The organism is Rhizobium sophoriradicis (genome assembly GCF_025200795.1).
Classification (GTDB): domain Bacteria; phylum Pseudomonadota; class Alphaproteobacteria; order Rhizobiales; family Rhizobiaceae; genus Rhizobium; species Rhizobium sophoriradicis.
This window is the reverse complement of sequence record NZ_CP104154.1, coordinates 456,780-572,122: the sequence shown is the minus strand read 5'-3', so window position 1 is coordinate 572,122 and position 115,343 is coordinate 456,780. Positions and strand designations below refer to the sequence as shown.

General features: G+C 62.1%; 101 protein-coding genes and 2 pseudogenes (2 of these 103 cut by a window edge). 50 read left to right on the top strand and 53 right to left on the bottom strand.

Translation table 11 applies throughout. The features are described 5' to 3' along the window. From N2597_RS28180 to N2597_RS28165, 4 genes are all read right to left on the bottom strand, one after another. Positions 1 to 499, bottom strand: partial view of an alpha/beta hydrolase gene (locus N2597_RS28180; RefSeq protein WP_086156608.1) — the start only. It extends 701 nt beyond the left edge of the window; only the first 499 of its 1,200 coding nucleotides appear in the window; it begins with the start codon at positions 497 to 499; its stop codon lies off the left edge, out of view. 115 nt (positions 500 to 614) lie between these two features. Further along, positions 615 to 3,686 carry an efflux RND transporter permease subunit gene (locus N2597_RS28175; RefSeq protein WP_077989105.1) on the bottom strand — a complete coding sequence of 1,024 codons (3,072 nt, stop codon included), beginning with the start codon at positions 3,684 to 3,686 and terminating at the stop codon, positions 615 to 617. Further along, complete coding sequence (locus N2597_RS28170) at positions 3,683 to 4,768, bottom strand: efflux RND transporter periplasmic adaptor subunit (RefSeq protein ID WP_096763161.1); 1,086 nt, start codon at positions 4,766 to 4,768, stop codon at positions 3,683 to 3,685. Before N2597_RS28170 ends, N2597_RS28175 begins: the two co-directional genes overlap by 4 nt. Then, positions 4,765 to 5,832, bottom strand: a complete 1,068-nt coding sequence (locus tag N2597_RS28165) for an efflux RND transporter periplasmic adaptor subunit (RefSeq protein WP_096763160.1) — start codon at positions 5,830 to 5,832, stop codon at positions 4,765 to 4,767. Before N2597_RS28165 ends, N2597_RS28170 begins: the two co-directional genes overlap by 4 nt. 98 nt (positions 5,833 to 5,930) lie before the next feature. Here N2597_RS28165 and N2597_RS28160 point away from each other — a divergent pair, with 98 nt between their 5' ends. Further along, positions 5,931 to 6,563 (top strand): TetR/AcrR family transcriptional regulator, encoded by a 633-nt coding sequence (locus N2597_RS28160; protein WP_077989102.1) that lies wholly within the window; start codon positions 5,931 to 5,933, stop codon positions 6,561 to 6,563. Between the two features lie 163 nt (positions 6,564 to 6,726). Next, positions 6,727 to 7,764, top strand: coding sequence for a LacI family DNA-binding transcriptional regulator (locus N2597_RS28155; RefSeq protein ID WP_077989101.1), 1,038 nt, complete (start codon positions 6,727 to 6,729; stop codon positions 7,762 to 7,764). 38 nt (positions 7,765 to 7,802) lie between these two features. On the opposite strand, the gene N2597_RS28150 is transcribed toward N2597_RS28155, so the two are convergent. After that, positions 7,803 to 8,825, bottom strand: coding sequence for an AraC family transcriptional regulator (locus N2597_RS28150; protein ID WP_479725378.1), 1,023 nt, complete (start codon positions 8,823 to 8,825; stop codon positions 7,803 to 7,805). A 179-nt stretch (positions 8,826 to 9,004) separates the two neighbouring features. On the opposite strand from N2597_RS28150, the gene N2597_RS28145 reads away from it, so the two are divergent. After that, positions 9,005 to 10,156 carry an ROK family transcriptional regulator gene (locus N2597_RS28145; RefSeq protein WP_077989099.1) on the top strand — a complete coding sequence of 384 codons (1,152 nt, stop codon included), beginning with the start codon at positions 9,005 to 9,007 and terminating at the stop codon, positions 10,154 to 10,156. A gap of 205 nt (positions 10,157 to 10,361) precedes the next feature. Here the strand turns inward: N2597_RS28145 and N2597_RS28140 are convergent, their stop codons facing one another. Genes N2597_RS28140 through N2597_RS28115 form a run of 6 tightly spaced genes read right to left on the bottom strand, consistent with a single transcriptional unit; the run spans position 10,362 to position 18,499 of the window. Beyond that, complete coding sequence (locus tag N2597_RS28140) at positions 10,362 to 11,408, bottom strand: carbohydrate ABC transporter permease (protein ID WP_406549805.1); 1,047 nt, start codon at positions 11,406 to 11,408, stop codon at positions 10,362 to 10,364. Positions 11,409 to 11,421: 13 nt separating this feature from the next. After that, positions 11,422 to 12,408, bottom strand: a complete 987-nt coding sequence (locus N2597_RS28135) for a carbohydrate ABC transporter permease (RefSeq protein ID WP_077989098.1) — start codon at positions 12,406 to 12,408, stop codon at positions 11,422 to 11,424. A 2-nt stretch (positions 12,409 to 12,410) separates the two neighbouring features. Next, positions 12,411 to 13,517, bottom strand: a complete 1,107-nt coding sequence (locus N2597_RS28130; RefSeq protein ID WP_077989097.1) for an ABC transporter ATP-binding protein — start codon at positions 13,515 to 13,517, stop codon at positions 12,411 to 12,413. Next, entirely contained in the window at positions 13,505 to 14,869 is a 1,365-nt protein-coding gene (pglB, locus tag N2597_RS28125; RefSeq protein ID WP_096770513.1) for a polygalacturonase PglB, read from the bottom strand. Before pglB ends, N2597_RS28130 begins: the two co-directional genes overlap by 13 nt. Continuing rightward, on the bottom strand, positions 14,866 to 15,960 hold the full coding sequence (gene bglB, locus N2597_RS28120; protein ID WP_183602127.1) for a beta-galactosidase BglB: 1,095 nt from the start codon (positions 15,958 to 15,960) through the stop codon (positions 14,866 to 14,868). Before bglB ends, pglB begins: the two co-directional genes overlap by 4 nt. A 16-nt stretch (positions 15,961 to 15,976) precedes the next feature. Then, on the bottom strand, positions 15,977 to 18,499 hold the full coding sequence (locus N2597_RS28115; protein WP_106796526.1) for a hypothetical protein: 2,523 nt from the start codon (positions 18,497 to 18,499) through the stop codon (positions 15,977 to 15,979). Positions 18,500 to 18,690: 191 nt separating this feature from the next. Here N2597_RS28115 and N2597_RS28110 point away from each other — a divergent pair, with 191 nt between their 5' ends. Together N2597_RS28110 and N2597_RS28105 are read left to right on the top strand one after the other, a co-directional pair. After that, complete coding sequence (locus tag N2597_RS28110) at positions 18,691 to 19,977, top strand: ABC transporter substrate-binding protein (protein ID WP_183602129.1); 1,287 nt, start codon at positions 18,691 to 18,693, stop codon at positions 19,975 to 19,977. A gap of 265 nt (positions 19,978 to 20,242) precedes the next feature. After that, on the top strand, positions 20,243 to 21,505 hold the full coding sequence (locus tag N2597_RS28105; RefSeq protein WP_183602131.1) for a DUF3422 domain-containing protein: 1,263 nt from the start codon (positions 20,243 to 20,245) through the stop codon (positions 21,503 to 21,505). Positions 21,506 to 21,613: 108 nt separating this feature from the next. Here the strand turns inward: N2597_RS28105 and N2597_RS28100 are convergent, their stop codons facing one another. Genes N2597_RS28100 through N2597_RS28085 form a run of 4 tightly spaced genes read right to left on the bottom strand, consistent with a single transcriptional unit; the run spans position 21,614 to position 26,022 of the window. After that, positions 21,614 to 22,498, bottom strand: a complete 885-nt coding sequence (locus N2597_RS28100) for a carbohydrate ABC transporter permease (RefSeq protein WP_040141855.1) — start codon at positions 22,496 to 22,498, stop codon at positions 21,614 to 21,616. Continuing rightward, on the bottom strand, positions 22,488 to 23,414 hold the full coding sequence (locus N2597_RS28095) for a carbohydrate ABC transporter permease (RefSeq protein WP_077989091.1): 927 nt from the start codon (positions 23,412 to 23,414) through the stop codon (positions 22,488 to 22,490). The genes N2597_RS28100 and N2597_RS28095 overlap by 11 nt, the downstream gene beginning before the upstream one ends. A 37-nt stretch (positions 23,415 to 23,451) precedes the next feature. Beyond that, a complete protein-coding gene (locus tag N2597_RS28090; RefSeq protein ID WP_040141860.1) occupies positions 23,452 to 24,675 on the bottom strand; it encodes an ABC transporter substrate-binding protein in 1,224 nt (407 codons plus the stop codon). A gap of 48 nt (positions 24,676 to 24,723) precedes the next feature. Next, the gene (locus N2597_RS28085; RefSeq protein WP_423228311.1) at positions 24,724 to 26,022 is read right to left on the bottom strand and encodes an alpha-L-fucosidase; all 1,299 of its coding nucleotides are present in this window, start codon (positions 26,020 to 26,022) and stop codon (positions 24,724 to 24,726) included. Between the two features lie 208 nt (positions 26,023 to 26,230). On the opposite strand from N2597_RS28085, the gene N2597_RS28080 reads away from it, so the two are divergent. The 5 genes from N2597_RS28080 to N2597_RS28060 all read left to right on the top strand — a co-directional run bounded on the left by N2597_RS28080 (position 26,231) and on the right by N2597_RS28060 (position 31,180). After that, positions 26,231 to 27,238: a LacI family DNA-binding transcriptional regulator gene (locus tag N2597_RS28080; protein ID WP_077989090.1), complete on the top strand. Its 1,008-nt coding sequence runs from the start codon at positions 26,231 to 26,233 to the stop codon at positions 27,236 to 27,238. A 117-nt stretch (positions 27,239 to 27,355) separates the two neighbouring features. Then, positions 27,356 to 28,084, top strand: a complete 729-nt coding sequence (locus N2597_RS28075; RefSeq protein WP_077989088.1) for a FadR/GntR family transcriptional regulator — start codon at positions 27,356 to 27,358, stop codon at positions 28,082 to 28,084. Between the two features lie 277 nt (positions 28,085 to 28,361). After that, positions 28,362 to 29,375: an ABC transporter substrate-binding protein gene (locus N2597_RS28070; protein ID WP_077989087.1), complete on the top strand. Its 1,014-nt coding sequence runs from the start codon at positions 28,362 to 28,364 to the stop codon at positions 29,373 to 29,375. 93 nt (positions 29,376 to 29,468) lie between these two features. Beyond that, a complete protein-coding gene (locus N2597_RS28065; protein ID WP_040112544.1) occupies positions 29,469 to 30,287 on the top strand; it encodes an ABC transporter ATP-binding protein in 819 nt (272 codons plus the stop codon). An 11-nt stretch (positions 30,288 to 30,298) separates the two neighbouring features. Then, complete coding sequence (locus tag N2597_RS28060; protein WP_077989085.1) at positions 30,299 to 31,180, top strand: ABC transporter permease; 882 nt, start codon at positions 30,299 to 30,301, stop codon at positions 31,178 to 31,180. Between the two features lie 308 nt (positions 31,181 to 31,488). On the opposite strand, the gene N2597_RS28055 is transcribed toward N2597_RS28060, so the two are convergent. Beyond that, entirely contained in the window at positions 31,489 to 32,889 is a 1,401-nt protein-coding gene (locus N2597_RS28055) for a sensor histidine kinase (RefSeq protein WP_183602133.1), read from the bottom strand. Further along, on the bottom strand, positions 32,879 to 33,547 hold the full coding sequence (locus N2597_RS28050; protein WP_096763146.1) for a response regulator: 669 nt from the start codon (positions 33,545 to 33,547) through the stop codon (positions 32,879 to 32,881). Before N2597_RS28050 ends, N2597_RS28055 begins: the two co-directional genes overlap by 11 nt. A 205-nt stretch (positions 33,548 to 33,752) precedes the next feature. On the opposite strand from N2597_RS28050, the gene N2597_RS28045 reads away from it, so the two are divergent. After that, positions 33,753 to 34,319 (top strand): isochorismatase family protein, encoded by a 567-nt coding sequence (locus N2597_RS28045; RefSeq protein WP_096763145.1) that lies wholly within the window; start codon positions 33,753 to 33,755, stop codon positions 34,317 to 34,319. Continuing rightward, positions 34,316 to 35,326 (top strand): GlxA family transcriptional regulator, encoded by a 1,011-nt coding sequence (locus N2597_RS28040; protein WP_183602135.1) that lies wholly within the window; start codon positions 34,316 to 34,318, stop codon positions 35,324 to 35,326. The genes N2597_RS28045 and N2597_RS28040 overlap by 4 nt, the downstream gene beginning before the upstream one ends. Here N2597_RS28040 and N2597_RS28035 read toward each other — a convergent pair. Both N2597_RS28035 and N2597_RS28030 read right to left on the bottom strand, forming a co-directional pair. After that, positions 35,321 to 36,169, bottom strand: coding sequence for a carbohydrate-binding protein (locus N2597_RS28035; RefSeq protein ID WP_183602137.1), 849 nt, complete (start codon positions 36,167 to 36,169; stop codon positions 35,321 to 35,323). The genes N2597_RS28040 and N2597_RS28035 overlap by 6 nt on opposite strands. 34 nt (positions 36,170 to 36,203) lie before the next feature. Beyond that, positions 36,204 to 37,997 (bottom strand): heparinase II/III domain-containing protein, encoded by a 1,794-nt coding sequence (locus tag N2597_RS28030; RefSeq protein ID WP_183602139.1) that lies wholly within the window; start codon positions 37,995 to 37,997, stop codon positions 36,204 to 36,206. Between the two features lie 247 nt (positions 37,998 to 38,244). Here N2597_RS28030 and N2597_RS28025 point away from each other — a divergent pair, with 247 nt between their 5' ends. The 7 genes from N2597_RS28025 (at position 38,245) to N2597_RS27995 (ending at position 46,306) form a co-directional block, all read left to right on the top strand. After that, positions 38,245 to 39,201: a carbohydrate ABC transporter permease gene (locus N2597_RS28025; RefSeq protein WP_077989163.1), complete on the top strand. Its 957-nt coding sequence runs from the start codon at positions 38,245 to 38,247 to the stop codon at positions 39,199 to 39,201. Further along, positions 39,198 to 40,034, top strand: coding sequence for a carbohydrate ABC transporter permease (locus tag N2597_RS28020; protein WP_040112242.1), 837 nt, complete (start codon positions 39,198 to 39,200; stop codon positions 40,032 to 40,034). The genes N2597_RS28025 and N2597_RS28020 overlap by 4 nt, the downstream gene beginning before the upstream one ends. Positions 40,035 to 40,037: 3 nt before the next feature. After that, positions 40,038 to 41,210: a glycoside hydrolase family 88 protein gene (locus tag N2597_RS28015; protein WP_183602141.1), complete on the top strand. Its 1,173-nt coding sequence runs from the start codon at positions 40,038 to 40,040 to the stop codon at positions 41,208 to 41,210. Between the two features lie 15 nt (positions 41,211 to 41,225). Beyond that, complete coding sequence (locus tag N2597_RS28010) at positions 41,226 to 42,335, top strand: ABC transporter ATP-binding protein (RefSeq protein ID WP_106796531.1); 1,110 nt, start codon at positions 41,226 to 41,228, stop codon at positions 42,333 to 42,335. Between the two features lie 18 nt (positions 42,336 to 42,353). Continuing rightward, the gene (locus tag N2597_RS28005; RefSeq protein WP_077989075.1) at positions 42,354 to 43,067 is read left to right on the top strand and encodes a DUF624 domain-containing protein; all 714 of its coding nucleotides are present in this window, start codon (positions 42,354 to 42,356) and stop codon (positions 43,065 to 43,067) included. 36 nt (positions 43,068 to 43,103) lie between these two features. Continuing rightward, the gene (locus N2597_RS28000; protein ID WP_086156613.1) at positions 43,104 to 44,378 is read left to right on the top strand and encodes an ABC transporter substrate-binding protein; all 1,275 of its coding nucleotides are present in this window, start codon (positions 43,104 to 43,106) and stop codon (positions 44,376 to 44,378) included. 77 nt (positions 44,379 to 44,455) lie between these two features. Next, positions 44,456 to 46,306 (top strand): DUF2264 domain-containing protein, encoded by a 1,851-nt coding sequence (locus N2597_RS27995; protein ID WP_077989073.1) that lies wholly within the window; start codon positions 44,456 to 44,458, stop codon positions 46,304 to 46,306. Positions 46,307 to 46,355: 49 nt separating this feature from the next. Here N2597_RS27995 and N2597_RS27990 read toward each other — a convergent pair whose 3' ends face one another. The 5 genes from N2597_RS27990 to N2597_RS27970 all read right to left on the bottom strand — a co-directional run bounded on the left by N2597_RS27990 (position 46,356) and on the right by N2597_RS27970 (position 50,455). Then, positions 46,356 to 48,725: a PAS-domain containing protein gene (locus N2597_RS27990; RefSeq protein ID WP_406549801.1), complete on the bottom strand. Its 2,370-nt coding sequence runs from the start codon at positions 48,723 to 48,725 to the stop codon at positions 46,356 to 46,358. A 205-nt stretch (positions 48,726 to 48,930) separates the two neighbouring features. Next, the gene (locus tag N2597_RS27985; RefSeq protein ID WP_009988747.1) at positions 48,931 to 49,350 is read right to left on the bottom strand and encodes an HD domain-containing protein; all 420 of its coding nucleotides are present in this window, start codon (positions 49,348 to 49,350) and stop codon (positions 48,931 to 48,933) included. Between the two features lie 5 nt (positions 49,351 to 49,355). Beyond that, positions 49,356 to 49,679: a DUF2934 domain-containing protein gene (locus N2597_RS27980; RefSeq protein WP_040112249.1), complete on the bottom strand. Its 324-nt coding sequence runs from the start codon at positions 49,677 to 49,679 to the stop codon at positions 49,356 to 49,358. Between the two features lie 46 nt (positions 49,680 to 49,725). Further along, entirely contained in the window at positions 49,726 to 50,082 is a 357-nt protein-coding gene (locus N2597_RS27975) for a hypothetical protein (RefSeq protein ID WP_009993000.1), read from the bottom strand. An 82-nt stretch (positions 50,083 to 50,164) separates the two neighbouring features. Beyond that, complete coding sequence (locus N2597_RS27970) at positions 50,165 to 50,455, bottom strand: hypothetical protein (protein WP_009992999.1); 291 nt, start codon at positions 50,453 to 50,455, stop codon at positions 50,165 to 50,167. A 349-nt stretch (positions 50,456 to 50,804) separates the two neighbouring features. Here N2597_RS27970 and groES point away from each other — a divergent pair, with 349 nt between their 5' ends. The 4 genes from groES (at position 50,805) to ydiJ (ending at position 56,535) form a co-directional block, all read left to right on the top strand. Next, complete coding sequence (gene groES / locus N2597_RS27965) at positions 50,805 to 51,119, top strand: co-chaperone GroES (protein WP_009992998.1); 315 nt, start codon at positions 50,805 to 50,807, stop codon at positions 51,117 to 51,119. A gap of 48 nt (positions 51,120 to 51,167) precedes the next feature. Continuing rightward, positions 51,168 to 52,796 (top strand): chaperonin GroEL, encoded by a 1,629-nt coding sequence (groL, locus tag N2597_RS27960; protein ID WP_040141894.1) that lies wholly within the window; start codon positions 51,168 to 51,170, stop codon positions 52,794 to 52,796. 57 nt (positions 52,797 to 52,853) lie between these two features. Further along, complete coding sequence (locus N2597_RS27955; RefSeq protein WP_040112253.1) at positions 52,854 to 53,105, top strand: hypothetical protein; 252 nt, start codon at positions 52,854 to 52,856, stop codon at positions 53,103 to 53,105. A gap of 361 nt (positions 53,106 to 53,466) precedes the next feature. Then, positions 53,467 to 56,535, top strand: coding sequence for a D-2-hydroxyglutarate dehydrogenase YdiJ (gene ydiJ, locus N2597_RS27950; protein ID WP_077989071.1), 3,069 nt, complete (start codon positions 53,467 to 53,469; stop codon positions 56,533 to 56,535). A 62-nt stretch (positions 56,536 to 56,597) separates the two neighbouring features. Here the strand turns inward: ydiJ and N2597_RS27945 are convergent, their stop codons facing one another. Further along, positions 56,598 to 57,722: an HPP family protein gene (locus N2597_RS27945; RefSeq protein ID WP_183602145.1), complete on the bottom strand. Its 1,125-nt coding sequence runs from the start codon at positions 57,720 to 57,722 to the stop codon at positions 56,598 to 56,600. Between the two features lie 56 nt (positions 57,723 to 57,778). After that, a complete protein-coding gene (locus tag N2597_RS27940) occupies positions 57,779 to 58,684 on the bottom strand; it encodes a LysR substrate-binding domain-containing protein (protein ID WP_077989070.1) in 906 nt (301 codons plus the stop codon). A gap of 285 nt (positions 58,685 to 58,969) precedes the next feature. On the opposite strand from N2597_RS27940, the gene N2597_RS27935 reads away from it, so the two are divergent. Both N2597_RS27935 and N2597_RS27930 read left to right on the top strand, forming a co-directional pair. Beyond that, positions 58,970 to 59,281 (top strand): hypothetical protein, encoded by a 312-nt coding sequence (locus N2597_RS27935; protein WP_009986321.1) that lies wholly within the window; start codon positions 58,970 to 58,972, stop codon positions 59,279 to 59,281. A gap of 227 nt (positions 59,282 to 59,508) precedes the next feature. Further along, positions 59,509 to 59,709: a hypothetical protein gene (locus N2597_RS27930; RefSeq protein WP_040112258.1), complete on the top strand. Its 201-nt coding sequence runs from the start codon at positions 59,509 to 59,511 to the stop codon at positions 59,707 to 59,709. 46 nt (positions 59,710 to 59,755) lie between these two features. Here N2597_RS27930 and N2597_RS27925 read toward each other — a convergent pair. Next, a pseudogene (locus N2597_RS27925) lies at positions 59,756 to 59,941 on the bottom strand (GNAT family N-acetyltransferase); the annotation flags it as partial. Positions 59,942 to 60,179: 238 nt separating this feature from the next. On the opposite strand from N2597_RS27925, the gene argE reads away from it, so the two are divergent. The 6 genes from argE (at position 60,180) to N2597_RS27895 (ending at position 66,808) form a co-directional block, all read left to right on the top strand. Next, entirely contained in the window at positions 60,180 to 61,304 is a 1,125-nt protein-coding gene (argE, locus tag N2597_RS27920) for an acetylornithine deacetylase (protein WP_077989069.1), read from the top strand. 23 nt (positions 61,305 to 61,327) lie between these two features. Further along, positions 61,328 to 62,251 carry a 2-hydroxyacid dehydrogenase gene (locus N2597_RS27915; RefSeq protein WP_077989068.1) on the top strand — a complete coding sequence of 308 codons (924 nt, stop codon included), beginning with the start codon at positions 61,328 to 61,330 and terminating at the stop codon, positions 62,249 to 62,251. A gap of 38 nt (positions 62,252 to 62,289) precedes the next feature. Then, positions 62,290 to 62,643 carry a cupin domain-containing protein gene (locus N2597_RS27910; protein WP_183602147.1) on the top strand — a complete coding sequence of 118 codons (354 nt, stop codon included), beginning with the start codon at positions 62,290 to 62,292 and terminating at the stop codon, positions 62,641 to 62,643. Between the two features lie 124 nt (positions 62,644 to 62,767). After that, a complete protein-coding gene (locus tag N2597_RS27905; protein ID WP_183602149.1) occupies positions 62,768 to 64,231 on the top strand; it encodes an aldehyde dehydrogenase family protein in 1,464 nt (487 codons plus the stop codon). Positions 64,232 to 64,240: 9 nt separating this feature from the next. Then, entirely contained in the window at positions 64,241 to 65,284 is a 1,044-nt protein-coding gene (locus N2597_RS27900; protein ID WP_183602151.1) for a tartrate dehydrogenase, read from the top strand. A gap of 66 nt (positions 65,285 to 65,350) precedes the next feature. Then, positions 65,351 to 66,808 carry an NAD-dependent succinate-semialdehyde dehydrogenase gene (locus N2597_RS27895; RefSeq protein WP_183602153.1) on the top strand — a complete coding sequence of 486 codons (1,458 nt, stop codon included), beginning with the start codon at positions 65,351 to 65,353 and terminating at the stop codon, positions 66,806 to 66,808. 90 nt (positions 66,809 to 66,898) lie between these two features. Here N2597_RS27895 and N2597_RS27890 read toward each other — a convergent pair whose 3' ends face one another. From N2597_RS27890 to N2597_RS27870, 5 genes are all read right to left on the bottom strand, one after another. Further along, positions 66,899 to 68,173 (bottom strand): NAD(P)/FAD-dependent oxidoreductase, encoded by a 1,275-nt coding sequence (locus tag N2597_RS27890; protein ID WP_183602155.1) that lies wholly within the window; start codon positions 68,171 to 68,173, stop codon positions 66,899 to 66,901. Positions 68,174 to 68,186: 13 nt separating this feature from the next. Further along, the gene (locus N2597_RS27885) at positions 68,187 to 68,855 is read right to left on the bottom strand and encodes a haloacid dehalogenase type II (RefSeq protein ID WP_040142411.1); all 669 of its coding nucleotides are present in this window, start codon (positions 68,853 to 68,855) and stop codon (positions 68,187 to 68,189) included. A gap of 192 nt (positions 68,856 to 69,047) precedes the next feature. Continuing rightward, positions 69,048 to 69,716, bottom strand: coding sequence for a 3-oxo-tetronate 4-phosphate decarboxylase (gene otnC / locus N2597_RS27880; protein WP_183602157.1), 669 nt, complete (start codon positions 69,714 to 69,716; stop codon positions 69,048 to 69,050). A 16-nt stretch (positions 69,717 to 69,732) separates the two neighbouring features. Beyond that, complete coding sequence (locus N2597_RS27875) at positions 69,733 to 70,731, bottom strand: LacI family DNA-binding transcriptional regulator (RefSeq protein WP_183602159.1); 999 nt, start codon at positions 70,729 to 70,731, stop codon at positions 69,733 to 69,735. Positions 70,732 to 70,750: 19 nt separating this feature from the next. Further along, positions 70,751 to 70,933 carry a hypothetical protein gene (locus N2597_RS27870; protein WP_183602161.1) on the bottom strand — a complete coding sequence of 61 codons (183 nt, stop codon included), beginning with the start codon at positions 70,931 to 70,933 and terminating at the stop codon, positions 70,751 to 70,753. Between N2597_RS27870 and ltnD the strand changes: the two genes are divergently transcribed. The 10 genes from ltnD to N2597_RS27820 all read left to right on the top strand — a co-directional run bounded on the left by ltnD (position 70,932) and on the right by N2597_RS27820 (position 81,711). Continuing rightward, positions 70,932 to 71,876: an L-threonate dehydrogenase gene (ltnD, locus tag N2597_RS27865; protein ID WP_183602163.1), complete on the top strand. Its 945-nt coding sequence runs from the start codon at positions 70,932 to 70,934 to the stop codon at positions 71,874 to 71,876. The genes N2597_RS27870 and ltnD overlap by 2 nt on opposite strands. A gap of 11 nt (positions 71,877 to 71,887) precedes the next feature. Further along, positions 71,888 to 72,664: a 2-oxo-tetronate isomerase gene (gene otnI / locus N2597_RS27860; protein WP_183602166.1), complete on the top strand. Its 777-nt coding sequence runs from the start codon at positions 71,888 to 71,890 to the stop codon at positions 72,662 to 72,664. 3 nt (positions 72,665 to 72,667) lie between these two features. After that, positions 72,668 to 73,948, top strand: coding sequence for a 3-oxo-tetronate kinase (gene otnK / locus N2597_RS27855; RefSeq protein WP_183602168.1), 1,281 nt, complete (start codon positions 72,668 to 72,670; stop codon positions 73,946 to 73,948). A 104-nt stretch (positions 73,949 to 74,052) separates the two neighbouring features. Then, entirely contained in the window at positions 74,053 to 74,178 is a 126-nt protein-coding gene (locus tag N2597_RS27850) for a hypothetical protein (RefSeq protein WP_280950815.1), read from the top strand. 11 nt (positions 74,179 to 74,189) lie between these two features. Beyond that, positions 74,190 to 75,566, top strand: a complete 1,377-nt coding sequence (locus tag N2597_RS27845; protein ID WP_086156614.1) for an aspartate aminotransferase family protein — start codon at positions 74,190 to 74,192, stop codon at positions 75,564 to 75,566. Between the two features lie 217 nt (positions 75,567 to 75,783). Beyond that, a complete protein-coding gene (locus N2597_RS27840) occupies positions 75,784 to 76,497 on the top strand; it encodes an HAD-IA family hydrolase (RefSeq protein WP_183602170.1) in 714 nt (237 codons plus the stop codon). 60 nt (positions 76,498 to 76,557) lie between these two features. Beyond that, the gene (locus tag N2597_RS27835) at positions 76,558 to 78,168 is read left to right on the top strand and encodes an ABC transporter substrate-binding protein (protein ID WP_077989057.1); all 1,611 of its coding nucleotides are present in this window, start codon (positions 76,558 to 76,560) and stop codon (positions 78,166 to 78,168) included. 86 nt (positions 78,169 to 78,254) lie between these two features. After that, entirely contained in the window at positions 78,255 to 79,205 is a 951-nt protein-coding gene (locus N2597_RS27830) for an ABC transporter permease (protein WP_040141924.1), read from the top strand. After that, positions 79,202 to 80,056, top strand: a complete 855-nt coding sequence (locus tag N2597_RS27825; RefSeq protein ID WP_040141926.1) for an ABC transporter permease — start codon at positions 79,202 to 79,204, stop codon at positions 80,054 to 80,056. Before N2597_RS27830 ends, N2597_RS27825 begins: the two co-directional genes overlap by 4 nt. Beyond that, positions 80,056 to 81,711, top strand: coding sequence for an ABC transporter ATP-binding protein (locus N2597_RS27820; protein WP_183602172.1), 1,656 nt, complete (start codon positions 80,056 to 80,058; stop codon positions 81,709 to 81,711). Before N2597_RS27825 ends, N2597_RS27820 begins: the two co-directional genes overlap by 1 nt. A gap of 155 nt (positions 81,712 to 81,866) precedes the next feature. On the opposite strand, the gene N2597_RS27815 is transcribed toward N2597_RS27820, so the two are convergent. Further along, positions 81,867 to 82,565 (bottom strand): aspartate/glutamate racemase family protein, encoded by a 699-nt coding sequence (locus N2597_RS27815; RefSeq protein WP_183602431.1) that lies wholly within the window; start codon positions 82,563 to 82,565, stop codon positions 81,867 to 81,869. Positions 82,566 to 83,013: 448 nt separating this feature from the next. Here N2597_RS27815 and N2597_RS27810 point away from each other — a divergent pair, with 448 nt between their 5' ends. Genes N2597_RS27810 through N2597_RS27795 form a run of 4 tightly spaced genes read left to right on the top strand, consistent with a single transcriptional unit; the run spans position 83,014 to position 87,299 of the window. After that, the gene (locus N2597_RS27810; protein ID WP_183602428.1) at positions 83,014 to 84,336 is read left to right on the top strand and encodes an NAD(P)/FAD-dependent oxidoreductase; all 1,323 of its coding nucleotides are present in this window, start codon (positions 83,014 to 83,016) and stop codon (positions 84,334 to 84,336) included. A gap of 53 nt (positions 84,337 to 84,389) precedes the next feature. Then, positions 84,390 to 85,517 carry an NAD(P)/FAD-dependent oxidoreductase gene (locus N2597_RS27805; RefSeq protein ID WP_183602426.1) on the top strand — a complete coding sequence of 376 codons (1,128 nt, stop codon included), beginning with the start codon at positions 84,390 to 84,392 and terminating at the stop codon, positions 85,515 to 85,517. Continuing rightward, on the top strand, positions 85,498 to 85,800 hold the full coding sequence (locus N2597_RS27800; protein ID WP_077989051.1) for a (2Fe-2S)-binding protein: 303 nt from the start codon (positions 85,498 to 85,500) through the stop codon (positions 85,798 to 85,800). The genes N2597_RS27805 and N2597_RS27800 overlap by 20 nt, the downstream gene beginning before the upstream one ends. Next, entirely contained in the window at positions 85,797 to 87,299 is a 1,503-nt protein-coding gene (locus N2597_RS27795; protein ID WP_183602424.1) for an NAD(P)/FAD-dependent oxidoreductase, read from the top strand. The genes N2597_RS27800 and N2597_RS27795 overlap by 4 nt, the downstream gene beginning before the upstream one ends. Positions 87,300 to 87,537: 238 nt before the next feature. On the opposite strand, the gene N2597_RS27790 is transcribed toward N2597_RS27795, so the two are convergent. Both N2597_RS27790 and N2597_RS27785 read right to left on the bottom strand, forming a co-directional pair. Beyond that, positions 87,538 to 87,894: a cupin domain-containing protein gene (locus N2597_RS27790; RefSeq protein WP_064685941.1), complete on the bottom strand. Its 357-nt coding sequence runs from the start codon at positions 87,892 to 87,894 to the stop codon at positions 87,538 to 87,540. 295 nt (positions 87,895 to 88,189) lie between these two features. Continuing rightward, on the bottom strand, positions 88,190 to 88,666 hold the full coding sequence (locus N2597_RS27785; protein WP_040112276.1) for an Lrp/AsnC family transcriptional regulator: 477 nt from the start codon (positions 88,664 to 88,666) through the stop codon (positions 88,190 to 88,192). A 231-nt stretch (positions 88,667 to 88,897) separates the two neighbouring features. On the opposite strand from N2597_RS27785, the gene N2597_RS27780 reads away from it, so the two are divergent. Next, on the top strand, positions 88,898 to 90,223 hold the full coding sequence (locus N2597_RS27780; protein ID WP_077989049.1) for an NAD(P)/FAD-dependent oxidoreductase: 1,326 nt from the start codon (positions 88,898 to 88,900) through the stop codon (positions 90,221 to 90,223). 33 nt (positions 90,224 to 90,256) lie between these two features. On the opposite strand, the gene N2597_RS27775 is transcribed toward N2597_RS27780, so the two are convergent. From N2597_RS27775 to N2597_RS27765, 3 genes are all read right to left on the bottom strand, one after another. After that, positions 90,257 to 92,797 carry a methyl-accepting chemotaxis protein gene (locus N2597_RS27775; RefSeq protein ID WP_183602422.1) on the bottom strand — a complete coding sequence of 847 codons (2,541 nt, stop codon included), beginning with the start codon at positions 92,795 to 92,797 and terminating at the stop codon, positions 90,257 to 90,259. Between the two features lie 325 nt (positions 92,798 to 93,122). Continuing rightward, positions 93,123 to 96,830 (bottom strand): trifunctional transcriptional regulator/proline dehydrogenase/L-glutamate gamma-semialdehyde dehydrogenase, encoded by a 3,708-nt coding sequence (gene putA, locus N2597_RS27770; RefSeq protein WP_183602419.1) that lies wholly within the window; start codon positions 96,828 to 96,830, stop codon positions 93,123 to 93,125. Positions 96,831 to 96,859: 29 nt separating this feature from the next. Then, entirely contained in the window at positions 96,860 to 97,066 is a 207-nt protein-coding gene (locus N2597_RS27765) for a hypothetical protein (protein WP_096763121.1), read from the bottom strand. Between the two features lie 172 nt (positions 97,067 to 97,238). On the opposite strand from N2597_RS27765, the gene N2597_RS27760 reads away from it, so the two are divergent. Continuing rightward, positions 97,239 to 97,733 carry an Lrp/AsnC family transcriptional regulator gene (locus N2597_RS27760; protein ID WP_096763120.1) on the top strand — a complete coding sequence of 165 codons (495 nt, stop codon included), beginning with the start codon at positions 97,239 to 97,241 and terminating at the stop codon, positions 97,731 to 97,733. 105 nt (positions 97,734 to 97,838) lie between these two features. Here the strand turns inward: N2597_RS27760 and N2597_RS27755 are convergent, their stop codons facing one another. After that, positions 97,839 to 98,531, bottom strand: coding sequence for a hypothetical protein (locus N2597_RS27755; protein ID WP_096763119.1), 693 nt, complete (start codon positions 98,529 to 98,531; stop codon positions 97,839 to 97,841). Positions 98,532 to 98,673: 142 nt separating this feature from the next. Here N2597_RS27755 and N2597_RS27750 point away from each other — a divergent pair, with 142 nt between their 5' ends. Further along, a complete protein-coding gene (locus N2597_RS27750) occupies positions 98,674 to 100,326 on the top strand; it encodes an acyltransferase (RefSeq protein WP_077989043.1) in 1,653 nt (550 codons plus the stop codon). On the opposite strand, the gene N2597_RS27745 is transcribed toward N2597_RS27750, so the two are convergent. Beyond that, positions 100,327 to 101,214 (bottom strand): LysR substrate-binding domain-containing protein, encoded by an 888-nt coding sequence (locus N2597_RS27745; protein ID WP_106797675.1) that lies wholly within the window; start codon positions 101,212 to 101,214, stop codon positions 100,327 to 100,329. A gap of 111 nt (positions 101,215 to 101,325) precedes the next feature. Between N2597_RS27745 and N2597_RS27740 the strand changes: the two genes are divergently transcribed. Both N2597_RS27740 and N2597_RS27735 read left to right on the top strand, forming a co-directional pair. Continuing rightward, positions 101,326 to 102,579 (top strand): aromatic ring-hydroxylating oxygenase subunit alpha, encoded by a 1,254-nt coding sequence (locus N2597_RS27740; RefSeq protein ID WP_096763116.1) that lies wholly within the window; start codon positions 101,326 to 101,328, stop codon positions 102,577 to 102,579. Next, positions 102,569 to 103,660, top strand: coding sequence for an FAD-binding oxidoreductase (locus N2597_RS27735; RefSeq protein ID WP_077989040.1), 1,092 nt, complete (start codon positions 102,569 to 102,571; stop codon positions 103,658 to 103,660). The genes N2597_RS27740 and N2597_RS27735 overlap by 11 nt, the downstream gene beginning before the upstream one ends. Positions 103,661 to 103,709: 49 nt before the next feature. On the opposite strand, the gene N2597_RS27730 is transcribed toward N2597_RS27735, so the two are convergent. From N2597_RS27730 to N2597_RS27670, 13 genes and pseudogenes are all read right to left on the bottom strand, one after another. Continuing rightward, positions 103,710 to 104,723: a GlxA family transcriptional regulator gene (locus N2597_RS27730; protein WP_077989039.1), complete on the bottom strand. Its 1,014-nt coding sequence runs from the start codon at positions 104,721 to 104,723 to the stop codon at positions 103,710 to 103,712. 85 nt (positions 104,724 to 104,808) lie between these two features. Beyond that, positions 104,809 to 105,065 (bottom strand): annotated as a pseudogene (locus tag N2597_RS27725) (proline/glycine betaine ABC transporter permease); the annotation flags it as partial. Between the two features lie 108 nt (positions 105,066 to 105,173). Beyond that, positions 105,174 to 106,514 carry an NAD(P)/FAD-dependent oxidoreductase gene (locus tag N2597_RS27720; RefSeq protein ID WP_183602417.1) on the bottom strand — a complete coding sequence of 447 codons (1,341 nt, stop codon included), beginning with the start codon at positions 106,512 to 106,514 and terminating at the stop codon, positions 105,174 to 105,176. Further along, positions 106,511 to 108,028 carry an aldehyde dehydrogenase gene (locus N2597_RS27715; protein ID WP_077989036.1) on the bottom strand — a complete coding sequence of 506 codons (1,518 nt, stop codon included), beginning with the start codon at positions 108,026 to 108,028 and terminating at the stop codon, positions 106,511 to 106,513. Before N2597_RS27715 ends, N2597_RS27720 begins: the two co-directional genes overlap by 4 nt. After that, complete coding sequence (locus N2597_RS27710) at positions 108,021 to 108,932, bottom strand: dihydrodipicolinate synthase family protein (protein ID WP_183602415.1); 912 nt, start codon at positions 108,930 to 108,932, stop codon at positions 108,021 to 108,023. The genes N2597_RS27715 and N2597_RS27710 overlap by 8 nt, the downstream gene beginning before the upstream one ends. After that, positions 108,929 to 109,645 carry a GntR family transcriptional regulator gene (locus N2597_RS27705; RefSeq protein WP_040141995.1) on the bottom strand — a complete coding sequence of 239 codons (717 nt, stop codon included), beginning with the start codon at positions 109,643 to 109,645 and terminating at the stop codon, positions 108,929 to 108,931. The genes N2597_RS27710 and N2597_RS27705 overlap by 4 nt, the downstream gene beginning before the upstream one ends. Before the next feature lie 361 nt (positions 109,646 to 110,006). Further along, positions 110,007 to 110,579 carry an S-(hydroxymethyl)glutathione synthase gene (gene gfa, locus N2597_RS27700; protein ID WP_040112294.1) on the bottom strand — a complete coding sequence of 191 codons (573 nt, stop codon included), beginning with the start codon at positions 110,577 to 110,579 and terminating at the stop codon, positions 110,007 to 110,009. A gap of 55 nt (positions 110,580 to 110,634) precedes the next feature. Then, entirely contained in the window at positions 110,635 to 111,471 is an 837-nt protein-coding gene (fghA, locus tag N2597_RS27695) for an S-formylglutathione hydrolase (RefSeq protein ID WP_096772159.1), read from the bottom strand. A gap of 3 nt (positions 111,472 to 111,474) precedes the next feature. Next, complete coding sequence (locus N2597_RS27690; RefSeq protein ID WP_341356269.1) at positions 111,475 to 112,602, bottom strand: S-(hydroxymethyl)glutathione dehydrogenase/class III alcohol dehydrogenase; 1,128 nt, start codon at positions 112,600 to 112,602, stop codon at positions 111,475 to 111,477. 83 nt (positions 112,603 to 112,685) lie between these two features. Further along, positions 112,686 to 113,378 (bottom strand): dimethylsulfonioproprionate lyase family protein, encoded by a 693-nt coding sequence (locus tag N2597_RS27685; RefSeq protein ID WP_077989032.1) that lies wholly within the window; start codon positions 113,376 to 113,378, stop codon positions 112,686 to 112,688. Positions 113,379 to 113,392: 14 nt separating this feature from the next. Beyond that, positions 113,393 to 114,322, bottom strand: coding sequence for an electron transfer flavoprotein subunit alpha/FixB family protein (locus N2597_RS27680; protein ID WP_183743936.1), 930 nt, complete (start codon positions 114,320 to 114,322; stop codon positions 113,393 to 113,395). A gap of 25 nt (positions 114,323 to 114,347) precedes the next feature. Further along, positions 114,348 to 115,097, bottom strand: coding sequence for an electron transfer flavoprotein subunit beta/FixA family protein (locus N2597_RS27675; protein ID WP_009990411.1), 750 nt, complete (start codon positions 115,095 to 115,097; stop codon positions 114,348 to 114,350). A 101-nt stretch (positions 115,098 to 115,198) separates the two neighbouring features. After that, positions 115,199 to 115,343, bottom strand: the 3' end of a protein-coding gene (locus N2597_RS27670; RefSeq protein WP_096770160.1) for a dimethylsulfoniopropionate lyase. It continues 461 nt past the right edge of the window; the window shows 145 of its 606 coding nt (coding positions 462–606); its start codon lies off the right edge, out of view; its stop codon occupies positions 115,199 to 115,201.

Here is a 115,343-nt window from a genome sequence, read left to right as displayed (position 1 = left end):
CTTCCTGATAACTGTAATTGTAGCCGTGCACGAAGATGCCGATGGTGCCGTCGGATTGCACGGAGCGGATTGCCTCCTGCACGAAGGCATCCTTTGGAAGCTGCTTGCGCCCGGTGACGGCAAATTGCCGTTCGGGATCAGGCCTTGACGTCGGATAGCTAATCACCGTGCCCTTCCGGCCGGGAGGAACTGAAAATTCGTACTGTTCATAGGTAAGGGTCTCGGACCATGCGCTCCCGAACCCGCCTAGGATGGCATCAGCGCTCCGGTTGGTCGCAGCCAGGACGCTCACCCGTTCGGAGGTGACTTCGGAATGAAGCGCCTCATTCAGATGAACCGGCTTAAGAACATTCGGCGACGGCCTTGTGGCGCAACCCGAAAGCATGGTGAGCGCGATCGCCGCAAGGATCACTGGGCCTGCTTTCGGTAGCAATTTCAAACGCCGTTTCACTATCGCCCCCTCCCCTTCTATGCCGAAGACGCGTTTCAGTGCGCTCATGTCGAGGTCCCACACCCTGCTCCCGCGTGGGATGGCTTTGCTTGCGCCACCCACGCCTTGCGTTCGGTCCGTGTTGCAAGCCGCGGCGGCATGAGGTGGCTGTCAAAGCCTGTCCTCATGCTTCCGCCGCGGCATCCGCCCGAACGCCTTCATCCCTCGGGATCCTGAACCAGGCGACGTAGAGCGCCGGCAGGAACAGCAGGGTGAGCGCGGTTCCGATGACGATGCCGCCCATCATGGCGTAGGCCATCGGCCCCCAGAAGATCTCGCGCGAGATCGGGATCAGGGCGAGGGTAGCGGCCGCCGCCGTCAGCATGATCGGCCGCATCCGGTGTTCGGTCGCCTCGATCACCGCCTGCCACGCCGCGACCCCTTCGGCGCGCAGATGCTCGATCTGCACGACCAGGATGACCGAGTTGCGGATCAGGATGCCGATCAGCGCCAAAATGCCGAGGATCGCGACGAAGCCCATCGGCGCGTTGCTTAGCAGCAGTGCCGCAACCACGCCGATCAGCGCCGTCGGCGCGACCGCAAACACCAGGAACAGGCGGCTGAAGCTCTGCAACTGGATCATCAGGATCGTCGCCATCGTAAACAGCATCAGCGGCGCCACAGCGGCGATCGGTCCCTGAGCTTCGGCGCTCGATTCGACCGCGCCGCCCACTTCCACCTTGTATCCCACGGGAAGGTTCTTCTGGAACTCTTCCACCTTGGGCTTCAGCTGGTCGACGATCGTCGCCGGCTGCGTCGAACCGATCACCGCCGCCTTGAGGGTGATGGTGGGTTGCCGGTCGCGACGCCAGATCGTCGGCTGCTCGAGTTCGTAGCGGAAATTCGCAACCGCCGAGAGAGGCACGACCTTGCCGTTGGAGGTCGAGAGCTGCAGATTCTCAAGCGTCTGGATGGAGTCCCGCTCGGATGCCCTGGCCCGGCCAACGACGTTGACCAGGTAGATGTCATCGCGGATCTGCGTTGCCGTGGAACCCTCGACGATACCGTTAAGCGCGGTTGCGATATCCTCGGAGGAGACGCCGAGCTGACGCGCCTTGTCCTGCAGAACATCGACCTTCACGACGCGGGAGGGTTCGTTCCAATCCAGCACCATGTTCGACAGAAGCGGGTGGGTACCGACAACGCCGGCAAATTGCTGTGAGATGTCGCGCACCTTCTGAATGTCCGGGCCGCTGATACGGTACTGAACCGGCTTGCCCACAGGCGGGCCGATGTCGAGCAGCTTGACGAATGCGTCGGTGCCGGGAAAGGTCTTGGTCAGGTAGTCCTGAAGCTCCGCCCGGACCTTGTCGCGCACCTCAAGCCCCTTGGTGACGATCACCGTCTGTCCGAACGACACGTCGGGCGTCTGCACGTCGAAGGAGAGGATGAAGCGCGGCGCGCCCTGGCCGACATAGGTCGTCCAGTGATCGATATCCTTGTTACCGGCCAGCATCTCCTTTTCGAACTTGGCCATCTGCCTGTTGGTCTCGGAAATCGAGCTGTTGTGCGGCAGATTCCAGTCGATGACGAGCTCGGTTCTGTCCGAGTTCGGGAAGAACTGCTGCTGCACCAGCCCCATGCCGCCGACCGAAAGGGCAAAGACGCCGACCGTCAGCACGATGGTGACCCAGCGCCAGCGCATCGCCAGTCCCAGGAGCCAGGAGAACACGGCGGCGAAGCGCCCCTTCTTCTCGTGATGCGACTTCATGGTCTTCGGCAGGATCGTCACGCCGAGAAGCGGCGTGAACAGCACCGCCACGATCCAGGAAACAACCAGAGAAACCGCGATGACGACGAAAAGCGTGAAGGTGAATTCGCCGGCGGCGCTGTTGTTGAGACCGACAGGTATGAAGCCGGCGACGGTGACGAGCGTTCCCGTTAGCATCGGAAAAGCCGTCGAGGTATAGACGTATGTGGCAGCTTTCTTCAGATCGTCGCCCGCCTCCAGACGGGCCACCATCATCTCGACGGCAATCATGGCGTCGTCGACGAGCAGCCCGAGCGCGATGATGAGTGCGCCGAGCGAGATGCGCTGCAGCGAGATGCCGGAATATTCCATCACCACGAAGGTGATGGCGAGCACGAGGGGTATGGAAATCGCCACCACCAGGCCGGCGCGCAGACCGAGGCTGATGAAGCTGATGACGAGTACAATGAGGATCGCTTCGAAGAGCGCGCGAGTAAAGCCTGAGACAGCTTCGTCGACGACATGCGGCTGGTCGGAAACACGGTGGACATCGACGCCGATCGGCAGATCGGCGACGACCTGTTTCATCTCGGCATCGAGCCCCTCGCCGAATTCCAGAAGATTAGCGCCCTGCTTCATGCCGATGGCAAGGCCGATCGCCGGCTCACCGTTGAAGCGAAACAGCGCCGATGGCGGATCGACGTAGCCGCGCGTGATCGTGGCGACGTCGGTCAGCGGGAAGAAGCGGTCGTTGATGCGCAGGTTGATCGACCGCAGGCTTTCCTCGGATGTGAACTGTCCGCTCACCCGCAAGGCGATGCGCTCCGGCCCGGCATCGACGAAGCCGGACTGCGTCACGGCGTTCTGGGCCTGCAGGGTCTGGATGACCGACTGCTGGTCGATTCCGAGCGCTGCGATCTGGCGGGTGGAGAATTCGAGATAAATCGCCTCGTCCTGCGCGCCGATCACGTCGACCTTGCCGACATCAGGCACCTTCAGAACCTCGGAGCGAGCGTTTTCGACAAGATCGCGAAGCTGCCGCTGGGTCAGGCCGTCGCTGGTGAAGGCATAGATGTTTCCGAAAACATCGCCGAAACGGTCATTGAAGAACGGACCGACGACGCCGCTCGGAAAATCGCCCTTGATGTCGGCGATCATGTTGCGGATGCGCAGCCAGGTCGGCGCGACATCCCTCGCCTTGGTCGTTGGCAGAAGCTCGACGAAGACGGTCGTCTGACCGGCGACGGTCTGGCTCTTGGTATAGTCGAGCGATTCAAGTTCCTGCAGCTTCTTCTCGATCCTGTCGGTCACTTGCCGCGTCACCTCCTCGGCGGAGGCGCCGGGCCACTGAGCGGTGATCACCATCGTCTTGATCGTGAAGTTCGGATCTTCCTCGCGGCCGAGGTTCAGGTAGGAGAAGGCGCCTGCGAGAATGAAAACGATCATGAAGTACCAGACGAGCGATCGGTGTTCGAGCGCCCAGTCGGAAAGATTGAAGGACTTCACTGGCTGATCTCCTGGTCGATCTTGATGGCCTGGCCATCTTGAAGTTTATGCACGCCGGCCACGACCACCCGTTCTCCGGGTGCGAGCCCTTCGGTGACGCGGACAGTGCCGCCGTCGACGACCTCGCCCGCGATCCTCACGCGGCGCAGCGACACCTTCTTGCCGGGCACGTCGACGATCCAGACGCTCTGGCCGTCGCTGCCGGTAAGGATGGCCGAGGAAGGCAGCACGATCTCGGGCTCCGCCGATATCGTTGCAGAGGCGGTGATGACCGAGCCGAGCCTGAAGGCTTCAGGTGGATCGGTGAGCGCGATCTTGGTCCTGCTCGTGCGGGTGGCGGTCTCCGCCTCCGGCGCAATCTCACGCACGATCCCCGAGGTGCGGATTGTCGGATCGAGTTGCAGCGTCACTTCGAAGGGTGCGCCGATCTTCAGTTTCTGCGCGGCTGCCTGCGGCACGTCGACGACGGCGTCGCGTTTGTCCGGCCGGGCAATGGTCACCACCGTCTGGCCGGCCGATACGACCTGACCTACCTCGGCCGAAGTCGCCGTCACAACTCCATCGAATTCCGCCCGAAGCTGTGCATAGCCCAGTTGCTCCTTGGCCTTGTCGAGATTGGCCTGCGCCTTGGCCACGGCGGCCGCGGCCGTCCGCCTTGCCTGCTCGGCCTCTTCGAGCGAGGCTTCCGTGCCGGAGCGTGATTCCACCAGCGCGCGCTGCCGCTGCTCCGTGGTCACCGCGTTTCTAAGCTGGGCATCGCTGTTTTCCACATCGGACTGGGCACTGCGCACGGCAAGCTCCAGCGCCAGCGGATCGATGGCGGCGACGACGTCACCCTTCTTGACGACATCGCCGACATTGACATTGCGGGCAATCATTCGCCCGAGTATCCGAAAGCCGAGTTCGGTCTCAATCGTCGGTTCGATGGTGCCGGTCAGGCTGAGGCTCGTGGCGGGCGTCTGCCTGACCGTTGTCGACAGCACCGGACGAGGCGCGTCCGTCCTCTCTTCTGCCTTCGGCTCGCAGGAGGACACCAGGGCCGTGCCCAGCATAAGTGCGACTATCTTTAGACGAATACTCACTTGGACGCTTCCTTGACGTAAGACACGATCTCGCCGGGCCTGAGGAACTTGGTGCCGTCGGTCACCACGACATCTCCCGCCGACACGCCCGATTTCACGACGAAGCTGCCGGTCTCGTAGCCGGCGACGTCGATTGTCCTGGCCGAAACCACGGAGGATGCGGGGTCGATGATCCAGACGGCCGGCTTGCCGTCCTTCGAGGTCATTGCCGACCAGGGCAGCTGGATGACGTCCTGTGGGAGGTAATTGAATCGTCCAACGACGGGAGCGCCCAGCGGAATGGGAGCATCGCTCGATATCGCCACCTTGACCTTGATGGTGCCGGTGGCGGAATCGATCGTCGGCGAAATCTCGCGAACCTTTGCCGTGATCTTCTGGGTCGGATCCGACAACAGAGTTACGGTGCCGTCGCCTTCGATCGGACGCAAGAACGCGCTTTCCACCACCTCGAAGACGGCATCGCGATCGCCATCATGAGCAAGCGTGAAGACGACCTGAGCGGCCTGCGCCACCTGTCCGACCTCGGCATTGCGGGCGGTGATCACCCCGTCGGCATCCGCTTTCAGCTCCGTGTAGGACAAGGTGTCCTGAGCTGTTTCGAAGAGTGCCTGCGCCGACTTCGTCGATGCCTGTGCCGTCAGAAGCGCCTCCTGCGCCTGATCGAGCGCGGCGCGGGTCGTTACCTGCGTCCGAAACAGGCTCTGCTGGCGGTCGAATGCAAGCTGCGCCTGGGTCTGCTGCGCCTCGGCCGACTGTAGATTGGCCGCCGCCACATCCAGGTCGGCCTTCTGCTGTTCCGGATCAATGCGCGCGAGGAGCTGCCCCGCCTTTACGGACTGACCGACCTCGACCAGCCGTTCGATGATCTTGCCGCTGACGCGGAAGGACAGGTCGGTCTGGACGCGCGCCCGCACCTCTCCCGTAATCGCGCCCCCCTGAACCAGCGGCTCAGGCTTGGCGACGACGACACCGACCTGCCGCGGGGTCGGCTCAGCCGGCCCGCTCTCATCGCTGCAGGATCCGAGACCGATGGCGCATACGATCGCGATCAGAATGGTTCTCATAATTGACCTCTTGCTCTCAACGGCAGCTCCTATATAATTGACTGACGGATTAGTCAATGAAACTTTGCGTCGCAGGAAAACGACGGGGAAGACAGGAAATGGCAGCTCAGAAGAAGCTCACACGCGCGGAGCAGAAGGCCCTGCGCCCCGTCCAGATTCTGGATGCGGCTTTCGAGGAATTCGTCAGAAGCGGTTTCGCCGGCACGCGCGTCGAAGACATCGCCGACAGGGTCGGCGTCACCAAGGGCACGGTCTATGTCTACTTCGGGACCAAGGAAAAGCTCTTCGAAGCCATGATCAACCACTTCTCCGTGCCGTTTCAGGAACTGCTCGCGATCGCCGATCGGCTCAGCGGCAGCGCTACCGACAGGTTGATTTCCATTCTCGGCCTCTTCTACGAACAAATTCCAGAGGACCGCGCGACGCGAGAGTTGACGCGGCTGGTCATCTCGGAGGGGCAGCGTTTCCCCGACCTGATCGATCGCCACCACGATCAGTTCATTGCGCCGATCATCGCCAAGATCGACGCCCTGATCCTGGAGGGCGTGGCGTCGGGCGAGTTTCGCCCAATTCCGGTGGAATTCTCCGACATCGTGGTCGCGCCCATCCTGACGACGACGGTCCTGCGGCTGATATTCGACGACCGTCGCGTACCCACTCCCAACAAGGAGGCCTTCCTGCGGACCTATTTCGACCTGCTGTTCAACGGTCTGCTTGCCAAGCCTCACTGATCGGCAATGGCTCCCGGCGCCTGCATTCATCGATCGATGCAGACGGATTTCGCCGAAAGCAGTAAAATAGCTGCGGGGCACGTAGCTTTTCTGAAGTCTTTATGTGAAAACATCGAGTTAGCTCGTGCCTTCAAAGGCGCCACCTGAACTCGTGACGGAAAAAGTGGAACGCAAAGTCAATCTTAAAGATGTCGCGCGCGATGCCGACGTGTCGCTGAGCACGGCCTCGCACGCCTTGAACGGAACCGCGCCGCTGACGGTCGAGGTGCGCGAAAGGGTTCTGGATTCGGCAAAACGTCTGGGTTACCTCGACCGCCGGAGAAAAAAGGCGACGATCGCTGCCCTGCACGTTCTGCTTCTCGCCATTCCTGATGACGCTGCGCCGGAGAGCGACCTCAACCTGGTGAGCTGGACGATCCTCAACGGTCTCAGGAGGGAATGCGAACGCCGCGGCATTCGGATCGTGCCTTTCGTCAGCACCGGCCGGCGCATCGACGGTGCCCAGGTCAGACAGATCGCGCTGGCGGAGCGGGCCGACGGCATCGTGGTCCTGAACGACGATCAGCCGGAACTGATCCGCAGCCTCGCCTCCGCCGATATGCCCGTCGTCATCGTCAATGGCGAGGACCCGACCATGCTGGTCGATACGGTGACCCCTGAAAACCGCTTCGGCGCCCGGCTCGGTATCGAGCACCTGCTGGGGCTCGGGCATCGCCGCATCCTGCACCTGACCTGGAAGGGCCGCACCACCATCCAGCGCCGTTATGACGGCTTTTCCGATGCCTTTCTCGCGGCACAGCTTCCGGTGCCGGCGGAGATGATCGTCGAGGCCGAGGGATATGAGCCCAGGCACGGCGAGGCAGCCATCAACGCGCTGCTCGACCGCGATCCGACGATGAAAGGCGCCAGCGCCGTCTTCTGCGCGGCCGACAATCTGGCCCTCGGTTGCCTGAAGGCATTGGCCGATCGCGACATCCGCGTGCCCGAAGCGATTTCCGTCCTCGGCTTCGACGACATCGTCCCCGGCGAGTTCAGTCGCCCGCCGCTTTCGACGATCAGCGTCCCCACGGACAGGCTCGGCGCCGCGGCACTCGCACTCATCGAACAGCGGCTGATCGCCAACGATCCGCAGCGGCCGGCTCATCGCCTGGAACTCGGATGCCACCTCGTCCTGCGCGGCAGCATAGCGCCGCCGGGTTGAACCGCCTGTAAGGTCGGGCTCGAACTCCAAAGCTCAGATCAGCGCAAGCGCTCGGCCCGCAGTCGTGTATCCCGTGGGCTTTCGCCAAAAGTGCTGCGATAGACGATGGAGAACCTGCCGGCATGAGCAAACCCCCATATCGCGCAGATTTCGCGGACAGATTGCTGATTCGTCGGATCCCGCAACTGCTCGCGGGCTGCCTGCAGCCGGATCGTACGGAGATAGCCTGCCGGCGACGTCCCCCGGAAGGCCTTGAAACCCGTTTGCAGCGCACGAAGGGAAACGCCGACGTCATCGGCGACCATCGTCATGGTAAGAGGTTCCGCGATATTGGCATGCATGTACTCGATGGCCCGTCTGACATGCCAAGGCGCGATCAGCGACACGTTCTTCCTTTCGAGACGATCGGAAAGACGGTGGCGTGCGAATCGGATCACCAGGTGAGCGAGAGTTTCGCTCATCGCTGCCGCCGCAAGGGGTGAAGACAGCAGCGGACCACCGTCGCGCATACCCTGTACAATCGTCTGCACCAGATTGCCGATGAGTTGGCCGGCCTGTGTCGAGAGATCCAGAATGGGCTCCAGGTCGAGCGACTCGGAGAGCGGCGTCTCCACCAGCGAAGTAAGCGCCTGCCTCACGACCTTCCAGTCCAGGAAGAGAGCATCCGAGCGATGCGGGCCACCCTGGAGGACGCGATCGCCGGCCTCGTGATTGTTTGCCATAAGAAGGTAACCGGCGCCGCTTTCGACCGTTCTCCTGCCGATCGACACACGAAAGGATCCGGTGTGCGGCAAGAAAAAGGTGAGATGTTGCGGGCTCTCGTCAAGCGTTCGGATTATCCAGGGGCTCTGATAGACCGAATGAACCGTCGTGAGTGCCTCGGTTCTTCTCAAATCCGCGGCCCAGGCAAAGTTCCGTTCGTTTTTCAGCGGCTGGGCGCCGAAAACCCCATAGCCTGCCGAAAAGGCCTGCACCATCGATTCGAAGCTGGTGCCTTCATGCGTCGGCACAAAACCGTAACGCCCATGCTCTGCAAGGCGGACCGTATTCTCGGGTCTCAATGAATCCATGCAACTCGATTCTTTTCCCTTGCTACATGACTCGTCATCTCGACTGGTATGACCAATCTCGATGAGGTAAGCATGACCGGCGAAACCACGGACGACTTCCTTGCCCCGCAGAAGCAAAGCGTCCCCTTCACCTGCTTCACACTCACAGTGTAAATCAAAATGATCGGAAAATGAAGTACGTTCCTCTGAACCATGTCGCTGCACATTTCTTGCGAGACACACAACCGGCACGAGTGGCTTCTCGCAACGAACGGGACCTCTTGCGGTTGATCTGGAAGTCTCCCGGCATTGAGCGCTCCGATCTGACCGAGCCGCTGGATCTGACCCAGCAATCGCTGCATAGGATCGTCGGACGCCTTCATGAGCGGGGAATGCTCGTCTTTTCCCAATCGGAAAATCGGCGCGCGGGACCGCCGAGTCCGGAACTGACGCTCCGAAGGGACTGGTGTCTGACGCTCGGCATCTCCATTAACGTGGGTTCGATCGGCCTTTGCCTCATGGGTTTCGGCGAGCCGTTGGAGAATATGGAAATCCCGCAGGCTGGGTCCTCACTTTCCGTGGAGCTGGAGCGAATAGAGGCGGCGGTCGAAGACATTCTTGCCCGTCGCGGCGCCGGACGAAGCGATGTTCTCGGCGTTGGCCTGGCAGTCGCCGGCCACCGCATGCTGGAGACGGCATTCAACTGTCCGCTGCCGCTCGCCCATTGGTCGCTGATCGACCTTGCCCCCCTGCTTGGAGAGCGCCTTGGTCTGCCGGTCTGGGCTGACAATGTCGCCAGGACCGCTGCCTTGGCGGAAGCGATCTTCGGCGTCGGCCGTGACGTCGCCGATTTCGCCTATATCGCCCATCTTCATGGCTATGGCGGCGGCCTAGTTTGCGGGGGGATGCCATTCCGCGGCAGCTTCGGAAACGCCGGGGAATTCTCCGTTCTCTTCGGGCGTCAGGATTACGACGATCGACCCGCTCTCAACCAACTGCTCGAACATCTTCGCACCAAGGGGCGGCTGGGGCTGACCCTGAAGGACCTGAAGAACGAAAACCTGGTGGATTGGGACGGCGTCGAGGAGTGGGTCGGCCGTGTCACGCCGGCCCACAATCGGGCCATCAATGCGATCTGCGCGATCTTCGACCCGGCTTTGATCGTGCTGGGCGGCGAGCTTCCGCATTCACTCGCAAGAATGCTGATCGAACGGACCGAATTCAATAATCTGCCTCGGCACGGCGCATTGCGCGACGTTCCGCGGCTTGCCGTGGCGCAGATCATCGATGCCCCCGGCGCAATCGGTGCGGCCTTGATCCCCCTCTTCGAAACCGTTTTGTGATATTTCGCCCGCGGCAGGGTACCCGTTGCGGGCATTGCCTCACACAACATTTGAAGCGGCTCAGGCGATCGAGCCTGAATCGCTCCTGTCGAAAGCGGGAGGCCATAGCTCTACCCGCGCAATGGTGCCGATGTCGAATTCTGCCTGAAGGCGATCTGCCTCGCCGGCAAGCGTTGCGGCTGCGACGCCCGTGCGCCAGCTTCGCCTACTTCATCCCCGTGCCGGCGATGCCGGTCGTGATGTATTTCTGCAGGAACAGGAACACCACGGTCACGGGCAGCAGGCTGAGGAAGGTCATGGCCAGGATATAGTGCCACTGCACCGAGAACTCGCCCTGGAAGGCGTTGAGGCCCACCTGCAGGGTGAAATTCTCGCGGCTGTTGAGGACGATCAGCGGCCAGAGGAAATCGTTCCAGCGCCAGAGCACGGAGAAGATCGCGAGAACCGCGAGAGCCGGCGCCGTCAGCGGCAGGATGATGCGCCAGAAGATGCAGAATTCACTCGCGGCATCGACGCGCGCCGCTTCGATCAGTTCGTCCGGAATGGTCAGCATATATTGCCGCAGCAGGAAGACGGCTGTGGGAGAAGCGATGGTCGGCAGGATGACGCCCCAGAGGTTGTCGGCAAGCCCCACTCCGACGATGACGAGATAGGCAGGCACCATGACCACGGCGAGCGGGATCATCAGCGTCGAGATGATGATGACGAAAACCGTTGTGTCGCCGCGAAATTTGTATTTCGACAGGGCAAAGGCAGCCATGGCGTTGACGATCAGCGTCAGAAGCGTCGCAACGACGGTGACGAACACCGAATTCTTGAGGAAGGTCAGGAAGTTGAAGCGCGTCAGCGGATCGGTGTAGTTTTCGGTGGCAACGGTCATGTGCTGCACCGGCGTGATCCCCTTGACGTCGACGCTGACCGGCTGTCCCGGATTTGCCGGATCGACCATCTGGGCCTTGAGCCCGATGCGCCGGACCATCGCCATCTCACGCGGTTGGCCGTCGATCGTGACTTGCCAAAGGCTGAGCGGCTTGTCGAAGCCGGGCACTGTCTGCTCCACGGCGGCGCGCGGCAGCAGCGTCGGCGGAAAGCGGGTGATTTCGGCCGCCGGCTTCAACGAGGAGAGGCCGGCCCAGAGCACCGGAACGAGCACGGCGAGCGTGCCGCCGATCAACCAGACCCACGACAGGATGTCGGTGATGTCGATGCGTCCGGCCCGGCGCGTGCGCGTCATGAAGCTGATCGGATTCAAAGATCTGTTCATCTCAAGACTCCATTCGCTTGCCCAGGCGCAGCTGGATGAGGGTGAGAACCAGAAGCACCAGCCCCATCAGAACCGAAGCGGCCGAGGCAAGGCCGAAAAGGCGAAGATCGCTGCTGAAGGCCATCTGGTAGATATATTGGACGATGAAGCTGTTGGCCGTGCCAGGACCGCCGCCATTCGTCAGAACCCAAGCTTCGTCAAAGATCTGCACTGACTTGATCATCAGAAGGATGAATACGACGAGCAGGTTCGGCGCAAGCAGCGGCAGCGTGATCCTGAACAGCATACGGCGCGGCGAGGCGGCGTCGATTGAGGCGGCCTCATAGAGTTCCTTCGGGATCGCCTGGAGACCGGCAAGCAGGATGAGCGTGTAAAAGCCCATATGGAACCAGACGGAGACCACGACGACGAAGAAGCGCGACCAGCCGACATCGAGCAGGAAAATTTCAGGAGGCACGCCAATCATCTGAAAGAAAGCGTTCAGCAGTCCGTTGCGGTCGAGGAACCACTTCCAGATCAGGCCGATGACGACCGGCGACAAGAGAACGGGGTAGAAGAACATCGCTCGGAAGAAGCCGCGCGCAAAGATTGCCCTGTTGAGGATCAGCGCCGTGATCAGCGCCACCAGCAAAGTGGCGATGACGTTCAATGCGACGAACCAGAGCGTGTTCCACACCGCCGTCCAGAACAGCGATTCCTGGCAGGTGCCCGGCTGCAGATAATTGCCGCAGGACAGCAGGGCGCGGAAATTGTCGAAGCCGACGAAGGGCCGCTCCGAGACGAAGAGATTGGTGCCGCCGGTGAAGGCGTAACCGACCGCGATGGCGATCGGAAGAAACGTGAAGATGGCGAACAGAACGAGGTTCGGCGCCAGGAACAGCCAGGGCATGCGCTTGCGGCCGAAGAGGCGTTCGAACGCATTCATCGGAGCTTCAACCACCCTCATCGCCGTGTCGCCCGCCTGGGAGAGCAATGCAGCCGCAGCCATGGTCAGCGCCTCCCCTGTCCGGATCGGCGGGCAAAAGCCAGCCCGCTTTCGGGCTCGAACAGATGAACGCGTGCCGGATCGGCATCGATCATGATCCGGTCACCCTGAATGGGCGCGAAATGGCCGGCTTCATGAATGATGATCTGCTCCTCCTGCCCGGCAAGATTGCCGTAGACATAGGTCTCGGTGCCGAGTCCCTCGTGATACTGGACGATGAACGGCAGGCCCTTTTCGCCGGAACGGGAGAAATGCGCGGGCCTTATGCCGGCAAGCACCTCCTGGCCGACCGTGATGCCCTTGGGATCGACATCGCTGACGATCCTGCCGCCGCCGACGACATCAATGGCAACGCCGCTCTCGCCGATGGCTGCGACCTTGCCCTTGACGATGTTCATGCGCGGTGAGCCGAGGAAACCGGCTACGAAGAGATTGCGCGGATGGTCGAAGAGTTCGAGCGGCGCACCGACCTGCTCGACGCGGCCGGCGCGCAGCACGACGATCTTGTCGGCCATCGTCATCGCCTCGACCTGGTCGTGCGTCACATAGATCATCGTCGTCTTGATCTCGCGGTGGAGCTTAGTGATCTCCGCCCGGGTCTGGACGCGCAGCGCCGCATCGAGATTGGAAAGCGGCTCGTCGAAGAGGAAAATATCCGGTTCGCGCACGATCGCCCGGCCGATCGCCACGCGCTGGCGCTGACCGCCGGAAAGCTGCTTCGGGCGCCGGTCGAGATAAGGTTCGATCGCCAGCATCCTGGCGGCTTCGGCGATGCGAGCGTCGATTTCAGCGCGCTTGAACTTCAGATTCTCCAGGCCGAAAGCGAGATTCTTGCGCACGCTCATATGCGGATAAAGCGCATAGGACTGAAAGACCATGGCGATCTTGCGCTCGGCCGGCGAAAGGGCGCTGACATCGCGGCGGCCGATCGCAATTGCGCCCGACGTGACCTCTTCGAGGCCGGCAATGACGCGCAGCAGGGTCGACTTGCCGCAGCCCGATGGGCCGACGAAGACGACGAACTCGCCGTCCTTGATATCGAGATCGACGTCATGCAGCACTTTGACGGAGCCATACGACTTGTTAACGGTGGAAAGTTTCAGTTCTGCCATGCCCCACTCCCATCGGGTGCCGCCGTTTCGAAGACGACGTCGATTGCGTTCCAGCCTTGCGGCAGCGGTGTCGGCCTTGTGATCCGCACCTCGTTCATCAAGATCCCGGTGACATCAGCCGCGTAGACGGCGGGCATTCCGCCGGGATAGTTCTGCAGGCCGATTACCCGCCCGTCCGCGCCGCGCGTCCAGGCATTGGCGCGGCCGCCGCCCTCGGCCTTCGGCGCGAGATCGGCATTCGTCGGGCGCAGGTCGTAAGACTGCGCGGTGCCGAGTTCGCCGGGCCGCTGGTCTATGCCGATGCGCGACAGCGATACATTGCGGATGCCGGCGGGCGAAGTCGAGATGACGGTGATCGCCCCCTCCATGCGCCCGGTAATGTCCTCGACAATGAGGTTTTCGATGGCGCCTGCCGGACGTTTAGCGACACGGTCGACGACATTGACGGTCAGCGCCTCCCCCGAGCCCCAGAAACCGTCGAGCGTTTCGCGGCATTCTACCGAAATCCGCGAAAACCTCACATTCGAGATCCGGCCGCCGTCGCGCGAAAATATGCCGAGCGCCCTATTGGAGGATGAGACGCTGCAATCCTCGAAGACGACATTGCTAACGTCGCCATGCGTTTCCGTGCCGATCTTCAGCGCGCAGCTGAGGCTCTGAACGGAGCAGCGGCGGATAAGAATATTCTCGCACCGCCCTATGGCGACACCCTGCGGGCCGATGCTGGTCTTCAGGCATATGCCGTCGTCGGCCGTCGATATCGTGCAGTCCTCGATGACGGCGCCGCGGCAGGCATCGAGCACGATGCCGTCCGTGTTGGGAAGGCGACGGTCGTTTTCGATGGTGACGTTGCGGACCGCGACATCGGTGCAGTCGACGAAGTGCAGCGTCCACATCGGCGAACGGCTGATATTCAGCGAGCTAATCTCGACCTCGCCGCAGCTCTCGAAGACGACGACGCGCGGGCGGAATTCCGCCGGAATGAAGGTCCCCACCGTCTCGTCGTCACCGATGATGAAGCTCTCGCAGCCGGCCTCGATGCGCCCCGGCCCCGTCAGGCTGATCCGCCGCTCACCCTTGGCGACGATCATGCCGCGATCCGACTTCTCGGCGATCACCGAAACAATCGTATGCGCGTAAGCCTCATAGTCGGGAACAGGACGCAGGATTGCGCCGGCGGTCAGATGCAGTTCGACGCCCGAACGGAGCTGGAGCCCCCGGCAGAGGTGGATGCCCGCCAGCAGCTCCAGGCGTCCGCCGCCGGAAGCCGAGAGATCGTCGATCGCCGCCTGCACGCGGCCGGTATTGTCGCCTTCGAGCGCCTCAATCGCGACGAGGGAGGTGGCACTCATTGGCGTCGGCCGCTCTCGATAAGGACTTCGGTCAGCAGCAGCATGGTCAGTGCCTGACCGTAGGGCGTCGGCAGGTTCGGGATGCGCCTGTAGAAATCGAGGTCATGGCCCATCGGCGTGCCGTCCGAAACGCCGTTGACGACGCCCTCTTCGTCGATCTGCGCCAGCACGGCCTTCAGCGCGCGCTCGGCATGGACCTTGTCGCTCTCGCCGAGAATGCCGGCATCGATAGCGCGCAAAATGCCGTAGGCGATTCCCGCCGTGGCCGAGGTTTCGAGCGGCGAGGACGGGTCGTCCAGCAAGGTCGTGAACATGCCGTCCGGCCGCTGATATGCCTTCAGCGAGCGCACCTGGCTGACGAGAACGTTCGACAGGAAGCGCCGGTCCTTCTCGCCGAGGGTCGGCACGAGATCGAAGAGTTCCGGGATGGCCACGGTGATCCAGGCATTGCCGCGCGCCCAGAAAGCTTTGGCGAAATTGTGCCGGCCGTTGAAGGTCCAGCCGTGATACCAGAGCCCGCTGACCGGATCGGAGAGATAGCGCGTGTGGATGACGAACTGATAGACGGCCTCGTCGATCCAGTCGTTGCGCTCGCAGAGCACGCCGGCGCGCGCGAGGAACAGGCAGGCCATGAACAGCGTGTCGTCCCACAACTCGCCGTCGTTGAGGCGTTCCTTGACGACGTGCTGGAAGCCGCCCTCCTCCGTCTTCGGCAGTTCCTTGATCAGCCATTCGGCCCAGTCCTCGACGAGGGCGCGGAAATCCGGACGATCGACATGCTCGACGAGGATCGCCAGCGGCAGCATCGGCGCCGTGCTGTTGATCTGGCGTGGCGGCAGCCCGCGTTCGATCTGGCCGCTGTACCAGACGACGAGCTCCTGCAGCGCCTTCTGGTCATTGGTGGAAATCGCGCGCCGGAGGAATCCGTAGAGGCCGACGCCGACTTCCCAGTCCCACTCGTCGAACTGGATCCCGGAGGTGGCGCTTCCACTGACGAGACCTTCCTTGATGCCTCTGAGCCGGCTGAAGGCCGTTGCCACGCGATCGATCGTCGTCAGGAGGGCGGCGTTATCGACAGATGCTGTGTTCATGCTGGAGACCTATGTTTCAGGAGTAGAAGGGTCCGTCAGTGCCGGCGCCGGACGCCGCACTGTCGTGGGTGAGGATCGGGTGCGGCTGATCATGCGTGAACGGCCGGGGCTTGCCGCCGATCGAAAGACCGTCGGCATAGGAAAGAGAGAGCGCCGGGCCGCCGGGCGGCGTCAGCTTTAGCTGGCGAAGCGAAGGATCGAAGGCAACCGTCGTCTGGCACAGGCGTTCGAGGAAGGCCTTGAAGGCGTCGCCATTGCCGCATCCGACGATGGCCGCCCAGCCGCAGAGCGACCCATAGGAGCGCGCCTCGCGGCCGGCGGTCGGCCCCTCGGTAATCAGTTCCAGGCCGTTCGAGGCCCAAAGAGCGGAAAATCCCCGGCCCGACCGGGCGATCAGCCATTTGTCCTCGACGATGAGATCGTCGAGACCGTCGCGGCCGATATAGGCATGCGTCCATGCATGCCGCGCGTCGCTTGTGTCCTCGATCAGCAGGGCGACATCGCGATGCTGGGCGACCCGCGGCAGGATGCCGTTACCGGCCCAGTAGGACGGTCTTTGATTGCCCCAGGGATCGTCCTCGCCGGGATGGTTGACCCACAACCTCGCCATCGGATGGCCGGCCAGCCTGATGTCGAGGACGTGCTGCTGGTGACCCTTCCGGCCGGTCTTGTGATCGACCACCGTCGAAAGCTGCGCCGCCTCGTTCTTGAACAGCACGAGCTTTCCGCTCTCCAGCCCCTGGCTGTAGCGTGCCTCGACGCTTCTACCCCTGGGAAGGGCTGCAAGCTCTGCGAGATCGGCCGGCGGCTCGTAGCCGCCGGCGCAGAACATCGTCAGCGCCGCCACCCCATTGTTCAGCCAGCCGGTGCCGAAAGCGACCTGGGCGAAGGGTGCAAGCTCGGTCAGCGGGCCGGCGCGCAGTTCCTTGTCGTAGGCGCGGCCCTGCGAGCCGGCCGGAACACCGGCCAGCGTATGAAGGGCGATCATGCGGAAGATGAGATCGATCTGGCCGCGGGCGCGATCGGCAATCCCGCTCTCCGCCCAGCGCTCCAGCGCCAGCAGGCCGATGAAATCGATCGGGTAATAGGCGGCCGAATTCCACTCCGCCAGGCCATGCGCCTCGACGCTGTCGAACCAGTGCCCGAGCCGCTCGACGGCAAGTTCCGCTTGCTGTCGTCCCGTCCGTCCGGAGGCGGAGAACACCGCATCGGGGAGAAGAAGCCCCGCCAGCAGCTGGCTGGTATGGAAGCAGAGCACATGGTTCTCGCTCCAGAACCACATCGCGTCATTGCCGGGCTCGTCGACCCAGTAGCGGTAGGAGAGAACGGAACGGCGGATGCGCTCGACCGTCGCCTCGGGCATGCGGTCGCCATAGGCGCCGAGAAGCCACAAGAGCGGGACCATGATGAAGTCCGAGCAATCCTCCCGCGCATCGATCGAGGCGAGCGTCGCATCGACGATGCGGTCGAAGCTTTCCTGGTCGGTATGGCCGGTTTCCATCATCGCGATGAGGCGCCCGGCGCGGTTGGCGCCGAAGCGGGCGCTATATTCCAGCGCCTGGCGCTTGCGGGCGGAAAGCGACGCCTCTGCCGGCAATGGCGAGATGCTGCTCATGAAGGCGGCATCGATGACGCGGGTGACGGAGCCAGGACCGGAGCCGATCGTCATGTGGATGCCATGATAACCGTCCGCAATGCCGCAGACATCCTCGGCGATCAGACGGCCCTGATGGGCACGCAGCGTTAGTTTCGAATGGGCGAGAACCGGCCGCTCATGGCCATGGCCGACGACCTTGAGTTCGACCGGCAGGTCGCGCTCGGGCGCCGTGTCGAAGATGATCTCCAGCGGCTGATTGACGAAGACGTCGCGGGCCGGGCGCACGCCACGCGAAAGCGCTTCCAGCTCGCGCACCTCGTCCTGATCGAGCGCGACCGGCAGCAGCACGCAGAGCGGCTCCTTGTCCAGCATTTCGAGCTCGAAGAACCAAGTGGTGTCGCGTTCGGCCAGGTCTTCGGTATGGACGAGAATTTCGTTGTCGCCGGCCTCGAGCCGCAGCACTATCTCGGTTGCGTTCTCGGTGTTGCGGTTGAACGGCTCGAAACGCACAGCCTCTTCGCCGTTGACCCAGATGCGGACGCCGCCGCAGGTCTTCAGCGCGAGCTTGAGTGCGCGCGGGGCTTCCGTCCTGAACGTGCCCTTGAGCCATCGCCGCACATGCGTGGGCACATGCCAGAAGCTGGTAAACTCGACGCGCCGGTTCGAACCGGGAAGATAGAGGCTTTCGGTCGGCCAGGACGTGTCCGGCTCCAGCGCCCGCCCGACCATGCTGGACCAGAAGGCCTTGCGGCACGGCAGGTCGCCGACATCGACGAAACCGTTGATGAAACGATAGTTCACGCGATCTTCGGCCGGGGCCGGCTCGCCGGGAAAAGAGCGCTCGATGAGGGCGGAAACGGCCCATGCCGTGATCGTTTGCCCCTCGGCCACGCTGTAGGCTGGCGCCGAGTCGTCCGGCTGCTTGATGCTTTCCGTTTTCACAGATCGCCTCCTCCGCAATCCTATAAAAATATTTTCATTAGGTGATTTTGACGCGTTATTTCTGAAAATTGCTCAAAAACATCGCTATTCGCTTAGAAAATAGCTTGACGGAACGAATGTCAAGTATATGAAATTCACTTATCGATGGCTTTTGCCGCGATTGATGAAAATGTTTTCATGGGAGGATGAAAATGAAAACCTATCTCTCAGGGGCTTTCGCACTGGCGCTGGCCACCGTTTTTTTCGCCTGGTCCAGCGTGGCCATGGCCGAAACCCAGACGATCACCTTTCTCTTCACCGACGACGACCAGGCTTACGTCGAGCGGATGGAAGCGCTGAGCAAGGAATTCGAGACGGCGCATCCCGACATCAAGGTGAATTTCGTCTCGTCGGGTTACGATGCCGTCGCCAAGCAGCTGCCGGTGCAGCTTGCCATCGGCGAAGGTCCCGACGTCGCCAAGATCACCGACTGGCAGCTGGCGCCCTATTACCTCGACATGCGGCCGCTGATGAAAGACCCGGATGGTTTCGCCAAGCTCCACGGCGACAGCCTGAACACGCTTCGTTTCCCGGGCGTCAATGATCCGAATTCGATCAACGGCTATGTCGCGTCGCAAACCTTCAACCTGCCCTTCGTCAACAAGACGCTGTTCGAACAGGCCAAGGAACCGCTTCCGCAACCGACCGCCACGCTGAAGGACATCGTCGAAGCTTCCGCACGTGTCGCCAAGGCAACCGGCGCCCAGATCCCCTTCACGATGGACCGCTCGGGCCACCGCTTCTCCGGCGCGGCCTTCTCCTACGGCTCCAACTACGTCAAGGACGGCAAGTTCTCGTTCCCCGACGATGCCGCCAAGCGCTACATCACCGATCTCTACAACTGGACGAAGGACGGCTCTTTCCCGAAGGAAATGTGGGGTGCGGCCGGCGGAACCCAGTACAAGAACATGGGTGACGAGTTCGTCAACGGCAATGTCGTGACCTATCTCGCCGGCAACTGGATGGTCAACCCGTTCCAGAAGAAGATCGGCGACGCCTTCGACTGGACGGCGATCAGCGCACCCTGCGGTGATGCCGGCTGCTACGCGATGCCTGGTGGTACCGCGATCGTCGGCTTCAAGCGCACCAAGCATCCTGAAGCTGTCGCCGCCTTCATCGAGTTCCTCGGTTCTGAAAAGATCCAGCGTGAAATCGCCGAAAACTACGTCATCCTGACCGGCGCCGACATCAAGGACCCGCAGTACAAGCTCGAGAGCAAGAACGCCAAGGACGCCATGGCCGTCTTCCTCGCGGCCCGCAACAGCGCGCCGAAGGCAGCCCGCGACCTCGAACGCCTCAAGGGCTCCTCCGCCATCTATCAGCTCATCGTCCAGCGGATGAGCCAGCTGATCGTCGGCGAACTTTCCCTTGAAGACACCTTCAAGGCGATGAGCGCAGACGTCGACAAGGTCAACGTGGCGCTCGCCGCCAACAAGTAACCGGCCGCGCCTGTCTCCCACAGATTGCGCGCTGCATCAGCCACGGCCTCGCAACAGGCCGTGGCTGATCGTTTTTGGCCGCCTCTGACGATCAGCTACCCGCCCGCGGCAGATTCGCGCGGATAGGAGGGATGGCTCTTTGGCGTCGTGACACGGACTTCGCGAGCGGCTATAGGCGTGTCGGCCTGCGCGGCGCGCCGGCGTCAGGCTCAACTTACTGAAGCCGGCAAACCGGCGGCAGTCCAGCCCATTGAGGTGCATCTCCATGCCACTCGGCTCCGAGCATCCGCTGCGAAGGGAACTTCACAACGAGCTCCATGCGCGCCCGTCGCTTTATTTCGATGGCGATACCGATGTCTGGCACGTCGCCATCGTCGGCGAGAATGGCCCTCCTTCGCTGCCCGGTTCGCTGCCGGGATTGGAAGATGTGACCACGACCGGCGAGGGCAACCACGGCATCGGCCGCGTCGGCGACGGCCGGCTGAAATGGGAAGCCCATACCGAGTTCCTCACCCTCACTTTCGTCGTGCCGGCATCGACCGAACCCGGCAGCAACCCGCCGGAAGCCTTTCGAGCCTGCTGCAGCCGGATTGGCGGAAAGGTCATAGCCGCCGTGCGCGTGCTGGTGCGTGACGAAAAGGACGGGCGCACCCTGGAAAAACCCAAGCTCGACTATGTCGCTTCGCGGGTCGGCGGCGGCGACGCCGAGGTGCATTCGAACTTTCGACTGACCGATAGCGGCTTCCTCGAGTTCCTGTTCTTCAACCACAATCTTAACGCCTATCGCACCGGCCGCATGGTCCGGCGTTTCCTGGAAATCGAGACATATCGGATGATGGCGCTGCTGGCGTTGCCGATGGCGCGCGAGACCGTGTCGAAGCTCTCCGCCTTTGACCAGCGCCTCGATCTCCTGATCGTCCATATGCAGAGCGCCGTCAAAGTCGACAAGGCGCTGCTGTCGGAGGTGACGAGGCTCTCCTCTGATGTGCTCAACTTCTCGGCGCTCGCCCGCCACCGCTTCGGCGCGACGAAAGCCTATGCCGAGATCGTGGCGAGCAGGCTGTCGGAGCTTCGAGAAGAGCGGGTCGAGCAAAGGCAAAGGCTGGGTACGTTCATCGACCGGCGCTTCCAACCGGCTGTCCGCTCGGTCTATGCGGCGGAACGGCGCCTCGACGAACTGGCCGAACGCGTCAGCCTGGCCGGAGATCTGCTCAGAACCACCGTGCAGGTTCAGCTCGAAGATCAGAACGCCTCCCTGCTGACATCGATGGAAGAGCGGGCGCGCATCCAGGTGCATATCCAGCAGGCAGTCGAAGGCTTCTCGGTCATCGCCATCACTTATTATACCGTTGGCCTGGCGAAGATATGCCTCGAGAGCATCTCCGCACTGGGTGTCGATCCGCATGTGACGAAACTCGCCGTTCTCGGAGCCATCCCTCTCGTGTTCTTCGCCGTCTGGACCGCGGTTCGCTATGTCCGCAAAAGCATCACGGGCACGCCGCACGTTCCGACAGCCGGAAGCCACTGACACGACCGCCGCCCTTTCGAGGCGGCGGCGTTCTCTTGTTGCGTTAGAGCCTTTCCTGGTTAGATTGAAGCATTCTTGCGACGGCATCACGTCTTTGTTTTCGAGGTATCATCGCCCGCCGAAGCCGGAGCCGACGGTGATGCCCTTGTAAATCACCCGCTGCAGCACGATCGCGAGAATGACGCCCGGCACCATCGATATTGTCGCGCCGGCCATGATGTAGTTCCAGGAGGTGCCCTGCTGCGTCTGGAACAGAGTGAGGCCGAGCGGCAGCGTGGCTTTGTCGAGGCCGCTTGTGGCGATCAGCGGCCAGAGAAAACTCTTCCACTGCGCGATGAAAGTGAAGAGCGACAAGAGGCCGATGGCTGGCATGGCAAGCGGCACGATGACGGTAACCAGGATGCGCAGGCGAGACGCTCCGTCCATCATCGCCGCCTCGTCGAGATCCTTGGGAATGCCGAGAATAAACTGCCGCAGCAGGAAGGTACCGAAGGAGGAGAAGGCGACCGGCAGGATCATGCCATGATAGGTGTTGATCCAGCCGAACTTGCTGACGACGAGGAAGAGCGGGATGACCAACATCACCTGCGGGATCATCAGTGTGCTGAGATAGGTGAGCAGCAGCCCTTCCCGTCCGGGAAACCGCAGGCGGGCGAAAGCATAGGCGGACAGGCAGGAGACCACGATCACGATTGCGGTCACACCGCACGCGACGATGAAGGAATTCATCAGGAAGGTGCCGAAGGGCAGCGAAACCAGCGCCTCGACGAAATTGCCCCACTGATATTCCTCGGGCAGGATGCGCACCGGCACGGTCAGCACTTCGTTATTCGAGCGCACCGCGTTCGACACCATCCAGAAGAACGGAAAGAGGAAGAGCAGCGCGACCAGCGATAGGCCGGCATAGCTGAAGAAAGTGCCGATGCGCCGCAGGATGCGGCGCCGGCCCGCAGAGACGGAATGCGGATGTCGTGAGCTCGCTTCAGTCGTCATAATGCACCCATTTGCGCTGCATGTGGAACTGCAGGATGGTGAGGCCCATGATCATGACGAACATCACCCAGGCCAGCGCCGAGGCATAGCCCATCTGGAAATTGGTGAAGCCCTTCTGGTAGATGGCAAAGCCGAGTGTCGCCGTCGCCGAGCCCGGACCGCCGCGCGTCATAGCGAAGATTTCGTCGAAGACCTGCAGAGAGGTGATGGCCGTCATCACCGTGGCGAAGAAGACCGTCGGCGAGATGAGCGGCAGGCGGATGCGCCAGAAGCGCCGCCAGGGCCCTGCCCCATCGATCATCGCCGCCTCGAGATAGTGCTTCGGCACCAGGTCGAGCGCGGCGTTGAACATCACGACGTTATAGCCGACATTCGCCCAGAGCGTGACGAGCACGACCGCCTGCATCGCCCAGCTCGAACTCAGCAGGAAATTCGGCAGGCCGAGGCCGAGCCACCGGATGACGCTGTCGGCGAGCCCGTCCGGGGTGAAAATCAGTAGCCACACCACGGAGGCTGCGATCGTCGGCGTGAAGGTCGGCAGGAAGAAAATCACCCGGAAGATCGCTTTGCCGCGCTTGAGGCTCGATATCCAGACCGCCAGCGTCAGCGAGACGATGATGTTCAGCGCTAGATATTCCACCGCGAAGAACAGCGTATTGCTGAGGATGGTGTAGAAAGCGGGATCGACGGTAAAGAGCTTGATATAATTCTGGAAGCCGACGAAGGACGGCGTCGTCAGCAGCTGCCAGTTGGTGAAGGACAGTGCCAGCGACGCCAGGATTGGCAGCGCCATGAAGATCATGAAGCCGAGGAAACTCGGCAGCAGGAACAGCATGGCCGTCTGCGTCTCCGGCTTCAGGAAGCGCCGTGGCTGACCGGTCTGCAGGGTAATTTCGGCAACGGCGCTGTCCGACATGTCTTCCTCCATACGCGGCAATTCCTGCCGCCGCGCTCTATTGCTGCGCGAGGCTCTGGATAGACTCCATCGTCTGCTTGGCGTCGGCGCTGCCGCCGAAGGCCGGCGGGAAATACTGGTTGAAGAGGTTTTCCACCGCCGCCCAATTGTTGGTGATCACATAGGGCACCGAATGCGCCAAAGAATAATCGAGCGCCTCGCCGCCATTGGTGATGTCCTTGGCCGCCACCTTGTACCAGGAGGATTGCGAGGCCGAGCGGGCCGGCAGCGCGCGGCCCTGTTCGGCGAGATATTGCAGCGCCTCGGGACTGGTCAGCACCTGGATCGCCTTCCAGGCCGCGTCCTTGTTCTTGCTCGTCGTGGCGATGCCGAAACCGGAACCGGCCGTGACCGCGGCCAGTTCCTTGGCATCATCGCGCGGCAGGGTCGTGAGGCCGATCTTGAATTTGGCCTTGTCCTTCATGCCGATGATCGACCAGGGCCCGTCGACATACATGGCGACGTTACCCGAATTGAACCGGCCCTGGATGAATGTGCCGACATCGGCGCTCGACGGCACCAGCGGCGCGATCTTATCCTTGGCGGGAAAGCCGATCACTCTCTCGGCGGCGGCAATGGCGCTGGGATTGGTAAGGTCGAGCTCTCCGGCATCGTTGACATATTTATCACCCCAAGCCGCCGCCAGGACGGAATAGTTCTGCGGAGTGATCCCGAAGCCGTACTTGCCGTCTTTCGTCAGCTTCTTGGCGGCGTCGGTAAATTCGGCGAGCGTCCAGCCCGGCTTCGGCAGCGGGATACCTGCCGCTTCAAGCGCATCCTGGTTATAATAGACGACCCAGGGACCAACGTCATAGGGTAGACCATAAAGCTGCTTATCGACCGACATGCCGCCGATGATCGATGGCGTAAAGGCGCCGATGTCGAATTTATCCGCCTCGATCCGTTCGTTCAGCGGTTCGAGCAAGGAATAGAAATTCGGCATGCGCAGCGACTGCATGGAAACGATGTCGGCGAGCTGGCCTGACGCCGCCAGCACCGGCAGCCGCGTCCAGTAATCGACCCAGCCGGTCGTCGTCAGCGTCACTTTAATATCGGGGTATTTGGCGGTCACCATGTCGGCCAGGTGCTGCCAGCCCTTGGTATCGGCCTCGGAACCGGTCCACATCTGCCAGGTCAGGTTGATCTGCTCGGCCGATGCTGTTGTGGCAAAGAGGCTGCCGCTGATTGCGGCAAGCAAAAGCGTTTTCTTCAAAACCTTCATGGGTTTCTCCTCCCTCCATGACGCAATGAACACGCGATGCGACCGAGTTCACGCCTTGAGGACGATCTCGATCACCGGGACGGTAACGTCAGGTCGCCGGACCGGCAGTTCGAGCGTGATCATGCCCTCCGGCACCATCACGCCGATATTGGAGTCCACATCCCTGGTGTGGCTGAGCCAGCGTACTTCGCTGGCATCGTGCAGGAACTGCACATAGGCGATCCTGTCGGCGAGGCCCTCGATATGAATGTGGCGGTAAGGCCAGTTGTAGACATGCAGATAGAGGCGGTTGCCGCGCTGGGTGTAACGGCAGCCGGCCGGCACCGGAAATGCAGAGGGACCGGCGCCGTAGATCGAGCGCCCATTGACCTCCATCCAGTTCTGGTAGACCTCGAGCGCGGCGATGGCGCGCCCGTCGAAGGTACCGCGACCGGTCGGGCCGACATTCATCAGAAGGTTGCCGCCGAGCGCGACGGAATCGATCAGTAGCTGGATGATCTGCTCCGGGCTCTTCCAGCTGTCCTCGTCGCGGTGATAGCCCCATGAGCCGCTGAAGGTGTGGCAGGCTTCCCAAAGCACACCCTGACTGGCGATGGCGGGCGCCACCCGCGGCGTATACTGCTCCGGCGTCGTCACGTCGGGCAGCTTGCCCGGCGGCAGGTCGAGGCGGTTGTTGACGATGATTTCGGGCTGCAGCTCGCGCACCAGTTCGAGCAGCCGCTCGCTCTCCCAGTCGGCGCGGCCCTTGCCTGGCAGGCCGCGATATTCGCGGCCGGGATAGCTGAAATCGAACCAGATGATATCGATGCGGCCGAAGCCGGTCAGAAGCTCGCGCACCTGCTCGCGCATATAGGCGGCGTAATTGGCGATCTTGCGACCGGCATTCAGCGCGCCAGCCTCGGGGTGGTTGCGCAAGGGGTGGTGAACGTCGATCGGGAAATCGGGGTGATGCCAGTCGAGCAGCGAATAATAGAAGCCGATCTTCAGCCCCTCGGCCCGAAACGCTTCGACCAACGGCGTCAGCAGGTCCTTGCCGCAGGGCGTGTTCGGCGCCTTGTAATCGGTGACCTTGCTGTCCCAGAGGCAGAAGCCTTCGTGGTGTTTGGTCGTCACCACGACATATTTCATGCCGGCAAGCCGGGCGCGGCGCGCCCAGGCCTTGGGATCGTAGAGATCGGGATCGAAATTCTCGAAATAGCGCTGGTAATGGTCGTCGTTCAGCTCTTCGCGGTTCTTCAACCACTCATGCCGCGCCCCCAGAGCATAAAGACCCCAATGGATGAACATGCCAAGGCGATCATGGCTGAACCAGGCGTGCTTGCCCGGCTGGCGTTCCGAACTCGTCACAGGTTTCTCCTCCCTGTTTTTCCGGTTCGACATCATATCGAACCGGTTCGGTGACTGATCATCTTTCTTGATACTGTCTCTGTCAAGCTGAAATTGAGATACCGCCAAATACAGCCGAATACCTAAAAGTTGGACCATAAGAGCGGGATCAGTTGCGCAGGCCATTAAAATCTGACAAACAGAAAGCTTTAGAACCGGTTCGATAGACATGACGACCATACGAGATGTCGCGCGCCTGGCGGGGGTTTCGATCTCGACCGTCTCGCTCGCGCTCAACAGCCCGAAACGGGTCGGCGCCGAGACGCTCGACCGCATCCAGCAGGCGATCAAATCCACCGGCTACCGTATCGATCCGGTGGCCCAGACGCTGGCGCGCGGGCGCAGCTCGCTCATCGGTTTCGTGTCGGCCAATCTCGGCAACATGTTCTTCGGCGATATCCGCCGCGAGATCGAGCATCAGGCGCTCGACCGTGGCTATTTCGTCCTGATCGCCGACTCCTCCGGCAGGGCTGATCTCGAACGGGCGCTGCTGGAGCGGATGGAGGCCCAGAAGATCGCCGGCATTGCGCTGGCGACAAACGGCCACGGCGCGGAATACGCGGCGTTCCTGCGCGACTTCAAGACGCCGATCGTGATGTTCGATCAGAAGGTGGAAGGTGCCGAGCGCGATTTCGTCGGCTCCGACAATCCGCTGACGACCACCATCCTGACCGAGCACCTGCTGCAGCTCGGCCATCGGCGCATTGCCTTCATCTCCGGTCCGAGTGGCCTGCACACGGCCGATGAACGCCTGAATGGCTTCATGGATACGATGGCGGCCGCCGGCGTCGATGTCGATCCGTCGCTGGTCACCGAGGGCGGCTATACCAGGACGGGCGGCCATACGCAGGCGATGCGGCTGCTCACCCGCCGCGACCGGCCGACCGCCATCATCGGCGCCAACAACATGATGGGGCTCGCGACGCTGCAGGTGATGCAGGAAATGGGCTTCCGCTGCCCAGAGGACGTATCGCTGGCGATGGTCGACGACGTGCCCTGGAGCAACGTCATCACGCCGCGCATCACCATGGTGGTGCAGGATGCGCACAAGCTCGGCGAACTGGCAGCGCAGCGTCTGCTGGCAAGAATCTCAAGTCCCGAAGCCGCCGCCGAGCCGCCGCGGGATTTCATCCTGACCCCCAGATTCGTGCGGGGGGAGTCGACCAGGAGGTTGTGAGGACTTGCCGCTCGCCATTGAAAGATCGGAGAATTTGTCATACATGTGTGATGAATCATAATTTTCGGAATGCCGCCGGCATCCGGATCAAGGCCGATGCGGGGTGAAGGCGTGGCTATGCAGGGGAAGGATCGCGGCAGAGGCTCGGGGTCGCTGGTCTCACGGGTCGGCGAAAGCCTTCGGCAAGCCATTTTGAGCGGGCAGTATGCCGCCGGCGACAAGCTTCCGAGCGAGCATGAACTCACCGAAACGCATAGCGTCAGCCGAACCGTAGTGCGCGAGGCCGTCGCCGCGCTTCGATCCGACGGGCTTGTCGAGGTGCGCCAGGGAGCCGGGATTTTCGTGATCAGCCCCGACCCGGCGCTGTCGGGCCGGAAGGTCGACAAGGCCCGCGTCGCTTCGGATCTCGAAGTGCTCGAGATCCGCACCCCCGTCGAAATCGAGGCAGCGGGGCTTGCTGCGCTCCGCCGTTCACCGGCGCAGGAGGAGGCGATCTTCGAATGCCACCGGAAAATCCTCCATTGCATCGAGACGGACAAATCCATCCGCGAGGCGGACCTGGAACTGCACGTCGCTATCGCCGAGGCGACGAACAATCCGCTGTTCAAGCACTTCCTGGAATCCCAGGGCTCGGCGATCATCCCGCAGTCGAGGCTCGTCCCGGAGACCAGAACCGCCGAGCAGACCGCCTATCGCAAGCTCATCCATCGCGAACATGAAGCGATTATCGTCGCGATCTCCGATAGGGACGATCAGGCGGCGCGCAACGCCATGCGCGAGCATCTGGTAGGCAGCCAAACGCGATATCGCAACCTGCTGAAGGATCTGCGCAGCTTTACAAGCTGAGGGCGGCGGCAAGCGCCGCAAACTCTTCGGGCATCACGGGGCCAAGCCATCATCCGGCAGCAGCAGGCGAATCTGCTGGCCGATTGCGTCATCACGTCTATTGTAGGGCTGCTGCGCAGCCCCTATTCCCCATGCGTCATGGACGGGCTGTCTACCCGCCTGCGGCTGAAAGCTAGTTGAAAGCTTCGGCGTCATAGGAAAGGGCAGCATCGTGGAGGAGACACGGGTCAAAGGTGGCGAGACGACGATGCGGGTAAACCACTAGGAGGAGTTTTCCATGCGTTCTTCACGCAGCCTTTTGCACACCGTCGCTTTTTCCGCCCTCATGGCCGCGGCATCGCTGACCACCAGCGCCGCCCATGCGGCCGACAAGATCACCATCATGGTCGGCGGCTATGAAAAGCAGATATATCTGCCCGCCAAGCTCGCCGAATCCCTCGGCTACTTCAAGGACGAGGGTCTCGATGTCGAGCTCCTGAACGAAGCGGCCGGCGTCGATGCCGAAAACCAGCTGCTGGCAGGCGCCGTCCAGGGTGTCGTCGGCTTCTACGACCACTGTGTGGATCTCCAGGCCAAGGGCAAGTTCGTCGAATCCATCGTCCAGTTCAGCCAGGCGCCGGGCGAAGTCGAAATGGTGTCGAGCAAGCATCCGGAGATCAAGTCGCCGGCCGACTTCAAGGGCAAGAGCCTCGGCGTCACCGGTCTCGGCTCGTCCACGAATTTCCTGACCCTCTTCATGGCCTCGAAGGCCGGCCTGAAGCCCGGCGACGTCGTCACCATTCCGGTCGGCGCCGGCGGCACCTTCATCGCCGCCATGCAGCAGGACCAGATCCACGCCGGCATGACGACGGAGCCGACGATCTCGCGCATGATCAAGACCGGCGAAGCGAGCGTTCTCGTCGACATGCGCACGGTTGAAGCGACCCGTCAGGCGCTCGGAGGCACCTATCCGGCCGCCTCGCTCTACATGGAAACGTCCTGGGTCGAGGAACACAAGGAAGAGGCGCAGAAGCTCGCCAACGCCTTCGTCAAAACGCTGAAATACATCAACACGCATTCGGCCGCCGAAATTGCCGACAAGATGCCGAAGGATTTCTACGTCGGCGACAAGGACGGCTATATCAAGGCTCTCGAAGAGAGCAAAGGCATGTTCACGCCCGACGGCGTCATGCCGGAAGATGGTCCGAAGACCGTGCTTGCCGTGCTGTCGGAGTTCTCCAAGAACGTCAAGGGCAAGCAGATCGACCTTTCCAAGACCTACACGACGGAATTCGTCAAGAACGTCAAGTAAGTCAGTCGCGCCGCTCCCGGCTCCCAAGCGGGAGCGGCCTCCGTTCGATCAGGGCATTGCGTGCGCGCCCTCAAGCACGCCTCAGGTATCACCATGCAACAGGACAACACTCAGATCCCGGCGATCGAGCTGATCAATGTCAGCCGCCGCTTCGTCTCGCCGACCGGCAAGTCGCTCACCGCACTGCGCGATTTCAACATGACGGTCGCCCGCGGCGAGTTCGTCGCCGTCGTCGGCCCCACAGGATGCGGCAAATCGACGACGCTCAATCTCGTAACGGGCCTCGCACGCCCCTCCGCCGGCGAAGTCCGGCTGATGGGCGGGCCGATCACCGGCATCGACCCGCGTGTCGGCTTCGCGTTCCAGACCGACGCGCTCTTTCCCTGGAAGAATGTCATCGACAACGTCATGGCCGGGCCGCTGTTTCGCGGTAAATCACACACAGAGGCGGAAAAGAGCGCCCGGGACTGGCTGGCGCGCGTCGGCCTTTCGAAATTCCTGCACCACTATCCCCATCAGCTCTCCGGCGGCATGCGCAAGCGCGTCTCGCTGGCACAGACCTTCATCAACGAACCTGAAATCCTGCTGATGGATGAACCCTTCTCGGCGCTCGACGTGCAGACCCGCACCGTCATGCACGAGGAACTCCTGAAGCTCTGGGCGGAGCGCAAAGCCTCGGTGGTGTTCGTCACCCACGACCTCGAAGAGGCAGTCGCCCTTGCCGACAAGGTCTATGTGCTGACCGCCGGCCCGGCCACGGTCAAGTCCGTCTATACCATCGATCTGCCCCGGCCGCGCATCGTCTCGGAAATTCGCTACGAGCAGAGCTTCATCGATTACTGCAAGACGATCTGGGAAGACCTGCGCGAAGAGGTCGAGACCAGCTACCGCCGCGCAAGCGAAGCGGCCTGAGGGAGGATCTCATGGCAAACATCACATTCGAGGCCGGTTCGGCCGCTCTCTTCCGTCCGGGCACATCCGATGCCGAGATCGAAGCCACCGCATTGAAGGCGATGCGCCGGCGCAACACGCTGGTGCGCTTCTGGCAGATCGCCATTCTGGTCTTCGTGATCGGCATGTGGGAGCTCTCCTCCCGCCTGCAATGGATCGACCCGTTCTTCTATTCGAGCCCGAGCGGCGTTCTCGAGCGTCTCTACGAATGGGCAACCGAAGGCACCACCGAGGGGTCGCTCTGGTACAATCTCTGGGTAACGATGGAAGAGGCGCTGATCGGCTTCTTCGCCGGCTCGATCACCGGCGTCTTCGTCGGCATCGGCCTCGGCCGCAACCGGTTCCTGTCGGATATCTTCTCTGTCTACATCAAGGCGATCAACTCGATCCCCCGCGTCGTTCTCGCGCCGATCTTCATCATGATCATGGGCCTCGGCCTGCCGTCCAAGGTGGCGCTCGCCTTCATCATGGTGTTCTTCGTCGTCTTTGCCAACGCCTTCCAGGGTGTGCGCGAGGCCGACCGCAACATGATCGCCAATGCCCGCATCCTCGGCGCCTCTGACTGGCAGGTGACCCGCACCGTGGTCATTCCCTCGGCGATGAGCTGGATCTTCGCCAGCCTGCACGTCTCCTTCGGCTTTGCGATCATCGGCGCGATCGTCGGCGAATTCGTCGGCGCCCGCTTCGGCATCGGCCAGTTGATCTCGATCGCCAAGGGCACCTTCGACGCGGCCGGCATGTTCGCTGCAATCCTCCTCGTCATGGTCGTGACACTCGTTGCCGAATACATCATGACGCTGATCGAGAACCGCCTGGCGAATTGGCGGCCGCAGCAGCAGCTCGATACGCAGTAATCGGATCGGCCTCCTCCCAAGGCAGATCGAAATGAAGGCCGGGCGTGAAGCCCGGTCTTCGTTTTTTGATGGCAAGGCTCGTCTCTGCCCGCTTCGTCTGGCGCCTGCCCCTCATCCGGCTGCCGCCACCTTCTCCCCGCCTGCGGGGAGAAGGGAAGATGCCGCGACCTCTCCATTCCCTGTCACTCTCTCGCAGGGCAAGTCCCCTCGCCCCGTTTACGGGAAGAGGGTTAGGGTGAGGGGCAGCCATGAGGTTCGAACCGGACAGCCGCGACACAAGCCCGGCTTTCGTTTGATACCTCTCCGATCTAAGCAAGCGGCAGCCGCACCGTCACAATGAGACCGCCGCCTTCCGCATCGCCGAGCGACACCCAACCTCCGGCGCCTTCGATGACCTCGCGAACGATCGCAAGCCCGAGGCCGCTTCCCTCGCTTTCGGTTCCCATGATCCGGTAGAAGCGTTCAAAGACATGGTCGCGCTCACTCTCGGGAATGCCCGGACCACTGTCCTCCACGGTCACGACTGCACTTCCGTCCGCCTGTCCGACCGAGACGGTTACCCTTCCATCTGCACCGCTATAGCGGATCGCGTTGTCGATGAGGTTGACCAGCATTTCGCGCAGCATGGTGCCGTCGCCCTCGACGATGACGGGGCCGTCCGCTTCCAGGCCGACATCGATGTTGCGCTTCAGCGCCTCTTCGGCATGCGCTTCCAATATCTCGCGGGCGGCCTTGCTGAGATCGGTCACGTCGCCACGCGGGCGCCGGCTGCCGGGCTCGGCCCGCGACAAGGTCAGGAGCTGGCCGGCGAGGCGCGAAATCTGCCGGGTGCTCGTGCGAAGCGCCACCAGCGCCTCGTCGCGGCGAACCGCATCGCCTTCGCGGGCAGCCACGCTCGCCTGCGTCGAAATCAGCGCGAGCGGCGTTCTGAGCTGATGCGCTGCATTCGATACGAACCGCCGCTGCGCCGCCATCTGGCTCTGGACGCGCTGCATATGGTCGTTCAACGCATGGACGAGTGGGCGCAGCTCGCTCTGAACCATCTCCGGCGGCAGCGGATCAAAACGGTTGCGGCCGCGCTCTCGCACCGCGTCGCGCAGCCTGAGGGCCGGCGCAAGGCCGCGCTGCAGCCCAAGAATGGTTACCAGGCTCGCCAAGAAGACCAGCACGAACTGCTTCGAAAAATCCGACAGCCAGAGCTGCCTTCGCATCGCATATTGGCTCTTATGCGTCACCGCGACGGTCACGGAAATCGTGCCGTCATTGGGAAGCCCGACGACGGGATGGTCGAGCATCAGCACGCGCACATCGGCACCATGGAAGGCGTGGTCCTCGCCGACACGCTGAGCGGCCGGCAGCGGCAAATCGGGAAAGCCGCTCACCAGATTGCCCCACACGGTGGTCACCTGGTAAAAAACGCGGTCGCCGAACCCCGTATCGAACATCTCGAGCGCTGCGGGCGGCACATCGACCTGGACATTGCCGCCCTCGTCGACGCGCACCGCCTCGGCAATGACGCGGGCCGAGGCCAGAAGCGTGCGGTCCGTCACCAGTCTCGCTGTCGCGTCGGCCGACCAAAAGCTGTCGTAGAGATTGAAGCCGATCGCGCCGAATAGCGTCAGCAGCACCAGGAAAAGCAACTGCACCCTGAGGCTCTGGCTGAGCCGGCCGAAGGCGGCGCCGATTTTGCTGTAGACGCTACTGAACATGTCTGAGGAGATAGCCGAGGCCGCGCAACGTCGCGATTTGCACGGAGCTGGCCTCGAGCTTCTTTCGAAGCCTATGGACATAGATTTCGATGGCGCTCGGATCCGCCTCGTCATCGAAACCGAAGACGCTTTCCGACAGGGCGGCCTTCGAGACCGTGTTGCCGAGCTTCATAACCAGCTGCTCGAGAACCGCATATTCGCGCGGCGTCAATTGCAGCGGCTCGCCCTCGACGAAGAACTGCCGTGTGCCGCCGGAAAAACGCAGGTTTCCGACGGTGATTTCCGACGAGGCCCGGTCCTGCCCGCGGCGCACCACCGCGCGGATCCTGGCTTCGAGTTCGGCTATTTCGAAGGGCTTGGCGAGGTAATCGTCGGCGCCGCTGTCGAGCCCGGCCACGCGGCCGTCGAGGCTCGCATTGGCGGTCAGGATGATGACCGGGAGCTTGTTGCCTGATTGTCTCAGCCGCTTCAGGAGCGTCAATCCGTCGAGCTTCGGCAGCGAAAGGTCGAGGATCATCGCCGAATATTCCGCCACCTTGAGCAGATGCTCCGCGTCTTCGCCGTCATAGGCAATGTCGATCGTATATTGCGCCTGCCGCAGGGCTTTGCCCAGCCAGGCCGCCAGTTCCTTGTTGTCCTCCACCACAAGCAGTCGCATCCAATCCCCTTAGCACGTGCGGAGGGGCTCGCGGAAGCGGGCGCATGGAAGGGCGGCAACATTCGATCGCGTCCACCGTTCGCGGCATCGGGCTGCCTTCCGCCTTAGTTGGCGCGAAGTGTCCGCTATTTGTCCGACGCGTGCATTTTCCTCTGTCCAGGGATCACCGAATATGGCTTCATGATCAACATCCACGGAGCAAGAAATGTCCGGCCATGAAACCATACTTCTCGTCATCGACGCTCAGGAGTCCTTCCGGCAGCGCGATTATTGGGATGAAAGCCTCGCATCCGCCTATATCGATCGCCAGCAGGCTCTGATCGATGGCGCGGCGGCAAGCGGGATACCCGTCGTTCAGATCTTCCATGTCGATGGAAGCGGGCCGTTTTCGGAAAGCTGGGGCTTCGTCAGGACGCTCGCTCCGCTGAGGATCGCCCCCGACGTGACCTTCAAAAAGAGCCGTCACAGCGCGCTCGTCGGCTCCGGTCTCGACGTCTGGCTGACCGAGAACGGCGTCCGTCGCATCATCGTCTCGGGCATCCGCACCGAACAGTGCTGCGAGACCACGACCCGCCACGCATCGGATCTCGGCTATCAGGTCGATTATGTCGGCGAAGCGACGCTGACTTTCCCGATGACCGACGCGGCGGGACGCACCTGGAGCGCCGGGGAAATACGCGGCCGCACGGAACTGGTCCTGTCGGGCCGTTTCGCAAGGATCTCAACCGTCGAACAGGCGCTGGCGGGGCGCGCTGAGCAACTCGCCGCATGACGGAAGTCGCGCAGCCCTTCGAGATTCCCGTTTTCGTCGTCGTGCCGCCGCGCGTGCTGCTGCTCGACGTCGCCGGTCCGATCGAAGTGCTGCGCAAGGCCAATCTCGAACAGCAGGCGGTGCGCTTCAGCGTCACCTATATCGGCCCTTCGGCAACGGTCGGCAGCTCGATCGGCCTTTCCGTCACCGGCGTCGCCACCCTGCCGGAGCGCTTGCCCGATCGGGCGCTCGTGGTCATCGCGGGCAGCGCCGACGCGCCGATGGAGAACAACCGTCCCTGGGACGGGCAGGAGCGCGCCGCGCAGGCCGCCATCGTCGCATGGCTGAAGCGCGGCATCCGTCCGGGAGTTCGATTGGTCTCGATCTGCTCCGGCGCCCTGCTCGCCGCCGAGGCCGGAATGCTCGATGGCCGCGAATGCACCACCCATCACGGCTGCATGGAAGACCTGGCCAGACTCGCGCCTACCGCGCGCATCCGGGACAACCGCCTCTATGTTGAGGATGGAGAGCGCCTGACGAGCGCCGGCATCACCGCCGGCATTGATCTCATGCTGTATATCGTCGCCGAAGCGGCGGGACATGCGTGCGCGCTTGCGGTGGCGCGATATCTCGTCGTCTATCTCAGGCGCGCCGGCTCGGACCCGCAGCTTTCGCCCTGGCTCGAAGGCCGTAACCATATCCATCCGGTCATTCATCGTGCACAGGATGCCGTCGCCGCCGATCCCACTCGCGACTGGTCGGTCGCCTCGCTTGCGAACCTCAGCGGTGCCAGTCCGCGGAACCTCTCGCGGCTGTTCAACGAGCAGACCGGCATGAGCGTCACGGATTTCGTCAACCGCATGCGCGTGGCGCTTGCCCGCGAAATGCTCGCCGGTTCACGGCTGGATATGGAGGCTGTGGCAATGCGCTCAGGCTTCGGCTCGGCCCGGCAGCTGCGCCGAGCGTGGAACCGTCTGTACGACAGCCCGCCGAGCGCAGCGCGGCCGAGGCCGGCCTTGGGTTCATAGAGGAACAGAAAGAGCGGCGTGACCGGTCTGATCTTCGGCAGCGACGGCTGCGGCGCCCAACGCCTCTGCTCCCCAGATTTCGATCTGCGTCAGCCCCGGAAAAGGCGAACCGTCCTCGGCCTTAACCAAGCCGTGCAGCTCCACCCATTCGACGATGTAGGGCTCGATGGAAAAACATTGCGCGGCGCCGGTTTTTGTCAACGAAAAGGAGCGGGTCTTGCCGTTCGAGAAGGTGACGCTCGCCTGCTCCCACCAGGAATCATGCGGGAAATCGGCCCTGAGGTAGAAGACGATCTCATCAATCCGGACGGGCCTACCGAACTCCACCGTCAGCGTCGCTTCGGGGTCGCGATTGATGCCCCAACTCGTATAGGGCCAGAATCCGTGATTATCGTTGGCCTTTTCCCCGTCGATCGCATTGCGCGCCGCAAAGACCGCTTCGCCGCGGGTCTCGACATTGGCCCGCGCATGCGGGAAGAGCGCCCGATTGGCGTGGTCGTCCCAGGGGTTCAGAGCGAGATTGCGCCGCTGCGCGAGTTCGTCGGGCCGCGCCTTTCTCGCTGAAAGCCGGTGGATGTCCCCCTTGAAGGCATTCGGCGAATAGGACTTGCGCTTATCGTCGAAAGGCACGGCGAGCGAGTAGGCGCTTTCCCTAATGTAGACAAAACCGGGCTGGATCGCGCTGTCCAAGGCGAGAAAGAGATGCCCGGGTTCGGAAGCTTCGACGACGACACAGTCGCCCTCGCGATAATCCTGGCGATAGACCAGAAAGGTCTCGTCCCGCCCGGTGGCGCTTGCCCGCACGAACCCGTCGGCATCCACGATCTTCAGCGTCAATTCCATGCTCGACCTCCGGAGGACATCATGCTCTAACTCTCTAATTGATCTGCAATTTCAGGCGATTGCCGGCGAGCGGCAGACGCAGCCGGTAGAGCTGCTCGGGCCAGGCCGATCTCAGCCTGATGTCATTGACCTCGATCTCATCGACTTCGATTTCGCCGGCGCCCTCGACAAAAATGTTGCCGAGATCGGCGAGATCTATTCTGTCGGAGTTGACGGTCGGCGCGAGGCACGTCATCAGCGACAGGACAGCCGGCCGGTCGCCGTCTTGGGTGTCGACGATCTCGACATGGCGCCCGCGCAGCAAGGAGACTGTGCGGCGATAGCTGCGCAGTTGCGCTTCCTCTGGATAGGCGCCTGCAATATCGAGGGATATGCGCGCACACTCCTCGCCGAATTCGACCTCTACATCCCTGGCGCCGAAGGCTTCCCCGGCGGCCTGCATGATGCCGGAGAAAGTCGGCAGGTTGTGATAGGCCGACTGCATCGTCCAGATCTCGTAACGCCCAAGCGAGAAGGTCTTGGAGGTATAGGTCTCGACGCCGACATCGATCAGGAACGGGCGTCCGTTCTTGTAGAGCGTCATGCTGCCGACATCGTTGTGATTGTGGCCTTCGCCATTGTTGCCGCCCTTGACGGCAAGCGAAAACTGCCCGTCGCGGGCGATGAACAGGCCGATGCCGGGATAGAAGATATCCCGCTTGGACACAGGATTCGCCTCGACCTTCGGAATTGCGGGGCCGGTCAGCAGCTCCTGCACGCGATACCAGAGGTTCCATTCCTCCGGCAGATGCGGTCTCTCGGCCGCCGCCCGGTCGGCTGCGGCGAAGGCCGCGAGCATTTCGGAGCCGACCGCCTCGCCGAACAGATATTCGCGCACGCTGCAGGGTTCGACCACGGCAGAGGAATCCGCGAAGTTGAAATAATGGCGGCCGGCCACATGCATGTGGGCGATATACTCGGCCATGTTGCGGATCTTCGGCTGCCGCCAGATCCCGTCGAACAGGCCGGGCGCGACACGATCGAGCACGGTCAGCGCGCCGTGTAGGCAGAGTGCGGCATGGCGGTAATAGACCACGCCCTCCTCGCAGGCGCCGTCCTCGGCGTAGTCCTTGAGGAAGGCATCGAGACTGCCGAGCGCCTTTTCGGCAACGGCGCGGCGCGTCGGCTGATCGGTCTTCAGCGAGAAGGTGGCCAACAGGACGTTCTGGGTGATCCAGGCGGTCCAGTTGTTCATCCGCTCGTCGCCGCTGCCCATCCACCAGAAATGCCGGCCGAGATAGGGCGTCAGGATGCGGGCCTCAATCTCGCGGTTCACACGCGCGGCAATCTCCCGGCTGATGCCGTCGAGCGCATCGCCGAGCAAGGCGACGATCGTTGCCAGAAGGGCTGCCGTTTCGGCGGCGAAGAGATCGATCACCGGTTGTGAAGTATCGGGCAGCGGCAGACGCGGGCCGCCGCGCCCATAAGCATTGTGCGCCGGCAGCTGCCAGCCGCTTTCTTCCGCGATCAGGACGATGCCGTCGACGATCCCGGGCAGGAACCGCCCGTTGCCTTCGATAAGTTCGCCCAGCACCAGATCGTTGAGCATCCGCCGCCGCGTGAAATAAAGCTCCTCGAAGCGCGAGCGATTGCCCGTGGCCGTATATTCCCGGTAATCCGAGGCGGTGATCAGAGGCCATGTTCGCGCAAGCGTGGCTTCCGCGTCGCGGACGACCACATCCCGCAAGGCCTGCGGCACCGCTTTCCATCTCTCGCGATCGGAGGAGACGGCTCCCGGCGTGAAATCGCCGAGGATGTCCGGCAACGCGCCTGAAATCTCGCTGAACATATCCCTCCCCGCACCGGAAAAACATTGACGGGCGTCTGGCCTTCATCCCCACCTATCATATGTTTTTGGCGCTTGCCATAAAATTTGTATGATCTATTCATAACTTGTTTGACCAATACCGGAGATGTGCTATGTCCTTGGCTGGAGGAAGAACAGGCGGCACCTATCCGCCCGAACGGCTCTGCGTTTTAGGCTAGAGAAGCCCAGAAGCCGCCAGTTGCAGAATGCCGACCAGGAGGAAGCATCGGTGTCCATATCGAATTCGGTCATCGCTAGGGATGGCGTCCCGGCAACGCCACGCCGGAAGGCCGCGGCTCTATCCAAGCGGCAGCGGAAGATCCGCAGCGCGCTGGTCGCCTATTCCTTCATCGCGCCGAATTTCATCGGTTTTGCCGTCTTCACGCTCGGCCCGATCCTCTTCGCCTTCGCACTCGCCTTCATGCATTGGGACGGCTCGAATGCGATCACATTCGCCGGGCTGGATAATTTCTGGCGGCTGTTCGACGACAAGGCCTTCGTCGCCGCCTTCTGGAACACGATCATCTATACGGTCGCCTCGGTGCCGGCGACGCTGCTCTGCGCGCTCGGCCTCGCCGTCCTCCTCAACCAGAGGATCGCCGGGCGGAATTTCTTCCGCACGGCAATGTTCTTCCCCTATGTCGCCTCGCTGGTCGCCGTCGCCGTCGTCTGGAACATGATCTTCAATCCCGAGATGGGACCGGTGAACATGATCCTCTACACGCTCGGCCTCGACCCCAAGAACATGCCGGGATGGGCGGCCGACCGCCACTGGGCGATGGTGACGGTGATCCTCTTCGGCATCTGGAAGAACATGGGCTATTACATGGTCATCTATCTGGCCGGCCTGCAGGGGATCAATTCCGAACTCTACGAGGCTGCCGATCTCGACGGCGCCAATTCCTGGCAGAAGTTCATCCATGTCACCGTGCCGCAGCTCGGGCCGACCACCTTCTTCGTCACCGTCATGCTGACGATCCAGTCCTTCAAGGTGTTCGATCAGATCTTCATGATCACCCAGGGCGGCCCCGGCACATCGACGCTCGTCCTCGTCTACCACATCTATAACGAGGCCTTCATTTCCTGGGATCTCGGCTATTCCAGCATGATTTCGTTGGTGCTGTTCTTCCTTGTGCTCGCGGTCACGATTTTCCAGTTCCGCCGCCAGCGGGAGGACGAGGCATGAGGATCGCCGGGCGCAAGGTGACCGTCAAAACGGTCCTCCTCTATGTCATTGTCATCACGGTGACGGTGGTAATGCTGATGCCCTTCGCCTGGATGCTCTCGGCATCGCTGAAGCTCAGCCGCGACGTTTTCGCCTTCCCGATCGAATGGATACCGTCGCAGCCGCAATGGCAGAACTACGTCGATATCTGGACGAAGATCCCGCTTGCCCTTTTCATCTACAACACCTCGAAGCTGACGATCATCGTCACGCTGCTGCAGCTCTTGACCTCCAGCTTTGCCGCCTACGCCTTCGCCAAGCTGAATTTCCCTTATAAGAACACGCTGTTCCTCGGCTATATCGCCACCATCGCCATGCCATGGCAGGTTTATATGGTGCCGCAATTTCTGCTGATGCGCGAGTTCGGCCTCAACAACACGCATCTGGCGCTGATCTGCCTGCAGGCCTTCACCGCCTTCGGCGTTTTCCTGATGCGGCAGTTCTACATGTCGATCCCGACAGAGCTCTGCGAGGCCGCGCGCATCGACGGCATGAACGAATATCAGATCTGGGCACGCATCATGCTGCCGCTCTCCAAGCCCGCGCTCTCGACGCTGACGATCTTCACCTTCGTCAGCACCTGGAACGATTTCCTCGGGCCAATGATCTATCTCACCAAGACCGAGCTGAAGACCGTCCAGATCGGCCTGCGCATGTTCATCTCGCAATATTCAGCCGAATACGGGCTGATCATGGCGGCCTCCGTCGTCGCCCTCGTACCCGTTCTTATCGTCTTCCTCGCTCTGCAGCGCTTCTTTGTCGAGGGCATCGCCTCGACGGGACTGAAGGGTTAAGCCATGAATGCCGTTTCAACAGTCGCCCCGCAGCCGATTACCGACGCAGAGGTAAAGGTCGCCCTCGACCTTGCCGTCGAGCAGGTCAGGCGCAATCTTCCCACATTCACCTACGCCGCGCAGAACCATTCGAGCGTCAACAATTTCTATCCCGCCGTTGCCAACGACCAATGGACGGCCGGTTTCTGGCCGGGCGAGATGTGGCTCGCCTTCGAACATAGCGGCGATCCGGTGTTCCGGCATGCCGCGCAGATCCAGGTCCAGTCCTTCCTGCATCGGATCGTCAACCGCATCGAAACCGATCATCACGATATGGGCTTTCTCTATTCGCCCTCCTGCATCGCTGCCTGGAAGCTCGTCGGAGACGCGGACGGCCGCAGGGCCGCGATCCTGGCCGCCGACCAACTGATCGAGCGCTTCCAGCCGATCGGCCAGTTCATCCAGGCCTGGGGCCATAAAGGCAAGGCGGAGGAATACCGCTACATCATCGACTGCCTTTTGAACCTGCCGCTCCTCTACTGGGCTAGCAGCGAGACGGGCGACCCGAAATACCGCGAGATCGCGCTCACCCACGCCCGCACCACGCTCGCCCATTCGGTGCGGCCGGATGATTCCACTTATCACACCTTCTACATGGACCCGGTCACCGGCGCGCCGGTGCGCGGCGCCACCAAGCAGGGCTACCGGGACGACAGCTTCTGGGCGCGCGGGCAGGCCTGGGGCATCGCCGGCATGGCGATCTCCTACCGCTATGAGCGGATCGAGGAATATCGCCAGACCTTCGACCGGCTGCTCGCCTTCTATCTCAACCGGCTGCCGGCCGACATGGTGCCCTATTGGGATCTCGTCTTTTCCGATGGCGACGGCGAGCCGCGCGACAGCTCGTCCGCCTCGATCACCGCCTGCGGCCTGCTTGAGATGGCCGATCTCATCGATGCCGATACCGCCGAGCGCTACCGCATGCTGGCGCGGCGCATGGTGAAGAGCCTCGCCGATCATTATGCGGTCAAGGATCCCACCGTCTCCAACGGCCTGGTGCTGCACGCCACCTATTCGAAGAAATCGCCCTTCAACACCTGCCGCGGCGAGGGCGTCGATGAGTGCGTCTCCTGGGGAGATTATTATTACATGGAAGCTTTGACGCGCCTTTCGCGCAGTTGGTCTTCCTATTGGTGACGTCAGGAGAACCCGATGGCCAGCATTTCGCTCAAAGACCTGAACAAGACCTACGGCGCGCTCACCGTCGTCCACGATATCGATCTGGAAATTGCCGACAAGGAATTCATCATCCTGGTCGGCCCCTCCGGCTGCGGCAAATCGACGACGCTCAGGATGATCGCCGGCCTCGAGGAGATCTCGGGAGGAGAGTTGAAGATCGGCGGCGATGTCATGAACGACGTCCCCTCCAAGGATCGGGATATCGCCATGGTCTTCCAGAACTATGCGCTCTACCCGCATATGACCGTCTACAAGAACATGGCCTTCGGTCTGCAGCTGCGCAAAGTGTCGCGCGATTTCATCGACAAGCAGGTGCAGGACGCCGCCAAAATCCTCGACATCACCCATCTCCTGAACCGCAAGCCGAAAGCGCTTTCGGGCGGTCAGCGCCAGCGCGTCGCGCTCGGCCGCGCCATGGTGCGCAACCCGGCCGTCTTCCTGCTCGACGAGCCGCTGTCCAATCTCGACGCCAAGCTGCGCGGCACGATGCGCTCGGAAATCACCAAGCTGCACAAGCGCCTCAACGCCACCTTCATCTACGTCACCCACGACCAGGTGGAAGCCATGACCATGGCCGACCGCATCGTCGTCATGAAGGACGGCCATATCCAGCAGGTCGACACACCGCAGAACCTTTACGACCGCCCCGTCAACATGTTCGTCGCCGCCTTCATCGGCGCGCCGCAGATGAACATGATGCCCTCGATCATTCAGCGCCGGGGCGAGCGCTATGTCGCAATCTTCGACGGCCGCGAGCTGCCGCTGCCTGAGCATTTCGACAAGAGCAGGATCGCTCCTTACGAGGGCCGCGAACTGGTGCTCGGCATCCGCCCGGAGAATTTCCACGAACTGCCGCCGGCCGACATCCCGGCCGAAAATCTGGCGCCGGTTAAGGCAGTGGTCGAGCTTGCCGAGCCGATGGGCTCGGAAGTGCATCTGAACATGGTCGCCGGCGGGCGCAATCTCATCGCCCGCGTATCGCCGCGCTTCCGGCCCGATATCGGCGAGGAGGCGACGCTCGTCGCCGACATGAGCAATGCGCAGCTGTTCGACAAGGAAACCGAACGATCGATTCTCTACTGAGCGCCTGGGGAAACGGCCATGCAGTGGTTGCGGGACATGTGGACAAAGGAGGGGCCGGGCATTCCGAAGGATGCGCCTGTCAAGACCGGCCTTGCCTTGTTCGCCGACATCCTCGCCCGCGAATGGTGGGAGATGGTCAAGCTCAACATCCTGTTCATCCTGGCCTCGCTCTTCGTGGTGACGCTGCCGGCAGCACTCGCCGCCACGGCCCGGGTCTCGGTGGCCTTCGTCGAAGATCGCAACACCTATCTGCTGCGTGATTTCACCGAAGCATTCCTGCGCTATTTCTGGCGGGCCACCGCCTGGGGTCTGGCGCTGACGGGCGTGCTCGCACTCGGCATCTATGCAATCCTCAGCTATGCAGCCGGCGCGCGTGACAACCTGATGCTCGCCGCACCGCTGGCGGTCGCGCTTGTTGCCACCGCCTTTCTTGCGGTCACCGCCTGCCATCTCGTCGTGCTGATGGTCATGCGCGACCTGCCGGCGCTGCGGCTCCTTCGCCTGGCCGCGCTCGCCTCCGTCGCCCGCCCGCTGCCGGCGCTTGCCGCGCTCGCCTTCAACGCTGCCCTGTGGCTGGTGCACATCCTCTTCTATCCGGTTTCCGTGTTCATGCCGGCGACCTTCAATTTTTCATTCGGAATGTTCGCCGTCGCATTCGGCGTCCATCGGGCAGTGGTGTTGGTTCTGGACCTGCCAGAGGCAATGCGGCCGCACCGACACTTCATAAAATAACTGATCCAGAGACGATCCAGGGAAGGAGAAACGGGAATGTATTTGGATAATTTTGGGAGGACGGTGAAACTTGCCGTGGCAGGTTTCACACTGGCGGCGACGACGGCCGGCGCAGCGCTTGCTCAGGACGCCGTGACGCTCAAATGGGCTTTGTGGGACTGGGACAAGACAGCCTATTACAAGCCGCTGATCGAGGCCTATCAGGCCAAGCATCCGAACGTGAAGTTCGAGCCGATGGATCTCGGCTCGCAGGATTACCAGCAGATGATTTCGACGCAGCTGACCGGCGGCTCGAAGGATATCGACATCGTCACCATCAAGGATGTGCCGGGCTATACCAATCTGGTGCGCGCCGGCAATATCGCCGATCTCAGCGGCTTCGTGAAGGATCAGAAGATCGATCCGGCACCCTATGGCGGCCTGATCGAAGAGCTGACCGTCGACGGCAAGATCTATTCCCTGCCGTTCCGCTCCGACTTCTGGATCGTCTATTACAACAAGGACATCTTTGACAAAGCCGGCGTGCCCTACCCCACCAACGACATGACCTGGGCGCAGTTCGACGCAACCGCCGAGAAGCTCGCGGGCGGCATGGGCACCAACAAGACCTATGGCGCGCTGCTGCATACTTGGCGCTCGACCGTCCAGCTGCCCGGCATCCTCGATGGGAAACACACGCTGGTCGATGGCGACTATGCCTTCCTGAAGCCCTGGTACGAGCGGGCCCTCACGCTGCAGAAGGATGGCGCCATCCCCTCCTATGCCTTCCTGAAGACCTCGAACACGCATTATTCGGCGCTCTTCTTCAACGGCACGATCGGCATGCTACCGATGGGCACCTGGTTCGTCGGCACCCAGATCGCCAAGGTCAAATCGGGTGAATCGAAGAGCAAGAACTGGGGCATCGTGAAGTTCCCGCATCCCGATGGCGTGCCGGCCGGCACCACCGCCGCGCAGATTTCGGGCCTGGCGGTCAACGCCAATTCCACCCACAAGGAAGCGGCGCTCGATTTCATCAAGTTCGTCACCGGCCCCGAGGGCGCCGCCGTCATCGCCTCGACCGGCACCTTCCCGGCGCTGAAGACCGCCGACGTCAGCGCCAAGATCGCGTCGACGCCCGGCTTCCCGCAGGATGAAGCCAGCAAGGAAGCGCTGATACCAGCCAAAGCCTATCTGGAAATGGCCGTCAATCCGAACGCCGCCAAGATAGAGGTCGTGCTCAACCGCGCCCATGATGCGATCATGACCGACAATACCTCCGTCGACGACGGGCTGAAGGAAATGACCGAAGGCGTGAAGGCCATCAAGTAAGTCTCGCGAGATACCGGCGGCCGCGGACCAGCACATGGCCCGCGGCCGATCCTGTTTTAGAAAAACCAGAGCAGACAATGATCTACGATCCCAGCAGGGCCAACCCGCTTTCCGGCAACCCCCTGAAGACGCGCGACGATCTGGCAAGGGCCGTCATCAACCTTTTCGAGCCGCTTCTGCCCTATTTCTCCGAAGGCGGCGCCCGCGTGCGCCTTAGTGCTGCCGGCGCGATCTTCGACCAGGCTGCGGCCGATCTCGAAGGATTTGCGCGGCCGCTCTGGGGCATCGTTCCCCTTGCCGCCGGCGGCGGCCATTTCCCGCATTGGGATCTCTATCGGCGCGGGCTGGCAAACGGAACCAATCCCGATCATCCCGAATATTGGGGTGATCTCGCCGATCGCAATCAGCGGCTGGTCGAGCTTGCCGCCGTCGGCTTTTCGCTGGCACTGGTGCCCGAACATATCTGGGAGCCGCTTGCTGACAACGAGAAGAAGACGGTCTCTGCCTATCTTGTCGCCGCGCGGAACCTGGAATTCATCGACAACAACTGGAAATTCTTCCGCGTCCTCATCGATCTCGGGCTGGAGCGTGTCGGTGTGGCGTTCGACCACGGCAAAACCGTCACCTATCTCGACGAAGCCGAGGCTTTTGATCTCGGCGAGGGCTGGTATCGCGACGGACCGGTCAGGCGGGTCGATCACTACATCCCCTTCGCCATGCATTTCTACGGCCTGATCTATGCCGTGCTGGCGCCCGGCGACGAGGCGCGCAAGCAGCGCTTCCGCCATCGCGCCGAAATCTTCGCCCGGGATATCCGCCACTGGTTCGGCCCCGATGGCGCTGCCCTTGCCTTCGGCCGCAGCCAGACCTACCGCTTCGCCGCCGGCGGCTTCTGGGGTGCGCTCGCCTTTGCCGGCCTCGAGGCGCTGCCCTGGGCGGAGATCAAGGGCTACTACATGCGCCATATCCGCTGGTGGTCGGCGCTGCCGATCGCCGACCGCGATGGCATTCTCTCCATAGGCTACGGCTACCCGAACCTTCTGATGAGCGAGAGCTATAACTCTCCCGGCTCGCCTTATTGGGCGCTGAAATTCTTCCTGCCGCTCGCCCTTCCTTACGATCACCCCTTCTGGGCCGCCGAAGAGGCGCCGCAGCCGGAATTCTCGGAGCCGGTGGCTTTGAAGCCGGCCGGCATGGTCGCCATGCACACGCCGGGAAATGTCGTCGTGCTCTCTTCCGGCCAGCAGCACGACAAGATGCGCGGTGCAAACGAGAAATATTCGAAATTCGCCTACTCCACCCGCTATGCCTTCAACATCGAGGCCGACGACCGGAACTTTGTCGCCGCCAGCTTCGACGGCATGCTCGGCCTTTCCGACGACGGCGTTCATTTCCGCATGCGGGAAACCCTCGAAGAAGCGCTGATAGCAGGCGACCGGCTCTATTCGCGCTGGCGCCCCTGGAATGATGTCGCCATCGAGACTTGGCTCATTCCCGCAAACCCCTGGCACATCCGCATTCACCGCATAACCACACCGCGGGCGCTGAGCACCATCGAAGGCGGCTTTGCGATCGAACGCGCCGATTTTAATGTCGACCGATCCGAACAGGCGGAAGGCCGGGCCGTCTGGTACGGGCAAACGGATGTCAGCGCCATCGCGGATCTGTCATCCCGTCCGAGGGCCGGCCACACGATGAGCCCGATCCCCAACACCAACCTTATCCACGCCAAAACCCTGCTGCCGCAGCTGCGCGGCGAACTCGGCCCGGGAACCACCGTGCTGGTCACCGCGGCGATGGCCCTGCCCAGCCGCGAGAACTGGGCCGAGGCGCTGGGCAATCCGCCGGCTAGTCCGGATATTGACGAGCTGGAGCGGCACTTCCTTAAAAACGGCGTGCGCGTGCCGGCATTCGCCCTTAAGCTTTAGGTTTGTATACGCGAAGCGCGGGAGCGAATATGAACGATCTCGACGCGCTTTAGCCCGCCGCACGCAACTCATCGTACACCTCCGCGCCGATCGGAAGCCGGAGGGTGAACGTCGTGCCATTCCCGCGGCTGCTCGTCACCTCGATCGTTCCGCCATGAAGCTCGATGATCTGTTTGACGAGATTGAGGCCGATGCCGGTGCCGGCGATGCCTGTGGAACTTCTGGCGCGGAAGTAACGCTGGAACATCTTCGGTAGGTCGTCGGCATCAATGCCGATGCCCTCGTCGCGCACCGTGATGCAGACGTTGTCACCGTCCTGCCACCCTGTCACGTGAACATTGGGGGAATCCGGCGCGTATTTCACGGCATTTGAGAACAGGTTGCTGAAGACCTGATCGAGCGCGGGGCGATCGCCATAAATGGTCTCAGGAATCCGGTCGAGTTCGAGCAGAAAGCGATGGGACCGCCGGATGCTTTCCTGGCGCGCGCTGCAGGTTTCGATGATTTCGGCAATTGAGCACGGCTTGGGCACGATGGTGATCCGGCCATGATCCAACCGCCCGGCGGCAAGAATGCTTTCCATCAGTTCGAGCATACGGGAAACCGAGCTGCGGATCTGGTCGGTCTTTTCGGCAAGGAATTCCGGTGTCGCCGCCTCCTTGCGGCGAATGAGCCGCTGCGCCGCGCCGTCGATTACCGCCAGCGGGGTACGGAACTCATGCGACGCCATCGAGACGAACTGGCGCTGCAACTCGTTGATGTGCTTTTCCTGTTCGAGCATGCGTTCGAGTTCTTCCGTCTGCCGCGCCAGTTCGACGGTGCGGGAACGCACCATCTCTTCCAGCGTGTCGCGGTGCTGCAGCAATGCCTTCTCGGCACGCTTGGCCTCGGTGACGTCGGCGACGGCCATGAGCGCTGCCGCTTTGCCCTTGTAGTTCAAGCAGGTGGAATAGACGGTGACTTCAATGGCGCCGCCATCTGCCTTGAGGTGGCGCGACGAGCAGGTCGTGGCGGCCGGATCCTCGGCGTCGAAGACGGCCGCCGTTGCCCGGGCGGCGTCCTGCGGCACCTGGATGTCACACAGCGTCATTGTCACAAACTGCTCCAGACGGTAGCCATAGTGATCGATGGCGGCCTGGTTGACATGGAGGAATTTCAGGGTTTCGCGGTCATACACCCACATCGGCATCGGGTTGCCTTCGAACAGCAGCCTGAACGAGGCCTCCTGCATCTTGAGATCGGTGATATCGACTCGGATGCCGACGCTGCCGCCTTCGGAGATCCGGCGTTCCTCGATCCGGATCCACCGGTTTCCGGGCAGGCGCTGCTCGTGGTTGCTGGTGGGCGCGGCATGATGGGCCAGCCGCTCCTCAAGCCATTCGTCTTCGCGCCCAACCGCCTCCGGATACTGGCCGCGTTCGAGGCCTGCACGCAGGCGGTCTTCGAAGCGCATCCCCTTGGCGAGCATATCGCCGCTTTCGGCGTAAAGCTGTTCGTATCGCCGGTTCCACAGGACGAAGCGGTCTTCTGCGTCGAACAGGACGAGGCCTTCCGGGACGACTTCGAAAGCTGCCAGAAGCCGGGCATGCGCCGCCCGCGCCTCCTGCTCGGCGCGTTCTGCCTGGGCGTGCGCCTCTGCAAGGGCTTTTTCAGCAAACCAGGCCTTTGTGATATCCTCATGGGTCGATACCCAGCCGCCCTCCGGCGTCCGCTGATGATAGCCGCGGATGATCCGGCCGGATTTCAGTTCCTTGATCCAATCCTGGGGCACATCGCCCATATTGGTCGCTTCGGCCCAGGCGAGATAGTCCGATGTGGAGGTGGCGGGAACGGCGCCGACCTCCAGTCTGAGATTCAGGATGTCTTCCAGCGACTGTCCAGGGTGGATGACGGCGGGATCGAGTCCATAAACCTCAGCATAGCGATTATTCGAAAGAAGCAGCCGACCGCTTTCGTCGAACAGGCAGACGCCCTGTCCCATGCTGGCAAGCGCCGTTTCGAGTTGCTCGTTGCGCCGCTGCAGTCGCGCCTGCGCGGCGGCGAGCTCGATGTGTCGCTTAATGCGGGCGACGAGCTCAGCGGCGGACACGAGGTTGGAGACACAATCCACCGCACCGGCGGCAAACCCCGCAATCTTGGTCTGCTCGTCCTGAGGCGAGACCAGGATAATCACAGGGATATCACGCGTTACGACGTTTCCCTTGAGACGCCGGCAGTCTTCGAGACCGTCCCCCTCCGGCGACAGAGCGTCGAGCAGGATAAGCTCCGGTAACGGCCGCTTGGCGGCGCATTCATGAAATCCATCTCGATCAAGATGAACGCCGAGCACGATACCGTGTTGATCAAGGCAATCGCCAATTCCGGGCAGGCCCGTCAATGCACCACCCATTGCGGAGATCATGTGCAGCTCGTCGGACAAGACTATTCCCCCGTTCGCCCAAGTAGCCACGACCATAAGTCGTATGAGTTAATAAGCGACTTACCGCTGGTCGGCATGCCGCCGCGGCCTGCTTCATAGTCAGGAAATGGTTAGCGGCTGGCGGCTAGTTCTTGAACTTCGGAAGAGTTTCGCTCGCCGCGCCATAAATTGCGACAGCCTGCGCTGCGTTCGCAGAACGGAACACCTATCGTCCGTTCTCTATATCGCGCACCAGATCGAGGCCGCGTTGATACTTTTCCTTGTCTTTGCCGGTCTGTTCGGCCTGTCGGAGATTGTCTTCGAGGTCGGCCCGCTTGACGGGCAGAGCGAGCGGATTTGCTGCCGCACGCCTGACGAATTCCTCATCCGGCTCGTCGGACCGCCGGGTCAACGCATCCACTGCAGAGATGATCGCCGGCGGGAAGCCTTCCTCTCTCAACCTGTCGAGCGTCCAGCCGCTGCCTCTTTCTGCAACGTCGTGAAGGTAGGCGACGGTTCGCGCCTCGTCGCCCGACACGAGAAGCGCAACCCGCTGACAGTGCTCGAAAAACGGGCGGCCGGTTTTATCCGTCTGGCCATCATGCGCGTCCATAGCGACTTGCATGGCGTGGTCGAGATGCTGCATGACGATTACGGTCCTTCGGTCTCTCTGATCTTTTCTCGGGAAGGCTTCTCCCCCGTGGTTATTTCGATATCCGCCGTCTCCCCGGCATCTTGACCAGACCCGAGGCCTGGCCGGTCGAGATCGCCGCTTTCCCCGGCGCCTTGAAGCAGCGCCGCGTCGTCCCTGTCGTCTTGATCGAGCAGGTCCTGCAGCGTCGCATCCTCGTCCTCACCAGCCAACTCGTCGCAGGCTTGCATCCAATGACGCAGGTCCGCCCCTTCAGGGCGGCCTTCGGCCTCCCAGATTTCGTAGGCCCGCCGGCGTATCTGTTCGTGTTTGTCTGTGGCCATGATCTTCTCCAGTTCCGACCTGACCTCGCGGTTGGTTCGCCGTGTCTTAAGGCGTGTTGATGGTGGGAAGAAAATCCTCCACCTGCTTGCGCTCATTCTTTGAAAGCGTCTCCACCCGCTCCTGCCAGAAGCGTTCAGCCGCCGGCGGATCCTCCTCCCATTGACGAACAGTGGTGATGTTGTCGTCGATCTTGGACCGGCGGCGCCCCCCGAGGCTCAGATACTCTCTCGCGAGTTTCAGGCTCGGAGTTTCAGCGCCGCTGTCTCGATCCAACGTCGAATCCGCATTGCGCCGGGCTGCGTCCGACGCTCTTTGACGATCGGTTTCGGCTCGCTCAGTGTCGAAGGAACGCGCGTCGTCGGTTCCGCTTTCAGGTGGCGTGCTGGTTTTGGGAGTCGTCATGGATCACCTCTAGATGCTGTGATCCATTAACCTTCGCCAGCTGTGAGAGTTCCGCACGCTGGCAATTGTTTGAGAGGGGCAATCAGTGAACGGCCATGCTTACCATGCGATAAGGGTGCATAGCCTCGAACTGCGAGATCATCGCCGTCGCCTCGAGCAATACGCGCTCGGCATTCTCGGGATCGTCCCGGGCGAGTTCGTCGGCGTTGACGCGGATCGCTTCGGCCATGTTGTTCGACAGTACAGCAAAGTGCATATTGCCCTCGACGAGGGCCTCGCGCGCCGTATCCTCCAGCGTACGAGCGATATCGACGAAGATTTCCTCGCGTTCCTCGATACTGAGGTCTTTGATAATATTGGTCTTCTCTTCCATGTCACTCACTCCTAAAGACGTGGGACGGTGATCGAGCTCATCGAGCCTCGATCGCCTGAGAGCTAGGAACGCCGAAATCCGGATTCAAGCCGGAACAGTTTTGAACTCGTCTTATCAGACGAGGGGACGACCATCGTCATTAGCCCGAACGCAGGAGCCGGCCTTCGGTTCCCCGGCGCCATTAGCAGTCACCGGCAGAGAGTGCTAATTTTTCTGCGTCGCCCCTTGAAATCGAAAAACCATCGAACCAGATCAATCGCGCAAGGCGCGCGACCTTGCACCCGTCCGGACTGGTCATCAGGTCCGGTCTGGCGAACAACGTCATCATTGTTTGTCGATGGAGGAAGACATGTCGTTCCGACCGCTTCATGACCGTATTCTCGTCCGCCGCGTCGATTCCGAGGAAAAGACCAAGGGCGGTATCATCATTCCCGACACCGCCAAGGAAAAGCCGCAGGAAGGCGAGGTCATCGCCGTCGGCCCCGGCGCGCGCGATGATGCTGGCCAGGTCCAGCCGCTCGACGTCAAGGTCGGCGACCGCATCCTGTTCGGCAAGTGGTCCGGCACCGAGATCAAGATCAATGGCGAAGACCTGCTGATCATGAAGGAGAGCGACGTGATGGGTATCATCGAAGCCCAGAGCGAAGGAAAGCAGGCCGCCTGAGACCCTCAGGACGTGGTCAATGCTAGCTGCCTATGAAGGAGTGAGGACATGGCTGCTAAAGAAGTCAAATTCAACGTCGAAGCCCGTGAGAAGCTGCTGCGCGGCGTCGACATCCTGGCCAACGCCGTGAAGGTAACGCTTGGCCCGAAGGGCCGCAACGTCGTGATCGACAAATCCTTCGGCGCGCCGCGCATCACCAAGGACGGCGTTTCCGTCGCCAAGGAAATCGAACTTGAAGACAAGTTCGAAAACATGGGCGCTCAGATGGTCCGCGAAGTGGCTTCGAAGACCAGCGACATCGCCGGCGACGGTACCACGACTGCGACCGTTCTCGCCCAGGCGATCGTCAAGGAGGGCGCCAAGGCCGTTACCTCAGGCATGAACCCGATGGACCTGAAGCGCGGCATCGATCTCGCCGTCACCGCTATCGTCGCGGAACTGAAGGCCAACGCCCGTAGTATCTCCAACAATTCCGAAATTGCCCAGGTCGGCACTATTTCAGCCAACGGTGATTCCGAGATCGGCCGCTTCCTGGCGGAGGCGATGGAAAAGGTCGGCAATGACGGCGTCATCACGGTTGAAGAAGCCAAGACCGCCGAAACCGAACTCGAAGTCGTCGAAGGCATGCAGTTCGACCGCGGCTATCTCAGCCCCTATTTCGTCACCAATGCCGACAAGATGCGGGTCGAGTTCGAGGATCCCTATATCCTGATCCACGAGAAGAAACTGTCGAACCTGCAGTCGATGCTCCCGATCCTCGAAGCCGTCGTCCAGTCCGGCAAGCCGCTTCTCATCATCGCCGAAGACGTGGAAGGCGAAGCGCTTGCAACGCTCGTCGTCAACAAGCTGCGCGGCGGCCTGAAGATCGCTGCCGTCAAGGCCCCTGGCTTCGGCGACCGCCGCAAGGCGATGCTCGAAGACATCGCCGTGCTCACTGCCGGCACTGTCATCTCCGAAGACCTCGGCATCAAGCTCGAATCGGTCACGCTCGACATGCTCGGCCGCGCCAAGAAAGTGTCGGTCGAGAAGGAGAACACCACGATCGTCGACGGTTCGGGCGCCAAGTCCGACATCGAAGGCCGGATTGCCCAGATCAAGGCGCAGATCGAAGAGACCACCTCTGACTACGACCGCGAGAAGCTGCAGGAACGTCTTGCCAAGCTCGCCGGCGGCGTTGCCGTCATCCGCGTCGGCGGCTCGACGGAGGTCGAAGTGAAGGAAAAGAAGGACCGCGTCGACGATGCACTTCACGCAACCCGCGCGGCGGTCGAGGAAGGCATCCTGCCGGGCGGCGGCGTGGCGCTGCTGCGCACCGTCAAGGCGCTTGAAAAAGTCCAGACCGCCAATGCCGACCAGCGCGTCGGCGTCGAGATCGTTCGCCGCGCACTCGAGGCGCCGGCTCGCCAGATCGCCGAGAACGCCGGTGCGGAGGGCTCGGTGGTCGTCGGCAAGCTGCGCGAGAAAAGCGAGTTCTCCTATGGCTGGAACGCGCAGACGGACGAATATGGCGACCTTTATGCGCAGGGCGTCATCGATCCGGCCAAGGTCGTTCGCACCGCCCTTCAGGACGCGGCCTCCATCGCTGGTCTTCTCGTGACGACGGAAGCCATGGTCGCCGAGAAGCCGAAGAAGGATGCCGCTCCGCCATTGCCCCCCGGTGCCGGCATGGATTTCTGACAGATGACAGATAGGCCCGCACGCTCTGCCGGGCGGGCCTTTTTCGAGGGAATGAAAATGGTTCAAACGATCCTAAACCGATCGCAGGTGCCGCTGGACTCCCGCGATCTGGCAACCTGCCAGCAAGTCTTCGACAAGCTCCGCACCGACTACGGGGTGGCAAGGGACAGCGACGAAGCCGAACGAATGGCGAGCATCATCATCGAGCTCTACCGGCAGGGCGTACGCGACCCCAACCACCTGCAATCGATGGTCGAGGCGGCCCGCGGGCTCTTCGAAACGCGCCAGGAGGCGCCGGCTGCGGGGTGACCCCATAGAGCAAGACGCTTAGGTCATTTATATGGGCCGCCGCTGACGAGAGCTTCCTCGGGTGCGGCGGCCATAGCGTTCCTTAGCCTCAGCACAAACCATTCGGCGCGGTCGACAAGCGCGATCCGGGCATCGTCTTATCGGTGATTCAAGAGCTCACGGTCTTCAATCCAACGTCATCGCCGATCATTTCGCTCCGATCCTTTGAAGCTTCACTCATGATCGGGCATCGCCATCACAGCGACGCCTGCCCATCAGACGCGGGATCGAGATTTCCTCGGATAGCCTTTCGGAAAATCGATTCCGATTTAAGAGCCGATGCGCTAGTGACAAGGCTCGAGTGCATTCTGAAGGTTTCGAAATGATTCCACGCCTCCAATCGAGGGATTCCATCCCTCTTCCAGCCGCGGGGTTTTTCCAGCGGCTCGTCGAGGCGGGGTTCGACGGCGATATCGAGACCGGTGCGGCGAGCCGAACCGTATTTTCAACCGACAATTCCATCTACCAAGTCGCTCCGGGCGGCATTCTTTTTCCGAGGAGCGTCGAAGACCTGCAGGTCGTGGCGACCGTGCTGTCGGGACCGGCCTTCCAGGAGATCAGCATCGCGCCGCGCGGCGGCGGCACCGGCACAAACGGTCAATCCCTGACATCCGGCGTCGTGGTGGACTGTTCGCGCCATATGAAATCCATTCTCGATATCGATCCCGTCCGAAGGATCGCGCGTGTCCAGGCGGGCGTCGTCAAGGATGAGCTGAACCGAGCCCTGAAGCCCTACGGCCTGTTCTTCGCGCCCGAACTTTCCACCTCCAACCGCGCCACCATCGGCGGCATGATCTCCACCGATGCCTGCGGCCAGGGTTCATGCCTCTACGGCAAGACCAGCAACCACGTCCTCGGATTGCGTATCGTCCTGATGGACGGGTCCGATTTTTGGTCGCGCCCGATCGACGCAGAGGCGTACGCGAGGGTTGCCGCGCGCGAGGACCGCGTCGGCGATATCCACAGGACGGTCGAACGGATCGCGCGGGAGAAGCACGAGCGGATCGCCGAGATCTTTCCGAAGCTTAACCGCTACATGACCGGCTACGACCTCGCCCATATCAGGCGTGACGACGGACGCTTCGACCTCAATGCCGTTCTTAGCGGCTCGGAGGGAACGCTGGCGATGATCGCCGAAGCAGAACTCAACCTTCTGCCGATCCCCGCCCATGCAGCGCTGATCAACATCCGCTACGGCGATTTCAACACCGCCCTGGAGGACGCGCGCAATCTCGTGGCGCTGAAGGTCGCCTCGGTGGAAACGGTCGACGAGAAAGTGCTCGGCCTCGCGAAAGGCGATATCGTCTGGACCGGCATTGCCCGCTTCTTTCCCGACGATCCGAGCATTGCGACCAATGGCATCAACATCGCCGAAGTGCTGGCCGATAATGAAGACGAACTCGAGCGCAAGCTTGCGGAGGTGACCGCCGCGCTCGACACGGGCGCGAATGCCCGCCATGCCGGTTATACGATCGCCCGGGGCCATGCCGATGTCGAGGCGATCTGGTCGATGCGCAAGCGCGCGGTGGGCCTGCTCGGTAATGTGGAAGGGCCGGTCAGGCCGGTCGCTTTCGTCGAGGATACGGCCGTGCCGCCGGAGAATTTGGCGGCCTATATTCGCGAGTTCCGCGCGCTTCTCGATGGCGCCGGTCTCTCCTACGGCATGTTCGGCCATGTCGATGCCGGCGTCCTGCACGTGCGGCCGGCACTGGACCTCACCCGCGCTGATCACGTCCGGCTGATTCGAGAGGTCAGCGACGCCGTGGTGGCGCTGACCCGCAAATATGGCGGAGTGCTCTGGGGCGAACATGGCAAGGGCGTGCGTTCGGAATATGTGCCGGAGTTTTTCGGCGATCTTTATCCCAGCCTGCAGGAAATCAAGAGGGCTTTCGATCCTGAAAATCGGCTCAATCCCGGCAAGATCGCAACCCCTTCCACGGGAGCGCTGACGAAGATCGACGAAGTCCCGCTGCGGGGAGATACCGACCGCATCATCGGCAACGAGATCCGCTCTGCCTTCGACAACGCCGCCTATTGCAACGGCAACGGCGCCTGTTTCGATTTCGACGAGACGAGCCCGATGTGCCCCTCCTACAAGGCGACGCGCGACCGGCGCTTTTCGCCCAAAGGCCGTGCCGCCCTAATGCGGGAATGGCTAAGGCTGCTTGCCGAGGAGGGCATCGATGCCCGCCAGGAGGCGATGCGCCTGCGGCGGAGCATTCCGCTCGCCAGCCTGGCGCGGCGCGCCTTCAATTCGCTGAACCCGGCAAATCGGAACGACTTTTCCCACGAGGTGCGCGCGGCGATGGACACGTGTCTGGCCTGCAAGGCCTGCGCGGGGCAGTGTCCGGTGAAGGTCAGCGTGCCAGCCTTCCGCTCGAAATTCCTGGAACTCTATTATGGACGCTATCTGCGTCCGCTGAAGGACCCGCTGGTCGCCGCGATCGAAACCACCCTGCCGTTCGTCCGGCGCATTCGGCCTGCCTATAACCTGGTCGTGGGCACGCGCGCCGGCAGAACGATGATGCGTGTCGCCGGACTAACCTCCCTGCCGCATCTGCCGCGAATCTCGCTCGCCAGGGAAGCCGCCCGCCTCGGCGTACCGCTTGCGACGCCCCATTCGATCGAAGCCCTGTCGCCGCAGGAGAGGCAGCGGAGCGTGGTTTTCGTCGCCGACACCTTTACCGCCTATTTCGATCCCGATGTCGCCCTCGCGGCCATCGGGCTCGCCCGCAAAATGGGACTGACGCCGCTTCTTGCGGCGTCCCACGTCAATGGCAAAGCCCTGCATGTTCATGGCTATCTCGGACGCTTCGAGGCTGCGGCCAAGCGGACAGCGCGCTACCTCCAGCGACTGGATGAAACGGGCGTGGCACTCGTCGGACTCGATCCGTCCATGACGCTCGCCTTCCGCAGCGAATACAAGGGATTGCTGAAGGCGACGGTGCTGCTCCCACAGGAATGGCTCGCCGCCAACCTCGACCGGCTGACCGCTTCGCCTTCTGCCATCAAGGGCAGTAGCTTCCGATTGATGGCCCATTGCACCGAACGCACCAATGCGCCGGCCTCCGTCGCACAATGGCAAAAAGTGTTCGACAGCCTCGGCGTCGATCTTCAGGCGGCGCAAACCGGTTGCTGCGGCATGGCCGGCACCTTCGGACACGAGGCCCGCAACCGGCCGCTCGCGGAGCGCCTTTATGCGCTGAGCTGGAAGCCGGAGCTCGACGCGGCTGGCGACTCCGATATCCTCATGGCGACAGGATATTCATGCCGCTCCCAGGTGAAGGAAATCGACGGCAGGCGGATGCCGCATCCGCTCGAAGTCATCGCCGGGATAGTGTCGGAAAAGGCCGAAATCCCACAGTCACACACGACAGCTCCACGGGGCTGACGACGAAGGCATGTCGCCTGTGAAGCAAAGACCGGCCGGCGATAGCCGAGCCGCTTCGTGACTCACGCCACGGCCGCGATCGCGGTGCTATCGTTCGGCAGCAGCCGCGCGACGGCGCTCAGCAGATCGGTCTGCGATATCAGGCCGAGGATCCGGTGGTCATCATCGACAACGATGACCGCATGTGTACGCCCATCCGTCAAAACGGGCAGCAGCGACAGAGCAGCATCCGATGGCCTCGCCACCGCCGGCTTCGAGATTGCATGCGCAATTGTATCGCCGCTCGTAAACAATTCCCGCAGGCCGACGGTGCCGATAAGGCGACCCTCCGGATCCTTCACCGGCAAGGTGCGGATGTTGTGCTTCAGCAGAAGATGCCGGGCAGCATCCGGTTCCGACATGTCGCCGATGGCAATGACGTCACGCGACATGATATCGGCACAGCTGATCTTGTCGTTCGAGCGAATGGCCGCCTGCAGCTCGACCTGCTGCAGCAGCCGGCCGAGATCTGCCCGATCGATATCGAAGGTTTCATCGAGCGCTTCGAGGGCGGCGTCGACATCCTCCTCGCGAAAGCCCACCCGCACGGCAGATGGCGGGTCGACCGTCTGATGGGTATTCTCCGCCGGCTTGGGCACGACATGCGGATAATTCCGCCTGGAAAGCTTGTGGAACAGCAGGCCAAGTGCAACGAGAATGCAGGAGTTCAAGGCGACGGGCACGAAGGGAAAGAGGAAGCCCCAGCCGGCAACGACCGGACCGCCGAGCACCGCGGTCAGCGCCGCAGCCCCTCCCGGCGGATGGAGCGAGCGCGTGAACGACATCGCGCCGATTGCCAGTGAAACTCCGACGCCGGTTGCGATGATCGGGTCGCGAATGAAAAATGCGGCAATGATGCCCATCATGGCGGAAATGGTATTGCCGCCGATAATCGACCATGGCTGCGCCAGCGGGCTTGCCGGCACCGCAAAAAGCAGCACCGCCGAGGCGCCCATCGGCGCCACGATCAAGGGTAGATGCGGTCCCTGGCCGAACAGATAGCCGCTGATGACGCCGGTGAGACCGATGCCCAGCAACGCGCCGAAACAGGCGATCAACCGTTCTCGTAAAGTCGCACCCGCCAGGATGGGCGAAAACAGGCGGAATCGGCGAAAACCGCTCGCCTTCGGGGAAATGGGATATTGCATGCGAAGACCAATTATAAGCGAGGATTGTCTGGCGGGCGAAGGGGAAGACAGAGAAACTAGTTTGTCGCCAGCCGGATGTCTCTGCCCTTTTTAGCGCTGAGGACTTCGTGGAAGGCGCTGAAGGCGCTGGGGCGGTTATCCCTACGGTAAACCAGCAGCGTCTCGACTGGGCCGAGCTGATGGGTCTGGACAGCGGTCGGCCAGTGCATGAGGTCGAGCACGGATTTCGGCATGACACCCGCGGTATTGCCGGTCGCAACGCTCGCCAGGATCGCGTGGTAGGAGCCGAGCTCGCTCGTCGGCAGAGCGCTCGAATTGCGCGCCCAGCTTTCGGCAATCCTGCGATAGGTGCAGCCTGGCTCCAAAGCCGCGAGCGCTCCGACACGCAGGTCGGCAGCGGATTTGATGGCGGGATGTCCTGACGGCAGCACGATCAACAGATCTTCGACGAAGACAGTCTCCATCTCCAGCGCCTTGAGTTCGGCATCGAAATCCAGGTCATCCTCGCGCATCGTCTTCGGCGGCCGGGCGATCAAGGCGCAGTCCAGTGCGTCGGCCAGAACATCGCGGGCGAGATCGCGCGACGCGCCCATCGTCAGATGCAGTGACACATCAGGCCACATCCGGTTGAATTGCGTCAGCGCAGCCGGCAGGCGGCTTGCCGCCGTGCTCTCCATCGTGCCGACCCGCAATGTTCCCGATGGGGCAAGAGGCCGCACGGCTTGGCGCGCTTCCAGCGCAAGCGCCATAAGCCGGTTGGCGTAGGTGAGAAACGCCTCGCCCTCCCGCGTCAACGTCATCTTCTTGCCGTCACGGCTGAAGAGGGAAGCGCCGAGGTCTTCCTCCAACTGCTGAATACGTGTCGTCACGTTCGACGGCACCCGCCCGACGGCTTTGGCAGCCTTTGTAACGCTGCGGTCGCTGGCGACGGCGAGAAATATCTCGATCGAGGAAAGGTCCAAAGAAAATCTCTTTTTCAGAATTTAGGTGATTTATCATTCTCTATATAAAAATGATTGCATCCGCTCAAGCAGGTTTCTGCGTCGCACAGTTCCGCCTCGTCATCCCGGCTTGCCGGGCTGCATGCGCGCTATTCAGCGCGTGGACAAGCCGGCGACTGCCGAAAAAAGGATCGCGCCGCCGCTGAAATAGCCATAGACGCCGCGGCCTCGCCTCTGTGGCGGGCAATTGCGGCTGGCATGGCGTTTGCATCTGTACGCTATCTGCAGAGCGATCGTCGACGACCCATGTTGCACCTTGTCTTCACCTGTCTTCTCCTAAGCGTCGCTTCAGGCCTGAGCATGCGGCGTTTTCTCCTGCCGTATTTTTCTGGCGGCGATCTCGCCGAGAAATCCGCTCCCGTCACGATCGTCGCAACTGCGGTCTTTCTGGCGGCAGTCGCCTTCACCCTCTCCGATCAGGATCTTTGGGCGAAATCGGTCATCCTGATGCTCTGCCTTTCGCTGGCGGCAATGTTCGACGACGCCAGACCCAGGCTCACCATCAGCCTTTCCGCCATCTGCCTGGGCGCTTATCTCGGGCTGCGCACGATCAACTGAGGATCCGCTCGGCCTCGGGCGACAGGCGGACGGCGACGACGCCTTTGGGAAAGTCGTTCTCGTTCCATCATGCGGCTCGCAGAGCCCCCGCAAACAGATCGTGCTCATTCATGTCGTGGAGCACGATTTTGACTAATCCTAAAAGGATCTTCGTAGAAGAATAATTTTGCAATATCATTCTCCTCTTCTGAATATTTGCCGGAGCAGACCGCTTAGGAGAGAGGGCGATGATAGGCAACGACAATGGAAAGATCTGGTCGCAGTGGTATGCGTGGCATCCCGTACTGCCGATCGACGACACGGTGTTCTGGCTCGAGACCGTATATCGGCGAGAGACTGCTGAGGGTTCCTGGCAATATCGCTCGTTCAGACCCGAGTGCGAACGCATTCAGGATCTGGCATCGCTGCCCCTCTGTCCCGGCGCTTAATTCACCCGAGCGCCTGGCTGACGAGCGCATAGGTTTTCGACTCGTGAAGAGAGAAGGCCGCGATCCGGCCGGCGCGGATCAGCAGCACCCTTGGAATTTTTAAGGAGCCGGCAAGAAGCAGCGTGCGATCCTTGCCGAAGGCCATTCGATCCAAAGCGGCGATCGCCGTCAGATCATCGGCTTCCACGGCCCGTAAAGCGGCACCTGGCGACAGTTCCACATCCGGCGGCAACCCGGGCAAGCCCCAGGGAAAGCTACCCATGGAAACTCCTCGTCAAGACTAGGACGGATTGCGCGATACAATTGACTGACGAAGCCCGTGCAAACACAACAATCGACCAAATCCGGCGCACTTTCGGCAAATAAAGCCAGGGCAGGTCTCTACAGTCGTTGACCAGCCGCGATAGGCCCAACGGCACCATTGACCGCAAAGCCCGATCGCCTCGATATTTCCCGCCGTGAGGACGCCCATGCAGGCAACTGATATTCTGGAAAGGCTCGTTGGTTTCCCCTCCGTCGTCGGAACACCGAACGGCGAGATCGTCGCCTGGATCCGGCACTATCTGCAAAGTCACGGCATCGCCGCCGTAGAGCTTCTGGGCCCCGAGGGTGACCGTTCGAACCTGTTTGCAACAATCGGTCCGAACGAAGTGCCGGGTTATATTCTCTCCGGCCATATGGACGTGGTTCCGGCCGCCGAGGCCGGCTGGAGTAGCGATCCCTTCCGCCTGCGCGCCGAAGCGGATCGCTTCTACGGCCGCGGCACTACCGATATGAAAGGCTTCCTGGCCGCCGTTCTTGCTGCCGTTCCGACGCTCGCATCAATGCGGCTCCGCCGGCCCATCCACCTCGCCTTTTCCTACGATGAGGAGGCCGGCTGCCGCGGCGCCCCGCACATGATCGCCCGCCTGCCGGAACTCTGTAGGCCTCCGCTTGGCGCGATCATCGGCGAGCCGAGCAACATGCGGGCAATCCGCGCCCACAAGGGCAAGGCCGCCGCCCGACTGACGGTCAGGGGCCGGTCCGGCCATTCCTCCCGCCCGGACCAGGGACTGAACGCGATCCACGCCATGTGCAGCGTCCTGGCTTGCGCCAATGCCGAAGCAGTGCGGCTGACACACGGTCCATTCGAAGATGTGTTCGAGCCACCCTACTCATCTCTTCAGGTCGGCACGTTGAAGGGCGGCCAGGCGGTCAACGTCATCCCCGATACCTGCGAGGCCGAGTTCGAAGCGAGAGCCATTTCCGGCGTCGATCCGGCCATTCTGCTGGCGCCGCTGCGCGCGGCGGCCGAGGCGCTGCCGCATCGCGGCTTCGAGGTCGAATGGCGCGAACTCAGCGCCTATCCGGCACTTTCGCTTGCCGCCGATGCGCCGCTTGCGCACCTGCTTGGCGAACTGACCGGCATCGAACCGCTCTCCGCCGTCAGCTACGGCACCGAAGCCGGCCTTTTCCAGCGCGCCGGCATCGATGCGATCATCTGCGGGCCGGGCGATATCGGCCGGGCCCACAAGCCGGACGAGTTCATTCACGGCAGCGAACTCCTGGCCTGCCAGGCAATGGTCGAAGCGCTCGCCCGCCGCTGCACCGCCTGACTTGAGATCAAGGAGCCGATGCAATGACCTTTCTCTTCAATTCCGACGCGAAGCGCGGGACCATATTCGCCGAAGCCTTCGCACGCGAACTGCCCGACATCGCCTTTTCCATGGACCCGGCATCCGTCGAACCGGAGGCTGTGCGTTACCTGATCACCTGGACCGTACCCGAGGATCTCGCGCGCTATCGCAATCTCGAAATCCTGTTCTCGATCGGCGCCGGCATCGACCAGTTCCGCATCGATACCGTGCCTGCGCGGGTCAAAGTGGTGCGGATGGTCGAGGAAGGCATCGTAAGGATGATGCAGGAATATGCGACACTCGCCGTCCTTGCGCTCCATCGCGACCTGCCGGCCTATCTCGACCAGCAGCGGCGCGGGATCTGGCAGCCGATCAAACCGGTACAGGCCGCACAACGCCGCATTGGCGTGCTTGGGCTCGGCATGCTTGGAAGCGCAGTGCTCGAACGTCTGCAACCCTTCGGCTTCCCACTTTCCGGCTGGAGCCGCAGTCCACGCGCGATCGGCGGCGTGCGCTGCCTTAGCGGCAGCGAGGGTCTCGACACCCTGCTTGCAACCACCGACATTCTCGTCTGCCTGCTGCCGCTGACGGAGGAAACGCGCGGCTTCCTGAATGCCGAGCTCTTCGCAAGGCTGCCGGCCGGCGCTGCGCTCGTCCATGTCGGCCGCGGCGCGCAGCTTGATCATCAGGCGCTCGTCAATGCCCTCAATACCGGGCATCTCTCCGGCGCCGTCGTCGATGTCACCGATCCGGAGCCCCTGCCTGCGGGTCACGTCTTCTGGAACCATCCGCAGATCCTGCTGACGCCGCACATTGCCAGCGTCACCCAAGCCGAAACGGCCGCGGCGGCGGTGATCGACAATATCAAGCGGCACCGGGCGGGCCTCGATCCGATCGGGCTCATCGACCGCAGCCGCGGCTACTGATTCATCCCGTTCAAACGTAAACCCCGGAAAGGAAAGCCATGTCCCTGCTCAAGACGATCGACACCAACCCATCCCAGGCGCCGCGCGAGTCCGCCCCCCTTGCCGAGCGCATGATCTCAGGCAGTCCCACCTTCAAGACCTGGGCGCAGGACGTCGCCCGCGCAGAGACGGTTCATACCGGCGTATGGGAGGCAACGCCCGGCGAGACGCGTTCGATCAAAGGCGAAACGTTCGAGTTCTGCCATATCCTTTCCGGCCTGGTCGAACTCACGCCCGAAGGCGGCGATCCGGTGGTCTACAAGGCCGGCGACAGTTTCGTGATGAAACCTGGCTTCGTCGGCGTCTGGAAGACGATCGAGACGGTGCGCAAGATTTACGTGACCGTCACGTGACGCCGTAGAATTGACTGGAGGCGGCGGCGAAAACGCAATTTTTCGCCGCCTCGGCACCTCCGGTCGATGCATGCTGCTCGCTTTCCCCGGTTAGGCTTGTGTTAGCCCATTCCGAGGACATGCGATGACACTCAGCTTCGACCCAAACACGATTTCCTTGCCCGTAGGACATTTCATCGGCGGCCAGCTGGTTCCGGCCGAAGCCGTCATCGACATGCATCGGCCGTCCGACGGCAAAGCCTATGCGGGCTGCCCGCTTGCCGACGAGGCCCTTGTCGACCACGCCGTCGAGACGGCGGGAAAAGCATTGAACAGCAGCAACTGGGGCGGCGTGCGGCCGCGCGAGCGCACCAAGACGCTGCAGCGCTGGGCGGACCTGATCGAAGCCGAGGCGGAGACCCTCGCCAAGCTCGAAGCGCTCTCCTCGACCCGCCCCGTCGGCCAGCTCATCGCCGGCGATATCGCCGTCACCGCCGAGCAGATCCGCTTCTTCGCCGAATTCGCCGATAAGGAAGGCAGCGATCTCGTCCCGACCGACGACGAAAATTTCGGCATGATCGTGACGGAGCCCTACGGCGTCGTCGGCGCGATCACGCCGTGGAATTTTCCATTGTCGATGGCAGGGTGGAAACTTGCCCCGGCGTTGGCGGCGGGCAATGCGGTGGTGTTGAAGCCATCGGAGATGACACCATTTTCGACGCTCTACCTTGCCGAACTTTCGGTGCGGGCTGGCCTGCCCGCCGGCCTCGTCAACGTCGTCCTCGGCGACGGTCCGACCACCGGAACCGCCATCACCGGACATCCGGGAATTTCCAAGGTCAGCTTCACCGGCTCGACCGCGGCCGGCGCGGCGATCATGGCCAATATTGCCCGGACCGGGGTGAAGCCGATGACGCTGGAACTCGGCGGCAAGAGCCCGCAGCTGGTCTTCGCCGATGCCGATCTCGAACTCGCCGCAGGCGCCATCGCCGGCAGCATCTTGTCCAATGCCGGCCAGGCCTGCGTTTGCGGATCCCGCCTCATCGTCGAGGCAAAGGTGGCGGAAGCGCTCGCAGCCGCACTTCTCGCGAGGTTGGCGGCAATCCGTCCCGGTCCCACCTGGGAGGAAACGACCGACTATTCGCCCGTCATCTCAGAACGCCAGATCGCCCGCATGGATGGCATAATCCGCGCCGCGATCGAGGGCGGTGCCGAATGCCTCACGGGCGGCGGCCGGCTCGACCGCGAAGGTTATTTCTACGCGCCGACGCTGATGTCAGGTGTGACGGCAACATCGCCCGCGGTTCTGGAAGAAATCTTTGGACCGGTGCTGACCATCCAGACTTTCGAGGATGAGGAGGAGGCGCTGAGGCTGGCCGACCATCCATCTTATGGGCTGGCCGCCGGCCTCTTCACCCGCGATCTCTCGCGCGCGATCCGCCTCACTCGCCGCCTGCAGGCCGGCACCGTCTGGGTCAACCGCTACGGCCGCTCGCGCGACCATATCCTGCCGACCGGCGGCTACAAACAGTCGGGCATCGGCAAGGATCTCGGCCGCGAAGCCTATCACGCCAACCGCAAGAGCAAGAGCGTGCTCATCAGCCTTTAAGGAGCTGCGATGAAAACCTACAAGATCGCCCTTCTGCCCGGAGACGGCATCGGCCGTGACGTGACCGAAGCGGCCTGGGCCGTGCTCGAGAAGACAGCCGGATCGAGCGGATTTTCTCTCGAGGCAATCCGCCACCCCTGGTCCTGCGACTATTATCTGGAAAACGGCAGCATGATGCCCGCCGACGGCATCGAGACGCTGAGATCCTCCGATGCGATCCTGCTTGGCGCCGTCGGATGGCCTCGTGAAGTGCCGGATTCCGTGTCGCTGCACGGCCTCCTGCTGCCGATCCGCAAGGCCTTCGTGCAATATGCCAATATCCGCCCGCATCGGCTGCTACCGGGCGTGCAGGGGCCGCTGCGGTCTGAGGGCTTCGACATCCTCTGTATTCGTGAAAATACCGAGGGGGAATATTCCGGAGCCGGCGGCCGCGTCCACCAGGGCACCGACAGCGAAGTCGCCGTGGAGACCTCGATTTTCACCCGCAAGGGCGTCGAACGCATTCTGCGTTTCGCCTTCGAGCAGGCGCATCGGCGGCGCGGCAAGCTTGCCTCGGTGACAAAGTCCAATGCGCAGAAATATTCGATGGTCTTCTGGGACGAGATTACCCAGATGCTTGCTGCGGAATATCCTGACGTCGAGGTGACCAGCTACCATATCGACGCCATGGCCGCCCGCATGGTCATGGCGCCCGAAAGCCTCGATGTCGTGGTCGCCTCCAACCTGTTCGGCGACATCCTGACCGATCTCGGCGCCGCCATCCAGGGCGGACTCGGCTTTGCGGCATCGGCCAACATCAATCCTGATCGATCGGCGCCATCCATGTTCGAACCCGTTCACGGGTCCGCGCCCGATATCGCTCATCTCGGGATCGCCAATCCGATCGCCGCCATCTGGTCGGGCGCAATGATGCTGGAGCATCTCGGAGAAACGGCTGCCGCCGAAAAGGTGATGGCCGCCATCGAAGCGACGACAGCGCGCGGCATTGGCGCAATTCCCGGCAAGGACAAAACCGACGCGATCACGGCGTCGGTGTTTTCAGCACTCGACTAGCGGATGCCGCGCAAAACTGCGCGCCCGAACTTGTGGAAATGAAATGTTCTGATGAAAGGGGATAAAATGAACGGATTAAGGGATGGCAGCCTGCTTCGCCAGCAAGGGCTCATCGACGGTGAATGGTGCGGGGCTGCAGCCGGCCACACGATCGAGGTGACCGACCCGGCGACGCAGCATGTGCTGGGCACGGTGCCGGATATGGACGGAGCCGATACGCGGGCCGCAATCGCGGCGGCGGAAAGAGCCTTTGGCTCGTGGCGGAAAAGGACCCATGCCGAGCGCGCCGCCTTGCTGGAAGCCTGGCACGATCTGATGCTCGACAATATCGAGGATCTGGCGCTGATCCTCACCAGGGAACAGGGCAAGCCACTGGCGGAAGCACGCAGCGAAATCCGCTACGGCGCTTCGTTCATCAAATGGTTCTCCGAGGAAGCCCGCCGTATCGCCGGAACGACCATTCCCTCACCGACAGCAGATCGGCGCATCGTCGTCCTGAAGGAACCCGTCGGCGTATCGGCGATCATCACGCCGTGGAATTTTCCTAATGCGATGATCACCCGCAAGGTGGGGCCGGCGCTCGCGGCCGGCTGCACTGTTGTCATCAAGCCATCGGATTTGACTCCATTTTCGGCGTTGGCGCTGGGCGTCCTGGCGGAGCGCGCCGGCATCCCCAAAGGCGTGATCAATATCGTCACCGGCATGCCGGCCGGCATCGGCGACGAACTGATGGCCAACCAGATCGTCCGCAAGATTTCTTTCACCGGCTCGACCCGCGTCGGTTCGCTGTTGATGCGCGGCGCGGCCGACAGCGTCAAGCGGCTCAGCCTTGAGCTCGGCGGCAACGCGCCCCTCATCGTTTTCGACGATGCCGATCTCGATCTTGCCGTGGAAGGCGCTATCGCCTCGAAATTCCGCAATGGCGGCCAGACCTGCGTTTGCGCCAACCGCCTTCTCGTCCAGTCCGGCGTCTACGAGGCCTTTGCCGCCAAGCTTGGCGCGCGGGTCGCGGCCATGAAGGTCGGGGCTGGTACCGATGCCGGCACGGATATCGGGCCGATGATCAACAAGGCGGCGATCGAGAAAATCAAGCGCCATGTGGACGATGCGGTGGAAAAGGGCGCTAAGATCCTCGCCACGGCGGGTTCGGTAGCGGCCGGCGATCAATATGCGGCGCCGATGGTGCTGGGCGGTGCAACGACCGACATGCAGCTCGCCAGCGAAGAGACATTCGGACCGGTTGCGCCGCTCTTCCGCTTCGACACAGAGGAAGAGGCGATCCGCATCGCCAATGCCACCCCCTTCGGCCTTGCCGCATACTTTTACACCGAGAGCCTGAAACGCTCCTGGCGTGTCGGCGAAGCGCTCGAATTCGGCATGATCGGCCTCAACACCGGCGCCATTTCCACCGAGGTCGCCCCGTTCGGCGGCGTCAAGCAATCCGGCCTCGGTCGCGAGGGCGCGCAATGCGGCATCGAGGAATATCTGGAAATGAAGAGCTTCCACATCGGCGGGCTTTCGTGACCCGCGCAAGAACAAAGGGCGCCGGAAATTCATCCCGGCGCCCCTGCACCATCTATGTTCTGGAAAGATCGAACCGCTCGTGCGCGCCGCTTACTTGAAGCGATCAAGCGTCTTGTAATAAAGCCCGACCATCGGCAGGAACCACGGATTGCCGAAATGACCGGGAACGGCGGGCCATTCGAGCCCTTTTACCGGATTGCGGTCCGCCTTGCCCATGATGGCGTCGGCCATGATCATGCCGAGGTGGGTGGAAAGCTGGGCGCCGTGGCCGGAATAGCCCATGGCGTACCACACGCCGTCGAGATAGCCGGCACGCGGATAGCGGTCCTTGGTCATATCGACGAGACCGCCCCAGCAATAATCGACTTCGACACCGGCGAGCTGCGGGAAGATCTCGGCGAGACTGGCACGCAGAATATCGCCGCTCTTTGCGTCCGATCGTTGATCCGACGTGGCGGAAAAGCGGGCGCGACCGCCGAAGATCAGCCGCTTGTCCGGCGACAGCCGGAAATAGTTGCCGATGTTCATCGACGTGACGCAGGTCCGATTTCCCGGCATCGTCGCGGCGATTTCGGCATCGCTCAGCGGACGGGTGGCGATCAGGAAGCTGCCGACGGAAATGATCCGGCGGCGGAAATAGCCGAAGAGCGACGGCGTGTAGGCGCCGGTCGCAACCAGCACGTGGTCGGCGGTGACGGTGCCCCGCGCGGTCTCAAAGCTGTGGCGGCCGTTACCCTGCCTGTGAGCCGTCACCGCAGCCTGTTCGAAGATGGTGGCTCCGCGGCGGGCGGCTGCGGTCGCAAGTCCGACGACATAGCGGCCCATATGCATCATCGCGCTCTTCTTCGAGAGCATCGCGCCGTGGAAAGGCGATCCGACCTCGCTCTTCAGCTCATTTGCCGTCAGAAGCGCCGTGTCCGGATCGACTTCTCTGTGCACAGCTTCGAAATTGCGGGCAATGGCCTCGAAGTGCTGCGGCTTGGAGGCAAGCTTCAGCTTTCCGGCGCGACGGAAACTGCAGTCGATGCCCTCCTCGGCGATAATTGCTTCGATCATATCGATGGAATCGTCGAACGCCCGATAGAGGGCAACGGCGCGCTCCGTCCCCAGTGCGCTTTTGGCGGCCAGGAAGCTATGCGCAAGTCCGTTGTTTAGATGGCCGCCATTACGTCCCGACGCTCCCCAGCCGACGCGTTCGGCTTCCAGCACGACGACCTTGACGCCAGTCTTTGCGAGCTGGCGCGCCGCGGCGAGCCCGGTGAAACCGGCGCCGATGACGGCCACGTCATAATGTCCTTCGACAGGACCTTTGGCCGCCTCCGCAAAAGGAGGGGCCGTGGCGTGCCAGTAGGATTGGAACTGCATCCGCTTGTCTCCGTCAGAGCCCAACGACGCCTGGGAGGCCAGAAATATGCGGGATTTCGACATAACCGTAATAGGGGTTGGCCGGCTCATGGCCGCGATTGACCCAGACCTTGTTCTTGATGCCGAGATCATGCGCCGACATCAGATCGTAGCGGAAGGAGGACGAGCAATGCAGCACGTCCTCCGGCCCGCAGCCCAGCATGTCGAACATGTATTCGAAAGCCTGGAAACGCGGCTTGTAAGCATTGGCCTGCTCAGCGGTATAGACCGCGTGGAAGGGCGCCCCGAGCTTTTCGACATTCGACATGATCTGGGCGTTCATGGCGTTGGACAGGATGACCAAGGGAATTTCCTTGGCAACCCTGGCAAGGCCCTCAGGTACGTCGCGATGCGGCCCCCAGGTCGGAACACGCTCGTAGACCATTTGCGCGGCTTCGTCGCGAAAGGTCACGCCGTTGCGCTTGCATGTCCGCTCGAGCGAATTGTGAACCACCTCGGCATAGGGCTTCCAGGCGCCCATGATCTCATCAAGTCGATAGGCGGCGAAATTCTTGATGAACTCCGCCATACGCGGCTCGTCGAGTTGGTCGCCGTAAAGGTCGCGCGCTGCTTCCGCCATCTGGAAGTTGGTCAGCGTGCCGTAGCAATCGAAGGTGATGTATTTCGGACGGAACGTGGTCATCTGCATATCCTCGAACGATCGGAACTGGGAACGTGTTCACCATCATAGGCACCGCTTTGCCCATCGCTTGCCTGAATCGGCGGCATCGGAAGCAGAATCTATCGTATCGAAAGCGGGGTTTGGCAGAAGGTTGCGCGCTCCTGCAGACGGATCATGCCGCCAAGCTCGACGGTCCACGAAGCGAGGACGGGTTCAATCGTGGTCGTGGTGATGATGCGAGGGAAGATCGAGGCCGAACGTCTTGACGAGATCGGCCACCTGATCCGGGCTGAGGAAGCGGGGATTGAGGTTGCGCAGCAGCAGATAGAGCTTCGCCGTTTCCTCCAGTTCCTCGGTTGCAAAGACCGCCGCCTCCAGACTGTCACCGGCAACGACGGGTCCATGATTGGCCAGAAGCACCGACGAATATTTGCCGGCCAGCCCGCGGATCGCATCGGCCACCGCCGGATCGCCGGGGCGATAATAGGGCACCAGCGCCGTTTCGCCGGCGCGCATCAGATAATATGGTGTCATCGGCGGCAAGGCGGAGCGCGGATCGACCTCCGGCAGCATGGTCAGCGCCACCGCATGGGTGGAATGAAGATGGACGATGGCGCGAGCGCTGCCGCGCGTATCGTAGAGGGCTGAGTGCAGCGGGATTTCCTTGGTCGGCTTGTCGCCGGAGAGCAGCCGGCCTTCGGCATCGAGCCTTGAAATACGCGCCGGATCGAGAAAACCGAGCGAGGCGTTGGTCGGCGTGACCAGCCAGCCGCCGTCCTCCAGCCGCAACGATATGTTGCCCGACGAACCGGGCGTCAGCCCGCGCTCGAACAGCGAGCGGCCGTATCGGCAGATTTCTTCACGCTGGCGCGCGTCGGACATGACACTTCCTCCAATATCAGGCAGTTGCCCCCTCGATCAGTTCAAAGCCGAGATCGACGGCCTGGGGCGGCGCGTTGGCGACGATCAACTGCGCGGCTATCTCACCCGTCGCCACGCGCGGCGTCCGGATGGTCGACAGCGGCTGCGGTATCGCCCGCCCGATATCGAGGCCGTTATAGCCAAAAATGGCGAGCTGCGACGGGATCGCGATCCCCTGGGCGAGACAATGAAAATAACCGCCGAGCGCCATGTCGTCGTTGGAAAAATAGACCGCATCGAGATCGGTCGCCCGTGCAAGCAGTCGCTCCAGCGCCAACCTGCCGTTCTCCACCGAGGATGAGCCGGCAAGAATTTCCTGGGCGACCAGGGGGGCGCCGGCGGAATCGAGCGTTTCGCAAAAACTGGAAAAGCGCTTGCCGGCGCGGGTGTCACGCTTCAGGTCGTGACCGACATAGCCGATCCGGCGATAACCCCGCTCGAGCAGGAAGGCAGCGCTCTCGCGTCCGGCCGCGCGGTTCGAGAAGCCGACCGCGATATCAAGGCCATCGCCGTCCAGATCCAGCAGTTCCACGACCCGGCATCCGCTGGCGCGCAGCATCTTCGCCGTGCCGTCAGTATGCTCGTATCCTGCTAGCATCACCGCCGCAGGCCGCCAGGCTAGCATCGCGGCGGCGAGTGCTTGCTCCTTGCCCGGATCATAGTCGGTCACCGAAAAAACCGCCTGATAGCGGTTTTCCTCCAGAACAGCGCTGGCACCGCGTAGAACGTCGGCAAAGACGATGTTGGACAGCGAGGGAATGACGAAGGCGACAAGGCGTGAGGTGGTGGACGCGAGCGTTCCGGCAATCCGATTCGGCACATAGCCTAGCCGTTCAACGGCAGCCATCACCCGCTCGCGCGTCTTGCCTGAAAACGAACCATGGTTGCGCAGAACGCGCGACACCGTGCTTTCCCCGACTCCAGCCGCCTCCGCGACTTCTGCAATGGTGACCGTCGCCTGATGTTTGAGTTCCATGTCAATTTCGGATCCGGCGCTAGGAGGCTTTGAGGCGCGCACCAGTTGTTGGGGCGCCAAGGCTGCCACTGTCATTTTTCACCACTTCGGACAAGAAGCAAGTCATTTTTGGCAGCGCTGCCAATTTCCCGTTGGCAATCCGCCACGATTGATTTAAAAAGAATGGCAGCGCTGCCAAAATGAGCCTGAAGGACATTCTCATGACACCGTCTGCTGAACACTCAAGCCTTGCCGTCAGCGTCGCCGTTATCGGGCTCGGTTCCATGGGGCTGGGAATGGCCCGGTCGATGAAGCGCGCAGGTCTTGACGTCATTGGGTATGACATAACCCCGGCAGCGGTGGACCGCTTCGCCGCCGAAGGCGGACGGGGCGCGGCGACCCCCGCCGACGCCGCCAAGGACGCCGACATCGTCGTCTCCGTGGTGGTCAACGGCGAGCAGACCGAGACCGTGCTGTTCGGACCGCAGGGCGCTGCGGATACGATGAAGCCCGGCGCCGTCTTCATCTCGTCAGCGACCATGGATCCAGCCATCGCGCGCGATCTGGCGGGGCGGACGGAGGCCCTCGGCCTGCACTATCTCGACGCGCCGATTTCAGGTGGCGCGGCCAAGGCCGCGCTTGGCGAGCTGACGATCATGGCTTCCGGCTCCGGCCGAGCTTTCGATACGGCCCGCCCCGCGCTCGATGCCATGGCCGGCAAGGTCTACGAGCTCGGCGAGGCCGCCGGCACAGGCGCTGCGTTCAAGATGATCAACCAGCTTCTCGCCGGCGTGCACATTGCAGCCGCATGCGAGGCGATAAGCTTTGCCGCCAAGCAGGGCCTCGACCTCGACAAGGTCTATCAAGTCATCACCGCCTCAGCCGGCAATTCCTGGATGTTCGAAAATCGCGTGCCCCACGTGCTGGCCGGAGATTATACGCCGCTCAGCAGCATCGAGATCTTCGTCAAGGATCTCGGCATCGTCCAGGATATGGCCCGTTCCGAGCGTTATCCGGCACCGCTCGCGGCAGCGGCCCTGCAGATGTACCTGGCGGCCGCCGGCGCCGGCATGGGCCGTGACGACGATTCCTCGCTCGCCCGGCTCTACGCGCAGCTTTCCGGCGCGCAATTGCCCGGCTCGGCCAAAGAACCGCAGAGCCGATAAGGAATATCGATATGCCCGCTTTCGCCGCCAACCTGACGATGATGTTCAACGAATGGGACTTCCTCGATCGCTTCGACGCCGCAGCCGATGCGGGATTTTCCGCCGTCGAATACCTCTTCCCCTACGGGGCCGCACCGGAGGCCATCGCCGAACGGCTTGCCCGCAACAATCTGCGGCAAGCTTTGTTCAATTTGCCGCCGGGCGACTGGGGTGCGGGCGAGCGCGGCATCGCGGCTCTTCCCGGACGGTTCGACGACCTCAAAGCGGATGTCGAGCGGGCATTGGAATATGCGGCGGCGACGGGCGTCAGGCGATTGCACCTGATGGCGGGTATCGCCGACCCTCATGATCAGGAGGCCGCCTCTTCCTACCGGCGCTCCGTCGCCTACACTGCCGGCCGGCTTGCGGAAAAAGGCATCGATCTCCTGCTGGAGCCGATCAATGGGCGCAACATGCCGGGATACTTCCTCAACGACTTCGCGATCGCCGAGCGGCTGATCGCCGAATGCGGCCTGCCGAATCTGAAGCTGCAGTTCGACATCTATCACCGTCAGATCCTCCATGGCGACGTCACGATGGCATTGCGGCGGCTGCTGCCGATCACCGGCCACATCCAGATCGCCAGCGTGCCGTCACGCAACGAGCCGGACGGGGAGGAGCTGAACTATCCCTACCTGTTCGGCGAAATCGACCGGCTGGGTTATGACGGCTTCATCGGCTGCGAATATATCCCGCGCGGCCAGACGCTGGACGGCCTTGGGTGGTTCAAACCTTTCGCAAGGAGCTAGACGATGGCTATATCGCTTGGATCGATCGCAGACGACTATACGGGCGCGTCCGATCTCGCCAACACGCTGACGAAGAACGGACTGCGCACGGTGCAGACGGTCGGCATTCCCGATCCGTCGCTCGCGCTGCCGGATATCGATGCTGTGGTCGTTTCGCTGAAAATCCGCTCCGTTCCGGCTTCGGAGGCCGTGAACGCTGCAACCAAAGCTGAGCGCTGGCTGCGCCAGCAGGGCGCGGGCCATGTGCTTTACAAGATCTGCTCGACCTTCGATTCCACCGATGCCGGCAATATCGGCCCCGTCACCGAGGCTTTGAGCGAGGCGGCGGGCGGCGGCGGCGTGCTGGTTACACCGGCCTTTCCGGAAACAGGGCGCACCGTCTATCTCGGCCACCTCTTCGTCGGCGGCCAACCGCTGAACGAAAGCCCGCTCAAGGACCACCCGCTGAACCCAATGCACGACGCCAATCTCGTGCGGGTTCTCGCCCGGCAATCGCGCGGCACCGTCGGACTGATCGATCTCCCAGCCATCGCCGCCGGAGCGGCCGCCGCCAAGGCGAAGCTCGATGCCCTTGCCAGGACGGGCGCGACCATGGCTATCGCCGACGCGATTTTCGAACGGGATCTGGAAACGCTGGGCGAAATCGCGCTGGAAACGCCGGTATCCACCGGGGCGTCCGGCCTCGGCCTCGGCCTTGCCCGCGCGCTTGTCCGTTCCGGCCGGATCTCCGGCAGCGCGACAGGTGAAGACGTCATTCGCCCTGTGGGCGGGCTTTCAGCGATCATTGCCGGCAGCTGTTCGAAGGCGACGCTGCGCCAGATCGACGTCGCTGAACGAGTCATGCCCGTGCTGCGGCTTGATCCGGAGCGGCTGCTGGCCGCCGGTCCGGATCAGATCGCCGCGGCGATTTCCTGGGCCGGTGACCGCATTTCTGCTGGCCCGGTCGTGGTCGCCGCGAGCGCGGCACCCGAAACCGTATCCCGGCTGCAATCGCAATATGGGCGGAAGGCCTCTGGCCACGCGATCGAGACCGCCACATCGATCATCGCCGCCGAACTGGTGGAGAGAGGCGTGCGGCGCCTCGTGGTCGCAGGCGGCGAGACCTCGGGGGCCGCAGTCGACAAGCTCGCCATCCCGGCATTTCTGATCGGCCCCGAAATTGCTCCCGGCGTGCCGGTACTGCGCACGGTCGGCAATGCGCAAGGCGATATGCTTCTAGCGTTGAAATCAGGCAATTTCGGAGGCGAAGATTTCTTCACTGCCGCGCTGGCGATGATGCAGTGACAAGACTCAGGCCTGCAACACACTCGCAGCAAGCGGTTTGCGAGAGGGTCGGTCCGCCAGCATAAGATGCGGCGACCCATGATCGCAAAGCCATAAGATACTGCTTGAACCACGGCCTTCAGACGATCTGCCCGCCGGCACTCCGGCAGACTTGCGGGAAGCCATGGGTCGGCCACGCCGCCGCCCCTGCTGCCACCACCTTCGCGCTTGCCAGCCAGGCGCTCGGCTGATCGGAGACCTCATGTACGCCAACTCGCTCATCGAACTCGACCGCGCCCATCTCATCCATCCGGTCGCCTCCTACCGCAGCCACGAGAAGCATGGCGTGCGCGTGCTGGCCTCGGCCAAGGGCGCAACGGTCACCGACGCTTCCGGCAAACAGCTGATCGACGGCTTCGCCGGCCTCTGGTGCGTCAATGCTGGTTACGGCCACGAGAGCATTGTCGAGGCAGCGGCCCGGCAGATGCAGGAGCTTCCCTACGCAACGGCCTATTTCGGCCTCGGCTCCGAGCCGGCGATCCGGCTTGCCTCAGAACTCGCCGATCGGGCGCCAGGCGATCTCAACCATGTCTACTTCACCCTCGGCGGCTCCGACGCAGTAGACAGCACAATCCGGTTCATCCGCTACTACTGGAATGCCCGAGGCCGTCCTGAGCGCGACCAGTTCATCTCGGTCGAACAGGGATATCACGGCTCCTCGACGGCGGGTGCGGGCCTGACCGCCTTGCCTGCCTTCCATGCAGGCTTCGGCCTTCCCTTTGACTGGCAGCATAAGATTCCGTCTCACTACGCCTATCGCAACCCCGTCGGCGATGATCCACAGGCGATCATCGAAGCCTCGCTCGCCGCGCTGAAAAGCAAGGTCGAGGCGATCGGGCCGGAGCGGGTCGCCGCCTTTTACGTCGAACCGATCCAGGGTTCGGGCGGCGTCCTCGTACCGCCGAAAGGCTGGGTGAAGGCAATGCGCGAATTCTGCCGCGAGCACGACATCCTTTTCGTGGCGGATGAGGTGATCACCGGCTTTGGCCGCACCGGGCCGCTTTTTGCCTGCAGCGAGGAAGAGGTCGTGCCGGATTTCATAACGACTGCCAAGGGCCTCACCTCCGGCTACGTCCCGATGGGCGCCGTCTTCATGGCCGACCACGTCTATGAAACGATTGCCGAGGGGGCCGGCGCCACCGCTATCGGTCACGGCTACACCTACTCGGCCCATCCCGTCAGCGCCGCGGTCGGCCTGGAAGTCCTGAAGCTTTACGAAAATGGCCTTCTCCAGAATGGCGTCAGAGCCGGGGCGCGGCTGATGCGGGGCCTCCAATCGCTGAGAGATCACCCGCTCGTCGGCGATGTCCGTGGCCGCGGCATGCTCGCGGCCGTCGAACTGGTGGTCGACAAAAGCAACAAGACGCCGCTGCCGTCATCTGCTGAACCCGCCCGCCGGATCTTCGATCGTGCATGGGAGAACGGCCTCGTCATACGCGCCTTCGCCAACGGCGTCCTCGGTTATGCGCCGCCGCTATGCTGCACCGAAACGGAAATCGATGCGATCGTCGAGCGCACGCGCATCACGCTGGACGAGACGCTTGAGGACCCGGATGTGCGCCGGGCGCTGCGCGCCTGAGTATACCGCGAAACTGCCGGATTCGGAATTTTGTGCCGCTCAATGGCGTCATTTCGGAGAATCCGGCGCAGTGCAGGTGACAAACTGAAATCGACCAAAGGCCTTGATCCCGGCAAAGGCGGGCCTTCCACAAGAGCGGGACAAAGATCCCGCCGGGAACAGAATATTCTTCTTTGAGAAGCGTGCTCCCATCGGAGCCGAACACTGGGGAATTCGCGTGAGCAAGAGCCTTTTGGAATTCAAGTATATGACCTTCGACGTCGTCGGCACGCTCATCGACTTCGAGGGCGGCCTCAAGGCCTGTCTCGCCGAGATCGCGGCCGAAACGGGAAATGAAATCGATGGCGAACGTGCCCTCAGCCTATATCGCGAGGCCCGCTATTCCGGCAACGCCGACCTCTTTCCCGACGACCTCGTGCGTGTCTATCTGGCGATCTCACCGAAGCTCGGCCTGCCCGTCGATCGCAATTATGGCGAGCGGCTGCGGGACTCGGCGAAGAGCTGGAAGGGTTTCGCAGACAGCGCCGCAGCACTGGCAAGCCTGGCGAAAAACTACCGCCTCGTTGCAATGACCAATGCCCGCCGCTGGGCCTTTGCTTTCTTCGAGAAGGAGCTCGGCAATCCCTTCCATGCCGCCTTCACCGCCGACGATACCGGGACCGAAAAACCCGATCCTGCATTCTTCGAGAAGGTCTTCGGCTACATCGCCTCGGAAGGCCATTCGAAGGACGACATCCTGCACGTCGCCCAAAGCCAGTATCACGATATCGGGATTTCCAGGAAGCTGGGGCTGACCAATTGCTGGATCGAGCGGCGCCATGACCAGAAGGGTTACGGCGGCACGATCGAACCGGCCGAATTCACGACACCAGACTATCATTTCACGTCCATGGCAGGCCTTTCCGCTGCCGTGGCCGCCGCGCGTGCCTGACTATGAACCGGTGCGGACTCGCCTCGCAAGGCAGCCGCCGCAAAAGAAAAGGGGAATGAGATGAACGACAAGATCACCAATTGGACCAGAGCCGACGACGCCATGATCGAAACCGCCATCCGCCGCGGCGCGACTCGGCGCGAACTTCTGCAACTGATGCTGGCCGGCGGCGTCGCGATGTCTGCGGGCGGCCTCATCCTCGGCCGCGCCTCGCAGGCGGTCGCGGCCACGCCCGTTGCCGGCGGCGCCCTCAAGGCGGCCGGCTGGTCGTCCTCGACGGCCGACACGCTCGACCCGGCGAAAGCTTCGCTTTCGACCGACTATGTGCGCTGCTGCGCATTCTACAATCGCCTCACCTATATTCAGTCCGATGGCACGCCGCGAATGGAGCTCGCCGAGTCGGTCGAAACCAAGGACGCAAAGGTCTGGACGATCAAGCTGCGCAGCGGCGTCACCTTCCACGACGGCAAACCGCTTACGGCCGACGACGTCGTCTTCTCGATGAAGCGTCATCTCGACCCGGCGGTCGGCTCGAAGGTCGCTAAGATCGCCAAGCAGATGACCGGGTTCAAGGCGGTCGACAAATTGACGGTTGAGATCACGCTGGAAACCGCGAATGCCGACCTGCCGATGATCCTCGGCATGCACCATTTCATGATCGTCGCCGACGGCACGACCGACTTCTCCAAGGGCAACGGTACCGGCGCTTTCGTCCGCGAGGTCTTCGAGCCCGGCGTTCGCTCGGTCGGCCTGAAGAACAAGAATTATTGGAAGCCCAACCATCCGAACGTTGACTCGTTCGAATTCTTCGCGATCGCTGAGGACAACGCCCGCGTCAATGCATTGCTCTCGGGCGACATCCACCTCGCTGCCGCCATCAATCCGCGCTCTGTGCGCCTCGTGGATGGCAAGGAAGGATTCTTCCTCAATAAGACGACCGCCGGCAATTACACGAACCTGAATATCCGCCTGGACACAGCGCCCGGCGACAAAAAGGGCTTCGTAGAGGGCATGAAATATCTGATCAATCGCGAGCAGATTCAAAAATCGGCCTTGCGCGGGCTCGCCGAGATCGGAAACGATCAGCCGATCTCACCGTCGAACTTCTATTATAATGGGGACCTGAAACCGAAATCGTTCGATCCCGAAAAAGCAAAGTTCCTCTTCGAGAAAGCCGGCCTTCTCGGTCAGTCGATCCCGGTGATCGCGTCCGATGCAGCGAATTCGGCGATCGACATGGCCATGATCGTCCAGGCCGCCGGCGCAGAAATCGGCATGAAGTTCGACGTGCAGCGCGTACCGTCCGACGGATATTGGGACAACTACTGGCTCAAGGCGCCGATCCATTTTGGCAATATCAATCCGCGGCCGACACCTGACATCCTGTTCTCGCTCCTCTATGCATCCGATGCGCCATGGAACGAGAGCCAATACAAGTCGGAAAAATTCGACCGGATGCTGCTCGAAGCGCGCGGCTCGCTCGACCAGGCCAAGCGCCGCGAGATCTACAACGAGATGCAGGTCATGGTGTCGGAAGAAGCCGGCACCATCATTCCGGCTTACCTCTCCAACGTCGATGCGGTCTCCTCCAAGGTCAAGGGACTTGAGACCAACCCGCTCGGCGGAATGATGGGCTACTCCTTCCCGGAATATATCTGGCTGGAAGGCTGATCGGCACATGCCGGGGGCGATAAGTCCCCGCTCGTCCCCCTGTTTCGTAATGTACTGTCAGCCAACGGCCGACGGGAGGCCTGCATATGAAGAATCCGGTCCTGTCTCTTATTGCCAGTCGACTGTTCATCTCCGCTGTCACACTTCTGATCGTCTCCTTCGCGGTGTTCTTCGCAACGACGATGCTTCCCGGTGACACGGCGTCGATCCTGCTCGGGCAGGCCGCGACCCCGGAGGCGGTCGAGGGGCTACGCAAGGCCATGCATCTCGACGAGCCGGCGTTCCTGCGTTTCGTCTACTGGATGACAGGGCTCCTGTCCGGCGACCTCGGCACGTCTTACGCCAACGACATGCCGATCGCCGACTTGATCGGAGGGCGTTTCGTAAACTCTATGAAACTCGCCGGCATAACCGCCTTGTTCGCGGTTCCGATCGCGCTGACGCTCGGCATCACGGCCGCCATGATGCGTGGCTCGCTCTATGACCGGGCGGTCACGGTGCTTACGATTGGCGTGATCTCCGTGCCCGAATTCATGATTGCAACATCGGCGGTCCTGTTCTTTGCGGTCTATCTGCAGTGGCTCCCGGCAATTTCCTTTACGAATGAAGCGAAAACCTTCACCGATCTGCTGCGGGTCTATGCGATGCCGGTGATCACACTGACCTTCGGCGTATCGGCGCAGATGATCCGGATGACGCGGGCTGCCGTGGTTGAAACTCTGAACACGCCCTATGCCGAAATGGCGTTGCTGAAAGGCGCCTCCCGCAGTCGCATTGTTCTGAAGCATGCATTGCCGAACGCCCTTGGTCCGATCGTCAACGCGATCGCGCTTTCGCTATCCTATCTGCTGGGCGGGGTCATCATCGTTGAGACCATCTTCAACTATCCGGGCATTGCCAAACTGATGGTGGATGCGGTGGCCACGCGCGACCTGCCGCTCATTCAGACCTGCGCTATGATCTTCTGTGTCGGCTACCTCATCCTCATCACCCTTGCCGATATCATTGCCATTCTTTCCAATCCGAGGCTGCGATGACATCCCATATCGAACAACGGCCCGCCGTGGCGCGCCGGCTCAGCTACCGCTTCAATCTCGTTGGGCTCCTGGGGCTTGCCGTCATCCTGTTCTGGGCCTTTATCGCGATCTTCGCGCACACGCTCATCCCCTACCCAGTGGGCGAAATCGTCGATTACGACTATTTCGGGCCGATATCCCAGCAGTTTTGGATGGGATCGGATTATCTCGGCCGCGATGTCTTCTCGCGCATCCTGATGGGCGCGCGCTACACGGTCGGCATCTCTCTTGCGGCGGTGACGATCGCCTGCTTCAGCGGCGTCGTACTCGGCATGATAGCGGCGGTCGCCGGTGGTTGGCTCGACACGTTGCTCTCCCGTTTTCTCGATGCCATGAATTCCATTCCGTCCAAGCTCTTCGGCCTGGTCGTGGTCGCAGCCGTCGGATCGTCGATCCCGGTGCTGATCCTGACGCTTTCGGTAATTTATATTCCGGGCTCCTATCGTTTCGCTCGGGCGCTCGCCGTCAACGTCAATTCCATGGACTTCATCACTGTCGCCCGCATCCGCGGTGAAAGCACCCTCTATCTGATCCGCTCGGAAATTCTGCCCAATATCATGGGTCCCGTACTTGCCGATTTCGGGCTCCGCTTCGTCTTCATCGTTCTCCTGCTCTCCGGCCTTTCCTTCCTAGGACTGGGCGTGCAGCCACCGTATGCGGACTGGGGTGCGCTCGTGCGTGAAAACATCGGTGGCCTGCCATTCGGGGCTCCCGCCGTCATGTTTCCATCGCTTGCCATCGCAAGCCTCACAATCAGCGTGAACCTGCTGATCGACAATCTGCCGCAGAAAATCCGAGATCGGAGCGAGTGATGAGCAATCTTGTCGAAATTCGTAACCTCCGGGTCGAAGCCACTACCGATTCCGGCCGACGTGTCGAGATCATCAAAGATGTCACCCTCGACATTGCCGAGGGTGAGATCGTCGCGCTGATCGGCGAGAGCGGCTCCGGCAAGACCACGATCGCGCTGACCCTCATGGGTCATACCCGCCCAGGCTGTCGCATCTCCGGCGGCACTGTATCGGTCGCCGGCAAGGATTTGGTCGCGCTGAGCGGAAAGCAGCGGGCCAAACTACGCGGCACCCAGGTTGCTTACGTGCCGCAATCGGCCGCTGCCGCTTTCAACCCGGCCACATCAATCATGGATCAGGTGGTCGAGATCACGCGTATTCATCAGCTGATGTCGCCGGAAGAAGCGCGTGCCAAGGCCATCGAACTCTTCCGGGCGCTGTCCCTGCCGGAACCGGAAACGATCGGCAGCCGCTATCCGCACCAGGTTTCCGGCGGTCAGCTGCAGCGTCTGGCTGCCGCCATGGCGCTGATCGGCAACCCGACTCTTGTCATCTTCGACGAGCCGACGACGGCGCTCGACGTGACGACCCAGATCGAAGTGCTGCGCGCCTTCAAATCGGTCATGAAGAAGGGCGGCATATCAGGCGTCTATGTCTCGCACGACCTTGCTGTCGTCGCACAGATCGCCGACCGAATCGTGGTGTTGAAAGGGGGGGAGACCCAGGAAACCGGCACCACCGAAGAGATCCTCAACAATGCGAAGCATCCTTATACGCGTCAGCTGCTCGCAGCGTTCGAGCCGAGACCGCGCGACACGGCAAGCCTTGCCGAGAGTGCGACGGCGCAGCTCCTGAAGATCGAGGACGTCGTTGCGGGTTATGGGCAGCGCCAGGCTGACGGCCTCCCTTTCGTACGCGCGGTCGAGCATGTGAGCCTGACAGTGGAAAAAGGACGCAACCTCGGCATTATCGGCGAATCCGGTTGCGGCAAATCGACACTCGCCCGCACCATTGCCGGCATTCTGCCGGCCGCAGCCGGCAAGATCGTCTTCGACGGCACGGAACTGCCCCGCAATGCGCGCGAGCGTTCACGTGATCAACTGCGCGAAATGCAGATCGTCTTCCAATATGCCGACACCGCCCTCAATCCGGCAAAATCCGTCGAGGACATCCTCGCCAGGCCGCTGGCTTTTTACCACCGCATGGATCGGCAGGCGCAAAACACCAGGATTGATCAGCTGCTCGACATGGTGCGTCTTCCCCGCAGTCTGCGCCACCGCAGGCCGGGAGAACTCTCGGGCGGACAGAAGCAGCGCGTCAACTTCGCGCGTGCGCTTGCCGCCGATCCGAAGCTGATCCTTTGCGACGAGATCACCTCGGCACTCGACACCGTTGTCGCCGCCGCCGTCATCGACCTGCTCAAGGAATTGCAGCGCGAACTCGGCCTCTCCTACATCTTCATCAGCCACGACCTCTCGGTGGTGGAGGCGATCTGCGACGAGATCGTCGTGATGTATGGCGGCCGGAAAGTCGAGGAAATCACCCCCTCGAAAGTGAAAACGCCGCAGCATCCCTATTCGCAACTGCTGTTCTCGTCCGTGCCGAAGCTCGATCCGGCGTGGCTCGACGGGCTCAGGCAGGATCCGGAACTCGTGCGGGCCTATTGCCGTCACTGAGGTCAGGCCGATGGTGCGGCTCGCGGTAGACTGGCTTGTTCTACAAAGCCGCGCCGCCTGATGCGCGAGGCCGTCTTGTTCACTGCTTTGCGATCAGGATCGCGCAGTACCAAGCCGGCCTGGTCGAACTGCGGAAAACCGGTGAACCCGCTGGCCTAGAGCCTTTCCTGGATGCGGGAGCGCGCATTTAGCGCGGCGGCCATGTGCAGGATACCAAGCTCAGGGCTGGTAAGTACCGGCATCGATGCCTCGCTCATTTCATTGAGAGCATTCGCCATTGACGCTTGAGCAAGAACAACCACGTCGACGCTGCCCACGAGCGAAGCGAAGCCTTCACGTATCATTGCATCATGCGCTGCCCTGTCACCGCTTCGCAACTTATCAAAGGCGCCATCACAAAGACGACCGGTCACAGATACAGTATGACCTATTCCTTGAGCATGGCGTTCAATTAGCCGGGTTGTAGGGTTCATTGTCGTAGCCAGAGTTGCAAGGACGCCAATTCGGTTCCCGCGCCGGATCGCCTCAATCGCCATGCCATCATCTATTCGGAAGAGTGGGGCGGGGCAGAGCGGCATTGCCGCATCCACTGCCGGACCGAGTGAGGAACAGGTGACGAGGACCGCCGAAGCCCCTGCATCCACCGCCGACCAAATATGACCCGCAAGCCGCCGCATAGTTTGAGGTGACAACGCGCCTTCACGAATTGTGTTTCCCAGCAGGCTCTCATCTAACATGTTGAACGCGCGCCAACCGGGCAGATGGAGACCGACGAGTTCGTTAAATGAGGGGATGATCCCGGGAACCGTATGGATCATGGCAAGCGCAGGGCGATCATTAATTTCCGTAGGCATGGCTTAGATCTCTATTTTGGTTGTGCGCGCTCATCAATTGGAGCCGGCAGCAGTCGGGTTGATGTGGCCCTGAACCCGGCGTCTGTCGTGCTACGACCGGAAGTCGATTCAAAACCACTGTCGTCAGAGGATGCTTTACAATTTACCAGTTCAACGGCCAAAGTTTTGACTGTCATGCCGCCGAACACGGAACATTCCGCCGTCCGTGCATTTTCATTCGATGCATGCTGCTCGCCTTCCTCCGGTAGCTTCAGGTGAGTTCACTTCGAGGACGCGCCATGACACCAATCTTTGATCCAGGCAGTCTGCCCCTGCCCACCGAATTTGCGGGCAGCTCGCACCGCCATTTCAACTCAATACAATAGCCGTCATCGGCTCAGATACTTCTGCCTGAGGGGCAGAAACAGTGCCGTATAAGTCGGTTCCAAATCAGTTCAGGTCAGCCTCCATGTCTCCACTCCTCAAACGAATACACAGCGATGAAGCACTCCCCGCCAAGGCGGATGTCGTCGTCATCGGCGGCGGCATCATTGGCGCAACGGCGGCTTTCTTTCTAGCGGAGCGGGGACTCTCGGTCGCTCTGGTCGAAAAAGGCCAGGTCGGCTGCGAGCAGTCGAGCCGCAACTGGGGTTGGTGCCGCCAGCAGAACCGGGATGAGCGGGAGTTGCCGCTCTCGGGTGTCGCGCTGCGGCTCTGGGGTGAGTTTGAATCCAAAATTGGCGAAGACGTCGGTTTCCGTCGATGCGGTTTGCTCTACGCTACTGACAATCCGCAGCAACTGGCGGAATGGGAAGCATGGCGTGATACGGCTCGCCAGTTCAACGTCAATACGAAGATGCTTGGTGCCGCAGAAGCGGCTGCCGCAATCCCGGCAAATGGTCGCCTATGGCTCGGCGGGGTTCATTCCATTGACGATGGCAAGGGCGAGCCCGCCATCGCCGCGCCGACCATCGCTGAGGGCGCTCGCAAACTTGGAGCGACGGTCCATCAAGAGTGCGCTGCGCGAGGTCTTGATCTGGCGAATGGAGCAGTAGCCGGAGTGATCACAGAAAAGGGGCTGATCCGGACCCAAGCCGTTCTCTGCGCCGGCGGTGCCTGGACGTCGATGTTTTGCCGTCAGCATGGCGTTCTCTTTCCACAGGCGAGCGTGCGTCAGACCGCGCTTCGCACGCGCCCTACGGCCGATCTCGGCGAGGCGATCTACACGCCCGAGTGTGCTTTGACCCGCCGGTTGGATGGCAGCTACACACTTGCGATCAGCGGCCGGGCGACGCTGGACATAACACCACAGGGCCTTCGCTATGCCCGCTGGTTCATGCCGATGTTCATGAAGCGTCTGAAGGCGGTGCAATTCGGGATCGGCGAATCCTTTTTCAAAGGTCCAGAAGCATTTGAGAGTTGGGATGGGCGTGGAAGGTCGCCCTTCGAGAAGACGCGCGTGCTTGATCCGTCTCCGAGCCGTCAGACGGCCGCCGCTATTTTGAAACGGGTCAAAGAACAATTTCCCGCGCTGGCTGGGATCGAAATCGCCGACAGCTGGGGAGCTTATGTGGATTTCACGCCGGACGCAGTGCCGGTCATCTCACCTGCCGATGGCGTGAGAGGTCTATACTTGGCTGCGGGCTGCTCTGGCCACGGGTTCGGCCTTGGCCCGGGCATCGGCCGCCTGGCGGCCGACCTGGTTGCCAATGATACACCCTGTGTCGACCCCACCCCCTTCCGCCTGTCGCGCCTTCTTGACGGTTCGAAGGTCAAAGTCGGCGCAATCTGATCGTGAGGCCAAATCCGGAGAAAGCCATGGGGTGCCTCGGGACAGCTAGCGGAATGGATTACGACATAATCGTCATCGGCGGCGGGCTCGTAGGCGTATCCATTGCCTGGGGTCTCTCGAAGTGCGGGCAGAGGGTCGCTGTCGTTGATGAAGGCGACGTTGCAGACAGGGCCGCCAGGGCAAATTTCGGTCTCGTCTGGAGCTCAAGCAAAGGTCTCGGCAACGCGGCCTACTCCCGTTGGTCGCGAACCTCCACAGCGAACTGGCACCAGCTAGCAGCCGAGCTCAAGGGAGAAACCGGCATCGACACTGGCTTCATCCAATCAGGCGGTTTCTCAATTCGGCTCACGCCAACGGAGCTGGAGCGCGGGATCGCATCCATGGCGAAACTCGCCAGCCAGCCGGGAATGGAGGCGGAAGGTACTCCGCCGCTCGAATATGAGATACTCGATCAGGCGGAGACACGCCGCCGCTTGCCGCTGGTCGGGGAGACGGTGGCAGGCGCGATTTTCAGTCCTCTCGATGGACACGTCAACCCGCTGCGGCTGTTCGCGGCCTTTCACAAGGCGCTGCAGCAGCGTGGCGTTCATTATCTGCCGCATCGGAAGACGACGGCGATCCGCCATCGGGCCGGCGTGTTCGAATTGACCGGGGACGGGTGGAGGCTGACTTCCGGCAAGATCGTGCTTGCGGCCGGGATCGGTAACACCGCCCTCGCCCCGATGGTTGGGCTGAACGTTCCACTCTCGCCCAGCCGCGGCCAAATTATCGTCACCGAGCGGCTGAAGCCCTTCCTCAGCCATGCCACCGGCTACCTGCGGCAGACAGACGAGGGCTCAGTACTGATTGGTGAGAGCAAGGAAGCGACAATCGATCACCAGCGGCCACGCGGCCCGATTTCCGCGGTCCTCGCCGAACGCGCTGTGCGCACATTCCCACTTCTGAGGGATGTGAAGTCGGTGCGGACCTGGGCGGCATTCCGTGTGGTCACGCCGGATGGCTACCCCATTTACGAGCAATCGGAGAGTTTTCCAGGTGCGTTTGCATTCGCCTGCCATTCCGGCGTGACGCTGGCGGCGAACCATGCGCTGGTCCTGCCGCGGCAAATTTCGGCCGGCGAGCTCTGCGCAGATCTCTCCGTCTTTCATTCCCGGAGGTTCCGTGTTCCAGCGGCTGCCTGACAGAACGGAGAGTTCTGTCTCCTTCACATTCAACGGCACGCGGACCACTGCCTGCAGCGGTGACAGCGTCGCCGCTGCACTGCTGGCTGCCGGACATTGCATCACGCGCCGCTCTCCGGTTTCCGGCGCTGCCCGCGCTCCTTATTGCATGATGGGCGTGTGCTTCGAGTGCCTCGTCAAGATCGACGGCCAAGCGAACCGACAGGCTTGCCTGATCACCGTGGAAGAGGGCATGCGGGTCGAAACGCAGGATGGCGCCGCCGTGGTAGGACAGCAAGCATGATCCGGAACATTCACTCCGCCATTGATCTCGCACCTGCCTACGACCTGATCATTGTTGGCGCGGGGCCTTCCGGCCTCGCGGCAGCCGTTGAAGCGTCGGCCCACGGCATCACCGTATTGCTGGCCGACGAAAACGAATCCCCCGGTGGCCAGATCTATCGGGCGGTCGACCGGGCTTCGAACGCCGATCTCGCGCGCATGGGGCCGGACTACGCTGCCGGTCGAACGCTGATAAAGCGGTTTCAGGCGGCAGACTTGAGCTATGCCCGTCGGGCGACGGTCTGGAGCGTCGGGCCTGCCGACGAGGAAACGGGCGACGGCGCGCATGGGCTCGAGGTCGGCATCTCGCTCGGAGGCATCGCTCGACCGATCGCAGCCCATCGCGTGATCCTCGCGACCGGCGCGCTCGAGCGTCCGTTCCCATTCCCGGGGTGGACCATGCCCGGGGTCATGACGGCGGGGGCGGCGCAGATCCTGATGAAGTCGTCGGGTCTCGTGCCGTCCGGGCGAACCATTCTCGCCGGGACCGGGCCCCTGCTGTATTTGCTGGCAAGCCAGCTTCTCCGGGCAGGCGTGTCCGTGATAGCGGTCGTCGATACCACGCCGGTCGAGAACTGGCGCTTTGCCCTGCCTCACGTGCTTGGCTTTGCCGCGTCGCCCTATGCCCTCAAGGGCCTGAAGCTCCTCTGGGAGGTTCACCGTCGAACCCGTGTCATCCGCGGAGCGACCGCGGTCGAGGCGGTTGGTTCCGGACAATTCAGCGCTCTAAGGGTTCTTCGCGGCAACAGGTCCTGGGACATTCCGGGCGACCTGCTCCTTCTGCACCAAGGGATCGCACCAAACCTCAATCTCGCGCTGGCGGCCGGCTGCGACTACGTCTGGGACGAGCGCCTGGCAGCCTTCCGCCCGGCCGTTGACATTTGCGGCGCAAGTTCGGTTCCGGGGGTCTCGATCGCCGGTGATGCGGCGGGAATTGTCGGGGCGGTTGCCTCGGCTCACCAAGGTGAGCTGGCGGGCCTGACTGCGGCGCTCGATCTCCATCGAATTAGCCAGGGTGTCTACGAACAGCGCCGCAACGAACTCGCACGAAAGCTCGCGCGCGCCCTCAGAGGCAGGAGTTTCATAGAGCATCGGTTCCGGCCCGCCAAAACATGTCGTGTGCCAGAAGACGACGGCACCATCGTCTGCCGCTGTGAGGAAATTACGGCTGGCAAGCTGCGTGAAGTTGCGGCGCTCGGCGTGCCGGGCCCTAACCAAATGAAGGCGTTCACCCGATGCGGAATGGGACCATGCCAGGGCCGTCTATGCGGTCTGACCGCGGTTGAGCTGCTGGCGCAATGCCGTGGCGTAGCGCCCGGCGAGCTCGGTTACTATCGGCTGCGCCCACCCATCAAACCGGTGACGCTGGGCGAGCTCGCCGCTTTGCCGCACACGGAGGCAGCCATCATCGCCGTCGCCGGATTCGTCGAAAGGGCCGCCGATAGTCCGCAGGACCACTGATCTCCCCTGCCGCTGTCGTCGGGGCATTGTCGTCGCGCTCATCTTGCGGCGCCGGCAAGAACCTGATGGAGCGTCCGCAGGCCGCAGTGGGGGCCATTCTGAGGCGGGCACGAGGAGCTGCTCGCGAGCCCCGCAACATTACAAGAGCGGGCAGATCATCGCCCTGGGCTTTTGAGGAGGCGCACCATCACGGCGGTTCAAAGGTGCGCCAGTCGTCGGCGCACCTGAGTTTTGCGGGTCACTCGTAAACACAAAGATAGATTTTGCGGACAGTCTCGATCGTGCGCCAAACACCGACGAAACCCGGCTTCATCACGAAGCTGTCACCAGCACGGTAGGTTTTCGTCTCCCCGCCCTTCTCCTCGATTTCTACGAGACCCGAAATGATGTGACAGAATTCGTAGGTCGTACCCTTGATCGAATGATGCTCGCCAGGCGTCGCTTCCCAGACGCCGGTTAACACCTTCTCTCCCTTAGAAGCATCCTGAGCCCAGGTCTTGAAAAAGGGATTGCCTGAAATGAGCCGCTCCGGTCCGGGGATCGCGTCCTTCGGCGTGAAATCCGGATCGGTGTCGATGGTAACCAACAGTGACATGTCATCTTCCTTCTTGGGAGGCGGTTCTGAATCTACGAGGCGGGGGGTAGACTGCTTCCGAGCGCGATGGGGCGGCGGCCAGGTTGAGCAATACGGACCACCTATTGCCTCTAGGGTGGATCGTGGTGTCACCCGAGATTAAGGCAATGCGGAAGCCAGCGTTGCCGAAGAAGGCCTCGCTTTAGTCGATAATTTCGAAATCTATCCACGACCCAGCCAAACCTGCCGGCTGCTGCGACAGCTGTCACCGAGGAGACAACATGCGGGCCATAAATCTCCGAGCGATGCGCGCTCTTTAATGCGGAAACAGCGTGGTCAGCGGCATGTGGGCTTTGATGATCGGCGACTTCAGGACGACGAAACTGAAATATTTGTCGATGCCGACGTCCATGTCGGTGAGCCGTTCCATGATCGTCTGGTATTCGTCGATGCCGGCGGTGACGAATTTCAAGAGATAATCATAGCCTCCGGAAACCAGATGACATTCGATCACCTGATCGACCTTCTCGATTACCGCGAGGAAACGGGCGAAGTCGATCTGCCGATGGTTCTTCAGCGTAATCTCGGTGAACACGGTGAGCGTCTGACCGAGCTTGCTGACATTGATCTGAGCCGAATAGCCTTCGATGTAACCTTCGGATTGCAGCTTCTTCACCCGCATTAGGCACGGGCTCGGCGACAGGTTGACCAGCTCGGCCAGTTCAACATTGGTGACGCGGCCATTCTTCTGCAGTTCGTAGAGGATTTTTATGTCGATCCGGTCGAGTTTCATCACGCGCCTTCGTGTGCTTGAGATCGCCAATGACGCAGCAGATTATGCTGCGGCTTTCCAACACCGAGCTTAACATATACCAAGGCGGTGTCGATCAGATTGCGGGACATGGCGAAGCACAAATGGCTGCCGGGCTCCCCGCAAGACAGAATCTTCTGCTGCCGCCGGTCGATCTCCGGCAAAGGCGTGGCTTAGGATCCGTTAGACTAGCCCTGAACCGGAGACCATGCCATGCCCGCACCGCTAACGCGCGTCGACACCACACCAGAGATACCTTCTGCCGCCGATGCGGTGGTGATCGGCGGCGGCATCGTCGGCGTTTTCGCAGCCTATTATCTCGTCCGGCGCGGATTGAAGGTCGCCCTGATCGAGAAGGGCCGGATCGGGGCGGAACAGTCGAGCCGCAATTGGGGCTGGTGCCGGCAGCAGAACCGCGACGCACGGGAATTGCCGATGTCGACGAAGAGCCTCGACCTGTGGGAGCAATTCGCGACCGAAACCGGCGAGGAGACCGGCTTCCGGCGCTGCGGTCTTTTCTATCTTAGCAACAGTGAGGAGGAACTATCCGGCTGGGCTAGCTGGCGCGATTTTGCCCGGTCGGTCGGCGTCACGACTCATATGCTGAGCGGCGCGGAAGCAACCGAACGGGGGCGTGCCACCGGCGCCGCGTGGAAGGGCGGGGTGTTTTCACCAACGGACGGAATCGCCGATCCGGCCAATGCCGCGCCGGCCGTCGCGCGTGCGATCCTGAAGCTCGGCGGCACAGTGCATCAATCCTGCGCAGCGCGCGGCATCGACATTGAAGGCGGCAGGCTTGCGGGTGTCGTTACCGAGCACGGCACGATCCGGACAAAAGTCGCAATCCTGGCTGGCGGGGCCTGGGCCTCCTCCTTCTGCCGGCAACTTGGCATTCGATTTCCGCAAGCGTCGATCCGCTCGTCGATCCTCTCGGTGTCACCAGGTGCGAGCGGCCTGCCGGATGCGCTGCATACATCGGCGGTTTCCGTGACGCGTCGTGGCGATGGCGGTTACACTTTGGCGATCAGCGGCCGCGGTCGCGTCGATCCCACTGCGCAGCAGCTCCGTTTCACGCCGCAGTTCCTGCCGATGTTCGCCCGGCGCTGGCGGAGCCTCGCGCCCGGCGGGTTGGAGGGGATTCGTTCCGGTCATGAATCCCTGGCGCGCTGGCGGCTCGACAGCCGGACGCCGATGGAGCGCATGCGCATCCTCGACCCGGCAGTCGACGCGGCCACCATTGCTCTGACGCATGCGCGGGCGCTTAAGCTTCTGCCTGCCTTGAAGGGCACCGGTATCAGTGCAGCCTGGGCGGGCTATATCGACAGCACGCCCGACGGCGTGCCTGGGATCGGTGAGATCGCCACCCTCCCCGGCTTCATCCTCGCTGCGGGCTTCAGCGGTCATGGCTTCGGCATCGGACCCGGTGCCGGTCATCTGATTGCCGACATCGTCACCGGCGATGAGCCGATCGTCGATCCGCGGCCCTACCATCCCAGCCGCTTCGCGGCGTCCGCCTGGGGCAAAGTCGCCGATTTCTAAAGGCGCGCCCCAACGGAAAGACATAGACGCCGCTCAGGAGGCCAGGGCGATCCGCTGGCCGGCGGCCTGTGAAGCCTTGCGGCCGTCGGCGGTCTGGAAGCGGGAGATGCGTTCGTTCAGCAGTTCCACCTGCTGCCGGAGCCGGTGAATTTCCGCGGTATTTTCCTCGACCATGGCGGCATTGTGCTGGGTAATATGCTCGATGTCGCGAACGGCGTTGTTGACCTCGTCGATCCCCTTGTACTGGGTACTCGTGGCCGTCGAAATGACCTGCACCAGCCCGTTGATCGAGGTGAAGTGTTCCATGATCGCCGAAAGCGCCTCGCCGGTCTCTTCGACGAGCCGAACGCCGGTGCCGACCTGCGACGCGCTGTTGGAGATCAGATCCTTGATCTCGCGGGCGGCCTTGGCGCAGCGCTGTGCCAGCTCGCGCACTTCCTGCGCGACAACGGCAAAACCCCTGCCTGCCTCTCCCGCGCGCGCCGCCTCGACGCCGGCATTGAGTGCGAGAAGGTTGGTCTGAAAGGCGATCTCGTCGATCACGCCGATGATGCTGGTGACCTTGTCCGACGACCGGTTGATGGCGTCCATGGCCTCGACGGCCTTGGCGACGACGGCCGCGGAATGCTCCGCCTGCCGGTGCGCCTCTGCGACGGAAACCGACGTCTGGCGCGCGTTTTCGGCAGTCGTGCGGACGCTGGCGGTCAGCTCGCCGAGCACGCGTGAACTGTCTTCGAGAGCGGCCGCCTGCTGTTCCGTGCGCCGCGCCAGATCGTCGGCCGCACCCGAAAGATTGGTGCTGCCCTCGGCGATTTCATAGGTGGTGTTGCGAACCTCGGCGAGTGTGCGGCGCAACGCATCGATCGCCTGGTTGTAGGTCCTGGCCATCGCGACATAATCGGCGGCCAGCTCCTCGCTCATCACGGCAGCGAGGTTGCCGTCGGCGAGTTTGCCGAGCATGTCGGACAGCGCGTCCAGGGCCTCGCTCTGCTCGGCTTCGATGCGGGCCTGCTCGGCCGCGCGGCGGGCCTGTTCCTGTTCGTCCCGCGCCCTGTTCGTTTCAGCGACCTCTTCGAGCCTCGTCTTTTCGAGCGCCTGGTCACGGAAGACCGTCACGGAGCGGATCATATCGCCGATTTCATCGCCGCGCTTGCCGTCGCCGATCGGAACATTGAGATCGCCGGCAGCAAGTCTCGTCATCGTCTGGGTGATCCGCTTCATCGGTCCGCGCAGCGTCTCGATCAGCATCAGGCCGCCGATGATGGCAAGCACCGTGCCCGCAATCATCGCCGAGAGCGACATTGTGGCCGAGCGCTGGCTGATTTCCTTGCCGCTCTCCTGCGCCGTGCTGACGAACTGTTCGAGCGTGTGACTTGCGTCTGCAACCAGCTCCGTCGCCGCCTGCTTGTTGCCCTGCCACCGATCGGCGATCGATATCAGTGCCGAGGTACCCTTTTCGATCAAGATAAGGGAAGGCTCGATCTTCTTGGCAAGATCCTTCAAAGCGGCGTTCTTGCCGCTCAAGGGCTCCAGCTTTGCAGCGCTTTCGCGCAGGGCCTTCAGATCCAATAGAACCGCATCCCGCGAGGCGGCATCGACCCGCCTGTTCAGTTCGCTCAGGTGCAGTCGCAGATCGTCGATCGATTTGAAAGCGGCATTGACGATCGCCACCATCGAGCGAAGCGTTGCTATGCTCGCATCCATTCCGGCAAAACGCTCGATCGCTGTATCCGCATTCCCGGAAGCAAGTTTTGCAAACTGCTCTTCGAAACGCTGCAGATCCTGGTCGACGGGAGCATAGGCGTCGAGCGACAGATTGGCGCTGTCCTTCGCCATCGCGGCAAGCTTGTCCAGAAGCGGCTTCAGCAGAGCGATCTGGCCTTTCGCCTTATCGGAGCCAAGCGCCTCGCTCTCGCCGACTTCCTTGACGAGCGGCGGCAGAAGGTTGCCGATAGCTTGGCCAAGCTTCTGAGGGTCGGCTGCGGCTGCGGTCGCCTTGCGCAATTTCGCAACGCGTCCCGAGAGATTCTTGTAGGCCGAGGCGTCGAAAAGAAGTGCCCGGACGAAAGCCTCCTTGCCGTTGGCCTGGTCCTGAAGAACGTCGAGCTGCTTGCGGGCGGTCTGGCTTTCCTTGAAAAGTTGCGCTACCGCCCCGTCGATCGCCAGTTCGGTGTTGGCACGCTCCTGCGCCACCGCCCAGAGCGCGTCGGCGCCGCCCTGCATCTTAGCCCCGAGTTCGCGCACGGCGGCGATCTGCTGTTTCTGGGCGGGATCGATCAACATGGCATCGAGCGTCGCCGCGCCCTTCTGCTGATCGGCAATGCTGGCCACCAGCCGATCGCGCGTGGCCGGGGCCGGAAGATCGGTAAAGGCGGTCAGCGAGGAGCGCAGCTGCTGGAAACTGGAAAGCGTATCGATCGTCTGCCGCGTCAGCGTCATCTGGCCATTCAGCGTACCAGCCGTGAAATAACCGAACAGGCCGATGCCGGCGATGAGGATGACGAGAGGCACCACGAAGAAGAGGACCTTCGTCACGATCCGCATACGCTGCAACAGTCGATCAATCAACGACATAAGGAAGCCCCCGCCCCATGAAAATCGCCTCTTTCTCCGGCGCGACCCCTCGCATCGGCGACAGCGTATATTCGCTGCCCCGGACCGGCGAGGTCACACATGATGGGGCGACGATAATCGTAACTCTTAAAAATATGGTCAATGGTGTCGAGTTTGCTCGAGAGCCACGCGAGCGCACCCTCCGATCTCCCGACAATCTCGCACTTTCCTTGGCATCAGGATCTGCTGCCCTATCAGCGGAGGCAGATGCTCGGCACAGGGCCGAGCATGAAGAAAGAGGAGTGGGCACAGACTGAGGAAGCATGTCCGCGCCCTCGAACTTCACTCAGCCGATCGCCATCAGGCTGGCATTGCCGCCGGCAGCGGCGGTATTAATCGAGGTCGAGACCTCTTCCAACAGCCAGTTCAGGCAATAGGCCTCAGGATCGCCGGCAAGCTCTTCGCTCGTGGCGGCCTGAACCAGGAGAAGCGGACCGGGCAAAGCCGCGATCCTTTTGTTGACCGCGTGGACCCTGTCGCGATCGCCCTCGACGAGCGCGCCCGAGAAAGGTCCGTCCTTTTCCCAGTCCGAGGTCCAGGAAAAGCGGCTTGCGACCGCCGCCGGAAGATCGGCGAGCGCCGATTTCGAGAGGGAACCGGCATCCACCGCGACATGATTGCCCGTTGCAAGGGCTGCGGCGATCTGGCGATAGAGCCCGCTCTCCGTCTGCGGCACGAGCAGAATGCGGCCGCGCGGGTGCAGCGCGTAAAGATTGCGCTCGCCGACCGGGCCGGTGAGCTCGCGTTCGAGCCCAAGTGCCGAGCGGCCGGCATAACCGCGCGCCGCCTCCCCTTCGCCCGTCAGGCCCTTCTTGTCGAGCCAGACGATGTAATCGCGAAGGGCAAGGTCCGTATGAACCGAATCCTGTTGCGGCGGCACCGGCGCGCGCTGCACCAGGCGGCCGATATAGAGCGGACCGCCCGCCTTCGGACCCGTTCCCGACAGGCCGCGGCCGCCGAACGGCTGGACGCCGACGACGGCGCCGATAATGTTGCGGTTGACGTAGAGGTTGCCGGCCTTGATGCGGCTCGTCACATGCGCGATGGTTTCGTCAAGCCGCGTGTGAAGTCCGAATGTGAGGCCGTAGCCCGAGGCATTGATGTCGTCGATCAGGCGGTCGAGCCCGTTTCTCTTGAAGCGGTAAACGTGCAGGACCGGTCCGAAGACCTCCTTGGTCAGATCCGACAGCGACTTGATCTCGATGATCGTCGGCGGAACGAAGGTGCCCGCCGCAGCACTTGCGGGCAGCGCCAGCTGCTCCACCTTGCAGCCGGAGCCGCGCATCTGCGCGATATGCTCGTCGATCTCGGCCTTGGCGCCGTCGTTGATGACGGGGCCGACATCGACGCTCAGGCGATCGGTCCGGCCGACCGTCAGTTCACGGAAGGCGCCCTTCAACATGGCAAGCGTCCTGTCGGCGATATCGTCCTGAAGGCACAGAACCCGAAGAGCCGAGCACCGCTGGCCGGCGCTGTCGAAAGCAGAGGCAATGACGTCGGCGACGACCTGCTCGGCCAATGCCGAGGAATCGACGATCATGCCGTTCTGACCGCCGGTTTCGGCGATCAGCGGGATCGGTTTGCCGCTCGGCGACAGCCGTTCGGCCAGTTGCGCCTGGATCATGCGGGCGACCTCGGTCGAGCCGGTAAACATGACGCCGGCGGTTTCAGGAGCCCCGACCATGCCGGCGCCGAGCCGGCCGCTGCCGGGCACGAATTGCAGAGCGCCGACCGGCACGCCCGCCTCGTGGAGAATCTTGACGCTCTCCGAGGCGATGATCGGCGTCATGCCGGCGGGCTTGGCCAGCACGGGATTGCCGGCCACGAGGGCGGCGGCCACCTGTCCGGTGAAGATCGCCAGCGGGAAATTCCACGGGCTGATGCAGACGATGGGCCCAAGCGGCGCGTGGGACGGCCCGAGGGTCTTGCGCGCCTGTTCGGCGTAATAGCGCAGGAAGTCGATCGCCTCACGCACTTCGCCGACGGCGTTTGCCGCCGATTTGCCGGCCTCGCGCATGACGATGCCCATCAGGGTCTTGATGCGGGCCTGCATGATGTCGGCCGCCCGCTCCAGGCAGGCCGCCCGTTCGGCCGGCGGCACGGCCGCCCATTGCGGTGCATAGTCGGCCGCCATCGCAACGATGCGGGCGGCCTCTTCGACCTTCAGCTCGGTGACCGTGCCGACGACGTCGCGGTGATCGGCGGGATTAAGGACGTCGCACGTCACCCCATCGGTGGAACCGTCGGCGAGGATCGGAAGCGCATGCCACGGGTTCGCGGCCGTGGAGGCGAGCGCCTGCGCCAGATCCGTCAGCGTCGCCTCGTTCGAGAGATCGAGCCCGTCCGAATTGGCGCGAGCATGGCCGTAGAGCGCCTTCGGCGCAGCGATCTGCACATGAGGAGCGCCGACGACGGGCATAGCCGCAACGGTCTCGGCGGGATCGGCGATCAGCGCCTCGACCGAAACGTTCGGATCGGAGATGCGGTGCACGAAGGAGGAGTTGGCGCCGTTTTCCAGGAGGCGGCGCACCAGATAAGCGAGCAACGTCTCATGGGTTCCGACTGGCGCATAGATGCGGCAGGGGCGGTCGAGCTTTTCCTTGCCGACGACCTCGTCATAGAGCGGCTCGCCCATGCCGTGCAGGCACTGGAACTCGTATTTGCCGACCGCGAAATCGGGACCGGCGAGATGATAGATCGTCGCCAGCGTCTGCGCATTGTGGGTCGCGAACTGCGGGAAAACCGCATCCGGCGCACCGAGCAGCTTGCGCGCGCAGGCGATATAGGCGACGTCGGTGTAGATCTTGCGGGTATAAACGGGATAGTCCTCGAGGCCATCCAGTTGGGCGCGCTTGATTTCCGCATCCCAATAGGCGCCCTTGACGAGACGGACCATCATCCGGCGCCCGGACCGGCGGGCGAGATCGATAATGTAATCGAGGACGAAGGGGCAGCGCTTGCCATAGGCCTGCACGACGAAGCCAAGCCCGTTCCATCCGGCAAGCTCCGGCGCGAAGCAGAGCTCCTCGAGCAGATCGAGCGAAAGCTCCAGCCGATCGGCCTCCTCGGCATCGATATTGAGGCCGATATCATAGGTCTTGGCGAGAACGGCGAGCGCCTTGACCTTGGGCAGCAATTCTCCCATTACGCGACCGGCCTGCGCCCTGACATAGCGGGGGTGCAGCGCCGAAAGCTTGATCGAGATGCCCGGGCCGTCATAGATGCCGCGTCCGTTCGAGGCCTTGCCGATGGCGTGGATCGCCTTTTCATAATCCTTGAAATAACGCTCGGCGTCGGCGGCCGTCGTCGCGGCCTCGCCGAGCATGTCGTAGGAATAGCGGAAGCCACGCGCTTCGAGCGGCCGGGCGCGCTTCAGCGCCTCCTCGATCGTCTCACCGGTGACGAACTGCTCGCCCATCATGCGCATCGCCATATCGACGCCGCGGCGGATGACCGGCTCGCCGGCGCGCGCGATCAGCCGCGTCAGCGCTGCCGACAGGCTGCGGGCGTTGACCGTGGACGTCAGCTTGCCGGTGACGACGAGGCCCCAGGTGGCGGCGTTGACGAACATCGATTTGCCGCCGCCGATATGGGAGGTCCAGTTGCCCTCGGCGATCTTGTCGCGGATCAGCGCGTCGCGGGTGTCGGTATCGGGAATGCGCAACAGCGCTTCGGCAAGGCACATCAGCGCCACGCCTTCCTGGCTGGAGAGCGAATATTCCTGCACGAGCCCTTCGACGCCGGTGCCCTTGTGCTTGGCGCGCAAGGCTTCGATCAGCGTGCGAGCGGTGCTGCGGATGTCATAGCGTTTCGCCTCGGAAACGCGCGCGGCCGCAACGAGGGGCGGCAGGCATTCGGTTTCCGGACGGCGATAGGCTGCCGTGATCGCCTGGCGAAGTTCCGATTGCGGCCGGATCGGCGGCGCAAAAGCGGCGAACGGCGCGCCGCCGGCAGGTTCTTTGGAGGATGCGGGGTCGATCGCTGCGTTCAACATGGGAAATCCCTGATCAGTGAATGTTTCGTCTAACGGATAAATGGAACACCGGGCTCATCATCCCAGGTGGCATCGTCCGTGAAAATCGGGCCGGAATATTCCGTCTCGTGAAGTGGACGCGCATTGGGCTTGTCGCGCTTAAGGGTGAATGCCGCCGCCACGGCTTTTATCGCCAGTGGTCGATAGTGAACGAGCAGATCCGGCTTTTGATCCTCACCCGTCTCTTTCTTGTGCATGTCACCCCCCATTTTGCGTTCGGCGCCGACAGCGGTCCCGGCAAGCTGCCGGCTGGTTGGACCGTTCCTCCATTGCCGGCACATAACCTATCACAGGCACAAATCGCGATCTTACTTGATTTTCGCCATTTTCAGGCTGTATGAACTTATTAATTTGCCCATGAGAGTTCAGATGGCTGTAGAAACCGATTTCTTTAGTGAATTAGACCAATTCGACAGAAAGATTCTCGCCGCGCTCGCCGAGGACGGCAGGCTATCGATCACCGATCTCGCCGCGCGGGTCGGATTATCGAAGACTCCGTGCCAGATCCGCTTCAAGCGGCTGATCAGCGACGGCTATATCGAGGGCTTCAAGGCCGTCCTCAATCCATCGAAAATGCAGCTCGACCACATCGCCTTCGTCGAGGTGAAGCTCTCGGACACCCGCGAGGATGCGCTGAAAAGCTTCAATGAGGCGATCAAGAAGATCCGGGAAGTCGAAGAGTGCCATATGATCGCCGGCCGGTTCGACTATCTCCTCAAAATCCGCACCCGCGACATCGGCCGCTACCGCCGCGTTCTCGGCGAACGCATCTCGACGCTGCCCCATGTTGCCAACACCTCGACGAATGTGGCGATGGAGACGATCAAGGAAGGCTGGGACAAATTCGGGTCTAGTCTTTCGTGAAGGTGATCCCTGGGAGACCGCGAGCGCGATGAGCAATACAGACCACCTACGCGGCCATACTGGGCGACAGACTTACGTGTATAGTATTGCGCAGGCCGTCGATGCTCATCCAGCATAGGCGAAATAAACCTTGCCCCTTGCCGGATCAACGATCGTGACGCTGCCGCCCTTTCCGTAGGAGTAAAACGACCCACTTGACTGGATTGCCCGGTCGGCTTCGTGATCTCGACCTTTTTCGATCGAGATTATGAAACCGTACTTTTCCAGGTATTCAAATATTGTAGGAGGGTGGCGCTGAAGACGCTCCATTGCCATCATCTCCGGATCACTGTCGTAGGGGTGCCATTGGCTTATCGCGGCTTGGTCGCTCCTGTCGTCGACCGGTGTTTCATGCCACGTTCCACTTTCTCCCGAAAGCATGTCGCCTAGCCGACTTCCCTGTTTCCGCGCCCAGCCTGCACTATCATTGGTCAGCCGATAGACAACAAAACCGGTTTCGTTGTCTCCGGGCATGAAACCGAGGCCCCAAGATTCTTCCAGGCGGTATTCAATTTCAGCCACTTCAAGGGGTTCGGGAACGCGTGCGAGAAGGTTGTTTCGCTCGCTAACTTTGATGGCAACGTATGGCAGTGCGACAGCGCCCAGACCACAAGCTATGATGACGCTTCTTAAAACGACTTGGTTGGGTTGTGTCCGTCGCCAGATACGGCGCAGCCCAAGAAAGACAATTGCTATGGCCGCGATGAACAACAGGACGCAAATGGCGAGCACGACTAGTGTAATAATGATGAAACTCATATGGACTCGTAACTTGCCAAGGACATGATTGGGTTCTCAAATAGGCGTGCGGACATTGAAATTGCGCCGGCCTAACAACGTTCTACGATGGAGGCAATGTGCGTTTATGGTGCTTTGCTGCCGAAATATAGAATGAGGAAAGATGGACCAGACCAGCAGCTCGCCAGCATCGGCGAACGTACAACGAGAAGCGCGCAGGCTGCAATATCTCCCCTGGGAGCACATCGCGGCGGATCTCGACCATCCCGCTCATCTCGCCCGCAAGGCAGCGCTACAGCGAGCGTGCGGCGCAGAATTGGCCGAGACCTCCTATATCGCCGAAAACGCTGCGATCTTCACCGAGAGCCTGGCGATGGGCGAGCGGTCCTGGATTGGCGGGCATGCGCTGGTGCGGGGCGATGTGATCCTCGGTGAGGATTGCTCGATCAATCCCTATGCCTGCGTTTCCGGCAAGGTGACGTGCGGCAATGGGGTCAGGATTGCCTCGCATGCGTCGATCGTCGGCTTCAATCACGGTTTCGACGATCCCGATCGGCCCATCCATCGCCAGGGCGTCGTCAGCATCGGCATTGTGATCGGCGACGATGTCTGGATCGGCGCCAATTGCGTGATCCTCGATGGCGTCACGATCGGCAACGGCGCCGTCATTGCGGCCGGAGCGGTCGTCACGCAAGATATTCCTGCGCTTGCGATTGCCGGCGGCGTACCGGCAAAGGTGCTGCGGAGCCGGGGCGCACCGGCGAGGAAATCCGCCATTGGAGAGATCGAGGATCGGCTGGTCAGGCTTGGGCAGAAGGCGAGAGAGCAATGGCCTGATATCCTTGCGCAATGGAAGACACCTGAGGGCTATGAATCGCTGGAAGCGGACGGCGTCAGGCGGCCGGCGATCCGGCATCTCTGCGATGCCATCGAGATCGCCGCCGGCTTCGATCAGCTGCCGCCCGGGCTCGATCCGGCGCAAACCGTCGAGCGTCTCCAAGGCCTCCAGGATCGGGAGACCGGCCTCTTTCCGCAAGCGCATTCGCGTGTCCAGGACTGGGCGTTGAGAGAAGATCCGAAGGCGCTCTACAACGTGCTTTCGGTCGGTTATGCGCTCGAACTGCTCGGCTCCGGACCACGGCAACCGATCCAGGCGGTGCTACTCGGGGCTGAAGAGCTGGAGCAATGGCTGAGCACCCTGCCCTGGTCGAGCCGGGCATGGCACGCCGGTAGCGTCGTCGATGCCATCGGAACCGCCATGTATTTCAACGCCAGGTATTTCGGCATCAAAGGGCCGCGACAGGCGCTCTTCGAGTGGCTGAGCCGCAATGCCAACAGCGTCTCTGGCCTCTGGGGTGAGCCGACGGCGCTGGAGGGATGGCTCCAGCCGGTGAATGGATTTTATCGCCTGACGCGCGGCACTTACGCGCAGTTCGGCATGCCGCTTCCGCATCCGCATGCCGCGATCGAGACGGTTCATCTGAATTATCGCAACCACAAAGGCTTCGTTGCCGAGAAATACAATGCCTGCAACCTGCTCGACACGATCCATCCTCTCCTGCTGATCGGGCGGCAGACCGACTACCGCCGGACCGATGGCGAGGCGATCGCCCGCAGCTTGATATCCAGGGCACTCGACAGATGGCGGGACGGCGGGGGTTTCCCATTCGCCGACGGCGGCGAGCCGAGCCTGCAGGGAACGGAAATGTGGCTCTCGGTCATTCACCTGGCGGCCGACTTCCTCGACCTGGCGGATCAGTTCGCCTTCGTCCCGAAGGGCGTGCATCGGACGGCGACACCCGGCCTTGGTCTCTGATCAACCGTGCAGCGATGCCGTCAGCCAGGCGGCGGCGAGATCGCCCGCATGGCTGCGCTTGGCCTTGATCGGCACGATCACGTTGTAGCGGCCTTCGGCGGCAAGCTCGGTTTCCGCGGCCGGCACCAGGGTTCGATCATCGAGGAAAGTGCCGATCAGCATGCGCCATCCCAAGGCGATCCCCTGCCCCGCACGCGCCGCCGCGATGCTTTCCGTGTAATGGTTGAATCGAAGCGACGGCTTGATCTCGATATTGCCGCCGGTCAGCGACACCCATTGCGCCCAGCCATACCAGGAACGATCGAGCACATCCGTTTCGATGAATTCGTCGGCAGAGCCGAGCGGGCCATCTCCGCGGCGCCTGAGGTGGTCGGGAGAGCAGACCGGGCAGACGACGTCGCCGCGCGAGGCAATGACAGTGCCATCGCTGAAGGGCGGCACGCCGTATCGGATCGCAACGTCGATCTCTCCATCGTCCAGAGTGATCGGGTTATCCTGGGATATCACCCGCACCAGAATGCCGGGATTGGCCCGGCGGAACTCGGCAAGCCGCGGCAGCAGCCAGAAGGAGGAGAAGGCGACGGTCGCGCCGATCGTCACCACGTCCTGGCTGCGCGACTGGATCGCCTCCACGCTTTCCGCGATATCGGCAAAGCTCTTCGCCAGCGTCGCGCCGAGGCTGACGCAGGCCGCCGTCGGCTCGATCGCCCGGTGCTTGCGCAGGAAGAGCGGCTGGCCGAGTTCCTCTTCCAAAGCGGCGATCTGCCGGCTGACGGCTGCCTGGGTAACGCCGAGTTCGCTCGCCGCCGTGGTGAAACTCTTCCTGCGCAGCACCGCTTCCAGCGTCACCAGCGCCGTCAGCGACGGGAGCCGTCTTCGAAATTGCATCACAAGACTCCTATTCGCATGATAAAAACTTATGCGAAGCTAATTTTTTATGCCGTTGAAAGGCCGACGCTGCAAGAGCAATCTAGGGAAACTCTCACATAAGAGGTTCTCATGCTAAACAGGCTTCCTTCTTCCATTTCGGCGCTTCTCGACTCCCGCGCGGAAGGCCATTCGTTGCCGGCCGGCCTCTACGTTAGAGAAGACGTGTTCGAAGCGGATATCGACGTCTTCTTCCACAAGCACTGGATCTGCGTCGGCCTCGACTGCGATGTTCCGGAGGCCGGCGACGCCACAGTCGTCGACATCGGCAAGACGAGCCTGATCCTGCTGCGTGACGACGACGGCGAAATCCGCGTGCTGCACAATGTCTGCCGCCATCGCGGTTCCCGTCTTCTCAACCCGGGCAAGACGATCGTCTCGAAGCTCGTCTGTCCCTATCATACTTGGACCTATGAGCTGACGGGCGAGCTCAGCTATGCCCCGCATATGGGCAAGGATTTCGACAAGGACTGTCACGGTCTGAAGCCGGTTACCTTCAAATCGATCGGCGGCCTGATCTATGTCTGCCTGTCCGACAATCCGCCGGAGGACATTGCCGGCCTCGAGCAGGCGATGGTCGAGCGTCTCGCGCCCTACGACATCCGCAATGCCAAGATCGCCCACCAGACCGACGTCATCGAGGACGGCAACTGGAAGCTGACGATGGAGAACAATCGCGAGTGCTATCATTGCTCCGCCAACCATCCAGAGCTCTGCGTCTCCTTCGTCGACCTCGACTTCGGCTTCGATCCCGAAACGCTGAGCCCGGAGGATCGCGAACAGGCCGAGGAGCATTTCCGGCTTTACGAGGAGCGCACCCAGGCATGGGAAGCCGATGGCTTCCCGTCCGCCGCCATCGAGCAGCTCGCCGACTGCGCCACGAACTTCCGCACGCAGCGGCTGATCATATCAGGCGCCGGCGAATCCCAGACGCATGACGCCACCGCCGCATCCTCCAAGCTCCTCGGGCAGATGACCCGCAAGGATCTCGGCGACACCCATCTCTGGGGCCATAACAGCTGGAACCACTTCATGGGCGACCATGCCATCGTGGCGACCGTCATCCCGCTTTCGGCCGGCAAGACGCTGGTCAGGACCAAGTGGCTGGTCCACAAGGACGCCGTCGAAGGGGTGGATTACGACCTCGACAAGCTGACGGATGTCTGGGTCGCAACGACGGACCAGGACGCCGACCTCGTCGCCCGCTCCCATGCCGGTGCGCTCGATCCCGCTTATCGGCCGGGTCCCTATTCCCGCTTCTCCGAGACGAACCTCGACAAGTTCGCCAGCTGGTACATCGACCGGATGCGCGCTCATGGATACTAGGAACCCGCAAGCGCCGCTCGCAAAAACCGCCCGTCACGACGTCTGGAATCCCGAGGAAGACGATGCGCTCGTCTGCCTCGACGTCCAGCAGGAGACCCATGACGTCAAGACCTTCACCTTCGCCTCCCCTGACGGCAAGCGGTTCGCCTTCAAGGCCGGCCAGTATTTCCTGTTCGACCTGGAGCATAACGGAGAGCCTGAAAGCCGCTGCTACAGCATCTCCTCGTCGCCGCATCGCACGAACGCTTTCTCGGTAACGGTGAAGCGCGTTCCGGGCGGCAAGATCTCCAACTGGCTTCACGACACGCTGGTGCCGGGCGCGTCGGTCAAGGCGAACGGCCCGCTCGGCCATTTCGTCCGGTCCGAGGCGTCGAAGCCAAAACTTCTGCTGCTCTCCGGCGGCTCCGGCATCACGCCGGTCATGTCCATTCTGCGTGAACTCGCCGACAGCTGCGAGCCTGCCGACGTCATCTTCATGCATGCGGCGCGCACCCCGCTCGATCTGATCTTTCGCGACGAACTCGCCTGCATCGCCCGCAGGCTGAAAGGGCTGCGGCTGCATTTTCTGCCGGAAACGGTTGCCGGCGAACCCTCCTGGTCCGGCCTCACCGGCCGCATTTCGGCGGATTATTTCAGACTGGCGGTTCCCGATATCGCCGACCGCACGGTGATGTGCTGCGGCCCCGCTCCGTTCATGGCGGCAGCGCGCGGCATCGCCGCAGAACTCGGCGTTCCCGCCTCCCATTATCTCGAAGAAAGCTTCGACGCTGCCGTCATCGACGAACCTGAAATCCCCGCGATTCAGGAAGCGACCGCCAAGGTCTTTCAGGTCACCTTCTCCAAGCAGGCCCGCAGCATCGAGGTAACAGGCGACCAGAGCGTGCTCTCCTGCGCGAAGAAGGCGGGCGTCAGGATACCATCCTCCTGCGCCAATGGGGTCTGCGGCACCTGCAAGTCGATGCTCACGTCAGGCGCGGTCGACATGAACCACAATGGCGGCATCCGCCAGAGGGAAATCGACGCCGGCTTCTTCCTGCCCTGCTGCTCGAAGCCGCTCAGCGATCTCCTCATCGAACGCTGAGCGACACCGCGTCAATCGTCGATACGGGAACTGCCAGGATGCTGACGCTTCAGTGTGCTCTCAAGGCCGCCGCACGATGCTGCGAGGGCGTTTGCCCGAATGTGCGCTTGAAGGTTCTGGTGAACTGCGAGGCGTTTTCGAAGCCGACGTCGAGCGCAATCTCGATGAGCGGCGCCTTCGACTGGGCGAGGATCGATTTTGCCCGCTCCATGCGAACGCGGTTATAGGCCTTGGCAGGCGACATGCCCGTCTTTTCGATGAATATCCGCTCCAGCTGCCGCCTCGAGAGCCCGACCATTGCGGCAAGCTTCTCGATCGGCATGCTGCCGTCGACGAACTGCTCCATGGTGATCATCGCCGCCTTGACGCGGGCGTCGTCATAATCGTCGTAGAGCGGACGCCGCGGCTGAACATCCGATGGCGTTCGGGCCTTCTCGATCTGAAGCACTTCGAGCGCGTTTCGTTCGGCATCGCGGCTGATGTATTTTCTGACGAGCAATGCCGCCATGTCGGCAGCGCTGCTGCCCCCGGCGCAGGATCCGCGCTGCCGATCGAGATTGAAGAGCCGGTCGGAGCGGACGGCAAGCTCCGGAAAGCGCTCCCGAAACTCCTTGTAATGCAGCCAGCTGACGCAGGATTCGTGTCGTTTCATCAGGCCCGCCGCCGCCAGGATGAACGAACCGGTGCACACGCCGATAAGCGGCACCTTCTTCGCATCCGCTTGCCTCAGGAAGGTGATTGTCTGCTGGTCGACGGGATTTTCGACCGTCAGCAGGCCGCCGACGACCACGATATAATCGAACCTTGACGGGTCGACGAAATCCGAAGTAGGCGCCACCTGGACACCGCAGCTGGAGGTAATCAGATGCCGCGTGCTGCCGATCACCTGCCAGTCGGCGAGCACCCTTCCAGAACGATCCTGTTCGTCGCTGGCAAGTCTGAGCGTGTCGACGAACAATGCAAAGGCCGACAGCGTGAAGGAACGCGACAGAACGAACCCAACTTTAAGTCGCGCTGCCTGCTTTGCGCCATCGTCAACCACCCGATGCTGCTCAGCTCGCATGTTCATCTCCTGCCACGTGGAGCCAGTCGACGGCCGGCATCAAGATTGCGCCGGGCGGAAACTGCAAGTCCAAACTACTCATGACTTCCTTCCCATTCCCCAAGTGAACGGCGCTCTGCCATATTCGGTCAGTCAGCATGGTCAATAGCACGATGGCGATTGCTGCATGATTGAGGTCGCGATATCGACCGTCCTGATCGCGCCGCAGAACATTCCTTCGAGCCTGCCTGAACCCGCAATGCCCGCGACAACGGCCATGCCAGACGCCGTCGTTAGTCTCAGGTTGATCCGCATGATGGTCGGACGCGCAAAGGGAGGACGGATATTGAACAACATCTCTGCGGTCCCGCAGAAAGCCTTCCACAAAGTTTTCATTGTTATTACTCCCCAGCTGTCGTCCCTTCGCCATCGAAGTCTGCAGGCGGTGATCTTCAATTTGCGCGATCGAAATCACCCCTCGCGACCGGCACGCAATTCCTGAAAGCGGATGACGGAGTTGATGCCCAGCCAAGCGATGGGCTCGGGGGGCAGTCTCCTCGGTTCCGGCTGGTTTTTGAATTTGTCGAGCTCCGGGCTGGCGGCTCCTGTCGCGAGATCGGCGGCCATCATCCCGGCAAGCGTGCTCTTGACGGTGCCGAGACCGTTTTCGCAGCAGGCGGAAAATAGCCCTTCTTCAACCTCGCCGAATGCGGGCACATGGTTTCTGCTGAGGCAGAGCGCACCCGCCCAGCTATATTCCATCGGCAGGCGCTCCATCCCCGGGAAACGGGCATCGAACGACCGGCGCTGTTCGGCGGCGATTCCGGCGACGCGCTTTTCCGACACTTTCAGGCTCGGGTCATAAGTAAACCTCGTCCTGACGACGATCCGCGAAAGCCCGTCCTTTGTGATCTTGCGTACCGTCGCGCCCATCGGGTCGGCCGGCAGCAGCGCCCAGCGATCCACACCGGTGCCTGCGAATTCGTTCTGTGAAAAGGCCGACGTCATCGACGCATAGGTGAAGATATGCATCAGCCTTCCACGGAAATGGCCGAAGCTTTGAATATGACCGTTCACACCGAGAATGACCTTGGGCGCGGAAACGGAGCCGCGGGCGGTCTTCGCCTTCCAGCTCCTGCCTTCACGCGAAAGCTCCAGCACCGGCGAGTGCTCGTGGATGGCAACCTTCGAATGGAGCCCGCGCGCCAGGCCCCTGATATAATCGGCCGGCTGGATCATCACCGCGCCCGGGGTGTAGAGGCCGCCGCGATAATAGTGCGAGCCGGTCATCTCCCGCATCTGGTTCGCATCGAGAACGCGATGCTCCTCGCCGATCTTTTCGAGCGACTTCCTATAATTGTCGTTGAGCCCCATTCCCCGGTCGGAGGCCGCGGCATTTACCTTGCCCGAGGGATCGAAGGTTTCCCGGGGCAGGCCGTATTCGGCCGCCACGTCGGCTGCGAAGGAAATCGCCAGACGGTTCTGCCGGATCTCGTCCTTGGTCGCCGCCTCGTCCGCCACCGAATACTCGCCGGAGGACAGGTTGTGCGGCACGTCGATCATGAAGCCGGAATTCCGCCCGGCCGGCCCCTTGGCAAGCTCACGCGCATCCAGGACGACGATCTTGTCCCCAGGGCGCGATTGCGAGAGACGGCGGGCCGCGGAAAGGCCGGCAAATCCGCCGCCGATGATCAGCCAGTCGGCGGTAATGTCGTGCTCAAGCGCCGCTACGGGAAAGGTGCGTTCGCTGGTCGCCTCCCATCCCGAAACGCCGGTATCGGTCGGCAGGTGCTTGATCACATGGCGGCTCATCGGATCGTCTCGTCGACGGAGCGTTCCGAAATGTCGATCCAGATGGTCTTCAGCTCGCAGTAATTGTCGTGGGCGAAGACCGACTTGTCGCGGCCGCCGAAGCCGGACTCCTTGTAGCCGCCGAACGGCGTGGTGGCGTCGCCTTCGCCGAAGCAGTTGACGGTGATCAGGCCGGCGCGGATATCGCGGGTCAGCCGGATCGCATTGCGCAGGCTGCCCGTATAGACGGATGCCGTCAGGCCGTAATTGGTGTCGTTGGCCAGAGCAGTCGCCTCGGCGAGCGTGTTGAACGTCGTGACCGACAGGATCGGCCCGAAGATCTCTTCCTGGAACAGGCGGCTGGCCGGCGTCACACCTTCGACCAGCGTCGGCTCGATGAAGATGCCGTTATAGGTTTCACCGCCCTGGGTGACGGAGAGCTTCTCCGACTTGGCATCGTCGAGGAAGGATTTCACCTTCTCGAAGTGCGACTTGCTGACCAGCGCGCCGATGCGGTTTTCGGGATCGAGCGGATCGCCCGTCTTCCATTCGCGCATGTAGGCGCCGATGCGCTTCATCAATTCATCCTTGACCTTGGCATGGACGATGAGACGCGACGTGGCCGAGCAATTCTCGCCCATGTTCCAGAAGGCGCCGTTGACGACCTGCTCGGCGACGAGGTCGAGGTCCTCGGCATCGTCGAGAACGACGGCGGGGTTCTTGCCGCCGCATTCGAGCACCACCTTCTTGAGGTTCGAATCCGCGGCGTAACGCAGGAAGCGGCGGCCGGTCGGCGTCGAGCCGGTGAAGGCCACCATGTCGACATCATTGTGCAGGCCGATCGGTTCGCCGACCTCGCGGCCCGAACCAGTGACGACGTTGAAGACGCCGGCCGGAATGCCGGCCTCAAGGGCGAGTTCGGCGACGCGCAGCGTCGTGAGTGTTGTTTCCTGCGCCGGCTTGACGATGACCGAGCAGCCGGCGGCAAGCGCCGGGCCGATCTTCCAGGCGAGCATCAGCAGCGGGAAATTCCACGGCAGCACGCATCCGACGACGCCGATCGGCTCACGCACGATCATCGTCAGCGCGTTGGCGCCGACAGGCGCCGTGTTGTCGTAGAGCTTGTCGATCAGCTCGGCGTGCCAGCGCAGCGTATGAATGGTATCGGGAACGTCGACGGTCTGGCATTCGCGTATCGGTTTGCCACTGTCGAGGCTTTCCATGACGGCGAGTTCGTGCCGGTTGCGCTCCAGGAGCTTGGCAAGCTTCAGCAGCACTTCCTTGCGCTCACCCGGCGAGCGGAGCCGCCAGCGCCCGTCTTCGAACGCCTCTTTCGCCTTCTCAACGGCGAAATCGACGTCGCTGGAATCGCAGGCGGCGATTTCGGCCAAAGCCTCACCCGTCGCGGGATTGGTGGAGGTGAAGGTCTTGCCGGAATTCGCCGGACGAAATGCGCCATCGATGAATGCATTCGTCGGAAGTTGAAGACCGACGGCGATCGCCTTGTATTCGGCTGCGGTCAAAGGTTCATGCATGGTTGGCTCCCGACGTGATCTGGGCGACCGTGCGCTTCAATGTGGCGACGACGGTCTGAAGGGTTCTTTTTTCTTCGGAGTTCAGTCCGCGCAGCGGCGCCCGCACCGGACCGGCCTTGAGGCCGATGATCTCGCATCCGTGCTTGATCGACTGGACGAACTTGCCGCATTCGAGGAAATCCATCAGCGGCAGCATCGCGCTCATGATCGCCCGGCCCTTGTCGAAATTCTTCTCGAGGACGCAGGCCTCATAAAGGGCGACATGCTCGCGCGGCAGAAAGTTGGAACCGGCACAGACCCAGCTCTTCGCACCCCAGGCGAAGAATTCGAGCGCCTGGTCGTCCCAGCCGCAGGACAGCGCAATGTGCGGAAACTTCCGGGCGAGCCGATGAAGATTGCCCATGTCGCCGGAGCTTTCCTTGATGGCGATCACGTTCTTCGACTTGCCGACGCGGGAGAAATACTCCTCGCCCATCACCACGCCCATGCGGGCGGGATAGTTGTAGAGCATGATCGGCAGGTTGGCGGCGCGATCGACCGTCAGGGCATGGACCGCGTTCTCGCGTTCGGTCGGCAGCGCATAGGGCGGTGACGAGACCAGGATTGCATCCGCGCCGATTTCCTTTGCCGCTTTGGCGTATTCGACCGAATCCTCGGTGCGCGCGGCGCCGGTGCCGATGATGAGCGGCAGCCGTGTGCCGATGACCTCTTTCGCATAGGCCCCGAGCTCGAAACGCTCCTGGCTGCTCTGGGCGTAATATTCCCCCGTCGAGCCGCCGACGATAATGCCGTGGACGCCCGCTTCGATCAGCGACTCGAGCACGGCTGCAAATCCGGTCCGGTCAATCTGACCATTTTGATCGAGCGGCGTTACCGCCGGCGTGTAGATCCCCTCAAACTTCACGATGACTTCTCCAATATGTGCGTGGCTGGACCGCCCACGAAGGCGTCCGCCTTGAGGCCTTGCGGTGCGATGAACATCTCCATGTTCTCGCGAGACAACTCCCAGTGTTCAAAAACGAGATCGACGACGGCATCCTCGTCGTGAGCGCCGAGCGCGGCGATAAAGCCGTCATGATGGTCGACGGCCAGTTGAAGCCGCCGCCTCATGTCCTCGTTCCTCGGCCGGAAAAACGTGTGACCGATGCGCGCGTGGTCGATGAGCAGCCGGCCGAGGCTCGGCTGCATGTAGACGTTGCCCGACATCTCGCCGAAGATTTCGTGAAAGCGGTTGTTCTCCAGCACCATCGCCAGAGCGTCCGTCTTCTGGCTGGCGGCGCGAAACCGCTCCTGGGTCTGCTTCAGGTCAGACAGCTGCGCCGGCTTGAAATTCTGCACGGCGAGACGGCCGATCGCCGCATAGATCATCGGCGCAACGAGGAAGAAATTCCGCAGCGTGGAGTGGTTCATCGGGATGACCCGCGCACCCCTGTTCTCGCGGATATCGATATAACCCTCTCCGGCAAGACGGCGGAATATGTCCCGCACCGGCGTCCGCGACAGCCCGTATCTTTCGCTCAAGCTGGCCTCGTCCAGATCGGCGTCCGGGTCCAGCTCCATCGTCAGAATCTGACGTTTCAGATCTTCGTAGAGATTGCTCTTGGGTGTCTTCGCCATCGTCGATCTCCGGCCGATTGTTGCCCTATCCCGCGAAAATGCCACGCCACTCGGACCGAGTCAATATTTGTGTACATAACGTACACAATTATTATTCTGGGAATATACAATGTCGGAAAACCATACCGAGACCGGTATCGGGATGAGCGGGTTTCGCCGAAGGTGGGCTGCTAATTGCGGGATTACCGCACAGCCGAATGCGCCGCGGCGGCAGCCTTCGCGGAGTTTATCCAGGCGGGTAGCCTGACAGGTGTGGGGATTCTGTGGATCGTCAGGCTTGGACGCCTGGCGCCGGGAAGACGGCGCGCCCATCACGCGGGATGGCGGGGTCGGGGAGCGCCCGTGGGCGCTCCCCGGATGATCAAGCGGCGAGCGCGCCGCTTTTCTTGGCAGTCCAGGTCGCGATGTAGTCCATCAGGCCGGGCGAGAGGCAATCATAGGGCTCGAGACCTGATGCCTTCAGCTGCGCCCGGAGGGCTTCCATCTTGGCGGGATCAAAGCCGCTTTCGATGATCGACGACACGAAGGCCGCGAAAGTGGGCTTTGCCCAGCCGCTTTCCTGGAAGCGCTCCGGATGGACGAAGGACAGCCCCTGGAAGGGATGTTCGCGCTCGACCGGCCCGTACATATGCACGCCGCATTCCTTGCAGGCATGCCGCTGGATCAGAGCAGCGGGATCGACGACGGCGAGCTTGTCGCCGTTCTCGAGCACTTCGACGCTCTCGGTCGGAGCGACCGCCACGACCGAGAAGACTGCTCCCTGCGGCTTCCAGCACTTGGTGCAGCCGCAGACATGATTGTGGGCGATATCGCCCTTGATCCTGACCTTGACGGGATTGCTCGTGCATTTGCACACCAGCGTCCCGCCTGTGAAAGCAGCGTCAGTCGCTCGAAAGCCTGAATCCACTGCCGGATGAATGGCTATGCTGCTCATTGCTTTTCTCCCTTCCTCCCTGGCCGTTTGCGTTATGCCCGGCCGAGCCCTGCAGTCATTTTTCGAGCTTCTTCGCGTGCCAGCGCAGATGGTCTCCCATGAATGTCGAAATGAAAAAGTAGGAGTGGCCGTAGCCTTCCTGCATGCGGAGCTCGAGGGGGATACCCGCCGCCTCGCAGGCTTGGCGGAGTTCGTTAGGCCGCAGCCCATCCTCCAGGAATGAATCCGCGGTCCCCTGATCGACGAAGAATTCCGAGAACCGGTGCCCGTCTTCGATCAGCGAGCAGGCGTCATAGGCCCGCCAGGTCTTCTCATCAGGCCCGAGATATTTCCGGAATGCCGGCTTCGACCAGCCGGACACCGAGGGATGGCTGATCGGTGCGAAGGCCGAGCAGCTCCGGAAGCGGTCCCGGTTCTTGAGCGCGATGGTGATCGCGCCATGTCCGCCCATCGAATGACCGAAGATTCCTTGGCGGTCCATGTCGGCGGGAAATTCCGCGGCAAGGAGGCGCGGCAGTTCGCCGGTGATGTAGCTGTACATGCGATAATTGGCCGAAAACGGCGGCTCGGTGGCATCGACGTAAAAGCCGGCACCCTTGCCGAACTGCCAATTGTCGGGCTCGTCAGGAACGTGATCGCCGCGGGGGCTGGTATCCGGGCAGACGACGATCAGCCCAAGCTCGGCGGCAAGCCGCCGATACTCGCCCTTGTCCATGACATTGGCATGCGTGCAGGTCAGGCCGGACAGATACCACAGGACCGGGCGCTTGCCCTCGGCCGCCTGCGGTGGCACGAACACCGCAAAGGTCATGTCGCAGCCGCAGACCTCGGAGCGATCGACGTAGACGCCCTGGATACCGCCGTAAGACTTGTCGGTCGAGATGGTCTTCATGACTTAGTACACCACCACGCCGCGGATGCTTTCACCCTTGTGCATCATCTCGAAGCCCTTGTTGATGTCTTCGAGCGGCATGGTGTGGGTGATCATCGGGTCGATCTGGATCTTGCCCTGCATGTACCAGTCGACGATCTTCGGCACGTCGGTGCGGCCGCGCGCGCCGCCGAAGGCGGTGCCCATCCAGTTGCGGCCGGTGACCAGCTGGAACGGCCGGGTGGAAATCTCCTGGCCGGCGCCGGCAACGCCGATGATGACCGATTTGCCCCAGCCGCGGTGGGAGGCTTCCAGCGCCTGGCGCATCACCTTGGTGTTGCCGGTGCAGTCGAAGGTGTAGTCGGCGCCGCCGATCAGGTCGCCATTGCGCTTGGTCATGTTGACGAGATAGGGCACGATGTCGTCGCCGACCTCCTTCGGATTGACGAAATGCGTCATGCCGAACTTTTCGCCCCAGGCCTTGCGGTCAGGGTTGATGTCGACGCCGATGATCATGTCGGCACCGGCGAGCCGCAAGCCCTGCAGCACGTTGAGGCCGATGCCGCCGAGGCCGAAGACGATCGCGGTTGAACCGATCTCGACCTTGGCGGTATTGATCACCGCGCCGATGCCTGTCGTGACGCCGCAGCCGATGTAGCAGATCTTGTCGAAGGGGGCGTCGGGATTGACCTTGGCAAGGGCAATCTCCGGCAGCACGGTGTAATTGGCGAAGGTCGAGCAGCCCATATAATGATGGATCTTGTCCTTGCCGATCGAAAAGCGCGAAGTACCGTCAGGCATCACGCCCTGGCCCTGGGTCGAGCGGATGGCGGTGCAGAGATTGGTCTTGCGGCTAAGGCAGGAATAACATTCGCGGCATTCCGGCGTGTAGAGCGGAATGACGTGGTCGCCCTTCTTGACCGACGTGACACCGGGGCCGACATCGACGACGATGCCGGCACCCTCATGGCCGAGGATCGCCGGGAACAGGCCTTCCGGATCGGCGCCGGACAGGGTGAAGTCGTCGGTGTGGCAGATGCCGGTCGCCTTGACCTCGACCAGCACTTCGCCGGCTCTCGGGCCGTCGAGGTGCACGGTCATCACTTCCAGCGGCTTTCCGGCCTGAACGGCTACGGCGGCGCGAACGTCCATTTGATATCTCCCTGTTAATTCAATTTCGATTGTTATGCGGAGGCCGAGAAATCGGAACGATCTGCTTCGGCCTCACCTCAGTGTCATCCCGGCTCGACCTGACACCACACCGCCAGAAGCGGCTGGGCCGTACACCTTATCGCGAAGGATTGCCCGGCATCATTCGCGAAGACCGTTCCGGTCGCGGCAGAAAACCACTGCGAGTCACCAAGGCAGATTTCTCCCGGTGAAAGCAGAATGAAGGCGCGCGGCTGCGTCTGAACATGGTCGGGGAAGCGGGTGTAGCGATCCATATAGATCACTCCGACCCGGAGATCGGCGCGCTCTTCCATGCCGCCAGGGCCGACCAGAACCGCATGGGAGTGCGTATTGCCGAAGTTCAGGCTGGCAAACGGGCCGGTGCGGCCGCGTCTCCACAGCAGTCTGTCGGCCAGGCTCTTGAACTGGCCGGCGATCGCCTCGTATTTCCGTCCGGATTTTGCCAAATAACGGATCGCGTCATCCAGCCCTTCGGGCACGCCTGGAAGAGGGCCTCCCTCCGGGTGCACCTTGCCTGTCTTGAGCAGCCTCTGAAGGACCTTGCCCGCAACGAAACTGGCAACGGCGGGAGCATCGGCCGACAGCATCAGGCCACCGATATCGTTGAGAAATTCCTGCAGCGGCCGGGGACGCCTTTCCCTTCCGATGTCGTGCAGCCTTATATAGGCCGGCTTTTCCTCATCGTTCAGGAGAAGGTCAGCACCAGGTCTGATTGGACGTCCTACCACGCGCGCCACGTTTGTCTCCCCAGTCAGAGCGCCTTTTCCAATTCCGGCAGGGCGTCGAACAGATCGGCGACGAGGCCGTAGTCGGCGACCTGGAAGATCGGCGCCTCCTCATCCTTGTTGATGGCGACGATGACTTTCGAATCCTTCATCCCGGCCAGATGCTGGATGGCCCCGGAGATGCCGGCGGCGATATAGAGGTCGGGCGCGACCACCTTGCCGGTCTGGCCGACCTGCCAGTCGTTCGGGGCATAGCCTGCATCGACGGCCGCACGGCTGGCGCCGACGGCTGCACCCAGCTTGTCGGCAACCGGCAGGATGACCTCCTTGAACTTCTCGGCCGAACCCAAGGCCCGGCCGCCGGAGATGATGATCTTCGCCGAGGTCAGTTCCGGACGGTCGGAGGCCGACAGCGCATCGGCGACGAAACGCGACAGACCCGGATCGGAAGCAGCGGAGATCGCCTCGACGGAGGCAGAGCCGTTTGCCGGTGCCGAAGCAAACGAGGCGGTGCGCACGGTGATGACCTTCTTGGCATCGCTTGCCTGCACCGTCTGAATGGCATTGCCGGCATAGATCGGCCGCTTGAAGGTATCGGGGCTGACGACCTCGATGATTTCCGAGACCTGGGCGACATCGAGCAGGGCAGCGACGCGCGGCAGCACGGTCTTGCCGACCGAGGTGGCGGCCGAGACGATCGTGTCGTAGGAGCCGGCGAGCGAGACGATCAGATCGGCCAGCGGTTCGGCGAGATTGTTGGCAAGCGCGTCGCTTTCGGCCAGCAGCACCTTCGAGACGCCGGAAAGTTTGGCGGCCTGATCGGCCGCCGACTTGGCGGCCTTGCCGGCGACCAGGATATGCACGTCGGAGCCAATCTGGCTTGCCGCCGTCAACGCCTTGGCGGTCTGGTCGGAGAGGTGATTGCCGTCATGGTCGGCCAGAAGAAGAATGGTCATGATAGTTGCTCCTGTTCCAACCCGATTACAGCACGCCGGCTTCGTTTTTGAGCTTGTCGACCAGTTCGGCGACCGACTTGACCTTGACGCCGGCCTTGCGGCCACTCGGCTCCTCGGTCTTCAACACCTTCAGCCGCGGCGTCGTGTCCACGCCGAAATCGGCCGGGCTCTTCTTGTCGAGCGGCTTCTTCTTCGCCTTCATGATGTTGGGCAGCGAGGCATAACGCGGCTCGTTCAGGCGAAGATCGGTGGTCACCACCGCCGGCAGCTTGATCTCGATCGTCTGCAGGCCGCCGTCGACCTCGCGGGTCACGGTCGCCTTGCCGTCACCGATCTCGATCTTCGAGGCGAAGGTCGCCTGGGCCGAACCGAGCAATGCCGCCAGCATCTGGCCGGTCTGGTTGGAATCGTCGTCGATTGCCTGCTTGCCCGTGATGATCAGGCCCGGCTGTTCGGCATCGGCGACACCTTTGAGAATCTTGGCCACCGCCAGCGGCTCGACCTGATCGTCGGTCTCGACCAGGATCGCCCGGTCGGCACCCATGGCAAGGGCGGTCCGCAGCGTCTCCTCGGCCTTGGCCGGGCCGATCGACACCACCACCACTTCTTCGGCCTTGCCGGCCTCCTTCAGCCGCAGCGCCTCTTCCACCGAGATCTCGTCGAACGGGTTCATCGACATCTTCACATTGGCAAGCTCGACACCCGAACCATCCGGCTTCACACGGATCTTCACGTTGTAGTCGACAACCCGTTTAACGGGCACGAGAATCTTCATTTGCAATCCCCTTTGTAATTCCGAATGCTGATCCCGACAGCGCCGCACATCTTTTTCAGATGCGCACAGGACGCTGCAAGGTTTTGAGTCTGCGCATCGCGCTAGTGCGGCCGTTCGGCAAGCAACGCCCAGAAGGCGAAGAGCGGCCTATCGACCGACCGCATGGCATGTTTGATCCCTGGGACATTATAGAACGATCCGCCGATGCCAGGCGAAAACCAGTTCCCCTCTCCCTGCTTGAACTCC

Coding starts and splice junctions, on each gene's coding strand:
- N2597_RS27780 (WP_077989049.1), top strand. CDS start 88,898: ATGCCCGCACCGCTAACGCGCGTCGACACCACACCAGAGATACCTTCT.
- N2597_RS27930 (WP_040112258.1), top strand. CDS start 59,509: ATGATAGGCAACGACAATGGAAAGATCTGGTCGCAGTGGTATGCGTGG.
- N2597_RS27845 (WP_086156614.1), top strand. CDS start 74,190: ATGTACGCCAACTCGCTCATCGAACTCGACCGCGCCCATCTCATCCAT.
- N2597_RS28055 (WP_183602133.1), bottom strand. CDS start 32,889: ATGTTCAGTAGCGTCTACAGCAAAATCGGCGCCGCCTTCGGCCGGCTC.
- N2597_RS27910 (WP_183602147.1), top strand. CDS start 62,290: ATGTCCCTGCTCAAGACGATCGACACCAACCCATCCCAGGCGCCGCGC.
- N2597_RS28130 (WP_077989097.1), bottom strand. CDS start 13,517: ATGGCAGAACTGAAACTTTCCACCGTTAACAAGTCGTATGGCTCCGTC.
- otnK (WP_183602168.1), top strand. CDS start 72,668: ATGGCTATATCGCTTGGATCGATCGCAGACGACTATACGGGCGCGTCC.
- N2597_RS27755 (WP_096763119.1), bottom strand. CDS start 98,531: ATGAGTTTCATCATTATTACACTAGTCGTGCTCGCCATTTGCGTCCTG.
- N2597_RS27690 (WP_341356269.1), bottom strand. CDS start 112,602: ATGGACGTTCGCGCCGCCGTAGCCGTTCAGGCCGGAAAGCCGCTGGAA.
- N2597_RS27740 (WP_096763116.1), top strand. CDS start 101,326: ATGCTAAACAGGCTTCCTTCTTCCATTTCGGCGCTTCTCGACTCCCGC.
- N2597_RS28030 (WP_183602139.1), bottom strand. CDS start 37,997: ATGTTCAGCGAGATTTCAGGCGCGTTGCCGGACATCCTCGGCGATTTC.
- N2597_RS27915 (WP_077989068.1), top strand. CDS start 61,328: ATGACCTTTCTCTTCAATTCCGACGCGAAGCGCGGGACCATATTCGCC.
- otnC (WP_183602157.1), bottom strand. CDS start 69,716: ATGTCCGACGCGCGCCAGCGTGAAGAAATCTGCCGATACGGCCGCTCG.
- N2597_RS28100 (WP_040141855.1), bottom strand. CDS start 22,498: ATGACGACTGAAGCGAGCTCACGACATCCGCATTCCGTCTCTGCGGGC.
- gfa (WP_040112294.1), bottom strand. CDS start 110,579: ATGAGCAGCATAGCCATTCATCCGGCAGTGGATTCAGGCTTTCGAGCG.
- N2597_RS27980 (WP_040112249.1), bottom strand. CDS start 49,679: ATGGCCACAGACAAACACGAACAGATACGCCGGCGGGCCTACGAAATC.
- N2597_RS27830 (WP_040141924.1), top strand. CDS start 78,255: ATGAAGAATCCGGTCCTGTCTCTTATTGCCAGTCGACTGTTCATCTCC.
- N2597_RS28090 (WP_040141860.1), bottom strand. CDS start 24,675: ATGAAGGTTTTGAAGAAAACGCTTTTGCTTGCCGCAATCAGCGGCAGC.
- N2597_RS28135 (WP_077989098.1), bottom strand. CDS start 12,408: ATGGCTGCGGCTGCATTGCTCTCCCAGGCGGGCGACACGGCGATGAGG.
- N2597_RS27805 (WP_183602426.1), top strand. CDS start 84,390: ATGGATTACGACATAATCGTCATCGGCGGCGGGCTCGTAGGCGTATCC.
- N2597_RS27955 (WP_040112253.1), top strand. CDS start 52,854: ATGGTTCAAACGATCCTAAACCGATCGCAGGTGCCGCTGGACTCCCGC.
- bglB (WP_183602127.1), bottom strand. CDS start 15,960: ATGAACACAGCATCTGTCGATAACGCCGCCCTCCTGACGACGATCGAT.
- N2597_RS27885 (WP_040142411.1), bottom strand. CDS start 68,855: ATGACCACGTTCCGTCCGAAATACATCACCTTCGATTGCTACGGCACG.
- N2597_RS27785 (WP_040112276.1), bottom strand. CDS start 88,666: ATGAAACTCGACCGGATCGACATAAAAATCCTCTACGAACTGCAGAAG.
- N2597_RS27675 (WP_009990411.1), bottom strand. CDS start 115,097: ATGAAGATTCTCGTGCCCGTTAAACGGGTTGTCGACTACAACGTGAAG.
- N2597_RS27995 (WP_077989073.1), top strand. CDS start 44,456: ATGATCTACGATCCCAGCAGGGCCAACCCGCTTTCCGGCAACCCCCTG.
- N2597_RS28070 (WP_077989087.1), top strand. CDS start 28,362: ATGCGTTCTTCACGCAGCCTTTTGCACACCGTCGCTTTTTCCGCCCTC.
- N2597_RS27745 (WP_106797675.1), bottom strand. CDS start 101,214: ATGCAATTTCGAAGACGGCTCCCGTCGCTGACGGCGCTGGTGACGCTG.
- ydiJ (WP_077989071.1), top strand. CDS start 53,467: ATGATTCCACGCCTCCAATCGAGGGATTCCATCCCTCTTCCAGCCGCG.
- N2597_RS28015 (WP_183602141.1), top strand. CDS start 40,038: ATGAATGCCGTTTCAACAGTCGCCCCGCAGCCGATTACCGACGCAGAG.
- N2597_RS27760 (WP_096763120.1), top strand. CDS start 97,239: ATGGCTGTAGAAACCGATTTCTTTAGTGAATTAGACCAATTCGACAGA.
- N2597_RS28165 (WP_096763160.1), bottom strand. CDS start 5,832: ATGAGAACCATTCTGATCGCGATCGTATGCGCCATCGGTCTCGGATCC.
- N2597_RS27775 (WP_183602422.1), bottom strand. CDS start 92,797: ATGTCGTTGATTGATCGACTGTTGCAGCGTATGCGGATCGTGACGAAG.
- N2597_RS27835 (WP_077989057.1), top strand. CDS start 76,558: ATGAACGACAAGATCACCAATTGGACCAGAGCCGACGACGCCATGATC.
- N2597_RS27875 (WP_183602159.1), bottom strand. CDS start 70,731: ATGGAACTCAAACATCAGGCGACGGTCACCATTGCAGAAGTCGCGGAG.
- N2597_RS28035 (WP_183602137.1), bottom strand. CDS start 36,169: ATGGAATTGACGCTGAAGATCGTGGATGCCGACGGGTTCGTGCGGGCA.
- otnI (WP_183602166.1), top strand. CDS start 71,888: ATGCCCGCTTTCGCCGCCAACCTGACGATGATGTTCAACGAATGGGAC.
- N2597_RS27905 (WP_183602149.1), top strand. CDS start 62,768: ATGACACTCAGCTTCGACCCAAACACGATTTCCTTGCCCGTAGGACAT.
- N2597_RS27895 (WP_183602153.1), top strand. CDS start 65,351: ATGAACGGATTAAGGGATGGCAGCCTGCTTCGCCAGCAAGGGCTCATC.
- N2597_RS27975 (WP_009993000.1), bottom strand. CDS start 50,082: ATGACGACTCCCAAAACCAGCACGCCACCTGAAAGCGGAACCGACGAC.
- N2597_RS27705 (WP_040141995.1), bottom strand. CDS start 109,645: ATGGCGAAGACACCCAAGAGCAATCTCTACGAAGATCTGAAACGTCAG.
- groL (WP_040141894.1), top strand. CDS start 51,168: ATGGCTGCTAAAGAAGTCAAATTCAACGTCGAAGCCCGTGAGAAGCTG.
- N2597_RS27935 (WP_009986321.1), top strand. CDS start 58,970: ATGTTGCACCTTGTCTTCACCTGTCTTCTCCTAAGCGTCGCTTCAGGC.
- N2597_RS28105 (WP_183602131.1), top strand. CDS start 20,243: ATGCCACTCGGCTCCGAGCATCCGCTGCGAAGGGAACTTCACAACGAG.
- N2597_RS27870 (WP_183602161.1), bottom strand. CDS start 70,933: ATGAGAATGTCCTTCAGGCTCATTTTGGCAGCGCTGCCATTCTTTTTA.
- N2597_RS27985 (WP_009988747.1), bottom strand. CDS start 49,350: ATGCAGCATCTCGACCACGCCATGCAAGTCGCTATGGACGCGCATGAT.
- N2597_RS27900 (WP_183602151.1), top strand. CDS start 64,241: ATGAAAACCTACAAGATCGCCCTTCTGCCCGGAGACGGCATCGGCCGT.
- N2597_RS28000 (WP_086156613.1), top strand. CDS start 43,104: ATGTATTTGGATAATTTTGGGAGGACGGTGAAACTTGCCGTGGCAGGT.
- N2597_RS28045 (WP_096763145.1), top strand. CDS start 33,753: ATGTCCGGCCATGAAACCATACTTCTCGTCATCGACGCTCAGGAGTCC.
- fghA (WP_096772159.1), bottom strand. CDS start 111,471: ATGAAGACCATCTCGACCGACAAGTCTTACGGCGGTATCCAGGGCGTC.
- N2597_RS27890 (WP_183602155.1), bottom strand. CDS start 68,173: ATGCAGTTCCAATCCTACTGGCACGCCACGGCCCCTCCTTTTGCGGAG.
- N2597_RS27720 (WP_183602417.1), bottom strand. CDS start 106,514: ATGAGCCGCCATGTGATCAAGCACCTGCCGACCGATACCGGCGTTTCG.
- N2597_RS27945 (WP_183602145.1), bottom strand. CDS start 57,722: ATGCAATATCCCATTTCCCCGAAGGCGAGCGGTTTTCGCCGATTCCGC.
- argE (WP_077989069.1), top strand. CDS start 60,180: ATGCAGGCAACTGATATTCTGGAAAGGCTCGTTGGTTTCCCCTCCGTC.
- N2597_RS28080 (WP_077989090.1), top strand. CDS start 26,231: ATGACGACCATACGAGATGTCGCGCGCCTGGCGGGGGTTTCGATCTCG.
- N2597_RS28145 (WP_077989099.1), top strand. CDS start 9,005: ATGAAGTACGTTCCTCTGAACCATGTCGCTGCACATTTCTTGCGAGAC.
- N2597_RS28110 (WP_183602129.1), top strand. CDS start 18,691: ATGAAAACCTATCTCTCAGGGGCTTTCGCACTGGCGCTGGCCACCGTT.
- N2597_RS28060 (WP_077989085.1), top strand. CDS start 30,299: ATGGCAAACATCACATTCGAGGCCGGTTCGGCCGCTCTCTTCCGTCCG.
- groES (WP_009992998.1), top strand. CDS start 50,805: ATGTCGTTCCGACCGCTTCATGACCGTATTCTCGTCCGCCGCGTCGAT.
- N2597_RS28005 (WP_077989075.1), top strand. CDS start 42,354: ATGCAGTGGTTGCGGGACATGTGGACAAAGGAGGGGCCGGGCATTCCG.
- N2597_RS28050 (WP_096763146.1), bottom strand. CDS start 33,547: ATGCGACTGCTTGTGGTGGAGGACAACAAGGAACTGGCGGCCTGGCTG.
- N2597_RS27790 (WP_064685941.1), bottom strand. CDS start 87,894: ATGTCACTGTTGGTTACCATCGACACCGATCCGGATTTCACGCCGAAG.
- N2597_RS28065 (WP_040112544.1), top strand. CDS start 29,469: ATGCAACAGGACAACACTCAGATCCCGGCGATCGAGCTGATCAATGTC.
- pglB (WP_096770513.1), bottom strand. CDS start 14,869: ATGAGTGCCACCTCCCTCGTCGCGATTGAGGCGCTCGAAGGCGACAAT.
- N2597_RS27810 (WP_183602428.1), top strand. CDS start 83,014: ATGTCTCCACTCCTCAAACGAATACACAGCGATGAAGCACTCCCCGCC.
- ltnD (WP_183602163.1), top strand. CDS start 70,932: ATGACACCGTCTGCTGAACACTCAAGCCTTGCCGTCAGCGTCGCCGTT.
- N2597_RS27680 (WP_183743936.1), bottom strand. CDS start 114,322: ATGACCATTCTTCTTCTGGCCGACCATGACGGCAATCACCTCTCCGAC.
- N2597_RS27820 (WP_183602172.1), top strand. CDS start 80,056: ATGAGCAATCTTGTCGAAATTCGTAACCTCCGGGTCGAAGCCACTACC.
- N2597_RS27735 (WP_077989040.1), top strand. CDS start 102,569: ATGGATACTAGGAACCCGCAAGCGCCGCTCGCAAAAACCGCCCGTCAC.
- N2597_RS28010 (WP_106796531.1), top strand. CDS start 41,226: ATGGCCAGCATTTCGCTCAAAGACCTGAACAAGACCTACGGCGCGCTC.
- N2597_RS27765 (WP_096763121.1), bottom strand. CDS start 97,066: ATGCACAAGAAAGAGACGGGTGAGGATCAAAAGCCGGATCTGCTCGTT.
- N2597_RS28160 (WP_077989102.1), top strand. CDS start 5,931: ATGGCAGCTCAGAAGAAGCTCACACGCGCGGAGCAGAAGGCCCTGCGC.
- N2597_RS27815 (WP_183602431.1), bottom strand. CDS start 82,565: ATGCCTACGGAAATTAATGATCGCCCTGCGCTTGCCATGATCCATACG.
- N2597_RS27825 (WP_040141926.1), top strand. CDS start 79,202: ATGACATCCCATATCGAACAACGGCCCGCCGTGGCGCGCCGGCTCAGC.
- N2597_RS28095 (WP_077989091.1), bottom strand. CDS start 23,414: ATGTCGGACAGCGCCGTTGCCGAAATTACCCTGCAGACCGGTCAGCCA.
- N2597_RS27795 (WP_183602424.1), top strand. CDS start 85,797: ATGATCCGGAACATTCACTCCGCCATTGATCTCGCACCTGCCTACGAC.
- N2597_RS28040 (WP_183602135.1), top strand. CDS start 34,316: ATGACGGAAGTCGCGCAGCCCTTCGAGATTCCCGTTTTCGTCGTCGTG.
- N2597_RS27750 (WP_077989043.1), top strand. CDS start 98,674: ATGGACCAGACCAGCAGCTCGCCAGCATCGGCGAACGTACAACGAGAA.
- N2597_RS28075 (WP_077989088.1), top strand. CDS start 27,356: ATGCAGGGGAAGGATCGCGGCAGAGGCTCGGGGTCGCTGGTCTCACGG.
- N2597_RS27715 (WP_077989036.1), bottom strand. CDS start 108,028: ATGCATGAACCTTTGACCGCAGCCGAATACAAGGCGATCGCCGTCGGT.
- N2597_RS28020 (WP_040112242.1), top strand. CDS start 39,198: ATGAGGATCGCCGGGCGCAAGGTGACCGTCAAAACGGTCCTCCTCTAT.
- N2597_RS27970 (WP_009992999.1), bottom strand. CDS start 50,455: ATGGAAGAGAAGACCAATATTATCAAAGACCTCAGTATCGAGGAACGC.
- N2597_RS27730 (WP_077989039.1), bottom strand. CDS start 104,723: ATGCGAGCTGAGCAGCATCGGGTGGTTGACGATGGCGCAAAGCAGGCA.
- putA (WP_183602419.1), bottom strand. CDS start 96,830: ATGTTGAACGCAGCGATCGACCCCGCATCCTCCAAAGAACCTGCCGGC.